Genomic DNA, 115,343 nt, shown 5'->3' on the forward strand with positions numbered 1-115,343 from the left:
AAAGTCATTCATGTACCAAGCTGTCCGGTCGATAAAGGCAGACTCGGAATAAAACTTGGTAACTTCTGTTTTGAAGCCCGAAAAATTAAAATTGGAACTCCACCGGAAAGATGAGGCCCGGTTATCGATATTGACCGTATTGATTGTAAAGGCATAGCCCCTGTTTTCCAGAGCACCGATATTTACAGTGGGCGTACCGATACTGCCTTCCCCTTCGGTCCCCATGTACCAAGGCAATGGATTAGGGAGCAACAAATTATCTGTGGTCTTCATATAAAAATCACCTTCTACCTGCACCCTGTTACTGAACATGTTCAAATTAAAGCCCACATTATAGGTTTGTGTCTCCTCCCAGGCCAATTCAGGATTTCCATACCGAGTCACCAAAAAACCACCTCCCCATGGCGTGGGAACACTCGGTGAACTAAGCGGCGCATAGATCGCATTGGCACTGCCTTGGTTACCGGTAAGCCCTGTCTCCAAGCGAATTTTCAATTCGTCCACAGCCGCTACTCCAGCCATAAAATCTTCCTCGGATACCCGCCAAGCTGCCGAAACTGAAGGAAAGTATCCCCATCTGTTTTCCGGACCAAAGTTCGCTGATCCGTCTGCCCGAAGTGCCGCCAACACGATATAGCGGTCATCATAGGTATAATTGATCCTTCCGAGATAGGACTCCATGGCCCACTGGTTTTTATTACCGGCATTGGTGGCTCCCTGCGAAGATCCCAGTCCCAAGACCGGAAGATCATTGGAAGTGAAATTTTGCCTTGATCCTTCTATGGATTCCCAATTGGATTCTTGAGCTTCATGGGTAAACATCAACGTTAAATCATGCTTCTCGGCAAAAGTCCTGTTATAGGTCAAGGTCTGCGACCAGTTCCAGTAAAAGCTGTTTTCAGCTTTGTTGGTCAACTCATTCACGTCATTGGTCACAGAACCTAACGTATAAGTAGGTGTCCAAAAATGCCCATTGGCATAGTTGATATTACCGTTCAGCTGGGTCGTAAATCTCAGCCCTTCCATGATGTCAATGCCCACATTCAGTCCACCGAGTGCTTGTCTCCTCTTATAGGTCCTATCCAATAAATTGGCCAGTGCAATCGGGTTTGGCGGGGTGAATTGTAGGCTACTGCCATTCAGGTTATCCGCCCCTCCCCAGCTGCCGTCAGGATTCTGAACAGGGATATTGGGAGCCATCTGAATGGCGTAGTTGATGACATCACTACTACCAGTGGCGAGCTGCTCATCGGTTTCATTCAGGGCCAAATTGACCCCAATGCTCAACCAATCGCGGACTTCATTGTCCAAATTAAGCCGAATGGAATACCGCTCAAATCCGGAGCCAATGGCCACTCCGTCTTGGTTAAAATATTCCCCGGACAGGTAATATTTGGTACTTTCATTACCGCCACTCAGGCTAAGAGAATGCTTGTTCAGCGCAGCAGTCTTATAGAGGGCATCCTGCCAATCGGTACCTTCCCCCAGTAAAGACGGGTCCAAAAAAGCTGCGGGCGGGTCTCCGCCGGTAAGGTCCCGAATGGTATTGGTCATTTCGGCATACTGTTGGAGGTTCATGACAGCCAGATTATCCGGCTTGTCCTGTAAGCTGTAGAGATAGGAATAGTTGATATTAGTCTGTCCTTCCTTTCCTCTTTTGGTCGTGATCAGCACTACACCATTCGTACCACGAGAACCATAAATAGCAGTAGCTGAAGGTCCTTGAAGTATCTCCATTGATTCGATATCACTGGGATTTAGGCCTGCCAAGGGGTTGGTTCCGGAGGTAGGCCCATAGGCAACGGTATTGGGTTGGACCTGGACACCATCTATTACGTAAAGCGGTTCATTTGTCCCGCCTATGGAATTGACCCCCCTGATATTTACAGACAAGCCTCCACCGGGAGCGCCAGTATTTTTGGTCACATAGACCCCCGCTGCACGTCCCTGAATGGCTTGCTCTATGGTCGTGTTGACGGTCTTCTCGATATCATCAGAGGTCACGGTAACGTGCGCACTGGACATATCGGACTTTTTCATGGTGCCGTATCCGACCACCACAAATTCCTCTAGATTGGAAATATCCTCTTCCAGTTGAATATTGACGACACTCTGATTGCCGATGGACACTTCTTGCTGTTTATAGCCGATAAAGCTATACACCAATACATCGTCTGCGTCCGCGGTAATGTTATAGTTTCCCTCCAAGTCTGTGGTTACCCCCTTGGTGGTCCCTTTGATAATAATGCTGACCCCGGGAATGGCTTCTCCATCCGAGGCTGCACTTACCTTACCGGTCACTGTGACCTGGGCATAGGTGATTCCTGCAAACAACAGCAGAAACCCTAAGAGTAAGCATTTTTTCATAGTTATTGAGGTTTATTGTATAAGGTAAAAGCTGAAAAAAGGCAATCCCACCAGCCAAATAAACTCATGGGAAGCCTTTCCCAACAGGTTTAGGTGTAGGATAGCAGTAAGCGGTCGTTACGGTATAATTGCCTTGGCAAAAACTGCCAATTGTAAGCATGTGGCACCCAAGGTAGCTGATACACCGCTAATCCTAAAAGGTGTGAACAATTCTGAAGGAACCGAATGCGTTTCCTTTGCATCAAAATAATATATAGATCTGTCATTGTGGGTTTAGGTTAATTTCCTAATCTAATGTAGGCCTAATAAAAAAATAAGTGGGTGATGAAATGTTTATTTGAAGGGGCGCAAATGTTAACAAACGGTTTAATGGCCATATAAGCTGCCGCAAGCCTTATTTTATCGCTTCTGGGAGGTGAAAAATCAGCCGCTTCATGTTGGTTATGCGAACCGTCACACCCTTATTCCAACAGGGATAAATCCGAAATCAACTTATCCCAGGGCCAAGGGATATTGGAGAGGTCATAAAAAAATCATCCACCCCTGTGGGTTGCCTCTACTTTTTGCCGGGCATACACAGAGGGCAAAACATGATATTCCGCCTTAAAATGTTTGGTAAAGTACTTGGCATTGTTGTAACCCACCTGATAAGCTACTTCCGCTACGGTAAGCTGGCTTTCGCCCAGCAATTGGGTAGCCCTTTCCAAGCGGATCATCCTGATAAACTCCAAAGGTTTTTTACCCGTCAGGGAAGTGAGTTTTTTGTAGAGATGTACCCGGCTCATGGCCAGTTCACCGCTGAGCATTTCTACCGAAAGCTCCGGATTGTCCATATGGTCTTCCACTACTTTTACCGCCTTTTGGATCAGTCTATCATCGAGGGATTCGAGTTTTACCTCGCTGGTGATAACACCTATTCGCTTCTTGAAGCGCTCCTGTAACAAACTGCGCTCGTTCAGCAGATTCCTGATCCGAAGCAACAACAGCTCCACGTTAAAAGGCTTGGTGATGTAATGGTTCGCACCACTGTCCAATCCTTCCAGCTGCTTCTCTTCAGAGGATTTGGCGGTCAAAAGGATCACCGGAATATGCGAGGTACGAAGGTCCCTTTTCAGCAATTGGCAAAGCTCCACGCCGTTCATTTTTGGCATCATTACATCACTGATCACCATGTCGGGGATATGCTCAAAAGCCATTTTACTCCCCTCTTCACCATTTAGTGCAGTGATCACCTTGTATTCCTCTACCAAGCAGGATTTCAGATAATGCACAAAATCCTCATTATCCTCTACCAACAAGATGGTCTTTTTTTCCGATGTCTCAATCCCATCCATTTCCTCGTCACTTTCATCCAATCCGTTTCCAATATGCTCTATTTCCTCTACAGGCAAGGTCACCGTGAAAGTACTACCACGTCCCAATTCACTTTCCAATAGCACATCCCCATGATGCAGGCGGGCAAATTCCTGCACAATGGACAATCCGATACCACTTCCTTGGTTAAGGCTATCGCTGTTTTCTTCGCCGACATAGTAGCGTTCAAAAATCCGCTTTTGATCCTCTTCTCCTATACCTACACCATTGTCTTGTACGCTGATCGATAGGTTTCCTTTTCCACCTGCTGCATCAGGGTTCTCATAATTCACCATCACCTTGATCTCACCGCCCCTGAAGGTAAACTTAAATGCATTGGAAAGGAGGTTGAAAAGGATCTTCTCCAATTTATCTACATCAAAATACGTAAATAACTGATGCTTGTTGGTCCTAAAGTCCAAGGTGATATTCTTCTTTTCCGAAAGGTCCTCAAAGGACTGGGTGGTTTCACGCAAAAAACCAATCACATCACTTTCCACCGGAGAAAAATCCATGCCCTCCGTTTCGATTTTACGGATGTCCAGCAGTTGGTTGATCAGGTTCATCAGTCGCTTGGCATTTCGCTGAATCGTATGGTAATGGGTCCTAGTATGCGGCTCATGTGTAGATTTCAGTAATTTCTCCACAGGTGCCAAAATCAAGGTCAGCGGGGTCCTGAATTCATGGCTGACATTGGTAAAAAACTTGGTTTTCATTTTATCCAGTTCTTTCATGCGCTTGGCTTCTTCCCTGTCCTGGGCGATTTGGAGGCGGTCTTTTTCCCGGGCAATGATTTCGCGTTGAATCGCTATGATGATCAAGGATATAATGACAAAATACACCAAAAATGCCAATGGAGTTTTCCAAAATGGGGCCAGGACTTCTATATCCAGCATATGCGCATTTTCGCTCCACACACCATCATTATTAGCTGCTTTCACCTTGAACGTATAGTCTCCCGGATCCAAGTTGGTATAGGTAGCCTTGGTCACCCCATCTTCCACCTCCACCCAGTCACTATCAAAGCCTTCCAACATGTACCGGTATTGATTCTTGTCAGAATGGATAAAGTTCAGCGCAGCAAACTCAACAGCAAAAACGTTTTCATTATGCTTCAACACCATTTTTTTGGTTTGGTTGATGTTCTGTTCCAGCACCACTCTACCCGCTATTTTTTCACCTATTTTTACAGACTTGTTAAACAATTGGAAATCCGTCAAAACGATTTTGGGGCTTTCTTCATTCATCCGCATCTTGTCGGGGAAAAATATATTATAGCCATTCGGTCCACCAAAGACCAGTTCGCCCTTGGCCGTCTTCAGTGCAGAATTTTCATTGAACGAATTGCCTTGGAGCCCATCACCGACACTGAAGTTACGAAACGTCAATGCTAAGCTGTCCCCGGCCCTGTCCACCTTGACATGGCTCAGCCCATTGGTGGTGCTCAACCATAAATTGTGCTTGTTGTCTTCGAGGATTTTTACGACGTGGTCAGATGGAAGGCCATCTGAATGGTTAAAATTACGGAACACATCCTGCTCCTGATCAAAGTAGCTCAGCCCTTGGGTAGTAGCCACCCACATGTCACCCTTACTATCCCTAAAAATATCCATGATATTGTTTCCGGCCACCGTTGATGCATTACCGATCTCGTGTTTACGGTAGGCCGCAAATCCGCTTTTCAGGTTGATAATGTCAATACCATTGCCCCCACCAATCCAGAGATTTCCCGCAGCGTCCTCCTCCAAGGAAGAAATATAATCGCAGTGCATCGGAAAACGGCCCTCAGGGCCAATAAAGTGAACGAAGCCATCAATTTGGGGATCATAAAGGTCAAGGCCACTGCGCAAAGTACCCGCCCAGACATTCCCTTCGCTATCCTCGTAAAGCTCCCATACACTTTCACCTGATAGACTGTGGGGATCGTGGACATCAGGCTGGTAATTCCTGAACTGCTGACCGTCAAAGCGGCTGAGCCCCTTCAGATAGGTAGCAATCCACAGCTCACCGTTTTGATCCATCATCAAGTCCACAATGATGTCTCCGGGCAAACTGTTCCTTTTGCCTTCTTGATGCTTGAACTCCGTATATTGCTGGGTCTTCCGGTCATAATACAGTAGCCCGTTTCCGTTGGTTCCTATATAAAAATTACCTTTTTCATCCTCCACAAAACAGTTGATGTCATTGTAGGGAAGGGACTGATTGGACGTCAGCATGTGTTTGACATGTGGAAAACGAATCAATTTCTCATTGTACAAATTGATTCCATTTTTGAAAGTGCCAACCCAGATGATATCCGAACGGTCCTTCATAAGCGCATACACACTGTTGTGTGCCAGGCTGTGGGGGTTTTCGGGATCATGTTGGAGGTATTTCACGGTCATGTCTTCCTTATTCAGAACGTTGATGCCCCCGTGGTCGGTACCGATCCATATTTCGTTCTTTTTGTTTTCTACAATTCCCCTTACCTGATTATTGTTCAACTTTGCTTTTTCGGAATCGGTATGAAGGTGATGCAAGCGATCAGCATAACTGTCAAAATAAAACAGCCCTTTGCCATTTTCATACAGATAGATCCAGGCATCATCATCACTGTCGATAAAAATGTGAAAATCATCCGTAAAGTTGACGTTGGAATCGGCAAAAAGCTCTATCCGCCTCCTGACTTTTAACGAATCGGCCTCTAGGATATCCACTGCCCCATTGGAATAGACCAGCCAGTACTCACCTTTGGAGTTTTCTGCCACAGCAGAAACGTAATTATAACTGATAGAAGAAAGGTTTCCTTCTTCGTGCTTCAGGCTGCGCGTCTCTTTGGAGACTGGATCATAAATGCTGACCCCTTGATTGGGGTGGCAAAACCAATACCTTCCCTGCTTATCTTGATACACTAAATGAACCGCCAGGCTCCCAAAACCATACCGTTTGGAATACTGTGAAATGGAAGTGCTGAAGGTTTCGGTGGCAGCATCATAAACCTCAACAACATTGTTGCGGTTAAGCAGCCAAAGCTCGCCCTCAGGGCCGGGCATGATTTTGCGGATACTGTTTTCGGAAAGGGATGTGGTGTCGTTGGGGCGGTTTCTGAAAACTTTAAATTCTTCACCATCATAGCGGTTGAGGCCAGAATTGGTCGCCATCCAAATGTAACCAAGCTCATCTTGGTGGATATCAGTCACACTGTTATTGGACAGTCCGTCTTCCACGGTGATCGCCCCAAACAGGTAGTTGCCCTCCTGTGCATATACACTGGAACGCCCTATCAGCAATAAATAAACATACAGCAAGCTTGCAAAAAAACGAATCATCTGGCTATTGGGTCATTGGGTATTGCCAATATAGTGTAAACTTTACCTCAAATCAACTAAATTGTTTCCCTGCGAAATACTAAATGCGTTTATATCTGCCGTTCCTACGGAACTTACACTTTTGTGTGTAATCATTTTTGGTACAGGTTGTCACCTGCACCTTCTATATGACCCTCCGCCAAAGGCGGATTAGGCAGGATGCTCAGTTGCTAACGCATATTCAGGGTTTAACCTCAACCAAATCAACTCATCATTCTTTCAGCCCACCCCGCCATTCGGCAAGATAGACTACTGCGGTTTCCAATGTACAAATCGGGGCAAAGTGCCAGCGGCACGATAAATTTTGTAACCTGCGGATTCATCCGCAGGAACTTAAGCGCTCCTCAACCTCCCGAAGGAGTGCCAGCGGCACGGATGATAGCTAGGCCTACACGAAATTAGCATGAAATGGGATTGCCACACTTGAAAACCACCTTCCATTACCACTTCCCCACAAAAAACCTTATCTTTGCGCCAGTTTTTGGTACCTATCCCTCTTTTGGAGGAATAGGTTAATAGGGAATCCGGTGAAAATCCGGAACTGTACCCGCAGCTGTAAGCTCCCAAAAGCAACTGGTAACCAAGCCACTGTCCGACATATCGGATGGGAAGGCGCCAGGTGTGGAGCAAGTCAGAAGACCTGCCATCAACTGTTATAATTCAGAGCTTTCGGGTGAAAGGCTATGAAACTTCAACGGATCTTTTCGATGATGAGGTCTTCAGAAGTTCCATGTGGGCAATGTATTTCTTCATTGCATGCATGAAAATATCTTTAGCGCTGAGGATATTTTTACAGTTTTCCCAGAAAGTTCATAGTGTCCAATTAATAACGCATAAAACACGCTATGAACAAACACATTATTTCTTTTCCAAAAAAGAAAGGGCTTCTTCCCCTTCTTCTCACAGGCATTTCCCTTTTGAGTGCCCCTGCAAACGCACAAGATACCCAAGACCTGGATGAAGTCGTCGTGACGGGTACCAAATTTGAAATCCCGGTCGAAAAATCCGGAAAGACAATTTACAAACTCGACCAAAAGGACATTGAACGAAATGCAGGAAAAACCATCCCTGACTTGCTCAATGAGGTGCCCGGTATCCAAATAGACGGAAACTACAGCGCTCCGGGTACCAATATCAGTTATTTCGTCCGAGGTGCAAGTTCCAAAAACACCCTGATCCTCATCGACGGCCATCCCATCAACGACCCCTCATTGGCAGATGCGACCTATGACCTGAGGCTCCTCCCACTGGACCAAGTGGCCTCTATCGAAGTCTTGCGTGGTGGGCTGAGCACGCTGTACGGTACCGGAGCCTCTGCAGCTGTGATCAATATCAAATTAAAATCCGGCAGTAAGGCCAAAAAATTCGGGGGATCAGCAGACTTTAGCGGAGGTTCATTCAATACTTACCGCGGAAACCTCAGCCTTAATGGACAAACGGAAAAGTTCAACTACCTCATTTCGGGAAGCCTATACCATTCCCAAGGTTTCTCTGCGGCTGCAGATACCGTTCCTGATACCGAATTTGGAAAAGACGGTATAGATCGAAAGGATTTAATGGTAAAAATGGGCTATCAGTTCTCGGATCGATTTAGATTGGATTTTCTTTCGGGCTATGATGCGATAAAAGCAGATTATGATGATGGCCCTTTCTTAGATACCAATAACCTACAGACCAGCAATCAATTACGATTTGGCCTTACCCCTACCTATCGATATGCAAAAGGTAATATCAAGCTCAAAACAGTTTATAATGTCAATGAGCGTGAATTTATCAGTAGCTTCCCTTCAGAATATGAAGGGAGAAACCTCCAACTTGACCTTACCCAAGAACATCAGCTGTTGGAAGGTCTTAAGGGATTGTGGGGAGTCAATGTTCAGCAGCTGTCGTATGAACAACCCGGAGAATTGGCCTTTGAGGACAATCAGTTTACCTTGATCGACCCCTATGCTTCATTCTTCTATGACGCTCCTAGCGGTTTTAACATCCATGCAGGTGCCCGCGTAAATACCCATTCTAACTATGATCCCAAATTCATCTATAATGTCAATCCCAGTTACCTTTTTGACATTTCAGACAAGGTTTCAGCAAAAATCCTCGCCTCTGTAGCCACTTCCTATGTCACCCCGACCCTCTACCAGCTCAATTCCCCCGATTATGGAAACCGTGAGCTAAATCCTGAGGAATCCTTAAATTATGAACAAGGCATATCCTTTTATGTAGGTAATCAATTCACCTTTAACCTAGTTCATTTCACCAGGGATGAGTCCAGTCCAATCGAATTTGTCTCCTTATTTGATGAAAACGGCGGATACATCGGAGGGGAATATCAAAATACCACAGATAAGCGAAGAGTAGAAGGATTTGAGGCGGATTTCTCTTGGCTGGTGAATCAGTATTTTAGCATGACAGCAAATTTTGCGCACGTCAGCACGGACAAACCTGAAACCTTTTACCGGGTGCCCGGCAGCAAATGGGGCATGGCCTTTAATGCCAAGCCTGCTGAAAACACCCAGGTTTCCCTAAAATATAATTATACCAGTAAACGGACGGTTTATGATTATGGAGTAGGTGGAGCATTTGACCTGGACAGCTATGGACTGGTGGATTTATTTGTACAACAGGCCGTATTGGACAATAAACTGAATATTTACGGTGGAGTAAACAACCTGCTGGATGAAGACTTTACTGCCATCTATGGCTATACCACCCGGGGAAGAAACTTCAGCGTTGGTGCGCGGTACCAGTTTTGAGATGTGAGATTTGAGTCTTGAGACTAAATACAAAAAAGGCCTCGTCCCCCATTTAGGGGGTAATCCTGATCCCTGTACTGAACGTGCCGAAGGGTGAAATCAGGAAAGTATATATAAAGAAAACTAGATGGACGCCATATAGCTTCTAATGTAGTAAACTAATGGAAAGGCTGACACAATGATCAAAGAAAAGCGCTGCCCAAATTGCCAAAAAGCTTTTGCCTGCACGACGGAATGTTGGTGCAGTGCTTTTCCTCCTATTGTCCCGCTGGAAGAAAACAAAGGCTGCCTATGCCCTGACTGCCTTAAATCCGCCATACAGGATCGCATCAGTCACTGGACCACCAACCTCAACTCCAAAAAGATCAAAGCAATCCAAAAAATGGGAAAACCCACTTCCCTGATCGAAGGCATCGACTACACGATCAATAAACAGGGTTTTTATGTATTTTCGAGTTGGTATCTGCTCAGGCAGGGCAAATGCTGCGGTAACGGATGCCAAAATTGTCCATATGAGAAATTCAGGAAAACATGATTTACTATATTACAGGTGGCGAACGCTCAGGAAAGAGCCGATATGCACAGCAATTGGCCGAGAGGCTATCAGCATCCCCAGTTTACCTGGCCACTTCCAGAATATGGGATCAGGATTTTAAAAAACGGGTGGACAGGCACCAAGCAGACCGCGATGGACGATGGACCACCATCGAAGAGGAAAAATACATTGGCCAAGTGGATATGGCGGAAAAAGTCATTGTAATGGATTGCGTGACCCTATGGCTGACCAACTGGTTTGCTGATTCAAAAAGTGACATCGAAAGCTGTCTGGACAGTTGTAAATCGGAAGCTGACCAGTTGTTTTCGAATGCCCAAAAAGGCACCTTGATCATCATTTCCAATGAGATCGGCATGGGACTGCATGCCCAAACGGAAGTAGGCAGAAAGTTCACCGAACTGCAAGGCTGGATCAACCAGTACATCGCCAAAAGGGCTGACAAGGCCATTTTTATGGTTTCTGGACTGCCCATAGAACTAAAGTGATGTATTTAGATGATCGCGAAGCACAGAAAAATAGCCATGTTGTCATCAGCATTCATTGATATCACCATGCGAAAACCAATTTAAATGAATCAAAAAAACAGCGTCAAAAGCATCCTGTCAAAATCAAGAACCTTTCACGCTAATGCAAACCAAAATGACAAAAAGTGTATTCAACTGGAGTGGCGGCAAGGACAGTGCCTTGGCACTTTACCATGTATTGAAAGATCCCCACATTTCTGTGGAAAGGCTTTTGACTACAGTCAATGGCCATCACCAACGCATTTCCATGCATGGTGTACGGCGGGAATTGCTGCATGCCCAAGCGAAAGCAATAGGACTACCTTTAGATGAACTCCTACTTCCAGGAATGCCTAATATGGACACCTATAACCGGTTAATGGGTGATAAAATGGATGACATCAAGCGGGGCGGTATTGTCCAAAGTATTTTTGGTGACATCTTCTTGGAGGACCTTAAACAGTATCGTGAAGAAAAACTCGCCAAGGCTGGACTAAAAGCCCTATTTCCCCTTTGGCAAAGAAACACCAAGGAGCTCATCGCTGAATTTTTGGATTTGGGTTTTAAAACCATTGTGGTCTGTGTAAAAACAGATCTGCTCCCCGAGGATTTTGCCGGAAGGATAATCGATCACGATTTTCTAAAAGATTTGCCCAGCTCCGTAGATCCGTGTGGTGAAAACGGAGAGTTCCATACCTTTGTTTTTGACGGCCCCATCTTCTCCTCGCCCATACCATTCACTATGGGCGAGCAGGTTTTGCGCACATATGAGGCTCCCAAAAACCAAAAAGACGGCTGCTACGCTTCTGCTGATGAACAGCCACCAGAAATTGGTTTTTGCTTTCAGGACTTAACACTTTCTAAAAAATGACAGAACTCCACATTGCTCCTTTGGATCATTCACTTAAAGGTGATTTACAGCAAAAGATTGACCTTAAGACCAAACCCATCGGTGCATTAGGGAACTTGGAAAACCTTGCCCTGCACCTTGGATTAATCCAGCAAACCTTAAATCCATCACTGAACAACCCGCATATCCTGGTCTTTGCAGGAGATCATGGGATCGCCAAAGAAAACCTCGTAAACCCTTATCCGCAAGAGGTAACCTATCAGATGGTCATGAACTTTCTGAGTGGAGGAGCAGCCATAAATGTGTTCGCCAAACAACACCATTTAGCGCTAAAAATCATCGACGCGGGTGTCAACCACGACTTTGGCGATCTGCCCAACCTGATCCATGCAAAAATCGCCAAGGGAACGGCCAATTACCTCATGGAGCCGGCCATGACAGCAAGACAGTGCTTGGACGCCATGCAAAAAGGCGCCGAACTGGTAGAACGGGTTTATCAAGAAGGCTGCAATGTCGTTGGGTTTGGTGAAATGGGCATCAGCAATACCTCTTCTGCTGCCCTTATCATGCATACCGTCACGGGCATGCCTCTGGAAGAATGTGTTGGCAAGGGCACGGGCACTAATAATGATCACCAAAAAATCAAACTTCAAACACTATCAAAAGCCATTCGTTTACAAAACCACATTGACAAGAAAGACCCTATACAGATTTTAAGTACATTTGGAGGCTTTGAAATAGCCCAACTGTCTGGTGCGATGTTGCATGCCGCCAGCAAGGGAATGGTCATTTTGGTAGACGGCTTTATCACATCTGCTGCATTGCTGATCGCTAAAACCATCAATGCCAATGTCCTGTCCTATTGCATATTTACCCATTGCTCCGGTGAAAAGGGCCACGCCACCATGCTGGAGTATTTCAAGGCAAAACCATTATTAAAACTTGGAATGAGACTTGGCGAAGGTTCGGGTGCCGCCTTAGCCTACCCTATCGTGGCTTCAGCTTGTGCGTTTTTAAATGAAATGGCTAGTTTTGACACGGCAGGGATCAGTAAAGAAAACGAATAACCTATTAGACTTTTACCCTTCACAAAATATGAGGAAAGAACTACAGGCTTTTTTTACCGCGTTGATGTTTTACACTAGGATTCCATGCCCCTCTTGGGTGGACCATTCCGAAGAATATTTGCAGTTATCCAGGAAGTATTTTCCGCTGATAGGATGGATAGTAGGTGGTGCCTCAACCCTCGTATTGATATTGGTCTATCAGGTTTTGCCGGTCACCATTGCCCTATTTTTATCCATCGCCACGAGCGTAATACTTACAGGTGCATTTCATGAAGATGGATTTGCCGATACCATGGATGGATTTGGCGGTGGATGGACCAAAGAAAAAATCCTCTTGATCATGAAGGACAGCCGGATCGGCACTTTTGGAGCCGTTGGATTGATTTTCATTTTTACCATCAAATTTCTGGGGCTGATGGAATTGGCCAAAATCATTCAACAGAACAGCTATAGCTTTGAGTTTTACCAATGCATCATCGCTTGTTATATCTCAGGACATTCGATAAGCAGGTTTGTTGCCCTTACTTTTTTCAAAACGCACCAATATGCCAAGATAAATGATGAAGTCGGCAGCAAATCCAAGCCCATTGCCAAAGGAAACTTCCCGACAAGGGACTTGTTTGTCGCATCTGTTTTCGCCTTTCTCCCCTTGGCACTCTTCCAAAATTATGCGTTTTTCTTGGCCATCATCCCGTGTTTTATCGCCAAATGGTGGATGGGCAGGTGGTTCCAGAAATGGATCGGTGGCTATACTGGAGATTGCCTGGGAGCTGTTCAGCAAGTCACGGAGGTCGTTTTCTATCTGAGCCTACTCATCATATGGAAATTTATCTGATCCGCCACACCAAACCGGCTATCGGTAAAGGGATCTGCTATGGGCAGAGCGACCTTGCCTTAGCACCTACTTTCAGCAAGGAAGTAGAAATCATCACCTCAAAACTACCTCGGACACTAGCCCCTTTTGCCATTTTTACCAGTCCCTTGACCCGCTGTTCTCAACTGGCAAAGGCACTTTTCCCAAGGCATGATGTAAAAGCAGATTCGCGATTGATGGAACTGCATTTTGGCACTTGGGAAATGAAATCCTGGAATGACATCCCTAAGGAAGAGATCAATCCCTGGATGGAGGATTTTGTCCGGGTTCCCTGTCCTGGTGGCGAAAGCTACCGGCAGCTTTATGACCGCTGCGTGGCCTTTATCACCGAGCTCCAACAGCAAAAAACAGACAAGGCCATCATCATCACCCACGGCGGCCCCATTCGCGCCATCCACGCACTTTTCAAGGACATCCCCTTAAAAGACTCCTTTTCGCTTAAAGTGGGCTATGGAGAGGTTTTAAAATTGGAAAATTGAAAGATTGGTTGGGCGATTCCTCCTCGTTTGTCATAATCCTCCTCGTTTGTAATGTGGAGGATTCTGCCCCTATATAAACAAAGATTTCCCATTCCCCTTACAACTTTCTCTCGCAACTACACAGTTCATCCTCGTTTGTAACGTGGAGGATCGAGAAGGGCATTTGCAATGCCCCTAACCAACTTTCCCTCACCACTACTTGCATTTTAAAAACTTTATCAGTTTATTTACTGTCATAATACACTATGACACTAAAACAGTAAGCCATGATTTTGTTAAACCAAATGAGTTTTGCCTACCGAAAGCAAGCTCCACTTTTCGATCAGATGGACTGGGAAGTCCAGCCCGGCCAGGTCATTGGGCTCCTAGGGAAAAACGGCGCAGGGAAATCCACTCTAATGGGACTATTGGCAGGACTCTTAAAGCCAACATCCGGCGACATCCAAGTCAATGGGTATCGGCCTTTTGGTCGCTCTCCCCTTTTCTTGCAGGAGTTGATTTTATTGCCGGAGGAGAATTTTCTACCAGAAAAAAACACCATGCAGCGGTACATAGGCTCACTGGCAGCTTTTTATCCCCGCTTCGACAGAGCAAAGATGAACCAGTTGCAAAAGGATTTTGATTTGCCCTATGATCAGAAGCTCGGGAGGATGTCCTTTGGCCAAAGAAAAAAATTCTTGATAGCTTTTGCCATTGCTTCGGACTGCAAACTTCTGCTACTGGATGAGCCTACCAATGGCCTGGACATTCCTTCCAAAAGCCTCTTCCGGAAAATTGTCACAGCCAATATCGAGGATGATCAAACGGTCATCATCAGCACGCATCAAGTGAAGGATGTCGAAAACCTCATTGACAGGGCAGTCATTGTCAACCACGGAAAGGTAATCTTCGATGAGGAAATGCTCTCCCTTAGTGACCAATGGTATTTTGGTTTTGGTTCACAAGCGGATGAACACAGCGTATATGTAGAGAAAAGCATGGGAGGCTATCACTATATCGCTCCGCTTAAAGCTGACCAACAGCCATCACAGATCTCATTGGAAATACTTTTCAATGCGGTAATCATCAACCGTCTCCACACGCCAAAACCCGTAAACGCCTAAAGCCATGAAAAAAGAAAATGAATTCTTCAGTTTAAGGAGATTTTCCCAACTGCTTAAATATGATTTTAACAATAACCGGCTTTATTATATTGCCACTGTTCCCATTGCCATGCTTATCATGGCGCTTCTCTTCTGGTATGTCTTCCCTGATTTACCAAAATCTACTGACGCTTTATACGCTTCACCAGGTTGGAGAAGCAAGAATTATATCCCCATGTTATTTTTAGGATATATTATCTTCGGAATATTTATTGTCGGTAAAAGTTTTCCTTCGTTTCGCAATAGCGGTTCGGTAACGAGTTTCCTAACCCTTCCTGCCTCCACTTTTGAAAAATATTTGGTGCAGTGGATAATAAGGATTGCCTTATTCTTGGTACTTTACCCGTTGATCTTCCAAATTACCGCCAATGTCACTGCTGACCTTTATTTGGAAAATTATAAATCATTCCTTTTATCCAATAACCTCCCCATGGACAAGCTTCCGGGAATTGATAAATTCAGGTTCTTTGACCTTTTTGGAGATGCCAATGAAGCTACGATTGGAAGGATCAGCATCATCTGTATGGGAGTATTGGGAGCCTCTTTACTGTTTCTCGGCAGCACCATTTTTAAAAAGTGGAACCTGTTCTTTGGGCCACTTTCTATACTTGTAATGATCTTTTTTATATATGCATACTTGTGTATCGTATCCTATTTTATCGTACCTGAACAGTCAGATTTTTGGGTAATCGGCTTTAAGGGAAACCAGCCTGCGTACTTTGATGAGGAGATTCCTTTGATAGGACTCAGTGCCCTAATCATAGCTGCAATTGGTGCAATAACCTGCTGGCTGGCCACCTACTTCCGTCTAAAAGAAAAACAAGTGTAACCATGGAATTCAACGAATCCAGAAATATCTTCCTCCAGATCGCTGACTGGCTCTGTGACCAAATCCTCCAAGAGAAATTTGCTCCTGGCGAGCGGGTGCCTTCTGTCCGGGAGCTCGCAGAAGATATGGAAGTAAACCGCAACACGGTCATGCGGACCTATAGCATCCTCCAAGATCAAGAGATCCTGGACAATAAACGCGGCATTGGTTTCTTCGTGGCAGAAAAAGCCCCGCAAAAGATCCATCACCGGCAAAAAGCCGCTTTTATCGAACATGAGCTTCCCCTGCTGATCCACCGGGTAAAAGTCCTTGGACTTTCGGCGTTGGACTTAAAACCACTTTTGAATATTTTAGATGAAAACAATCATAAAATCGAGCATGACGAAAAACGTCACACTGGGAAATGAACATCGACCATGTAAGATTCCATATGACCATTAAAAAGCAATTATATACATATGAAAACAAGTAATAAAATCCTTTTTGGCTTTGTGATGTTTGCCTTGGCAGTACAGACCACCTGCATTGTCATCGCAAATAACAAGTCAAATGAAATAAGCAAAAAAGCTCCTGAAATACTCAAAGAAGTAGCCATGGATCGTCCCATCACCACGCTGAGCATCGCCGCCACCGCTTGGGTAAACCTACATAAGAGCTCTGAAAACCACATTACCATAACAAGCCGAGGAGCTAAGCCTGAAGGAAAATATGACATCACTTTCTCCAATGACACCTGTTATATCCATTCATCAAAAGGTGATTGGCGGGAAAATATCGTGGTCAAGGTAAATTCAAACCAAATCAAAAACATCATTATTAAAACCGCAAAAGGCATGGCCGTCAATGGAAAATATGATTCACTATTTGTCGATAATTGGGGCTCCCGTTTCCAAATTTCCCATGACAGCCATGTAAATTACCTCAATATCCACGGTATAAACAGTTCCAATAATCAGTTGGTCAATATAGACTTCCTTGACCTGGATTTACGAAATGCCAAAATCAATGGAAATAATATCAAGAACCTAACCAACATCAACCTCCAAAACAACAGTGAACTGACCGTTAAGGGTCTTCCGGATTTTTCCGAAATCAAGAAGGATGAAACATCAAAAATCACATTTGAATAATCATCATCCCCCCTCGTTTGTAACGAGGGAGATGATAGACTTTGTTTGAAACGAGGGGAATCACTTCAAACCCACGCGCAAAATATCCCCATCCGCTGTCAGGTAAAGCTGCCGGTAATCGGCAGAAAAGGCACAGTTGGACGTCAACTGGCCGGTATGGATCTTTGCCAGAACTTTTCCTTCTAGGCCAAAAACCCAAACTCCTCCAGGTCCTGTGGCAAACAAATAACCATCCGGATGCATCTCCATTCCATCCGGAAGACCATTAGCTACCTTGGCTTTTTCGGTAGCATCATAGAACAATTCACGTTTCCCCACCTCACCAGGCTTTTCTATGGCATAGCGGTACCACACGGCCTTCTTATCATCAGAATTGGCCACAAACAGGTACTTTTCGTCTGGTGACAGTGCAATGCCATTAGGCCTGGACAAGGAATCCAGCAAGATCAAATCACCATCCATTTTCAGACAATAAACGCCCTGAAAAGACAATTCCTTTCCGGCATATTGGGGTGGTAAGCCATAAGGCGGATCGGTAAAGTAAAGATTGCCTTCCCGGTCAAAAACCCCATCATTGGGGCTGTTGAAGCGTTTTCCACGGTAGTTGGCCACCAAGGAGACAAACTCAGAAGATGGCGCATCCAAGCCTGCTGTCATTTTGGCCACCCTCCTGTCGCCATGCTGCATCAGGACCAATTGGTTTTCATGATTCAGCAAAAGGGCATTAGAGCCAGGTTCTCTGCTGTAGGTTCCTTCCCCAGAATAGCCAGATTGACGAAGGTAAGTGCTGGTATCGCCATCTGCTGTCATTTTGTACACCTTATTCTGGGGAATATCCGAAAACAACAAAAAGCCTCCATCTTCAATCCACAGCGGCCCTTCTACCCAATCAAAGCCAGCAGCCATCCGCTGGATTTTGGCATTCGGAGCGATGACCTGCAAGGCTTGATCATCCAGGATTTCAATGGAAAAGGGTGAACCGGATATTGCCGCAGTGTCCCGCTGTATGTTTTCAGCTTTTTTGTTGTTTGAGCAGGCCAAGGCTGTTCCTAGCAAAGCGCCCATGAGAATTGGTCTTACGTTCATCTTCCTATGCTACTATTTGAGTGATAATATAAATCAATAACATGGCGCTCACGCCAAAAACAAAGGTGCCAGCCGTTTGTACTTGGTAACCTTGCTTTACGTTCATTCCCGTCAATTGGGTCAGGACCCAAAAAAAGCTGTCATTCACATGGGAGGCCACTGAAGACCCTGCCCCAATAGCCAACACGGTCATGGTCTGCATAAAAGCACTGTCAAGTCCCAGAAAGGACATCAATGGCGCACAAATAGATGCCGTCGTCACCAAGGCCACGGTACTGCTTCCCTGGGTGGTTTTTAGGCAAGCAGCCAAAAGAAAGGGCACAAAAAGACCCCATTTGGCCCCTTCAAATCCTCCTGTAACCGCCTCTGCCAAGCCTGATTCCTGTAGCATTTTACCGAATATTCCGCCAGCTCCGGTAATGAGAATGATCGGTGCAGCCACTTTCAAGGATTCGCCTATCCAGCCAGATGAAGAAAAGACGGTTTCATCCAGCTTTTTGGGCAATAGCAAGGAAAGGATCACTCCTACCAGCAACGCAATTGCCGGTGTTCCCAAAAACAAGCATATGCGCACAAGAAAGCCATTTCCCGGATTCACGGTAGGATATTCCAGTACTGATTTTACCAAGATCAATAGCAGGGGAATTAAAATGGCCAAAAGTGATTTCCACAAGGGAGGTTGTTCTTTCGCGGGAGTAACCACTTCTATCAAAACGGCAACACGGAGTTTATCGGCTACTTTTCGGGCATAAAAATAACAGGGCACAAGGGCAATACTGCTCACCAATACCCCCCAAAGGATCACATCCCCCAAGTTGGCACCCAGTATCCCTGCCGCAGCAATTGGTCCTGGAGTGGGCGGTACCATTACATGGGAAGCGGTCAATCCCATCGCCAAGGCCGCTGTCGTTCCGGCGAATGACACGCCCGCTTTTTTTGAAAGCATCTTGTTCAAGGGATTCATCATCATCAGGGCGCTGTCCGCAAATACCGGTATGGACAACACATACCCTGTCAACATCATCGCCAGATGAATGGATTTTTTACCGATCAACTGCAATATCCGATTGGCCATGACCAATGCTCCACCCGACTTTTCCAGGATGGTACCGATCGTCACTCCAAAAAGAATAATCAAGCCGATTTTCCCCAAAATCTCCCCAAAACCTATATTGATCGCTTCTACCATTTGCTCCCCAGACATCCCCGCAGTAAAACCATAGGTAAGGGATGCCAGTATTAGCATGAAAAAGGGATGTACTTTAAATTTGACGATCCCTGTGATCAAAACTGCCAGCGAAAGGATCAAAGCAATCAAATAGGTCATTGGAGTTTAGGGTTATGGGTTTAAAGGTTGTATGTTGTAAGGTTATAAATTTGAAAGGTTTTGTAGCGTTTACCTATCGCTTTAGCCGCTATCTTCGGCTACGCTCAGGGATCGGAAGAGAGCGGAACCGAAAGTAATTTCCGAATACAAACCAAGGAGCAGCACAGCATCATGATACGTTTTACTTCGTACCTTGTACTTAATACTCCCCTCACCATTCGGCAAAGCTTCCATCAGTATTTCGCCAAATGGGGTTGGCCCAGCTGTGGCCTATTTTCTGTCCTTCCCGCAATTTGTCTTCATCCATCTCTACGCCCAATCCTGGTCGATCAGTTAATGCGATATAGCCATCTTTCAGCTCAAAGACCTCTGGGTTTTTGACAAAATCCAACAGGTCAAAACCTTGGTTATAGTGAATTCCCAGGCTGCTTTCTTGGATGATTGCATTGGCAGAAACAACATCCACATGCAGTGCCGAGGCCAAAGAAATCGGCCCCAAGGGACAGTGCGGTGCCAAGGTAACATCATAAGCTTCCGCCATGGCAGCAATCCTGCGCACTTCAGAGATTCCACCAGCGTGGCTCAGGTCTGGCTGAATGATATCCACCACGCCTTGATGCAGGATTTCCTTGAAATCCCACCGTGAAAACATCCGCTCTCCCGTAGCAATGGGAATGGAAGAATAACTATAAATATGCCTTAAAGCATCGTTGTTTTCGGCCAGTACCGGCTCTTCGATAAACATGGGGTTAAATGGGGTCAATTCATCAATGAGACGCTTGACCATGGGCTTGTGCACGCGACCATGAAAATCCAGGCCAATATCCAGCTGGTCACCAAAATGTTCGCGAATCAACTGTATATTTTCGACCACCTTCTTTGTCTCCTTGACTGAAGAGACCCAATCCATCTCACCGGTGGCATTCATTTTGACGGCTTTGTATCCGGCATCGACCTTTTCTTGCGCTTGTTCCAAAACCACCTCGGGATGGTCTCCTCCGATCCAGCAGTACATTTTCATTTTTTGGCGCACCGCCCCTCCCAGCAATTCGTAAACGGGCACGTTCAAATATTTACCTTTGATATCCCAAAGTGCCTGGTCGATGCCTGATAGCGCACTCATCAAGATCGGCCCTCCACGATAAAAGCCACCCCTGTAAAGCACTTGCCAAATGTCCTCAATTTCATTGGCCTGTCTTCCGATCAGGTAGTGTTCCATTTCACGGACGCAGGCTGCTACGGTGTCTGCCTTTCCTTCTACTACTGGCTCCCCCCACCCGATCAGTCCTGATTCGGTGGTGATTTTTACAAAAAGCCATCGTGGCGGCACTTTGAACAGTTCAATCCGTGCAATGGCTAACTCCTTATTCATATTGTTTTATTTTAGCTACATACTTCCTGGCATTGTGGGCGACAATCTCTTCGGTGAGCTTCAGTCCATCGATATGTGTCAACACACTCCCCAAGCCTAGCCCATCTGCCCCTGCTTCCATCCATTTTTCCATGTCCTCCAAATGGATTCCCCCTACGGCAAAAAAACGAACCTTATCAAAAGGTGCTTTGATCGCCTTTAAATACCTTGGACCAAAATTCCCTGCGGGAAACAGCTTAATGATATCAGCTCCCTGTTCTATCGCTTCCCCTACTTCTGTGGGGGTCAATGCGCCCATGACGACCGGAATATCGTGATCATGTGCTACAGAAATGACTCCAGCATGGGTGTTTGGGGAGACCAAAAACTGTGCTCCTGCATGGATGGCCTCAATGGCCAAATCCCTGTTGGCCACCGTACCCGCACCGATCAAAATGTCTGGATAGCGCTTCCTGTTTTTCTCGATCATGGCTGCAAAGTCAGGACTGTTGGAGGTGATTTCCAACACCTTGATGCCTCCGGCCACTAGCCCCGTGATCAACACCGGAAGAGTATCCGCATCATTGACACGAAGGATCGCGATGAGTTTCTCCTGAAGAATTATTTCAGCTACTTCTGCTCTGTTCATACTTTATGACCGGTCAATGGATTTGGTAAAATGAAGGTAGTTTTTGCGGGTATCGTGCAAATGCTTTTCCATGGCTTCCTGCGCTCCAAAAGGATCTTGCCGGATTATTGCTTCCAAGACATGCCGGTGATGCTTGAGCATATTGGCTTTTTCAGCTTCCAGGTTCCCGGATGCGGGTTTGGCAAAGACATTCATCTTGAATTTTGGCATTAGGTTAAAAACGGGATTCAGCAGCAATTTCAGGACGCTATTACCCGTAATGGAAAGTAAAATTCGGTGAAAGTCGTTATCCAGTTCTGCTTCGGTCTTTTTATCCTCCAATTCACATTCTCTCATCGCTATCATATTTTTCTCCAGCAGCTGAATATCCCTCTGACTGCGTTTCATGGCTGCTTCAGCGGCTATTCTGGGCTCCAACACACGCCTTGCCTCGATCGTCTGTAACATCAAATCCTTGTCCGAGGAAAGTTCAAAGAACGTATTTAGCATCTCCGAGGCATTCTGGACGCTCACTTCTGAGACAAAAGCACCACTGCCCTTTTTTACTTTGACCATTCCACGTGCACTTAGCGTCTTAATTGCTTCCCGAATGGCAGTCCTACTGACATTAAAAATCTTGCATAGCTCATTCTCCGTGGGAATCCTTTCCCCTGGAAGGTATTTCCCTTCCTTGATGGATCGCATCAGGGCTTCCTCCACCTGAGCACTCAGGGATTTCCGTTTACCTATCTCACTAAATTCCATGTGTAAATGATTTTCTCCAAGATATTAATTTGTCATACATCATACAAGTTATAGCGATTTAAAAATTGCGGGTACGATTTTCTCTTTAATTCCCCATTCCAATCCCCCATTCTCGCGAACTCCTGACTTCACCCTTCGACAGCCTAAGGACAGGACTCAGGAACAATTTATATGGAGTCAAAGACTCATCTCTTACCAAATCTGGGGCAAAGCTCCACCAAAACCGTTTACTAAAACTCTCTAGTGTTCCTCTTTGATCCAAAACAACCCCAGCTCGCCGCCAAGGTGAGGATGCACTTCCCTGATTAGTGTTGACCGGATTAATATTAGTTTTCATTATTATATTTATGGTAATCGCTAGTCATTTACTAAAATCCTATTGTGTTTCTCTTTGCTCCAAAACAACCCCACCTAACCTCCCCGCCGCGGCGGGGAGGACTCAATACATTTGTCTCACATCTCTCTACTTAATACTACTTCCCCCCCAATGCAGAACAGTTTTCTGGGAACTATGTGTTTTTTTTGAATGAAATAGGTAATTACAACCCAAAACATTCAATGACAATACATATGATTTACCCACGCCTGCACGCGTATGTAACCAAAGGAGCATGGTTGTTTTTTCTGCTCTTTACCTTTACACTAAACGCTCAACAGACTGAAAAGCAGCTCCTAAGTGGCACCGACAGCAAAAACACCGTGACCTGGGATTTTTTCTGTACAGGTGGAAGAAACAGTGGAAAATGGACGACCATCGATGTTCCCTCACACTGGGAACAAGAAGGTTTTGGCACCTATAACTATGGCCGTGATTATGTCACATACGGCAAAAACTTCCAATTTGCCGATGAACAAGGCAAATACAAACACACTTTTACCGTACCCGATGATTGGCAAGGCAAAACCATTGAACTGGTTTTTGAAGGCTCCATGACGGACACAGAGGTGAAAATAAATGGTCAATTGGCCGGTGATATCCATCAAGGAGCATTCTATCGGTTTAAGTATGACATTACGGATAAGCTCAAATTTGGAGAGGAGAATCTTTTGGAAGTTACTGTCAGTAAAATGTCCGCTGACCATTCTGTAAACCGTGCAGAACGGTATGCTGACTATTGGATCTTTGGTGGTATTTTCAGGCCAGTTTACTTACAGGCCATGCCGAAGCAGCATATCGCCCAAGCGGCCATCACAGCTGAAGCGAATGGCTCATTCAGCGCAGAAGTAACCCTCGAAGGCTTGGAAAAAAATGCCGAACTGGCCGCCACCATCACCGATCAATCCGGCAACATCGTCAGCCAATTTATAACCAATGCCAAAAAGAAAGACAAAAAGGTCGTTATTTCAAAAAAATTGGATGAGGTAAGCACTTGGACTTCAGAAACGCCCAACCTATACCACCTTACACTGAGTTTGGAACGCAAGGGAGAACAGCTACATGAAATCCATGAGCGTTTTGGCTTCCGAACCATCGAGATCAAGCAAGGTGATGGCATATATGTGAATGGCACCAAAATCAAACTCAAAGGTGTCAACAGACATGCCTTCTGGCCCGAAACAGGGCGGTCTTTGACACCAGAAATTAACCTAAACGATGTCCTCTTGATCAAGGAAATGAACATGAATGCGGTGAGAACGGCGCATTATCCTCCTGACCCTTCCTTTTTGGACTACTGTGACAGCTTGGGCCTTTATGTGATGGACGAACTGGCAGGATGGCAAAATGCCTACGATACCGCCCCCGGTGAAAAATTGGTCAAAGAATTGGTCGAGAGAGACCTCAACCACCCTTCCATCCTTTTCTGGAGCAATGGCAACGAAGGAGGCACCAATAAGGAATTGGACGACGACTTTGGGATGTACGACCCTTCGGGACGGCCGGTGCTTCATGCCCATCATCGCCCCGGCAATTCGCACAATGGTGTGGATACGGATCATTACGAAAATTATAAGAGCTTGCAAAACAAGCTGAAAGACACCTTGATCTATATGCCTACCGAATTCCTGCACGGCCAGGATGATGGCGGCGGTGCGGCAGGACTTACCGATTACTGGGAATTGATGTGGAAATCCAAGTTGTCCGCTGGAGGCTTCCTTTGGGTGCTGTCCGATGAAGGTATCATCCGCACAGACATCCACAACAAAATCGACGTCAACAGGCTCAATGCTCCTGATGGATTGGTCGGCCCTTTCCGCCAGAAAGAAGGTAGTGTATATGCCATCAAGGAAATCTATTCCCCTGTCCATATTGAAAAAATCAAGGACATTTCCAATTGGAATGGCGAGCTTCAAATTGAAAACCGATACCATTTTACCAACCTCCAAGAAGTGACCTTCGATTGGAAACTGGTAGCGTTTAATGCCATTGACAACCCACAAACCGGATATAAGGTCGTAAATTCGGGTAAACTGAATGGACCTGACCTGGCTCCTACCGCTTCTGGAAACTTACACCTTCCCTTGCCTGCTGACTGGAAAGCGCAAGATGCCCTGATGCTCACCGCTACGGATCCACACGGTGAGGAAATCTATACCTGGTCATGGCCTATCCAACCCAACCAAAAACTGATCAAAGAAACCATCATGGCAGCGGGAGATGAAGCCAGCAAAGTGGAAGACCAAGACAGTGTACTGACCATAAGCGGTGGAAAGTTTGCCTTGACATTCAATAAAGCAGACGGGAAACTCATTCGCATCAAAAAACCTTCAGGTCCAGAACTTTCTTTCGGCAACGGTCCAGTCTTCACAGAGGGAGAAATCAGCGTGAAGGATGTACATTATGAAGAAAAGGATGGTAAAGCTGTGTTCAAAGTAAATTATAATGGAGCCCTGAAGTATGCTGAATGGAGCATTGCCGACAACGGCTGGGTAACGCTCGATTATGAGTATGAATTGCCAACAGGAGACTATGCTTATCCGGGCATCAGCTTTGATTACCCAGAAGCCAATGTCATCAGCGCCAAATGGCTGGGGAAAGGCCCTTTCCGTGTCTGGAAAAACCGTCCGCAAGGAAGGTTTGACGAGCACCAAAACATGTACAACGATACCCACACGGGGGCTACTCCCTGGGAATATCCTGAATTTAAAGGATACTTTGGGGACATAGCTTGGATGGAAATCAATACCGCCCAAGGGAAATTCTACGTAGTGGCCAAAGAGCCAAACCTCTATGTTCGCTTGTTTGACTTCTATGGCATCTCAGGCCCCAGGGGCTATCCTGCACTTCCTGAAGGAGACATTTCTTTCTTGGATGCCATCCCTGCGCTAGGCAGTAAGCTGGCATTGGGGATCACCGGAAACGCAGGAGTCTATGGCCCCATGGGCGAAAACACCCATTTGGATGGACCGGTCAAAAGAACGTTATATTTCTATTTTGGCATACTTCAAGACTGACCAATCATATTTTATCGATTACTGGATGCGAAGCCGGGGAAGGAAACTTCTCCGGCTTTGTTTATGATATGTATCCATCCCATATCATCACTTTTAGTTATAGGCGATAAGAAAAAGGATAAGGCAAAATCCAAAAAGCTTCTATACTTTTGCCCTTTCATTATAATGTTCCCAAGAAGTGAAAAAAGTCAATCGAGGATATCGAAAAGCCCGTTACGTAGTTTACAAACAAACCATCCTCAATCCAATTGACCACTTATGGACGTTTGTCGGTGGTTTTTTGGGTATCGGTTGTATTGCGTTTATCCAGTCAGAACTGCATCACTTTTCAGTATTGGAAAAAATATTCTTGATCGGCTCCTTCGGTGCTTCGGCAGTGCTGGTATATGGCGCTACCAACAGTCCTTTAGCACAGCCCAGAAATCTGATATTAGGACATATGGTAAGTGCTTTTGTGGGGGTTTCAGTGATGAAGACCATTGGCCAACTGGACATCTTCTGGCTGACCTGTGCCACGGCGGTTTCCCTGGCCATCATTGCCATGCAGATACTAAAAGCCCTTCATCCACCTGGCGGTGCCACAGCCCTGATCGCTGTGATCGGCACCACGAAGGTAAAAGCACTCGGTTTTATGTATGTATTGAGTCCTGTTTTTTCAGGAGCCATGATCCTTTTGATTATTGCGCTGATCATCAACAACATTCCAAAAGACCGCCACTATCCCTACAATCCAAAAGTATCTCCCTATATGGGCAGAAGAAAAAAGTATTGGCTGAATATTCAGCGGACACTGGGGATTCGGTAGTTTTTTTGGTATGTGGTATTTGGTATGTCGTCATCGTAATTGGTAACGCGTAAATTGTACTATGAAGTACACTGTCCATCGTTAATGGTAGCATCCAATGACCCTTCATCAACATTGGTCACACAAGCTTAGGCGTAAACAACATCGCTGAGAGCGCATTCTCATTGACGACGTGCATGCCTTGCTCCTATAAAATCAACCATCATAAGCCAAGGCCAAGTTACCTGATATTGCTCGTAGGTAACTTGGCCTTCCAAATTGCTTACTTGGTTTTGGTCCCGTTCATTAGGTTTTCCAGCTTCATTTCGTCACGAAAACAAAATCATGGGAGCCTTTTTGCTTTTGGATATTGGTTCAGTTTTGCTACGAGGGCTTTGATTACTTCTGGATTTTCTGCCGCAATGTTCTTCGTCTCTTGATCATCTTCCTGATAGTCATAAAGTTCATAGATCACTTCTTTACCTTTGTCTTTCGTATGCGTCCATCGGACCATTCTGTAGCGATCCGTTCTGATGGCTTCGCCCAAATATCCTCCACGGTTGAAGGCATGGTAAGCGTGGTCCTTGATGATGGTCTGGCCATTGTTCAAGGTCGGTGATAGGTCTATGCCGTCAATCGGCTGAGGGCCCTTAGGGCGATCCAAGCCTGCCAGAGAGGCCAAGGTCGGGAAGATATCCACAGTTTCGGCAAACTGCTTGGTACTGCTTCCACTGGCCGTCACACCAGGTGCCCTGAAAATGATCGGAATTCGATTGGCCTGCTCATAGTTGGTGTGCTTGGTCCAGATGGCGTGGTCTCCTAGATGCCACCCATGGTCACCCCAAAGCACTACAATGGTGTTTTCATCCAGATCCAATCGCTCCAATTCCCTCAGCACTTTGCCCACCTGGGCATCCATATAGGTCAAACTGGCATAATAACCGTGCACCAATTTTCGCTGCAAGTCTTTTTCATACACATGCTGGTGATTGGGAATAGGAAAAAATTGGTTGATCTCCCCTCCTCTTTTGACAGCAAATTCGGGAGCTCCCTCAGGGCCTTCTTCAAATTCTGCTAACGGAAGACTTTCCGGGTCATACATATCCCAGTATTTTTGGGGTACGCTAAAAGGTAAATGCGGCCGGGCAAATCCCACTGCCATAAAGAAAGGCTGATCCGGCTCTTTGCTCAGATCACGCAGCCGGTCAATGGCATGACGGGCCACGCGACCATCAGCATATGCTTCATCTGTCACATCTGGACTTTCCCAGGCCGCTCCCCTGGGAAGTTCATGGTTAGGCGGAGTCCCTTCGATGTACATAGGTGTGTTTTCGAAATAAGCCTCTTCACGGGTCAGCTGTCCATTGGTGCTTTCTGGATCCACATATTCAATCACTTTTTCTTTCCAATGTGGAATACTCCAGGAAGCGGCATCATTGGTATTGCCATGGCCGATATGGAAGACTTTGCCCATGGACTCGGCATGATACCCTGCCGATCTGAAATACTGTGGCATGGTCACCGCATCTGGAATGACATCTCTAAATTCCTTGCCAAAATCATATAGTCCCGTGCTCGTAGAACGAGCGCCCAAGATCAAATTATAACGGCTGGAAACACAAACAGCCTGATTACAATAAGCCTGGTCAAACCGCATCCCGCTATTGGCCAATCCGTCAATATTAGGACTGATGGCATGCTCATCACCATAAACCCCCAAATTGGGCTTAAGATCATCCACTAATATCAATAGGATATTTGGTTTTTCCTTTTGCTGGGACATTGCTGAGGTCCCAACAAAAATCAGTATCACCAAAGGCACCCAGTTCTTCATTACTTTAAAACAACTCACTTTCATGCTTTTTACGTTATTGATTTTTTCTGTTTTTTTGATGCTACTGACACCATCAATACTACTCAAACTGCTGTGCCTCATCTGGGCCAGGCAGGGCATAATCAGGGTCAAGTGCGCGGATATAAATTTCACCATCCTCCAATACCTTCACTTCTAATGGTACGATGGTGGTTCCTTGTTCATTGATCGTTTGGGCAGTTTCTCCTAAATCCTTGTTTTGGATACCTTCCTTGCTTACAGGAGGGACATTACCATTGTAAAAAGCCGTGCACCACCATCGCCCATCTTTGTCCTGAAATGGTGTTCCATGCCCTAAAAAGCGCCCCACAAATTTCCTTGGTCCATAGGGACCGGTGATATTGTCAGCGGTACAATAATATAGATTATAGGAGCCCTTTCGCATCTTATCGGTGGACCATGCGGTACCAAAATGTACGTATTTATCGCCTATTTTCCTTATGGTAGCCCCCTCATGACCGATTACCCGGTCAGATGGATCAATCCTTTTTGGTTCGGCCGAAAGCCCTGTAAAACCCGGTTTGATAGGCGCTATAAAGGTATTGCCCCAAAGCAGGTACCAGGTACCATCATCGTCTTTAAACAAACTGGGGTCATGTTTGTTCCGCATATCATCTCCCATGGGAAATGAAAATGGTCCTGCCATGTCTTCTCCTTCTGACACTGCGAGATTGGCTCCTCCTTTTACCGGATCCGGAGAAGTGTGAACATAGATCCATTTGCCATCTACATGGTACAGCTCCGGTGCCCACAGTCTCCAGTCGCTTGCTGGCTTTTCGTTCAGTTTATCGGGCATTTTTTTGGCCCAGTAACCTTCTGCTAGATCAAACGGCTCCCCAAGGGACTCCCATTCCAGCAAATCTTTACTTCTCCACACCCTGATCTTATGCCCCACGATACTTGGTTTGCCAAACAGCTCCATGTTTGCTGCATCCAAACCAGTATTGTAGGGCTCTGTCTCCTCTCGCGGGTCATTGGGCAAGGGCGTAGTTCCTGTCAGATAGTAATAGCCATCACTGTCCAAATAAATATAGGGATCACGGATCCACCCATCTTTTAAGTATATGGCCTCACTATGCTGCTCAAGGAGCGCTTCCTTTGAATGCTGACTACAGCCTGATAATGCCAGTGCTCCTCCGAACAGGGCCAAAACAACTTGTCTCTTAATGTTCATTTTTACGTTCTTGAATGGTTGTTCCATTGGGTTTGGGACCAGGAAAGTAGTAAGGCTGCTTGTACAGCTTTTGCTCATCGCCTTGTGCTTCCATCCAGTGATCCAATTTCTTTTTCATTTTTGCCACTAAGGGCTGATATGCCGCTTCATTGGCGAGATTGTGCTGCTCATTGGGGTCGTTGGCGAGATCGTAAAACTCCACTGCTGGACGGACAAAATACCGCTGAACCACCGAAGCAGCCAAGGGATCCTGGGCAGCTTGTTCATCCCAACTGTCCCAAAAAGCCCCTGCTCCATCCTTGCGAAGGATATCTGAGTGGTTGGTGTGATAGGCATTTGGAGTCAGGTTGATGATAAGTTTATAACGATCATCTCGAATACTGCGCATCGGGTACACATTGAAGTTGCCATCACCAGTGTGAGTGGTGAAGATTTCATCCCTTAGATGATCCGTATTTCCTTTTAGGACTTCCGAAAAAGACCTTCCGTCCAAGTTTTTGGGAATTTCACTACCAGAAACATCCAGCAGCGTAGGCAAAATATCCACCCAACTGACCATCGCGTCTGTGCGGGCTCCGGGAGTGATTTTACCTGGCCATTTTACGATCAAGGGTGTACGGATTCCGGCATCATACAGGTTCCACTTCCCAAATGGCCATTGCGCTCCATGGTCACTGGTAAAAAGTGTCAGGGTATTGCCATCCAGCATTTTGTCCAAGTAATCCAGGACCTGCCCCATTTCCCCATCCATCCCGGAGACATCGGTATAATACCTCGCCCGGTGTTCTCTGGTAGATTTTGTATTGATGAAATAAGGGGGCAAGTCCACTTCTTCGGGATCATAATCCATCCTATCTGTCCACCATACATGGGGACGTCTGTCTCCAACAAAAATACACACAGGCCCTTCTACCTTGGTACTATCAAAATACCCGCTGATATTTTTGTACAAATTGACCTGTTCGTCATGGTGAAAATCAAAACCTGCCTTTTCGTTTCCGCCATAATGGGCCACTTTCCCAAAAGCAAACACCGAATAGCCGTTGTCCTTCAACATGTCGATCAAATAAGGAATTTCCGGTTTCGGGAATGCATGGTTTACTTCAGCACCATTTCTGGCGGGCATCAATCCTGTTAATAAAGCCGCGCGACTGGGCGCGCAGGAAGGAGAAGCGACAAAGGCATTGTCAAAAGTCATTCCCTCCTGGCTAAGCTTTTTCAAAACGGGGGTCTTTACCACCTCTGCTCCATACACGGACACATCCAGGTATCCAAGATCATCGGATAAGTAAACGATCATATTGGGTTGTTGTCTTGCTTCTGATTTGAAAAAGATGAAAACGGTCAATAGAAAGCAATACCCAAACAAGGATAAAACACGGAACCCGCCTCCGGACATAAGTGCTGGAAAGGTCATGGTTCTTTTTAGGTTATTTAGTTTCATTGTGTATTGGCACTGGTCATTGGTCTAAAATTTAAAGATGCAGATTCCATCGCTGGATAGCTGCCATAAATCTTTCAATTTCTATCAAAAATTCGTCAAACCCGCTAATTATTGGTGGGATAGGCTAGAAAACAGGTATGTCATTAAGCCTACCTGTTCCCTAACACCCCCACCTAACCTCCCCGCCGTGGCGGGGAGGATTCTCATGTCTCAGTACTCAAGTCTCATATCTCCAGACTAACATCTCAAAACTAGTCTCCCCTTAATACCCCTCATTCTGCACCAACATCTCATTGGCATCCAAGGCCGCTTGGGGAATCGGGAAAAGGACATGAATCGGTTTGGCATTGGTGATTCCACGGTCAATTGCCGACGAAACAAATGTCCCCATCCTGATCTGATCCTCTCGACGCTTGCCTTCGGAATAAAACTCCCAAGCCCGCTCATTGAGCAAGTGCTGCCTTAGTTCTTCGGCAGAAGTAAAATCACTCAATTCCAACGGATCCAATTCTGCCCGCTCCCTGACCATATTGATCAGGTCGATGGACGTTTGATTGGGGCCGTTCAGCTCATTGAGGGCTTCTGCCCGGCTCAAAAGAATATCCGCATAACGCACCCCTGGCACGTCATTGCCATGCTCGTTACCGAGTCCGTTGGGGTCAGGCCAGTATTTGAAAGACCGGGTATTATTATTGTCCAAAAGGGAAACGGTATTTCCTTGGCCGTTGATATAGCTGTCAATGATCAGGTCCATTCGTGCATCACCTTCCTCAAATGAATTGTAAAAGCTGTCATACAACCTGTACTGTGCCGCCCAGTTTCTCCAAGAGTTTTGGAAAGTCAGGCCCGTTTCGGGATCACTGGCAAATCCATCTGGAAAGGCTCCATTGATATAGTTGTTTCCGGGACTATTGGGAATCTGTGGATAAGAAAGGATAAACTCCGAATTTCGCTCGTTTTCTACCCTGAAAAGCATCGCATAATCAGGATAAAGGCTATAATCGCCCATATCCATCACTTCTTGGGCCATATCAGCAGCTTTTTGCCACTGCTTGGTATTCAGGTAAAACTTGGTCAAAAGCGCTCTGGCTCCGCCATTGGTAGCACGGCCATAAGCTTGTTCTTGTCCCGGCGCAGGTAAGCCAGGGATCACGGCAAGCAATTCAGACTCGATAAACTGCCGCATTTCTTCTTCAGACGGTCTCGCCAGGTAAATATCATCCTCTGGACTTTGTCGCAACGGCACTGGCCCAAACCACGTGTGCAGGTAATAGTAACTCAAGGCCCTGACGAATCTCGCTTCAGCAGTATAAGTTTGCTTCAAATCATCGCTAATATCGGCACCTTCGACATTTTCCAAGACCACATTGGCATTTCGAATGGCACGATAAGGCTTCAGCCACATATCGCCGTACATCCAGCCTACTGATGCATCCCAAGTAAAATTAATCATCAAGACAGCGGTACGATTTTCGCCTCCACCGGTCTCCCATTCGATGTCCGTGCACCACTCCTCAATATTCCGCACGCTATGGTGGGAGTAGCCGTTTAGGTATCCCTCTGCATAGGCCGCGTCCAAAGTGGATTTTATCCCCTCTTGGGTGGTCAGAAAATTTTCGGGGGCCATTTGGGAAAACAGCTCTTCGTCCAGCATATCCGAACAGGAGCACATCATTCCCAAGCAAATGGCCAATAGGTTATATGAGAATATTTTTATCGCTTTCATGTTGTTTTCTTATTTAAGAATGAAATAAGGTTCTTGCATTATGCTAAGTTTCCTGTCTTTAAATTGCCTTCCGGGATCTTTATCTTCCATATATTGGGCATTTAGAGCAGGCACTTTTCCGTGTACTTTATCCAAATATTCTTCCATCATTCCGTTCATTTTCCGCAGCACATCGGGATAAATGTAGGAGATGTTTCTTTCCTCCCCAAGGTCATTTGTGAGGTCATAAAGTCGAAGTTCACCTGTTTCGTAAAACTTGATCATTTTATACCCCTCCCAATAGATGGACGAAGCTGGATGACTTCCTTTTTGCAATTGGTAATGAGGAAAATGGAAAACCAAATAATCGTTTGGCCTCACCACCGGCGATGATTGCCCGTTCAGAAGACTGACCAAACTCCCGCCTTCAGATCCATGAGGCAGTTCTTGGATTCCCAGCCAGTCACAAATGGTTGGAAACAAGTCATAACCTACCACTTGCGTATCTGAACGACCCGCTGCGATACCCGGCCCCTTGACCATAAACGGAACCCGTGTCCCTCCTTCCCAGAGGGATGCTTTCCATCCATGTAGCGGCCCATTGATATTTGCAGGATTGGTGGTGGGGTACGTACCATTATCGCTGGTGTAGATCACGTATGTATCCTTTTCGATCCCTAAGTCCCCTATTTTATCCAAAAGCTGCCCAACGGCCTTATCCAAGTCCCAGCTCATGGCCGCAAATTTAGCGTGGTCATGCCTTTCTCCTTTTTCCCAGTCTTCCACCGTCGCTTCGGCTGTCGGGGAAGCCTCCATGGAAAGGTGTACAGCATAATGGGAAATTTGGAGGTAAAAGGGCTTATCAGCAGTCACCTGCTGTTCCATCCAGTTTATGGCCTTTTCTGTAGTGCTATAAATCCTCTTCGGGTTGGAAGCTGGATTGTGTTCTCCTTCTGCATTGGTCGTAGGTCCATCTCCGCCATCGAAGCCATGATGAGCAGGTCCTCCATTTCCCAAGTGCCACTTTCCAAAATGTGCCGCGCGGTATTCTGGCTTAAATTTCTTGATCCACTCGGCAATTGTAAAATCACTTGAGGAAAGTTCATTCACATGCTGGGGCGGAATAAGAAAATTCCCCTCATACAATGGTCCAGTATCGCGGTCAATAATATCCGTGAAATTTAATTGAGCAGGGCTTTTTCCTGTCAGTACACTCGCCCTGGATGGCGAACAATTGGGATGGGCAGCATAGCCATTCGAAAACACCATACTGCCCCTGGCCAAGTTTTCCAAATTCGGCGTATGGAAGTAGTCACTTTTGGAAGATGCCAGCGCTGCTTCCATCTGAACAGACGTGGTCCCCCAACCTTGGTCATCGACCAAGATTAAGATGACGTTTGGCGAACGTGTCTGTGCGCGCAGTCCGCTCATCATCAGCAGCATTAGCATTCCTGCACCGAGCAAGTTCATCTTCTTAATAACCTTCATTTTGAATCAATTTAGGATTTGAATCCATAGCGGCTTGGGGGATTGGAAATAAGGCATGGATAGGTTTTGCTACTGCTATCCCCCTGTCATTGGCATTCTTGGTCAATAAATCCATACGTTTGAGGTCTTCACGCCGCTTCCTTTCGGAGTAAAACTCCCACGCCCGCTCATCCAGAATATGCCGTCTCAAACTTTCCTTTGATGGAAAATCGGCCAAGGCAACTTGCTCAAGTCCCGCTCTTTCCCGAATGGTGTTTATTAAATCCACTGCAGTTTGACTTGGTCCATTGAGTTCGTTCACTGCCTCAGCTTTTGCCAATAAAATATCAGCATACCGTACCTCCGGAATATCATTTCCGTGGGAATTGCCCAGTCCATTGGGATCTGGCCAATATTTAAAGGAACGGGTGTTATTGTTTCCCAAGAGCGAAACCAGCTTACCATTTAAATCAATGTATTCCGTCAAAATCAAATTCTTACGCTCATCATTGGCTGCGAAGGATTCAAAGAAACCGTCCAATAAACGGTCTTGGCGTGCCCAGTTCCGCCAGCTATTCTGAAACATTAGTCCCGTTCTTGGATCTTCGGCAAAATTGATGGGAAATGCTCCGTTCATATGTTCATTGCCCGGACCATTGGTGATCGCTGTATTGACAAAGATAAATTCGCGGTTTCGTTCATTATTTACCTTAAACAGCTCTTCAAAATCGGGATACAACTCATAGTACCCCATTTCAATCAACTCATCCGCCACTGAAACACATTCTTGCCACTTTTTAGTATTTAAATAAAATTTGCACAACATCGCTCTGGCAGCACCCTTGGTCGCCCTACCATAACTTTCTTCATTGCCCGGGTCAGGCAACCCCGCAATGCTTGCCTCCAACTCCGAGGTGACAAATCCTTCAATTTCTGCTGGACTGGGCCTGCTAAGCTCCAGTTCATCCTCTGTGCTCTTCCGAAGTGGAACTGGCCCAAACCAAGTGTACAACCGGGCGTAGCACAGCGCACGGACAAACCTCGCATCAGCGGTCAACAACACCTTCATCTCGTCCGGTATTTCAGCAGCATCAACATTCTCCAAAACGATGTTTGCATTCCGGATCGCGGTGTATTGCGAAGACCACATGTTCATAAAAAGATCAACCGACGGATCCCAAGTATAATTAATGAACAAGGAAGCTGTCCGGTTAGCACCTCCACCTGTTTCCCACTCGGTATCGGTACACCAATCTTCCGCATGAAGAATAAAATTTCCTCTGTTCCCTATTATCGATTGATCAGCATAAGCCGCAAACAAAACCGACTTGATCCCTTGTTCTGTGACAAGGAAATTTTCCGGTGCCATTTGTGAGTACATTTCCTCTTCCAGCATATCCGAACATGACATAAATGTCATGCAAATAGTAACTAAAAAAGCATAAAAGATCTTTTTCGCCTTCATAATTTCACTATTTAAAATCCAAGTTTCACTCCTAGCAAAAATGACATCGCCGTAGGATAAGCATTGTAATCAATCCTGATATTGGCATTACCATTCGGATTGACAGCCGGATCCACGCCATCGTACTTGGTGATGGTCAATAGATTGGTTCCCGTTACATATACCTGTGCATTGCGGAAGGTATTGCTCTGCAAGGGAATGTTGTAATTAAGCGTGGCGGTATTTAACCGTAGGTAAGAAGCATCTTGCACCGTATAGGAATTCACTTCTTTCTGTCCTTGCGCTGTAGGATTGACAAAGGAAGGATATTCATTGGATGGGTTTTCCGGCGTCCACCTGTTCAGATAAGGTTCGGCAAACTTATTCCTCCTGAAATTGATTGGGAAATAGGTATCCACCAAGTTGTTGTTTAACATGCTGATACCGTGAACACCTTCGAAGAAGACGTATAAGCTGAAGCCCTTGTACTCAAAAGTATTGGCGATAGAGTATGTCAAGTCCGGGAATGAATTCCCCAGTACCTCCCTATCATCTGCATTGACGGTCTGGTCACCGTTAATATCACGGAATTTCAGGTCACCAGGCGCCACATTATCGGTCGTTTGGTCAAAATCATCCCCTTCTTGCCACACACCATCTACTTGGTAGCCATAGAAGGAATACATCGGTAATCCCTCTTGGATTTTCCAAATCTGGTTGGCAAAACCGGCACTTCCACCGATGATCTGCCCAACTCCTCCAAGACTGGTCACCTCATTTTTTACCGTGGCCAGATTCACCGTGGTCGTCCAGGTAAAATCCCCATCAAAATTCACAGAGGTAATGGCCGCTTCAATTCCTGAATTCTTTACACTGCCGATATTGGTAATTCTGTTGGTATATCCCGTAGAGGTAGGAATGGGCAGGAAAAGAAGCATATCATAGGTGTTTTTCCTGAAATAGTCCAAGCTACCAAAGATCCGGTCTCTAAATAATCCAAAATCCAATCCAATGTCCCATTGTTCCGTGGTTTCCCATTTCAGGTCAGGATTAGGAATCCGGGCGGGCTGGGTAGTGGATACTTTTTGGTCGTTGAATACCGCATCTGGTCCCGGCACAAAAGTACTGATGGACAAATAATTGCCAATCTCCTGATTACCGGTCTGTCCCCAACTGGCTCGGAACTTAAAGGTGCTCAACGCCTCCAAATCCTGCATAAAGGACTCTTCCTTCACCTTCCAGGCAAAAGCTCCAGAGGGGAAATAGCCAAACTTGTTGTTCTCGCCAAACCTGGATGAACCATCAATCCGTAGCGTTCCTGTAAACAAATACTTGTCTTTCAAGGTATAGTTTACCCTTCCAAGATAGGAAAGCAAACGGTTGGTTGCCTTGAAACTGTTGATATTAAATTGCGTAGGATCGCCCAGGCCGATGTTATCGGTTCCGGTAGCATCCGAGGGAAAGCTTTTACCATGGCTTTGGGTATTGGCCATGGAGAATTTTTGGGTCGTCACCCCTGCCACTGCTGTCAGGTGGTGATCATTGAAGGTTTTGTCATAGGTAGTCGTAAACTCCATCAGGTAGTTGGACTGCCTTTCCTGCAAAATAGTCGCAATCCCGCCATTTGCCAAGCCATCTTTTGTGGACCGGTCGATATACACGTCCTTGCGCTGGTTGGTCACGTCCGTTCCTAGGTTCACCTTTACCGACCACTCTGGTAGGATTTTATAATTTGCGTACGTAACGGCCATATTTCGGTAACGCTCGATCATGGCATTTTTGCCAAATGCCAAGGCCAAAGGGTTGTCGATCGAAATGTATGGTGAAATTCGATACCGACCGTCATCACCATATATCCTCAAGGTAGGGTCAAAATTATACGCCGCATAAAGTGCTCCATTGTTTTCATTTACCCCAAAGGACTGGGCAGGCACTTGGTCATTTTCACTGAAAGAAGAATTCATGTTCAGTCCCACCGTCAATCGGTCCGAAAATTTAGTTTCCAAATTCAACCGGGCACTGTACCGCTCAAAGGAAGAGCTCTTTACGACACCTTGTTGGTTAAAGTAATTGAGTGCTGCGAAGTAATTGGTCTTTTCATTTCCTCCCGAAAAAGATAGGTTTTGGTTGGTCACCGGTGCGCTGGTGCGGAAGAGTTCATCCTGCCAATCCGTTCCTCCATCTTCTATCATGTCCACTTCCTGATCGGCGATTCCTCCCCCATCAGCAATAATGCCATTCATTACCGTTTGATATTCTTCGGCAGTGAGTACATCCAGCCTGTTGGCTACATTCTGAACGCCTACATAGCCGTCGTAATTGATTCTCATTTGGCCGGATTTACCTTTTTTGGTAGTGACCATGATCACACCATTGGCACCCCTGGCACCATAAATGGCCGTTGCAGACGCATCTTTCAAAATCTCTATTGACTCGATATCATTGGGATTAATGGCCGCCAGCGGATTGGTAGGTGTCCGTGAGTCCGGGTAATTGCCCCCGCTCCCTGCGGTCATGGAGCTATTGTCTATGGGCAAGCCGTCGATTACATATAGCGGTCCGGTTCCTGCATTTACAGAACTGGCCCCACGAATACTGATGGATATGCCTCCGCCGGGTTCTGAACTGTTCTGTACCACATTTACCCCTGCGGCCTTTCCTTTCAGCAATTGGTCCACCGAAGTATTGACCCCTTGATTTTGCTCATCCGACCGTAGCGAAACCACTGATCCGGTCAGGTCACTCTTTTTCACCGTCCCATAGCCGACCACGACCACTTCTTCGAGTGCCTGCGTGTCTTCCTTCATGACCACATCAATGGTCGTCTGATTGCCGATCTGAACCCGCTGGGTCTGAAAGCCTATAAAGGAAAAAATCAGCACATCACCTTCTTCTGCGGTAATTTGGTAGTTTCCTTCCAAATCGGTTACGGTTCCCTTTCCTGAACTTTCGATCTTCACGGTCAGCCCAGGCAGCGCCATTCCACCTTCATCGGTGACCTTTCCTTTGACAGTAATTTCCGCAGCCTCTTTGATCGCTACTTTTTCACTATTTTCATTTTCACTTACATGAATGTTACTGTTGATTTGCGTGAAGCTTAGGCCACTTTCACGGGACAAAATTACCAACAGGTCATAAACTGATCCATTAAAATTATCAGAAGCTACTCTTTGATTGGTGTCCACACCATTCGTATCAAATGTAAATCTAAAATCAGTCTTCCGCTCAAGGTCTTTCATTACAGCTCCCAGTGTCCGGTCCTGCAGACGGACATCCACTCGCACCTCCTCAATGGTTTTCCGCTGGGCATTTGAGGTATTGGCCAGCAATACCGTACAAAATACCAGCTGGATCAAAAACCCATATAAAACTCTCATAGACATCTTTATTAATTGTCTCAGTATTTTTTTTTGCATAGTTTTAAGTGTTTAAGTGATTATTGCTTAAGCTTCCTGTCCGTACCGTCCAAAGTCCAGGACAGGAAAAAAATGGGCAGTGGGGAATTTATAGATTCCTTACTGCCTCTTTCTGCTAACTGGTATTGGTTTTTTTCATGATATTGGGGTTTGGTTATTGGGTTAATTTTAGTAATTGTTCTTTTTTGTTCATTTAATTTTGGATGGGCTGCACTCAGTTTTTTTTCCCCTCCCGGCCTCCCCTGAAGGGGAGGAGTATTTTTCCATCTCATTTCTCACGTCTCAAGTCTCAATACTCTCGTCTCACTACTCAATACTCTCATCTCCCCCTAGCCTTCAGCCTCACCTGTTTTCCGTTGATCTCGTATTCGATGCCAAGTGTCCGTTTGATGCCTTTGAGCACATTTTCAAGTGATTCATTCTTATATTCTCCCGAGTAAGCCCATGTGTGTTTTAATCTTGGATCACAGTGCACTTCCACTCCGTACCAATCTCCGATCTTCCGGATGATTTCGTCCTTATCAGATTTTCTAAAAACCAATACCTTTTCCCGCCACCCCGTAACTTCCAATGGGTCAAAACTTGTCACGGACCGATCTCCATTTTCACGGACACTTAACATTTCAGAAGGTTTGAGGATTACCTGGTTACCTGCTTCATCCTTTACTTTCACCTTACCGGAAATCAGGGCCACAGCCAATTCACCATTTTTGGGACTGCGTACATTGAATGTCGTGCCCATCACTTCTACTAGGGTACTGCCAAGTTCCACGATAAAAGGCCTACCGTCTTTTTTGATATCAAAGAAGGCTTCCCCCTCGAGTTTTACCAGCCTTATGGAATCTGAAAAATGCTCGGGAAAGTATAGTTTACTGCTCGCATTAAGGTTTATGATACTGCCATCTCCCATATTGAGGGTCGATCGTACACCCGATGGGTTTTCGCTGATTTCCCAAGATACCTGTGGCATATCGGTAGCTTCTTCAGGCCTGACAATATACACCTGAATCACCACCCATGCACAAAATGTAAACAGTACTGCGGCGGCTACTTTTTGAAATCCAAACCATGAACGCCAAGAAAATTTCTCTTGTACAGCTTCTTCCTCATTTTCTATTCGGGGATCCGATCGGAGTACATTCTCAAATATATCCAAGTAAGCACTGTCTGATAACTGCGGCTTGTCCTCGTACGTCAGCGAACGGATGACAGATGCCGCTTCCATGACCATTTCCCGTTTATATGGGTTTTCAGCAATCCATTTCTCCCAAAAATGTCCCCCTTCCCCAGTCGGATTTTTGGCCCAAGAAATAAAAAATTCATCTGCCAAGAAATCTTCCAGTTCATAGTCCCGGTATTTCAATATGTTTTTATCCTTGTTCATGTAGTTGGTTCACTTTTTTAGGAAGATACTTTTCAAACTGGCAAGCGCCCTGTAAACTAGCTTTCTGGCAGATTTGACGTCTGAAAAACCCATCACTTCTGCAATCTGGCCATAGCTCATTTCTTCTTCGTAAAGCAGCAACAGTGCTTGGCGTTGCCTTACGGTCAACTGCGCCAATGCTTTGTTCACCCGCTGTTGCTGTCGCTCACGGTATTCGGATTCTATCAGAATTGTCTCTGGAGAAAGTGATAGTGCGAAGGACTTTTTATCATGTACCTCATCAGCGTCTATAAGTTGGCCTCTTTCCTTTAATCTCTTGATGATTTCACAGCGAATACATTTAAATAGGTAGGACTTGATGCTACGGACTTCCCCAAGGCTTCCCCTCCTTTTTCTGAGGTATATAAAAAGGTTCTGAATACAATCTTCCACCAAATGGGCATCGCCACAGAATTGATAACCAAAAGCAAATAAATCAGAAGCGTAATTTTTATATAGAAAACTGAAAGTGGACTCATTTCCTTTGTTAAAGGACCTCCACACCATCTCATCCGGCATTTCCAGGTACTCCTTTTCGGAATATCGGATTTGGTTTTTTTCGGTTATTTCAGGTACTTTTTTGGGCTTCATTTCAATTTTTATTTGGCTTTACGGCCTTCTTGTAACATAAAGAGATAGAAAACTCTACAAACAACCCCATAAATCCGAAAAAAAATAGGGAAAAATAAAATTTTTATGTTTTACATAAAATGTAAACGTTTTCTTTAACGATTTAGCAACCTATACAACCATTAAATACATCATTTTCAATCTATTTCCATACAAAAAAAAGAGGGAGCCGATCGGCTCTCTCTTTTTTTCCATTAGCGCTATTAATCTATCACTTAATCAAATCATTTCAAGTGTTTTACAAATCAAAAGAAAACTCCTTCCTTATTTCAATAAATACATCAAGCTCAAGTGCCCCACCAAATTATTCCTGTCCCATCCCGGCACCCAGTATGTACCATCGTCACTATTCTCAAGGTACCATTTGTAATTTAGGGAATGGACATAGGTGAACTTGGCAGATACCAGAAAACGATACACTTGCCAATCGGCTACAAAAGACGGCACCAAATCCACATACTTCCGCCTCCAATCTTTAATTTCCTCAAAACGCTTGTAATAGAAATCATTGTTATAAACGATTCGCTCAAACTGGACCCCCAATTTGGTGAAATTTCTGTTCCAGCTCACTTCTGCAAAGATCACATTGCTCCCAGGCCCATTGCCAGCACCCAAGACCTGGCCATTGTTGGTGTAGCCGTGGCGGACATATGGATGGGTGTACCAACTATCCTTTGCCAGAATATTTTCCCTGACCGTCTGTCCTGTTTGGGTGGTTTCAAATTGTACCCCCAGATACGTGTCTGGATCTTCCAGCTGGATATACTTGGTGAAGCCCAAGGTAAAAGCCCTGTCCAGGTCCGGATACATAATCATCTCCCGGAAGGTCTTGCTATTTCCATTGGTACCATATTCACCATAAAATTCAAACAACTTCCCCGGACTGGCCCACCTGAAATATCCCGAACTTAGTTGATTACGTTGCTCCACGTCCATATCTACCACATCAGTAGGTCTTTTGCCGCTATTGAAAATGGGTAAATAGTCCTCGAAGCTATCCATATCCGCACGATACATCTGCGAAACACTGCTATACCCTAAAGTCAATCCCGGCAACCATTTGGGCTGATAATTAATGGTAATTCCAGCCAAATATCGCTCATCGTCATCTCGTTTTGGAACATACAGGGGGGTCTGTCTGAAAACATAGTCTGAGCCGGGAGGAAGATAGCCAGAATTTCTCAGTCTTCCCGCGATCAACTGCCCCTCAAACCTACCGATGCTTGTTTTGAATGGCCTGCTCGTCTCCAAAGTAGCATGCAAAAAGCCCGGGGCATTATTGCCCATAAGCAGGGAATTCCTCCTGCCCGGTCCCCACCATATATTTTCTGAAGAAATCCCTATGGCCAGGTTTTTATAGTGGTATTTTAGATGGGATTGTCCTAGCAAATACTCCACATAGGCGTATGGTCCAAACCGCTCGACGATATCGGAAGTATTCAGCCATTCATAATATTGATCCCAAGTGGATCCCCAGTGCTCCTGTGGAAACCCCTCGTAGGGCAAATTTTGTGCAGTCACCAACTCGGGCTGAAACTGCAAGCTCAACGGACCATATTCCATGTAAAAGCCGGCACTGATCAAGGTCTGCAAGCCCGTATTCGGGATCATTGCGCCATCATTGACACCGAAGGCATAATCGGAATTGTAATGGCCTTTGATCATTTCGGGAAGCATTTTGATACTTCCTTTTCCACCATCAAAGGTCAAGGCGCGCTTTTGTCCGTAAAGCTCCTCATACCACCCATTCTTTTGGACTTCGGTAACCGTCAGATCAGTCAGTTTCGGAGTCAGTGGGAGTATGGTCAGCGAATAGTCCGGGTTAAAATTCCCGATCAACTGCTGCCGCCTTAAATATTCCTTCAGAAATGGTGCGTTCAAGTTGGTCGTTTGCCCATGGGCAAAATAGGCCATAGATAACAGTAAAAGCGATAGTCCTATTCCCTTCTTAATCTTGATAAACATACATCAGTTTTTCTTCTTATCATCCGGTAATGCTATTCTACCAGACTTACTTTGATTTTGGACAGTGACCAGCTCTCATCACATATCTGGGAACTGTTTAGGTGTTGTTGTACCGTTTTGTCCCCGCAGACTAGTGTAACCTGCCCCTCTTGGTGACGGATGATCTTTGAAATGCGGTACTTGGTCGTCCATCCTATGGAATCGGCATATTGGCAGAGCCCTGGAAGTTCGGTTTCCAGTGCGTCAGTTTTGGGGTCATGATGTCTTCCATAGGGATCTGGATAAGATTGGCTTAGGCACCAAGTGGACAGGCACGGTTGGTTCGAAAAAGTCGCGTTTACCAGTGCTTGGCCATCTACTTTCAGGTACCAAATATCGGGACCACCGGCAGGGCCGGCATTGCCATCCCAAGAATCATGAAGCAATACGTCCACCGTGACCTTTAGCATTTTGTGGGAAGGTAAATTGTCCACCTGCACTGCGATCTCTTCATTGTTATAATTGCCTAATACCGTCCCCCCATCAAAACTCCGCAACCTCCCGTTGCGGACTTCCCCGAGGTCTTCTCCGGAAAAGTCATTTTCATAAACCACCACCGCATCCACTGGTTCCACATCTTCTTGACAAGCCGTCAGGCCTCCAATCAGCCCCAAAAAGATCAAGCTGTACCATCCTATTCTTTTCATCAAATTGTAATTTTGATTATGCTACACGTTTACTACTGGCTGGTGCTCGGTTCTCAGCAGGTCATTTATGGTCTTGACAGGAGTAAATGTCTCCAGCGGCACCTCTACAAAAATGGTATTCCAGTCAGACATGGCACCATTCCACAGCCCTGGCAATTCCAAGGCTTTTAGCGCTTTTCCATTCAGGGACTTTTCACTGATCAACCCTGCCTCTTGGTCGGCAAACTGCTGTAAGGAATAATTGCTGCCATCGCGCTTTTTAAGGGAACAAACCAAGTCCACTGGATTGAAGTGGGTACTTTCTGTCAACAGTGCCACTTGCTTTTCGGGATCGATCTGTGCCTTTTCGGCGATCTGGAGAGAAATTGATCCATCAGGATTTTTGGCCCAAAATGGTCCTCCTCCCGGTTCGCCTGTATTCCTAACCATTCCACAAACACGAATCGGCCTTTCCAGCTTGCCCTTAAGGAAGGATCGTTGCTCCAGTAAAGCGCTGTCCCAGTAGCTTTCTGGCAGCACCACGCATAGTTCGCGCTGCAGAAAATCCTCAACTTCTGCTTTCACCCCATCCCCACCATCATTCAGGGCATCCACATAATCGAACACCTGCTTTTGGATGTTCAGGAGCAATCCGCCCATGGCCATTTTATATTCTTTTGAAATCATACTGGCCTTCTCTCCTGCCACGTTGTCAATGTTCTTGATATAAATCAAGTCTGCGTCGATTTCAGCCAGGTTTTCCAACAAGGCACCATGACCGCCCGGTCTAAACAGCAAGCTTCCATCATGCCTGAGAAAAGGGGTATTGTCCACGTTCACGGCAATGGTGTCCGTTGAGGATTTCTGCTGGGAAAAGGACACCTCGAACGTGATATCATGGTCTTTTTCAAGAAGGGATTTTACACGTTTACATTCTGCTCTGAACCCTTCCAGATGCTCCTTGGAAACCGTAAAATGCAAATTCACCTTCCCTCCTCGTCCCACTCCATATTCCAAGCCCTCCACGAAATGTTCGTGCACCGGAGTCCTTTCATGATCATCATATCGGTGAAATTTCAGCAAGCCTTTTGGTAAATTTCCATACCCCAACCCGTGGTCATTCAAAAATCTGGAAATGATCAGCTTAAAATCCTTGTCCTGCAGTGCCAAGCCTATGTAACTTCCGATCTCCGCGAGGCTTTTATCAAGGTCCCCATAAAAGGGAAAGTGTTTGAGGTTTGTTATAAACTGCTCAGCATCTTGGTTATAAGCCAAGTATCCATCCCCATCCAAAAATTCGAAGAGCTTTTTAAACATCCTTGATGCTGCTCCACTCGCCGGTACAAACTTGACAATATCGAGGTGATCCCTTTGCGCCAGATACTGTTCTCCCAGACGCTTGATTTGTCCTTCTGACAGGGCTGTAATCCCATCAGAAGCCTGCGCCGGACGGATGATGGACAAATAAGGAAAACCTATTGCAAATCGGTTGATCTGATCCATTACAGTAGGCAAGGATTTACCCTGAATAGATATCTTTTCTGATAATGCTTCCATAAATGTTAAATGCTTTAGTGGTGGTGTGGTCGTTAATGTGCTCGTCAACATCAGCCGCTCTGAGGTGTGGAAATAACAGTCCAAAAAGGAAAGCCCTTCAAAGAAAGACTTTCCCTCTCTGAACTAAACACTTACAACACTCGGCTGAAAAAAATATCATGCCGTCCCAATGGTATATACCCTGAAACCTATATCCCTTAACTTTTGCTTATCCAGCACGCTTCTTCCGTCAAAGACCTGGGCTGGCTTAAGCATATTGTCATATATTTTTTGCCAATCATAATCGATAAACTCATCCCATTCGGTCAGTACCGCTACTGCATGGGCACCTTTACAGGCTTCGTATGGACAGGGCTCAGCCTTCATGAGCTTTCTATTGTCCACCTTGTTTCTGGAATTAAGGTAGTCCAAATCGCTGTACATCTGTTCTTCCCTTACTTTTGGGTCAAACACCGTCAATTTGGCGTCCTCATTGAGCAGGTGATCTGCTACATAGATGGCAGCGGATTCACGGGTATCGTTGGTATCCTTTTTGAAAGCCCAGCCGAGAAATGCTATTTTTTTGCCGCTGACGGTATTGTATAGTGATCGGATGATATTTTTGGCAAACCTTCCTTTTTGGTGATCATTGATCTTTATGACCTGCTCCCAATAATCGGCCACGCTGGTCAGTCCATAGCTGCGACTGATATACACCAGGTTGAGGATATCCTTCTGGAAACAAGACCCGCCAAACCCTACCGAGGCTTTTAGAAATTTATTGCCAATTCTACTGTCCGTACCAATGGCCCGGGACACTTCGTTAATATCAGCTTCGGTACTTTCACAAAGCTCTGACAGGGCATTGATGGATGATACCCGCTGTGCCAAAAAGGCATTGGCGGTAAGCTTCGAAAGCTCGCTGGACCACACATTGGTCGTCAGGATTTTTTCCCTGGGCACCCAATGGGCATAGACATCCACAAGGGCCTCCATTGCTTCGCGTCCTTCCTCCGTAGAGATTTCACCTCCGATCAGCACCCGATCCGGATCCATCAAATCTTCAATGGCCGTTCCTTCTGCCAAAAACTCGGGATTGGAAAGAATCTGAAACTTGGTACCGTTGCCGGTATTTTCCAGAATATCCCTGATGGCTTCAGCTGTACGCACTGGCAAGGTGGATTTTTCTACCACGATCTTATCTGATTCGGCTGCTGCCGCGATCTGGCGGGCACATAGCTCGATCCACTTCAGATCAGCCGCTTGGCCTTTCCCTTCGCCATAAGTTTTGGTGGGGGTGTTGACGGAAATAAAGATCATATCTGCTTCCTGAATAGCCCCTTCCACATTGGTGCAGAATCTAAGGTTTCGCCCCCTAGCCTCGGCAACTATCTTGTCCAATCCCGGTTCGTACACCGGAAGATTGTCCAAATTCTCGTCATTCCATGCTTTGATTCTTTCTTCGTTGATGTCCACTACGGTCACATAGATATCAGGACATTTTTGGGCAATTACAGCCATGGTGGGACCGCCTACGTATCCGGCACCAATACAACATATTTTTTTTACTTTCATTCGATTAATTAATTGATGGTTTTAAAAACAATGAACTAAACAGTAGCGCTGCAAAAACATTGGGGAATTCCATTAGGTATTCGGGTTATTGTTTTATGTAGAGGTTGAATCGATTCGTCTGTTGGTTATTCTCATTTGGCGGATGACTCATTACCATTCCGATAATGGCTGCGAAGGCATTGGTGTCATGGAGGAGGATCCCGGAATAAGCAGTACCTCGATGGTTTCGGCACGTTCTTTTTCCACGCTTAGCTCAAACCCTACCAAACTAGCCCCCTTGTTTGGGGCATCGTAGCGGTTACTCCTGCTAGCAGGCCACACTTTTACCTCTGCGTCTTTGGGGGACTTCACCTCCAACTTCATCTCTTTGCCATCCTTCTTCAGGATGGCCACGTTTCCATTGGTGTCCACCTTAGCGGAGGTGACCATCTTCCAACGGATTTTTATTGGAGCTGATGATGCACTGATTTCGTCCTTTACGATGACGTGGTCGTCGTTCTTTATTCCTACACCCCGCGTGACACTTCGGTCTTTTCTCAGGAAAACATCCGAGAGGTCCCCTACCGCAAAGCGAAAATCTTTTTGATCACTGTATTTCAACAATCTTGCTTTTCCGGTGACATCCATCAGCGAATCATCAATGGTGAGGGTATTGTGGCCGTGATTGCTGTACCTGAACACCGTCCATCGGCCACCTTGCTGGCGACTATCCCACAGGTCCACCTTCTTGGATGCCAAGGAGTGGTAATCCTGCATGCCCATATCCATCGCCCATCTCACGCCGTCAGACTCCAGCACAAAAGCCCCCATATCCATATGGGCGTGGTGTTCGCTGGCATTTCCCAATTTAAATCCCAGAAAAATCCCTTCCGGATCCTCCCATGAGCTCCGCATGGTCACTACTTCATTTTCTCCCGCTCCTCTCCAGGATCTGGAAGAAGGAGATGGTATGTCCCCGGGGGAAAATTCAGCTCCCAGCAATAAAACCGCAGGAAGCATCCTGGACTGACGGAGCTCTTTAAAGTCTTTCTGCTCCAGCACTTTCTTCTCATTCCAAAGCAACGAAGGATCTCCGGTATGGGCTGCCATCCAAAATATCGCTGGATTGAGGTAATGCTTCTCCAATGCGTCACTCCAATTAAATGTGCTGCCGGAATTGGCAATCATATGTAAAAAGAATTGGCCTGAGGCCATGAATCCTTCAGAACAGAACGATTCTACGGGCTCCTTTAGCAACGGTGCTAAGGCTTCCAGCATCAGTATATGATAGGTCGTGCCATAGGTCCAATACATCACGCCCTCTGGGAATACACCATTTTTACTGTATTTCTCCATCGGAAGGTGGCTGCTTTTCAGGGACCTTGCAATGGTTTTTGCTGCAAGTTGGGGCGCATCTTCATAAATAGCCATGGCTCCCCAGACCATGGCAGCATTGCACACTTGGTTCCAGTTATTGTCCAGTGTTAGGAACTGGTTGAATGTATTGTCATAAGATGGTTTTATCCCCTTTTTTATCAAGGCATCTTTTACTAATTGCCGCTCAGAGGGGTTCATCTCATCATACAGCCAATCATATCCTATCGCTACGGCCATCGTCATTTCGGCCACATCCAAAAAAACCTTTGGATTCCAGCTTTCAAGGGTAGCGGCATGAGTGATTTCTTTGATTCCTCTTTTTGCAAAATCGGCATCTCCGCTAAACTGATAAGCATAGCTGAGAAAAAAAACCTTCCTGAACAATTCCCTCGCCTGTGGCAGCATCGTTTTTCCGCGAAAATAAATCGGTGTGACAGGCTCATCAAACAGCCTCTCTGCGGTGCCCATCACCAATTTATCCAACTCCTGCCAGCAGTCCTCTGCTTCACAACTGGCCTTCACCCTTCTTTTGAGATCCTCCGTAAGCAAAATACGGGGATGGGGCTGAAGCTGATCGGCTACTTTTAGCCCCTGTCCCCGGACAATGGGAGCCAATAGCCATAAAGCCAGCAGCAAACAAACAGGTATGGTAGTCTCTGATCTTAGCAAGGTCTAGGGAATAGGAATACTAATGTATGTTGTTTTTTACTCAGAGGAGGCCCGATACCTGATCAGGTTATTTTCCAACATTTCCGCCAATTTTTCACCTCCTTCTTTGTTTAAGTGATCCTCATCCGAGAAGAGGTCATTCCTATTGGCAAACACTTCCTGAAAATCCAGTATTTTACAATCATTGGCCATCAGCACACTGTCTGCGCCGAAATTTGAAGTCTCCATCGCCGAAAGGTAGGCTGAAGTTAGTGGATACTTTACACCAATCACTTGCACATTGTTTTGCTTGCAGAGCATGATCATTTCCTCTAAGTTTTCCGCAAGTTTTTCAGATTGGGCCAGGTTACTGAAATGGAGATCCACCCTTTTCTTTCCCTTTTTGGACTTATCCCCTACCGCTTCCCACTCCTTCCTCACCAAATTATGCTTCAAAAATGATTTCAACCTTGCAAGGAAAATGTCCCTGTTCTTCGGACTGATCAAAGAAAAATACCGCTTGATGTACTTAAGATAAGCATATTCCCAAAAGCTACATTCAGAGTGTTCCAGTGGCACGTAGTTGATCGATGCCTCGATATTATTGAGCTTTTCTCGATAGTTTGAAAGTAGGTGATTATCGACCGAAACCAGCACGTAATCCAATTCCTTCTCCTTAAGGTAAAAGCATAGCTTATTTCGCATATCTTCGTACGAATCACTTCCCCAAGAGATGTTCATTATCCCCTTATCCTTTAGGTTTTGCTTCAGTGGAAGTCCATGGGAATCAGCCATGATAACCCCCCTCAGGTCTTGCCCCTTAATTTGCCTAATCATTTTGGTGTAGGGCGCGTAGTAAAGCCCATCCACCACAAATGTCACCAATATATTGATCGCCAATATGCCCAGCAGAAAGGGCGATAACTTCTGAAAATACTTTCTCATGATTCTCTAGAATTGGAAGTAAATAAATTCGATTTCGTCCGTATAATTTCCAGCAAAATAAATAAGCACAAAGACACTGTAATACATCCCATAGCGCAGTGGTCGTCGCCATTTGACCCCTAACGACTGTATGGCAAAATCGCCTTTTTTGCCCAGCCATTCGATCGCCACAAACAAGGCTACCAAAGCCAAGATCCTCACCGGAAACACTTCTGGTTTTACCAAAAGGGAAGTCGAAAACATGTTGGCTATATAATCTACTGCCATGCTTACACTTTCCGCCCTGAAAAACACCCAAGCCAAGCATGTGACACCAAAGGTCAATATCACCTGACTGGCTTCCTGCAAGGTGGGAAACAATTTGCCCTGGGCCACCTGATCCATATGGGTTCTGTTTTTTCCTGCCAACATCAAGGGCAGAAAATAAAGGGCATTCAAAGCACCCCAGATCACAAATGTCCAATTGGCACCATGCCAAAATCCGCTGACCAAAAAGATGATGAAGGTATTTCTGATTTTCATCCACAGCCCGCCCCGGCTTCCCCCAAGTGGGATGTAAAGGTAGTCCCTAAACCAAGTGGACAGTGAAATATGCCACCGACGCCAGAATTCGGCAATGTCCCTCGAAAAATATGGGAAAGCGAAATTTTTCATCAAATCAAAACCAAACAGCCGGGAAACACCAATGGCAATGTCCGAGTATCCAGAAAAATCCCCATAAATCTGAAAGGCAAAAAGCACCGCTCCCAAAACAAGGGTACTCGCTGAGTATTCTTCATAATTTTGGAAAATCACATTGACGTACTCCGCACAATTATCAGCAATGACCACCTTCTTGAAAAAGCCCCATAAAATCTGTTTAGTGCCATCCGCAGCCAGTGAATACTCAAACCTTCTACGCTTATAAAATTGGGGAAGTAAATGCGTGGCCCGCTCTATTGGCCCTGCTACCAGCTGTGGAAAAAAACTCACAAAAGTAGCAAAACTCACAAAATCCTTGGCCGGTTCCAGTTTTCGCTTGAACACATCTATCGAATAGCTGAGGGTCTGGAAGGTATAAAAACTGATCCCCACAGGAAGCACAATGCTGATGGCTCGCGGGTGGATGGATCGGCCAAAGAAACTGAACATCTCCGTAAAGCTCTCCGCAAAGAAATTAAAGTACTTAAAGAACCCTAGGAACCCCAAATTCACGGCAATGCTACAGGCCAACAGCCACTTGCGACGGGTTTCATTTTCTGTCCTGCCCATTCCCTGACCGATCAGGTAATCCAACACCGTACTGAATAGGATCAGTGTCAAAAATCGCCAATCCCACCAGCCATAAAACACATAGCTGGCAACCAATAAGAGGGTATTCTGTTGCTTTATGCTTTTTTGAAAAACAAACCAGTAACAAAAAAACACCAGCGGTAAAAAGACTGCAAAGTCAAGTGAATTAAACAGCATTTCCTTTAACGTTTATGGTTAGTTGGTTTCGTGATGGTCCTTGGGGACAAAGGATGTTTTTACGCAAATCCTGAATGCCATTGGTAAATGCATACATCAGCCTATGAAACGGCTTAGGTTTTAAGTTTCTTGAGAGGAGGCTTCCTAAGGTCACTGGCAGCGAGTCTAAAAATATACCAAGGCTCGATCAAGTAACGAAACCAAAATCTATTGGGATCTTCCTGTAACCTGTAAAGCCATTCCAGCCCCGTTCTGCCCATCCATCTTGGCGGTGTGCTTACGGTGCCGGCCACGTATTCTATGGCGGCTCCACAAGTCATGATTACCGGGGCATGCAGTTGATCTTTATTGCCAAGGATCCAGTGCTCCTGTCGCGGCATTCCCATACCCACGATTAAAATATCCGGCTCATACGTATTGATCATCTTCACCACATCATGGTTTTCCTTGCTTTCCACTTGGCTGTCAAAATACCCGTGGCGGTAGTTTATTTCCAATCCCTTAAACTTGTCTCTCAATAGCTTCACGCCCTTGGAAACACTGACTTCATCGGCACCCAAGTAAAAGACTTTTAGCTTTTCATCCCTCATCCGGCCCATCAATGGATCCATGAGGTCCACCCAGGTCAGCCTGTTGTCTTTTGACAGAGGATAGCCCAGTGCCCTTCCCAGCCATACCAGAGGCATACCATCGATTCTCTTTTTCGCTATTGCATAAAGGCTCTTTAGCGATTCTGAATTGCTCTTGTGATAAGTGTAGATCCCGTGAAGATTTTGGCTAAGGATGATATTCCTTTCTTTTGATCGTGCAGACTGCACCATAAAATCGAGCAGTGAAGACAAGTTAAAATCATCCACTTCTGTTCCGAGTAGTTGGTAGGCCATATCAGTTTAGCGTTTTCGTTTTTTTCAAAATGTATTCGATCCTGGATTTCCAGCTGTGTGATTCCACTACGGGCGTTCTGATTTCGTCCGGCTTAAATTGCCCTGACTGATAGCGTTTGTAGGCATCTCTTATTTTCTGGACCAAGTCATTGACATCACCGGATTTGAAGCAAAAACCGTTTACGCCATCTTGGATCATATTGGAAGCATCTTGAAACCTGGCGGCCAATACTGGTTTTCCCATGGAGAGGTATTCGTAAATCTTTAAAGGGGAATGGTACATTTTACCAGACTTAGTCGCTACTTGACCCGAATAACAGACATCAAACCCACCGATATAACCTGGAATCTGGTCCCAAGGCTTTCTGCCCACAAATTTGATGGTGTCCCCTAAGCCTGCATTGGCACAATCAGTTTCCCAATCATGCTTTTTCAAGCCATCCCCCACAACAGTCACCTTTAAGGGGATTTCATCTTTCAGCACATCGACCGCCCGGATCAGCACATCTACACCACACCAAGCGATCACCGAGCCGACAAATCCTATGGTAAATCCCTCGTGTTCCCGGATAGGCGTGACACTTTCAGGGTCAAAACGATCCGTATCCACACCATTAGGCACCACCAAAATCTTAGCGGGATCAATGTCAAAATGATCCAGCACCATCGCCTTGAGCTCATCGGTAACACAGATCAGGTAGTCACAGGAATGGTAAGCCTGTGCCTCCATCTTTTTGCAGATTCCTGACAGGATGATGCTTTTCCGGTCATTCTTGGCTTCTTCATACAGCACACTATTGGTTTCCAAAATCCAAGGGACCCCATTCTTTCTAAATTTCATCCCCATCAATTGGAAGGCCCCCAGACGTTCGTAAACACAGTCCACTTCAGCGTGTTTTTTAAAGGAAAGACGGTTATTATACATACCGTAGGTGATCCTGATAAGGTCGGCGGCCAACCGTTTAAAAACACTTTTGGAAAGGCTCTTCTGAAAATCAGTCTTATGGCCACTTTTCATGATGCGGTTTCCCACGATAAACTCCGCCACTTCCCAGTTCATGGATTTAAAACCGTTGATCACACCAAGAATGTGGGCCCTGGCTCCACCTGCATCGGCTTTCAACTGTGTGGAAACCCGCGGAGCTCCTGACAAGTAAAGTAATTTCATGTATTCGTTCGTTGGTTAGCGTTAAGGTTGCTTTTTCGGTCTTGTTGTTCAGTGGGCATTTCAGTTTTTGAGCACCTGTGCCATGCTGTCCAGAGTCAGGGTGTGGTATTGCTGTTCGACCTGCTGCATTTGCTCCAAGATCTGCTCACGTCGCTCCAGTAAATGGAGTACTTTTTCCAACAACGCCCCATTGGTTTCACTAGCTTCCAATAGCAGCTCTTGCAGCCCCGCATCTTGGTAAATACCCTTGATCTTAAGGTGCTTGTCAATGTCAGAAAGTACCAGCGGCAACACCTCGTATTTAGCTGCCAGCAGGGCACCGTGTAGTCTGTTGGTAATGATGGCCACGCCATTTTGATACGCTTTCCCAGCCGATTCCAAAGTGATCTGCTCCTCCTCAAAACTCACTTCGTAGCCCTTCTCGGAAAGTATTTCATAGAGTTCTTTGCAAAAACCATAATCCCCCAACACCTGATAAGTAATCTTCAGCTTATAGCGCTCTTTTACATGGTCAATGATATACACCAGTCGATCGACCAAAGCGTTTTTGTAACGCTGTCCATCATCGTCCTTGTAAATGGCGTCGCGGAAACTAAAAATGATCTCTTCCTTGCGGGCTTGCGACAGATTTACCCCATTGGCATGATAAGTCCAGGCCAGATCGGGAAAAAAACGTGCCTTGGAAATTCCTATCGCATGGGCAAGATCCAGCGAAATGGAGTCCCTCACCCAATAGTGATGGGTAAACCAAGCTCTAATCCGTTCACTGACCGCCTGCTTCTTGCCAATAGGCCCCATTGAGAACCCCATCCTGACCACCTTCACCCTCAGGAGTCTTAAGACAATCAAGAATGCCGAGTACGCTAAGTTCTTTTTGATTTTCTTAGTGGAATTACCAAAAATATGCCCTGGAGGGCCTGCTACCATAATCACCTGTTGGTCTTTCTTGAAAAGGCTCTTCCACGCCTTATCGAAAAGCTGCCTGTAAAAGCTCCCCTTGCCAACAGTACTTTTCTCCTGACTCGCCAAGACCAGGGCGTCCTTATAAAAAGCCGGTAACTTTTCGTCATTGATCACTACCGCTCCGTATGTCCTGAACAATTCGATGAGTGATTTATTGATGAGCACATCCCCTGTGTTTTCAAATTGGGTATTGCCCTGAAAATAAGTAGTGACTTTCTTTTCCATGCTATTGATTAATTGACAAGTTGCTGCGTAAAATCCAGTGGTTGTGGCCTGTAATGGTGTGCCGTCCGATGGTTGTAGACTTTAAAAACATGCACCTGACCGATCAAAAAAGTCAAGGTGATCATTTCCCTCTTGAGGGGAGCCCAACCAAAAAATCCGTAAATGAATATTGAAATAAGAATGCCAATAGTGGCCAAACTAAATATATTCACCACAATGTTCCTTGTCTTTAAGGACTTGGTATGGCTGCTCATTTTGCTTCCAAAAAAACTCAACCACAGCACCATTCCAACCAGTCCTGTTTCCGCGAGCACGATCAGGTGGATATTGTGAATCGGATTGGTGGTGATGAACTCCACCACTGCCAGGTCTTGGGTAACCCGGATAAAATGTCCCATATAATAAACATGGGCGTTAATGCCCACGCCCAGTAATTTGGCCCTGTTCCAAATATCATAGCCCATAAACCAAGACGAAAAGCGGACCTCTATTTGGTTTTCGAAATCACTTGCCAGAAACAGTTCACTCAATGGGCTGAGGTAAAGTATGCCCAAAAACAAAACAAACCCCACAGATGCCAAAACGATGTTTTTGAACGAAAAGAAACTCTTTTTGGAATAAAAGGAAATAAGCACAATTCCAATAATAATGGCACTGGTCACGTAAGTCGTCCTGGAAAACGTGAGCACGATAATAAACACGTTGGCAAAAAAACAATAAAAGGACAGCTGCTTTTTGAAACCATTCAGATAGGAGGACAAGAAGAAAATTGTCGTGATCAAACAAAACAAGGCCAATGTACCCGGGTGACCAAATATCCCTACCGCAGAGGTATATCCTTCACGCTTCAGCGCGTAGTCGATCATGTCTTCACCTTTAAAAAAAGTCAGGGCAGCTTCTATCCCCAGCAACGGATACATGATGACCAACATTGTCTGCAAAACCGTAATCACCATCAGTCCATCAAAAATGCCCTTCAGCACTTCGCCTTGAGTAAAATTGCCTTTGATGTAATTCACCGATAGAAATAACTGCCCTGCATAACAAAGAAAGACCAAAACGGATTTGGGGTAAGGATTCATGGGATTAAAAAATGACAAGATGCTCATCACCAAAACGACCATTTCCCACTTATAATCCCTTAGCTTAAGGACCGCAAAACGCTGGTAACCCAAGAAAAAGCCTATGGGAATCACAAAGGTGGAAAGTGAAATCCAGAGAGAATTCCCAAAAACGCCCAGTCGATCGACCATTGTCCCTTCATAATTGGTCGTGGTCAAGAAGGAATGGAAGGAAGTCCCAAAATCAAAGGCCAACATCAGCACAAAAAAGCTGATCAGCATGTGATTGGATCTTTTTCCTTGCCAATTCAAGTAACCCCATTTTCCTAAGGAATAAACAAGGGTAAATAATAAAACAACTTTATTCATCCAGAGAGTGCTGCTTTCTTAGGTGAGTTGACAATGTCCAGCTGATACGGTTAATTCAGAAAGTGACTTGGCAAATGCGGTGTAATTTTTTTCCGCATTGAAGTTTTCATTGTAAAACTCCCGGACTTGGTCAGCAGAGAAACTTTTTTCCAACACCTCTCCGAAAGCCGCTACCACTTCTTCCAAACTCGGATTGGGCGGCAATAACTTGCCTGTTTCCGTACCTACGATCTCGCCAGTCCCTCCTACTTTGGTGGCCACTATGGGGATGCCAAAGGAAATGGCTTCCATGATGGAAACTGGTATTCCCTCTGTGGAACTGAGGTTGGTAAACAAGTCCACAGGATGACTGGCATAGTAATCATAAATCGCTTCATTCTTCACATACCCCTTGAGGATTACGGTCAAATTTTCAGGAACATCACTTTTTTCCCTAAGATCCTTCCATCCATCTCCATCGCCAAAATGAACCCATTTCACCTTTTGTCCAGGATATTTTTGGGCAAATCGGATCACTGCCATTCTTATGAAATCTACTCTTTTCATCGGAGCCACCCTTGATACCGAGACAATCACCGATGTACCCTCCTTGGATTTTTTTGCCACCTGCTGCTTATCATACACGCCCAATTTGGCCACTTCAATAGCAGGATTGATTCCATAATTGGTCTCGAGAAAATGCTTTCCATCTTCTGAAATGGAATACAGTGCTTGCAGCTTCTCCAAGCAATACTTTCTATATGGCCAGAAAGAACGCACATTTGGCCCAGCTTCATAAATATCAAATCGATGGGCCCTGCTGATCACTGAAGATCGAATTTTCCCTTCTTCCCTCAAGCGTAAAAAAGCATAGGTGGCCTCATTGAACCAATAGGTATATACCACATTGGTATCCTGTGATAATTTGGTATGGTCTCCAAAAAAACGAGCATAGGCACGTCCATTTGATATAAATTTCAACAGCATTCCCAGGTCCTTCAATCCCTTTAGCTTGGAGCGGTGTGCCCAAACAGCCTTTATAAAATCGCTGGAAAACATGGCCTTTGCAGCCCTGGAAATTTTCCTTTGATAAACGGCAGAGAAAGAACAGTCCACTTCCACATTTTCAGGCACCTTTCTGCAGTAACTCCCCATCTCATAAGGATAGATCGTCACCTTATCGTATGACTGTGCGACAAGCTTGATTTCACTTTCCAAAAATGCCTCCGTTTTGTAAAAAGGAAACCGCTTCGTGATCAATATCAATTCGGTTGGCTGGTTTGCTTTCATGTCAAATTGCCTGATATAGTTTTACGAGTTTTGCCGTATTATACAATGCTGTGATCTCCTTTCTCTCCTGAAAGGCCAAACCGTTGGCTGGATCATCAAGAAATGACTTCAGTGCCGTGGTCAGCCCATCCTTCCTGGAGCGATCGTATATCAATCCACTTTCTTGGAAAACCGCTTCGGGAAGTCCCCCGACATTCGAAACAATGACTTTTTTCTCTAATCCAAACGAGGTCATTACTACCCCGCTTTGGGTGGCATCTTTGTAAGGACATACCACTGCCCTGCAATGCCGTACCAACGTGGCGACTTCTTCATTTTCCAAAAATCGATTAATGATCATAACCTGCTCATTGGTTATCAATTCATCCGGAACGGTGAAGTTTGCCTTCCACTTTCCTGCGATGACCAATTTTAGGTCTGGATACATCTTGGAAATCTCCCTAAAACTCCGCAACAGATCTTCCACTCCTTTGTACTGAGAGACCCTTCCAACAAACAGCAGGTAGTTTTCAGGAACCTGAAGGGCCGCATCAGCACTTTGATATTTTGCATAAAAGGTATAAGGCACCAACGAAAGGTTATGAACAGTTTTTTGTTTTCCGTAAATGGATTGAAAGGTATTTTTGGAATGTTCAGAAAACGTGAGAAAGAACGCTGCTCTTGGATACATCAATGTCCTGATCAGCTTTCTCCTCCAATCCTGCTCTCCTGAATGCGGCTTGGGATCATGGACATCGATCACCCATTTCCCACGCTTCACAAAGAGTGGCAGGGCAAACAACTCAATGGAAATATCATCAAAGTGAACCACATCTGGACCGATGGAATTGATCAGTTTGCCCAACTGTCTATTCCTTTTGATCCCTTCCAGTCCCACGCGTTTTTTCGGAAAAAACATAAAATCAACAGACGCACAACCGGATATATAGGATTCAAAAAAAACGGCATCCTTTAATGCCCCCTTGACTTCCTTGAATGAATAGGCATCTTTGCTTTTTTTACAGGGTGCTTCCTTTAGACTGAATATTGTAGAGGATAGTTTTCCTTCAGAAGTAAGCACAAAGACGTGTAGGGATACCCGCTTGCTCAATTCCCTGATATACTCAATGGAAAAATCCAGGAACCATGGATATGTAATGTATGCAACCTTCATCAATAGACCGTCTTATGGAGTTTTTGATTCAGCAGCTCCACCTCGTCTCCCATTCGGGAAAACACCTGATTTGCCCGTTGGTCAGAAGACATATCAAAAGTGATATCTCGTTGGGAGAGGGTTTTCAGTATTTGATCTTTCACCTTGTTCTTCAAGAAAACATTGGCCTCCACACTTCCTCCTGAGAAGCGCTTGATCATGGAATGAAACCTTCCTTTTTTGTACAAAGGGACGTATAATGGATCATGTTGGAAGATCTCCACGGAATTCATCCAATCCGCCCATTTGAATTCGGAAACCCGCTCCCCTTCTGTAAAGGGTGTAGTCAGAACAAATCGCCTCCACGGAATCCTGAATATATCCGCCAAAATAGCTCCGTGCATGGCTTCCGAGATGATGAAGTTGGATGCAGCGATTTCCCGCAAGGTATATTCTATCCCCAAATCTGTGTGGGTAGTGATGTAGTGAATTCCCAGCTCCTTACAAATGCTCTTCCAGTCAAAATAGCTCTCAGACTTAAAATAAGGGATAAAACTAACATTGTACTGCTTCGTCGTATTGCTGATTTTTTGAAATTCCGGGAGCAGTTTGAGGGCATAGGCGGCATCAGAAATGTACTTAAATTCCCTATTGAAATGATTGGAAGAAAGGGGGCCTCTCAGGAACCTGATGTCCCAACTTGCATCCAAAGGAAACTGCTTGTGAATCGGCCTTACTCCTGTGCCAAACACTACTTTTCTTTTATCCTGGGCAGAAATGATGTGTTTGTTTTTTTCATACAAAATCGTGCCTATCCCTAAGAATGCCAGATCATCTGAAGTATCTTCCGGACCAAACAGTTTTGGCCATAACCAGCCGTTGAGATCGTCGCCGAAGTTTCCTTTTTCCGACTTGTAGTACAAATATTCCATAGATCAGTTATTTAAAGCCAGTTCCTTTTTTTTCGTTATTTTTTGCTTGATTTTCATTAGCCCCTTGCTGACGATTTCCTTTTCATCATCACAAAGGCCCCAGAAGTTTATGGCAAAGGCAGTTCCGATGGCTGCCAAAACAATGGTCAGCAAAAACCTAAACTCAAAGTCAAATATATTGATGGACAAGAGACAGGTCCCCACCAAAACCATCAGGGGAACAATTTCCTTTAAGATGACCCTATCCATGTATTGCCGGACCGGAAGTCCCGCCAACCTGTTAAGAAAATACAACCTTAGGCAGCATGCGATAAACTCCACCACGATGTATCCTGCCAAAACCGAATATGCTGCAAAGCCCATTTTCAACAACAGGAAGGCCAAGGGCAAATTCATCAAAAGGACACCGCCGACAGTGGCTTGGTAGGCTTTTATCCGGCCTGTGGCCTGAATGGCGGATTGAAGTCCTATGGTCAGCTGATTGATAATGGATCCTACCAGTACCATTTGGCAGAAAATCGCTGCATAATCAGGGACCTCCTTCAGCCAGACGGAGAGAATATTGTTCATTTCAAATATGAAGGGCACCGCCACAATGCTCAGCAGAAAAAAACCAAACTTGCTGGCGATCATGGCCAGCCTGAGCATCCGCTTCCTGTCACCATTTCCCTCACTTTTCATGATCTGGGGATTGATGGATTTCAGCATGGTAGTCGATAAAAACATTAGCTGCCCACCTACTTGATTGGCAATAGCGTAAGCCGAGTTGATGATCGCCCCAAAAAACAAGTTCAAAATCACCGCTAGTCCTTGTGTCCTGCCCAAACTGCACAATGATCCAAATAAATTCCAACTCGCATAGGCACCCAATTCTTTAAGCAAAGACGATTCGATACCGGTTCTGTTTTTTATTTTACATTCCTGATAAGCCTTCATACAGTACAACGCATACACCATAAAACTGACGCTACTGATTCCTGCCATTAACAATCCATATACCACGAGTTTTTTGCCTACAGTATGGTAAAGAAAAATAGCAATGGCCAATTTTAACAGCACCTCCAAAATATTTACCAAAGCCACATAGACCATATTTTCATGGGCCACCAGTGAACCATTATAGGGAACTGATAAAATGAGGAAAAACACATTGACGATCATGAAATGATAGACCTGCTTCGCTTCCTCCAGCTTGTCCACTGGAATATTGAGAAAACCATCAAAGAGCCAAAGCCCCGCAAACTCCAGCAAAGCCAATAGGACAATACCCAATATCAAGTGAAAGAACAAGCTGTTCCAAAATATCTTCGCCTGCATTACTTTATCTTTTTTGCCCTGATAAAAAGACAAAAAGCGCTGGGTCGAGGTGGCCATAGCATTTTTAAGAAAAGACAGCATGACGATTACTCCTGCGATCAGGTTAAATATCCCATAATCCTCTGCTCCCAATGCATCCAGGACAATCCTGGTCGTAAAAAGTGAAATCCCTACTGAAACGATTATCCTACCGTACAGGATTCCTGTATTAAAAACTACCCTATTTGCTGCATTCATGGATATTGGCTGCTATTTTGTTCGTTATGCTGCGACAGTTGAACCCGCATTATGCACTAGCCTATCTATTGCGACCTGATCCGCCGCGGCGGACAAAATCAATCGCTTCGCTGCTGTTTTCGATTCCACCATCCGCCGCGGCGGATGATTCAATCTCCAAACAGCCTGATTTTCTTGTAGTTTCAGCTCTCATTACGATTCCTAATGCATAAAGCGGGTTGAAACGCTTACCTGACCAGCTCTGGCCGTTCATTCTCCAATCGCTGAAATACCTCTTTCACCTCTTGGGAATTTTCCTTTTTCAGCGCCAACACCGCATCATTGGTAAATATCAAAAGCGTATTGGTAAGGCCGGTAAATTCTATATGGGTATTGGTTCCGATTACCATATTGCCGGATCCATCCAAGTAATGTCCCATTTCCTTAAAGTAATCGTAAATTGCCTCAAACGACCCCATATCGGACCACTCAAAGTCTGCGGACACGACTTTTATCTTCTTTGATCGCTCCATCACTGCATAATCCACAGAAAGTGACGGGATTTGAAGCGACTCTTTTTGGGGGAGGAAGATTTGCTTCTTGAGCATATAGGCAGCGTAAGCTTGGTCAAAAATCTCCGTTTCATACTTTCTCAGCTCCTCCAGAAAAACGCCTGCTTTGAAGCAAAACATGCCCGAATTCCACAAATAACCTCCGTTTTTGAAAAAGTAATTTGCTCTTTCCAGCCCAGGCTTTTCATGGAATTCCTTGACATCTTCTCCCAATGCCTCGATATAGCCATAGCCCGTCTCGGGATGGCTAGGCTTAAGCCCGAATGTGACGATATTTTCCTCTGTAGCCAGCGCAATGGCTCGCTTCACCGCTGCTTCATAAGCGTCTCCCGGAGAGATAAGATGATCCGATGGTGTCACGAAAAGTATATCCTCTTCTTGGCAGTGAAAAGCCGAAAAGGCAATGGCAGCAGCAGTATTCCTTGGGCTGGCCTCCACAAGCTCAGTATAAGGACCAAGATTATCGCCTTCCATGTCCTTTCTGGTCAACTCATAATTATCTTTATTGCCCACCACCAGTATCTCATCAGCATACAGTCGGTTTCTGGCCACCGTCTTTTGAAACAACGTTTTGCCCTCGAAAATCGGCAAATACTGCTTTGGGCGGCTTTTTCTGGAAAGCGGCCATAGCCTACTCCCTACACCACCTGAAAGCACCACATTAACAATCCTGCTCATACGGGCACTTTTAGTATTTTATCAAAATAATTTATGGTCTCGATCAAACCTTCCCGGAGCTTCACTTTAGGTTCCCAGTCCAACTCTTTCTTGGCCATATGGATAATCGGTTGCCGCTGCATAGGGTCATCCTGTGGAAGTGGCAAAAATTTCAGCTGACTGCCGCTTCCCACCAAATCCAATATCTCCTGGGCCAACTCCAACATGGTGAATTCTCCCGGGTTTCCGATATTGACAGGGCCCGTAAATCCTTCTCTGGAATTCATCAGCCGGTACATTCCTTCGATCAAGTCCTCCACATAACAAAAGCTCCGGGTCTGCATCCCATCACCGAAAATGGTAATGTCCTTTCCTTTCAATGCCTGCACAATGAAATTGCTCACTACCCTCCCATCATTGGGGTGCATTCGTGGACCATAGGTGTTAAATATCCGCATGACCTTGATATCCACACCATGCTGTCTGTGGTAGTCAAAAAACAAGGTCTCTGCACAGCGCTTTCCTTCATCGTAACATGCCCTGATCCCTGTGGTATTAACACTTCCTTTGTAGCTTTCTGGTTGAGGATGCAATTCTGGGTCGCCATATACCTCGGATGTGCTGGCCTGAAGGATTCTTACTTTTAGCCGCTTGGCCAGCCCCAGCATATTGATCGCACCGATTACCGAAGTCTTGGCTGTCTGTACAGGATCAAACTGATAGTGAACGGGGCTGGCTGGGCAGGCAAGATTATAAATCTCATCTACTTCCACATACAGTGGAAAGGTGATGTCATGCCGAAGGAATTCAAAATTCTTTTCATCCAGCAGGTGATGGATGTTTGATTTTCTCCCGGTAAAAAGATTGTCCACACAGAGCACTTCATTCCCTTCCTTTAACAGTCTGTCGCAGAGATGGGATCCTAAAAACCCCGAACCTCCTGTCACTAAAATTCTTTTCATCTTTTGCTTCAAATGGTGAATAATTGGTACAGTCTCTTTGTCTTCTGAGGGCTTCCAGTAAGCTAAAGATAGGTCACTATTGCTGGCATCATTGCCACTGGATTACCTGGATCTGATGTGTCGGTTTAAGTACCGGCCGGATACAGCTTCGCCCCGTCAGTCCCATATTTCACGAACTAATTAAAGACAACTATTAGATCTATTATTTATAAATATAATATTAAAAATTACTTTATAAATATGTTTTTTAATATAAAATCACTGTTTAGTAATGAAGTGATTTTATTTGATAATTAAATGAACAAGGGCTTAATGAAGCTTTTTATTATGCTAATAAAAGCCACAATTGGCTGTTGTTTTTCACTAAGCTTCATCATCAAGTCATTCCAGTTTTCCCATTGGTCTTACCGGGGTGTCGTTTCATCAAGGGTGGGTGACACCGCTAAAACGGGCTTAATCAATGACCACAAGCCAAGACCTAAGGGCGCCCCGTCCACTGGACGGGACGCCTGTTAAATCAACTATCAACAATTGTCGAAGGGGTTAGAATGGGCTTATTTCTTACCGACTAGTTTGCCTAGCCAGTTAGTTTCTTCTTCGTTCTCGTGGTATCCATTTGATCCGTAACCGTACCCATAGGCATAACCGTAATGGCCTACTTCAAAATCGACGGCATTTAATATCGAATACATCTTTTTCACGCCTCCTTTTTCTACCAAACCCTTTAAGATTTGGATATTTGTTTTTGGTGAGTAGTGCTGTCTGAACACGTACATGTTGATATCGGCCAACGCAAAAAGTTCCTTCGTTTCTGAAACAAGCCCAACGGGTGCGCAATCCAAGATCAACACATCATAATTTGCCTTGATTTCATCCATCATCTCCTTAAAATACCCTTGGGCCAAAAGCTCCGCTGGGTTTGGCGGTACTGGACCGGATAGGAGAATGTCCAAGTTATCAAAGCCAGATGGCTTGACCGCTTCCTTCCAGGGCATCCCCACACTCAGACAGGTACTCACCCCACGATCATTGATCAACCCAAATTCATCAGCAATCTTCGGCTTTCGAAGATCAAGTCCCACCAAAATGGTCTTTTTGCCCATCATGGCATATACAGAGGCTAAATTGACAGCGCAAAATGTTTTACCTTCCCCGGAGATCGATGAGGTAAAAAGTATGGTCAGTTTTTTAGCCCCAGGGCTCAGGAAGGTCATGTCTGCACGTAAGCTTCTGAAGTTTTCCGAAATAGTGGACTTTGGTTTCCTCATGACCGTCAGGATGTTCCCTTCCTTCGAAGAGCTTTTACCGATCATCCCTATTAGCGGCACCGGAACCTGCTCTTCCAGCTCCTTGGGTTCCTCTATTGTGTTATTGAAAAAGTTTCTAACGAAAATCAGTCCTACTGGAAAGGCCAAGCCTGCAAAAGCGCCCAGGACTAGGTTTAGGAATGTCTTGGGCTCCACTGGTTTCTCTGCCGCCCTGGCCGTATCCAATATGGAGTTTTTTGGAGTATTCGAAGCCAACACAATCTGGGATTCCGCCCTTTTCTGTAGCAAATACAAGTAGATGTTTTCGTTGATCGAAAACTTACGCTGGATCCCCAGCAGGTTTCTCTCTGTCTCCGGGAGCTTGTTGATTTCTAGCTCCACTTGATTGATCCGATTGGCTATTTCTGCCAGTGCACTTTCGGTATTTTTTATGGCTGACTTGGTGTTTTCCAAGACCGACTGCCTGGTGGTTTTGATTTGTGAATCGATTTGCTCTAAAGCCGGAGTGGATGAGCTATACGTGGACTTCAACCTCAATCGCTCTGTCTGAAGCTCGGACAATTTGACAACAAGACTATTTAATAATGGATCGGTGTTGCCAATAATGGAAGGGGCCACCAAGCCTTCTTCAGTTTCGCCCAACAGGTAATCTTCCAAGGTGTGGTAATAATCCAGCTTCAGTTCGATTTCACTCCGCTGTTTTTCGTAATCTTGGAGCCTTTCAAAAATCATCACTCCTTCCTCACTGAGGTTAAACACGTGGTTTTTGGTCCTATATTCCTGAAGTCTGGTTTCAAAATAGCTTAGGGAATCCGTAATCCCATTGAGCTGGTCATCGATAAAACTAATGGTATTGGCAGTGGCTTTATTCTTCTCGCTAAGCTCCCGCTCCAGATAGACACGCATAAGCCTGTTGATGAAATCTTGCCCCAATTTCCTATTTGGTGTCTCCATGCTGATCTGGAGAATGGATGCCAGCTTATTGGTAGGTGCAACGCTTATGGCTTTTTGGTATTTGATCACTTGGGAATGCGTATCTGAAAACTTAAAAAACAGCTTTTCCCCGGGCTTGCCGGCTATATTGTTCACCTGAAATTCGAAATATTCACCCTGTACCTTCTCGCCAAATTTATGTTCTCCTTCCAATCCACTCAACTCTTCCTCCAGCTCCATCTTGAAGAAAGGGTCCTTTGGATTGTAAATATAGAGGGCGTCGTTGTCGATCGATAATTGGTAACTTTCATCGCTGGTCACTTCCAGCGCCAGCATTCCACCTACCAATTGCTCTCTGTTCCAGTTTACCGTAATGTCGAGGGGAATATTACCATATATGCTGTTTTTGGAGAAAACACCCTCTTCAAAATAAGCCACGTTCAGCTTTAACTCCTCCACCACTTGTTCGGTGAGGGCATAAGAGGTAAGTATCCCTATTTCGTTTTCAATATTGTTTTTGGGCTGAAGCAGAGAACTTGCTCCCAGAAAGTCTGCACCAAGATCTTGGGACTCCTCTCCCACCAAGACAGAGCCGTTCACTTTGTAGATTGGGGTCATTATTTTACTGGCAGCATAGGCCAATAGAATCCCCGAAAAAGTGCAGGCCACAATAATCTTCCAGTGCCTAAGGTAATGGCTAAGAATGGTCTTGATGTCCACATCTTCTTCCTGTTGAAGCTCAGGCAGCTGATTTACATGGGTGTTCTTTGCTAACATAGGTTTGGTTAATTAAAAAGGTTAAGCAGTAAGGCCAAAGCTGTAATGGATGAAGTAATCAGTGTCAAGGTCTGGGTGGCATTGACACCTGAACCTATTTCTCTCACTTTCATGGGCTCAGCGTATATCTGATCGTTTGGCTGGATAAAATAGTAGGGAGATTCAATGATGTGCCGATCATTCAAATTGATCCTATGTAGTTTCGTTCCTTCGGGATATTGTCTAATCAGTAATACTTCGTCTCTCTTGGCCACTGTGCTCAAGTCACCCGCCTGGGCGATGGCTTCAAAAATGGTCATTCGGTCTTGCAGCACGACGTACTTTCCAGGATGCCGAAATTCCCCAATGGCCGAAAAGCGGATTCCTCCGAGCTTCACCCGGACATAAAACTCTGAGGATAGAAAACCCTTTAACTTTTCCTGGACTTTTATCCTCACCTCCTCCACTGTAAGGTTCATGACATTTAGCTCTCCAATGATGGGAATGCGCACATTTCCTTTAGCATCGACAGAATACCCCGTCATATAATAAACGTCCCCTCCCGTCTGCGCTATCTGGCCCATCATCATGCTACTTGTGGAAGTGGAATTGCTGCTGTTAAATCCAAATTCTATCAGGTCTTCAGCAGTCATCACCTGGATGTCAATGATATCATTGTACTGCAAACGGTACTCTGGCTGTTCGTAACTAATGAGCTGCTCATCAGGAATCGGTTCTTTCCCCTCTTGGTTTTGGAGGTAAATCACTTTTTTGTTTGGCACACAGGAAAACACTGCGAAACAAACTAACAGTACCAATGGCAATGCATAAGCTCTAAAGGTGGTGGTCATAATAGTTAGTTAAATAAGGCTATGGTTCTTGAATGATTTACTTCAGTCATTCATATATTTTCCCTAATCAAATTTTAGGGCATGGAAGTAAACTACTGTGGTAAATAGGTTATTAGAATGTTCACTTCTACTCGCTTGTTGGGCTTATTGACAGTTGAAATTTGAAACGAATCATCCGAAAAGTGAAATTTTCAAAAACATATGATAGATTTTGTAAACCAAACGTACAGAACGTTCTTTTCAGGTCTAATTGGATACCCTGCTTCACCGATAACCATTAAAAAAATTGCATTTACATCATTTTTCTACCCCTGAACATCACCATTGCCCAAAAAACCCTATCAACACACCGCCACAGATCAATGTTCATTTACAAAAAGCACCCTTTAATATCAATAAAACAATAACTCAAGCATAACACTATCATTTTGGCACTCAATAATTCAAATTATTAAGAAAACAAAAATTTTTTCACCTTATTGCTCATATAATGCCATCCCAAACCCTTGAATGTTTGCTTGCAACAAATAATCAAAGAAAATGAATACTGCCACTAATTAATCGAACAGAGAAAATGGATTTCTATTTTTTTTAAAACCTTTTTAGGTAATTATGACTATTTTACTACACTTCAATAAAAAGGCATATATTTTGATATTCATCAACCAAAATCGATCAGTCGTAAACAAAAAACATCAAATCAATTACATTATTTGCATTTCATTAACTATCTAAAAATAAATGACACGTTGATTACAATTTGTTTACAAATAAGTGCCAAACATTTACGATTAGTTACATTTCTTAAAAATAAATACATATTTTTATAATAAATATCAATAATCATTGAACAAAATATAATTATATAAAATGAATAAGAATTAAAAAAACAGCAAGTTTCAATCATCAACGATAAAAAGTTTACCTTAACGCTTTTGGCCACCATTCCACTACTCCAACAACACACTACCCATTTTGTAGAACGAATACGCAAAATGGATAAAACGAAACCAACCTACTAGAATGGCTTGAAGTTATAGAGAACACCTCAATCAATTAGTATTACGCCTCGATTCACCCAAAATCTAACCTAGAGGTTAACTGGAATTACACCAACTACTTCCAGTAACGTACAAGCCTTAAACCCTTTTTCTTTGATCCTTCGGACAGCAGGATCGGAGAGTACCAATTATTTAGGAGTAGAAATTATTTGACCACACATTAGACTACCACAACTATGAAGAAAGTTTTAATCGTAGAAGACGAATTGGATTTAGGAGAAAACTTGGAAGAAATCTTAACGGTACTAGGCTATAATGTAGCCCCCATCATCTCTGATGGTAATATGGTGCTTGACTATCTTAGATATAGCCAGCCAGATCTCATCCTTATGGACGTACTGATAGATGGAGATATGGATGGGATCGAATTGGCAAAGAAAATAAAGGAATCGTATCGTATCCCCATTATTTTTTTGACAGGCTATTCCGACAAAATGATACTGGATAGGATTTCCAAAGTGAATTATGAAGGATATCTGCTGAAGCCATTTCAGATCGATACGCTAAAGACTTGCCTTTATCTTACTTTTAAAAACCAAGAAGCCCCCAAGGAAAAAGTCAAGCCCCAAACCCTAAAAATCAGGGATAAAGGCTTCTTGGTACCCGTTCCTGTAGAAGACATCACTGTGTTGGAGGCAGACGGACTGTACACCAAAATTTACACATTGTCCAAGCCTTACACGATTCGGGATATCCTTAAAGATGTCACTGAAAAACTGCCTGACGAGACATTTCTCCGCATCCACAAATCTTTCACCATCAATGTAAACCATATCCACGCTTATAACGCCAAAGAATTGACCGTCGGGGGGCAAACCATTCCTATGAGAAGGGGGTTTCTAAAAAAACTCAAAGGTATTCTAGAAGACAGAAAAGTACTTTCAGTCAACTAACCTAAAACAGCAAGTGACCTTCTGGCTTCCTTATCCATGGCTCCAGGAGGAAATCTTTCTGCATAATAACCTGAGCTCGACTTATTTTTAGCATTAAAAGCGTCGTTGCGAACCCTTTTAGGAGGATGTGGGTTGGAAAAGGGTGTGGCAACTCGCCGCGGCGAGCTGCCACGGCTTCCACCCGCTCAGGCCTTTCTCTAAGCCTCGCAGTGACGGTTTTATAATCGAACTGAGGTTAATAGGAACCAAGCAATATTTCTGAGGGGACTCGTCTTCATGAGGCTGTCTCATAATTGAACAATGCATCATCACGAGCGGAGCGAAGCCTGCCTGACGGTCATAGCCGTCAGCTTAAGTCGCTCTGGGCACATCAGCTGTCACAGAAAGATAAACTTAGCTGTTAGGGATTTGTATGTTCGGAATTTGTATGTTCGGGATTTGTAATCCCGAACCGCAGTAATGGGGATTTGTAATCCCCCATACCGTACCTTTCTCAGGATTTTATCATGGAGTAAGATGCTCCCTACTCTTCCGACTGAATCCATAATAGGAAGAATACCAGTCCACAAATTGCCTCACACCCTTCTCCAGAGGAGTATCGGGTCTATATCCAGTATCCCTTGTTAGATCTTGCACATCAGCATACGTGGAAACCACGTCTCCGGCCTGCATAGGCATCATTGTCTTTTTCGCACTTTTACCCATCGCTTTTTCCAAAGCTTGGATGTAATCCATCAGCTTGACAGGTGTGCTGTTTCCGATATTATACACTTTATAGGGAACGTAAGAAGTGCTTGTTTTTGGGGATTCGTGCCAGTTCTGATCTGGCTGAGCGGGTTTATCGGCTACCTTTATGACACCCGCCACTATATCATCGATATAGGTAAAATCCCTTTCCATCTTACCGTGATTAAACACCTTGATCGGCTCACCTTTTCTAATGGCATCAGCGAAGAGAAACATCGCCATATCCGGCCTGCCCCAGGGTCCATACACTGTAAAAAAACGTAACCCGGTCGTGGGGATTTGAAACAAATGGCTATAGGTGTGGGCCATAAGTTCATTGGACTTTTTGGTTGCAGCATATAGACTTACGGGGTGATCCACCCCATGCGCTGTCGAAAAGGGCATCATTTTATTGGCTCCATAAACAGAACTTGAGGAAGCATATACCAAGTGCTTAACGGGATATTGCCTGCAGGCTTCCAATACATTCAAGAAGCCTTGGATGTTTGCCTGCACATAAGCATCTGGATGCTCAAGAGAATACCTTACCCCTGCCTGCGCTGCCAAATGAATGACCACATCAATTTTAAATTGAGCCATCAATTCCATAAGGGAAATCTTATCGGCCAAGTCCAGTTTTACAAAGATATAATTTGCATAGTCGGTTGACCGAATATACTTTCCTGCCACTACTTGATCCCTCAAAATACCGGTCGCCTCTAATCGGCTATATTTTAAGTTGATATCATAATAATCATTGATGGAGTCCACTCCGATTACCTCCTCCCCTCTTTCCAGCAATTTTTTGGCTACGTGAAAGCCAATAAACCCAGCAGTGCCTGTCACTAAATACTTCATTTAATACTACTTAAATGGTAATAGATTTATTTTTGATTAAAAAAAGTCCTTCAGCTGCGAAGGACTTTTTAAGTTGAAGTTCGATGCCCTTAGTCAATAAGCATTTTCGCGATCAAGCAGTAAACTCAAAAAAGTCATCCAAATGATCTTATAGTCCAAGACTGGATTCCATTTTTTAAGGTAAAAAATATCCATGCGATAGCGGGCGTACATTTGATAAAACTCCGCCGTTTCGCCCCTGTACCCCTTGGCCTGAGCAAGTCCAGTCAGCCCTGGCTTCGAGTGATGCCGTGACATGAAACCATTTATCTGAGAGGAAAACTGCTCATTCAAAGACACCGGATGAGGTCGTGGCCCTACGATGGACATATCTCCTTTGAAAACATTGATCAACTGCGGCAGTTCATCAATACTGGTCTTGCGGATAAATTTCCCTACACGGGTTACCCGGGAGTCATTCTTCGTGGCCTGCTTTGTATCGGCTTCTTGGTTGACTACCATGCTTCTAAACTTATAACAGAAGAACAGCTCATTGTCCTTGCCGTGGCGCTTTTGCTTAAAAAACACAGGCCCTTTGGAGTCCAATTTTATCAAAAGTGCCATGATCGGAAATAACCAAAACCCTATGACAACCATAAACATCAGTGCTATCAGGATGTCTGAAGCTCTTTTCACCACCAAGTTTACCTTGTTATAACCTGATGATACCATGGGAGAATGCTCTCCTTGTGCGTTTTTTCTCAATTGGGGCCTATTCATTAACCCCACATTGTTCTCACTTTCTCTAAAATGTACAACTGAACCATTCATAAGACATTAAGTTTTGGTTTTGGACAGAAATAATTCATTAAAAAAACCAGGTGTTGGTGCTGATTTATTAGGCTATAAAGGGTTCACTCGAAACGTATCCTGCTTTATGCTACCGGACACATACCGCATGTGACAACCGTAATGTTAAATTAAAATTTATATTGATTTTTAAATAATTAAAATAACTATAGGTAAATAAAGTGAGTAAATATTATAATTAAATGCTATTATATTTAATTATAATATTTTATGCATTTCATTTACATAATCACCTTATCCACACACAACTCTTCCCTTTAAAAGAGATAGGAAAGCCCAATATTTGTATTTAAGTTAAACGCCGGATCTCCCCGATAGCGACCATCTTTTTCATTGTAGTAAGGCGCATAAAAATTATAGTTCATTCCCTTGATCATCCTCACTTGCGCCTGTAAGAGCAAGTGGTCCACAATCTCATCTTCATATTTTCCCCCTACAGCAAAATCAATCCATGGAGCCACCTGTTCACCGTTGCTGTTGGCATAGTGATAAAAATTCTGATCGCGAGCATAACGCTCCAATTGCAAGGCGATCTTCCTTAGCCCCTTTACATGGCTGATTTCGAGAATCTGGATATTTCCGCTTCTCCCCAAACCTGAGCCTAGGACTTGTCCTCTGTGTGTCACCCCGTGGATCACTTGGTAATTGTCATAGAGACCGCGCCCCCTATTTGGCAATCCGTCCCATTTTATAATATTGTTAATGGAATTCTGAGTCTGGGTCATCTCTAAACTGACCCCAATATATTGTCCATTGGTGATGGGAATATACTTGCTTGCTCCTATCACATAGCCACGGGAATGCTCTGGATTAAGAATGGTTTCTCTCCAATTTAAGGAGTGGTCCGTACGCATAAATTCAAAATAGAACTCACTGTGTGCCTCAGGTATCGCCCACCTGAAGAAAAACTCCAGCACTTGATCTTCCCGTTTATTAACATTTTCCAGTACGCCCTCTCCATCTTTTGGAAGTGGAGAAAACAATGGAACCCACGCCCTGGCATTGTCGGCCATGTCTCCTCTATAGATCTGAAAGGCACGGCTTGCGCCTAACGACAACCCAGGCAACCATTTGGGAGAATAGGAGACAGTAATACCTGTAAAATACCGCCAATCATCCTCTTCAATCGGTTCAAAAACAGACGAATAAGCGCTATCACTATAATAAGTATGCCCGCTACCTCCCAGCCTCCCCATGATATATTGTCCTTCAAAATGTCCCAAAAAGGTCTTTACAGGCTTGGTCGTGTGCAGTGTGACATGAGGAAATCCTTGGGCATTGTCTCCAAGCATCAATGGGTTAAATCTCGCCGGACCCCACCAGATATTTTCGGTGGAGACTCCAGCCGCAAATCCCCCAAACATCACTTTTACATGTGAATTTCCAGGCAACAGCTCATTTATCGGCCCATCTCCATACCGCACCGGTAGATCTATATCACCCGCTCCACGCTCCATAAACTCAAAAAAAGTAAGGGGCGCATCTTCTGGGTATTCTTCGAATGGCTGGTTCTGTGCATAGTGATATTGAGGATAAAGCTGGATGCTCACAGGGCCGGCCTGCATGTGAACTCCTGCATTCATCAAGAACTGCTGACCTTTTGCAGGTACCTCTGCTCCATTTCCCCAGCCGTAGGGATAAGTGGAGTTGAAGGTATGGGTCAGTGTTGCAGGCATGACCCTAAGGGTAAACGCCCCCTTGTCCACTACCTTCCCTAGCAGGCCATTTGTCATCAACTCGCTGTACTTTTCCTCCTCTATTTTAGTGAGGTACAAAGGGCGGACATTAAAACTGAGTGGACCACTCGTGGTATCGATAAGCTGCTCCCGGCGGATATAATCCTGGAAAACAGGCTGGTTCAAGGGCAAATTCTGCGCTTGAAGCTGCCGCATCGACAATAAAAAGAAAAGCCCTGCACACCATACTAATAGGGCAAAATAGCGAGAAGCCCTACCCTTGCATGAATTACATTTCCCTTTGAACATTACTAAAATCATTGAGAATAAATCAATCAACAAACCTGATTATTGCAAAAAGTTAGATATTGGCTATCTTATTTAAAGGGGATTTGTAGTGAATCGTAAATAAAAAGTCATCGCCACATCGGCACCATGGCAACCACTGGAAACTATTGTAAATAAAAAGTAAATCTGGAGTTGAAACTTTTATTTACGCAACAATGTTGCATTATGTACCAAATTAATATTCAATCTAAAATCACACCATGAAAACAAACTCCTACGATGCGATCATTGTCGGTGGCAGCTATGCAGGACTGTCAGCCGCCATGTCCTTGGGGCGGGCTTTACGAAAAGTCCTTATCATAGACAGTGGCAATCCCTGCAACAAACAAACACCCCATTCACACAACTTCCTCACCCAAGATGGGAAAAAGCCTGGTGAAATTGCTGCTACTGGCCGAGAACAAGTACTCCAGTACCCGACGGTCCACATTGAAAACGATCGAGCCATTGATGCAAAAAAACAAGCAGAAGGTTTTGAATTGAACACAGCCTCAGGGACTACTTATCTGGGTAAAAAACTGCTCTTCGCAGCAGGCATCAAGGACCACATGCCTGAGATTGATGGATTTGCTGACTGCTGGGGAAAATCGGTGATCCACTGTCCTTATTGCCATGGATACGAGGTAAAAAACCTGCCTACTGCCATTATGGCCAATGGGGACAAGGCTTTTCATTTGGGCAAACTCCTTCAAAACTGGACCAGTGACCTTACCCTTCTTACAAATGGCCCTTCCACCCTTACTTCAGACCAACAAGAAGCGCTAGAGACTGACGGCATCCGTATCATGACCGATCCCATCACCGCTCTCCACCATAAGGACGGCAAACTGCAAGAAATCCATTTTTCGTCTGACCGTTCTTTGCCCTTGGGCGTAATGTATGCAGCGATCCCTTTTTCACAACATACCGACTTACCTGAAAAATTAGGGTGCCAATTAAATGAACATGGCTACCTGGTCGTCAATGAAAAACAGGAAACGACTGTTCCGGGCATCTATGCAGCGGGGGACAATTCGAGTCCTCTTCGTGCTGTCGCCATGGCCGTAGCCGCAGGGTCCAAGGCCGGTGCCATGGTCAATTTTGAATTGGTGATGGGATAAATGGATCGGTCCAATTACCACTTTTTATCATAAAATGATGGGGATAAGAAATAAGGAAAAAGTTGGGGCAAATTACTTTACTTGACTAATTTTAAGATTCCATTTAGGGGCTGTTTCATAAGTCCAATATCTTGTCATGCTCAGGCCGGTGCCTGTCCTGTTCCATACCGAGAAAGCATCCAAGTACTGTATTCACACAGCAGTGTAGGGAAGTAACATTTCTCCTACTGCCTGAAAGATGTCTCATGAAACAGCCTCTTTTATCCTTTTTGGAATGAAAGTTTGTATTGCCGAAAAACCAAGTGTAGCCCGAGAAATAGCCCAAGTCATCGGTGCCAAGAGCCGCAAGGATGGGTATTTTGAAGGGAATGGCTATCAGGTTACGTGGACCTTTGGCCATTTTTGTTCCCTTTATCCCCCAGAGGATTATGATCCTACATGGAAGCGTTGGGACCTTTACACCCTTCCCATGTTGCCCAAACGTTTCGAGACGAAGGTCATTCCGGATAGTGGTGTAAAAAAACAATTTAAGATCATCCGTAACCTGGTAAACAAGGCCGAAACGGTAATCAACTGTGGTGATGCAGGCCAAGAGGGCGAGCTCATCCAACGATGGGTACTAAAGCAAGCGGATTACCAAGGAAAGGTACAACGGCTGTGGATTTCTTCATTGACCCAGGAGTCTATCCAGTCGGGTTTCGAAAACCTAAAGCCTGCCGAGGAATTTGACAACCTATATTATGCCGGAAGCTCCAGGGCAATCGGCGATTGGCTGCTGGGCATGAATGCCACCCGGCTATACACGCTCAAGTACGGGGGATATAAGCAAGTTCTCTCCATCGGACGGGTGCAGACCCCCACCCTGGCCATGCTTGTCAACAGGCACCTTGAGATCAAAAATTTCAAACCTGAACCATTCTGGGAATTACAAACCATTTACAGGGACACCATCTTCAATAGTACCGAAGGAAAATTCCTTAAGAAAGAAAACGGAGAAGCACTACTGGCACAGATCACTGGAAAAGATCTAACGATCACGGCCATAGACCAAAAAGAGGGAAAAGAATATGCACCAAAGCTCTTTGACCTTACCAGCTTACAAGTGTACTGCAACAATAAATTCAACCTTACCGCTGACAATACCCTCAAAACTGTCCAGAGGCTATATGAAATGAAAGTAGTCACCTACCCAAGGGTGGACACTACTTTTCTTCCCAATGATATGTATCCCAAGATCCCTGGGATTTTGAAAGGACTTAGCAATTACCATCAGTTTACGGCTCCTTTGCTGACAAAGAAGATCCGAAAATCACCCAAAGTCTTTAATGACAAAAAAGTAACCGACCACCATGCGATTATTCCTACCGGCGAAGAAAAACAACTGGGCCACACTGAACAAAAAGTCTATGACATTATTGTCAGGAGATTTTTAGCGGTATTTTACCCCGACTGTAAAGTCGCCAAAACCCAAGTGAGCGGAGAAATAGAAAATACCACCTTCACCGCCAAAGGCAAGGAAATCCTGGAAGAGGGATGGCGGGCGCTTTTTGCAAAGGACAACAAAAAAGAAAAAGATGATGGTGACAGCAAGGACGAAGATGAAGAAGGCATTCTCCCAGCATTCGAAAAAGGAGAACATGGACCGCATCAACCCACACTAAAGGAAAAAACCACCAAACCTCCCAAAAACTATACCGAGGCTTCCCTCCTCAGGGCCATGGAAACGGCTGGCAAACAGGTAGAAGATGACGAACTCCGGGAGCTCATGAAATCCAATGGTATTGGAAGGCCATCCACACGCGCAAGCATCATCGAGACACTTTTCAGGCGTAAATATATCCAACGGAACAAAAAGCTGGTCGTCCCCACAGAAATGGGCATCCAACTTATTGGCACGATCCAAAATGAACTGCTGAAATCCGCTGAACTTACTGGCCAATGGGAAAAGCAACTAAAAGAAATCGAGGAAGGGGAATTCAGTGCCATCCAGTTTATATCGAACATGAAAAAAATGGTGGCCAGCTTGGTAACAGAGGTAAAACAAGAATCCAATAAACCACGCTTGGCTTCTCCCTATGCTTCGGACAGCAACAAAAACGCCTCCACCGCCAAATCCACAAACAGTCCTACCAAACGAACTGCAAAGGGACTTAATGACGTCTCTTGCCCCAAATGCGGCCAAGGCAATGTCATCAAAGGCAAAACCGCATATGGCTGTAGCCAATGGAAAACAGGATGCAATCTACGCCTCCCCATGAAAGTAATGGGCAAAAAACTCACCGACAAGCAGGTCCAACGGTTAATTGAAAAGAAGGCAACCACCAAACTAAAAGGCTTTCAGATAGAGGGGCAAAAGGTAGAAGGGGTGTTGAAATTGACCGATAACTTTGAAGTGGAATTTGACCATAAATCCCCCGCCCCTTCCAAACCAATACCCGTCAAAATGCCTCCTTGCCCAAAATGCAGAAAAGGTACCATTATCAAAGGCAACACTGCATATGGATGCAGTGAATGGAAAAATGGATGTGACTTTAGGTTTGCTTTTAAGGACATCAAAGAAAAGGCCAACGGAAAACCACTTACCAAAGAGCTAGTGCTTAGCATCATCAGCCAATGAAGGCTCCATTTTCATGCTATGCCTCTAATCAGATTGGACAGGGCTGATGATGGCTTTTAAATCGACCAAAGACTTCAACGCCAATAAGACTAGTATCAAGTCCAACTCCTTAATGCTGGATAAGGCGGTAGTGGGTTTTAAATGAGATTAAGGCATAAAAAGACTTCCTTAAAATATAATAAACAGCAAGTAATATATGATTATTATTGTGTTATTCAACTAAAATTACGTAATTCAAATCAATTCGTTCTTTTTTTTATGGGAGTATGTATCGACTGATTTCCTGCATTTTCATGTGTGTGTGTAGGTGGAAATCAGAAAATGAATAATCAGCAGTAATCTGATTATAAGCATATAATCATAGTTTTAGTCATACCTAGACGGTATGAATCAATAAAACCCGAAAACAACTTAAAACCAATATGTTAGAAAAACATAAGCTCCTCAAGCACAATTATTTTGGGCCAAAAAAATCTACGAACGAGTATTATTAACTTAAAATTGTATATTTGCCCTAATATAATACTAATTGTTAGCGATTTTCTGTATATTTTGTTTGAATGTCACCAGTTTAAAGTGTTCGATAAATAACTAGCTGTTTTACTCGAATTATTAATAGATTAGGACGCTTAAAACATTCAAATTAGCAGGAAGCGATAGTTCCTTAACCCTAAACGAAAAGATGAAAAAAAACCACGCATAGAATTACTTAATTTAATCAATTTTTAGATGACAAACATTAAGAGCCTTTGTATTATAGACGATGATCCTATATATACTTTTGGAGTAAAAAAGATCATTGAGATGGGAAATTTCAATGTAAATGCCATGTTTTACCAAAATGGTCATGAGGCATATGAAGGCTTATCCTCAAAAATCGAAAAAGGGGAATCCATGCCCGACATGATCCTTTTGGATATTAATATGCCCATATGGAATGGTTGGAAATTTCTGGACGAATTTCTTAAGTTAACGCCCAACACCAATATTATCATTTATATCATATCCAGCAGTATCGATCCCAACGACACTAAAAAGGCAAAAGAATATAACGTTATCAAAAATTTTATCGTCAAGCCTATCTCGATTGAAAAAGTAAAGGAGCTGTTGGAACAAGGCTCTTAATGGACAGGGTGTAAAAGTTGGGGATTGCCAGTTTTCATATGGGTAAAATCACGAATAAATAAAAATGCCACAAAGGCACCAAGTGTATGTTGGGCCTGCATTGAAGGATTACACTCGAAAGCTAGGCCCAGATGGGCAATATATTTATAGCCATGGGTGAAGCCCATGGTAAATTGCCCATCCTACGTTTTCGGTTTTAGCCGCATTGACTGCCCTATTTATCATGAATTCCCGCTAGCTCCATTTTCAATTGGGACCGGAAGCTTGAAGTGGTCATTCTTTTTGAATCACTTCAAACTTATATGACGGGGACCACTCGCTCCAGTTTAGATTTTGATCCCGATACCTCACACGCCAATAGTACGTTTTTCCAGGATCCAGCATTTTAAAGATCTTTTCATCACGCAGGTCGTCATCTTTTTGTTGGTTCTCATTGTAATACCAATTTTCACTTTGCTTCCAGCTATCCACGATTGGCTTGGAAAACCCTGCGTCCGTGCCAATCTGCCAATTGGATGCGGAATGCTCTGCGGCTTTTCGATCGCTGACAAAATCATTTGCCTTCAATACCAAGCCATGAGGTGATACTTGATCATTTTTGGGATATATCCCCTTCGGCGGACGGGGCTTTTGTTCATATTTCCAAACCGTAATGGAATCGGTCATTTCATTGTCCCTACAATGGTACTGGTTACCACGACTGATACGTTTTACTGTAAACTTAGGATTGGAAGGGTCAGGATCCACTTCCACCATTACAAATCCATATTCATCCTGGGTAACGGTAAATTCCTCATAATCCCTTCCTTCAAATTCCCCCCAATTATCCAATGCTCCTCCAGCACTGGCAACATTGATCCATAGATGCTTATGATCCTTGGACTGTCCTCTGGAATACCCGTGAGTGTGCCCAAAAAAATGCACACTGGGCTTCCCCGTTTTTTCGGTAAATGCTTCTAACCTTTTGACTACTCCACCTGAAAAATCCGATTCCCCGGGTATCCACAGTTCGGACTTATGAGGGTGGTGCATTTGTGCAAAAACAAAATCGATTTCCTCCATTTTCTCTGTTTCCGCAAGTACTTTATCCAGCCATGCCAGTTGGAAATCACTTCCTCCAATACCATCCTCTACGTTTGAATTTAGCCCCAACACCCGAATATTTCCATAATCCTTATACCACCAATTCTCTGCATATTCAGGACTGCCGTTTTTGGGAAGGCTGAAGTACTTAAAATAAAAAACGGATTGATTTTCATGATTGCCCAAAACTGGGTAAACCGGCACTTGGGCAAACAACGCTTTGGCTGGATCAAAAAAATGGTCTTTCCACTGGTGATAGGTTGCCCCATTCTGAACCAAGTCCCCGGGAATGAGCACCATACCCAAATTATCCGGCACATCGCCCTCAAATTGCTCATCCAAATAGGCCAAAATCCCTTCATTGACCACCTCACTGAACTTGCCCCGTGCATTGCCATCGATCTGCATATCGCTCATCGCGATAAGGTTAAACGGCCGATGATCGTTGGCAAACGGTGGTGTCTTAAATTGAAATATATCAGACACAGCTTCCGCTGTCCTGACGCGATAATAGTAGTTGGTGAATTTTTCCAAGCCCTTTATCTTCACTTCATGCACCCTTGCAGAAGTGAAGTTAATATCTATCGATTTACCCTTGGCTTCATTTCCCAAGCTCGGTGTATCCCCCCACTCCACAATACTCTCTTCTCCACTATCGGTTTGCCACATCACCACGGCGCTATTGGGGGAAACATTTTGTAAATATGGCTGAATACTTATCTGCTGTGCAAATGATGTTATCGAAACAAATAAACTTAGGAAAGCACATACAAGTTTCCAAATGCTGCAAAGGAGTTTGTCCATTGTTCTAGGATTAGGATTTTTACAAATGTGGCAACCTATTGTTGCTCTATTGTCAACAGTCGATTACCATTAAGTAAACTTCCCCTTCACCATTTGGACTACTCTGTTGGCCATTCATCTGAGTTTGATCATTAAATCGGCATCCAATCATTGCGGTTATAAATCGAACGCAAGTTATCAATCTGACCGCTAGTATCAAGTCAACGCATAAATGACGGATAAGGCAGTAGTGGATTTTGAGCTAGATCAAGGCACAATAAACGCCCCTAGCCGTAGCTAAGGAAGGATTTTTGTAACGTAGCGATAGACCAAAAGACGCACCGGATTGTACGTAGGTTCTAGGTTTGACCTTACACTAGAATGGCAGCAGCCTCCTGATCCATGCCCAAATAAGCTCCTTCCCTAAGTCGGCTGCTATCGTCATTATACTGGCGCTTATCAGAAGGCTTTTGGAAACACTCAGTCTCCAAAAGCCGCTTCAAGCTTGGCGATATCCAGCTTCTTCATTTTCATTACCGCCTCCATCATCCTTTTGGCTCCTTCCACATCTTTGGAAGAGAGCATTTCGGTGAGCGCTTTGGGTACGATCTGCCAAGAAAAACCGTACTTGTCCTTTAGCCACCCACACTGGGATTCTGCTCCTCCATGATCGATAAATTGGTGCCAATAATGGTCAATTTCGGCTTGATTTCCACATTCCACGAAAAAGGAAACCGCTTCATTGAACGTAAAATTGGGTCCTGCATCGAAGGCATGCACCCTGAGTCCATTGATGACAAAATCCCCAATCTGAACGGTTCCTGCCGGCATAGGACCTCCCTCAGGCCATTTGGTCATTCTTTTGATCTCCGAGTTGGGAAATAATCCGGTATAAAAACGAATGGCTTCTTCTGCCTCTTTGTCAAACCAAAGAAACGGCACAATGTTCTGGGTTGTTTGAATGGTGCTCATGATGGGTTATGGTTTTTGGGTAGATAAATGAAGAAAATCAGCTTTTAATTCTGCTGCTTTCCTTCAACATATTTTTTAAAATTATCAAGAATGGCCTGCCAGCCCCCTTTTTGCATCTCAATAGGATTCGTCTGTTCCGGGTCAAAGGTTTCTTTGATGATGGTCTTGTCATCTTCCGGAGTAAAAACCACTTCCACTTCTCTCCCATCGTCCAAGGCATAGGAAAGCATTTTTCCTTCATGGACGGCCTGATAAGTCCCCGAAAAGTCAAAACCTATGGTGCCATCTTTTGACTCCATCCTGGAGGTAAAAGCGCCCCCTTCACGAAGGTCATTGCTGGCATGTGGTGTATGCCAATCATCGGATGCATTGTTCCATCGCATAATATGCTCCGGACCTGTCCAATATGCCCACACTTTATCTACTGGTGCATTTACGCTTGTTGTTACGGTGATCTTTTTCATCATTTCGTTTTTTTAGTTTCAGTAAATTTTCTTTCTGATAACCTAACTCATACAAATATCATACATAAAATACTTTTTTGAGGGGTATTAAAACGGCGATGGCACGGGGCAATCGCGTCGAAAACCTTTCTTTCCCTCTGAACAATGTAAAGTTTAGTCTATGAAGGCTAAAAAAATCCTGTAAAAGTTAAAATAGGATTCACAAAAGTCCTGACGATCCACTTTCAGCAGGAAATAAATTGGCATCTTAATGGATAGTATAAAAGTTAATAATTCCTTCATCGCAAAATGGCCCAAGTCATGCCAAATCGATGCATTTTCGCTTCTATTTTAAAATAAACAGAATGATCATGAAGAGTGTCAAGTTACTTATTGTTGCAATCATCACGGCCCTAATACCTGCTTGTAACCCCAGTAAGGAGCATAAAACCGAAAAAGCTTTGCGGCTTAATGACATCCAGGTAATCGGTAGCCACAACAGCTATAAAATCGCAATCGAACCTGAAGTCATGACCATGATTGCTGAAATGGATTCCAATGCGGCCATATCCCTGGAATATGATCACCTTCCTTTAAACGAGCAACTGGAGCTAGGGCTGCGCAATCTAGAACTGGATGTGTTCCATGATCCGGTTGGTGGAAGGTACAGCGAGCCAAAAGCCTTGGCACAGCTTGATTCAGCAGGGACTTCCCATTTACCTTTTGATGAAGCCGGCAAACTCGACCAAGCAGGACTGAAGCTCTTCCACGTCCAGGACATCGATTTCAGAAGCCACCACTTGTTATTCAAAGACGCACTGAATGAGCTTTCCAATTGGAGCTATGCCCACTCGGAGCACAGCCCGATCATCATCCTGATCAATGCCAAAGACGGCAATTCACCCCAGATGACCCCTGCACTTCCCTTTACGGCCGCAGCACTGGACAGTATCGACAAAGAGATCCGATCAGTTTTTCCCAAAGAAAAATTGATCACTCCGGATATGGTACGGGGGGAATATGCTTCCTTGGAAGAGGCTGTTTTGGCTGAAGGCTGGCCGCTACTGGAAGAAGTTAAGGGAAGATTTTTATTCGTATTGGATGAAAAGGAAGAAAAAAACAACCGCTACCGCTCTGTTCACCCCAACTTGGAAGATGCAGTACTCTTTATCAATGTCAAGGAAGGGAATCCAAATGCAGGTTTCCGCATCATCAATGACCCAGTTGCCAATCATGATTATATCCAAGACTTGGTTTCCAAAGGTTATATGGTCAGAACACGAGCTGATGCTGGCACCAAGGAGGCCAGAAACAACGACTACAGCCGATTTGAAAAAGCCAAAAGTTCCGGTGCTCAGGTGATTTCTACTGATTACTATATTCCAAGTGGCCTGTTTGAATCGGATTATAAAGTTGTGTTTGAAGACAATGCTTATGAACGAAAAATGCCTTGATATCCGTTTGGATATAAAAGTCCAATAAGCGGCCTGCACTAAAAAACGCCTACCGCTTATTGGGCTATTGTCACTTTAATTCCAACTGCTCTATTTCGCCTTGATCGCTTCCACGTTGCTTTTCATATGCTGCCACCATTTCCTGGAGCTTTTCTGGTTTGGATGATGCAAGGTTTTGTTGCTGGCCAATATCCTCTTTAAGGTTATAGAGCTGATATTCATCGTCATTTCCCAATTCAATATTGACGGCCTTTGCTACTGCGGGCCCTTGGTAGGGAGGGATCATGATCAAGTCGCCCTGTCTCAATGCCGTGCGGCCAGAAGCTTCAATGATCAGCTCATCCCTGCCTTCATCACTGTTCCCTAAAAATGTGTCCAATAAATCCTTACTATCCTTCCCTTTCTTATCACTGTCCACCAAATGAGCCAATGAAGCCATCAAATCCATTTGGCAAACCAAAGCGTCAGAAACCTTCGGCGTGACCTTACCTTTCCAGTACACCGAAAATGGCACCCGAGTCCCCGCTTCGAAAAGGCTGTATTTACCGCCTCTCAGCGGCCCCGCAGGCCTGTGGTCACCAAGTTTTTCTACCGCATCATCATAATAGCCGTCGTTTAGCACAGGACCATTGTCACTTGAAAATACAATCAGCGTATTTTCCAAAATACCCACTTCTTCCAAGGCTTTGATAAACTCACCGATACACCAGTCAGCTTCTGCGATCACATCACCTCTAGGCCCCATTCCAGTGGCACCTACAAATCTCGGATTTGGAGTACGCGGCACATGTGGCTGCTGTAAGGCATAGTATAAAAAGAAAGGTTTGTCCTTATGCCCCTTCACAAATGCCTTGGCTTTTTCCAAAAAGTGATCCGCCATATCCACATCGCTCCACTTAGCGGCCTCCCCGCCTTTCATAAATCCTATTCGGGGCACACCATTTACGATGCTGTTATTATGGCCATGATGCCACTTCATCGTGAGCATCTCGGGGTTATCCTTTCCGGTAGGTTCGCCTTCAAAATTTTGCTGATAATTCACCTCAATGGGATCATTGGGATCGAGGTTTACCACATGACCATTTTCGATATAGACTGTAGGCACCCTATCCTGCGTAGCGGCCAAAATATGGCTGTAATCAAAACCTACTTCATTGGGACTTGGACTGATCTTTTCGTTCCAATCCACATTGCCACTTCCCAAACCGAGATGCCATTTTCCTACGATCCCTGTATAGTATCCTTGCTGTTTAAGCATTTTAGGCAACGTCATTTGCGCGGTATCGATCAGCAATGGTGCAGTGCCGGGAAGAATCTTGGCATTTTCGTTTCTCCAGGGATACGTTCCCGTCAGCAGGGCATAGCGACTTGGCGTACATGTGGCCGAAGAAGCGTATCCGTTCGTAAAGCGAACACCTTCATTGGCGAGCCTGTCCATATTTGGTGTGCTGATCTCCGTGGCTCCATAAGCACTCATGTCTCCATATCCCAAGTCATCCATGTAAATAACGATGATGTTGGGCTGGGATTTAGCAGTCACCTGATCTGCTGTTTGCTTATTCTGCTTGCAGGCCAACAATACACTGGTTAACAACAAAAAGCAGGTCAATGGGTTTAATTTGAACGTTAACATGAGTTAGCTTAAAATAGTAAATTAACAATGAACAAAACGGCTAAGCCTTTTCTTGGATTTCTTCTTTCCCCAAGAAGGATCTGCCTTACTCGAAAGATATCAAAAGCTAATCACAATCAAAACAAAAATATATTTAAAAGTTGAGACTGCTCAGCAGACATAACTTTACTTTTTAGCTTTGATGGCCATCGCTCTCCTAAAAGTAAAGCGCTGATCTTACATATAACAAACAACAATTTAATACACACTAAAAACAGTTGTTCATATATTAAATTTTTAACATATAGTTATTTTTAAATATTTTAAAGTAAAATAATACAATAACCCAAACTTTCTCTACTATGAAACATTACAGCCCAATAACCTATTGCTGCATTTTATTAATCCTTGCAGCATCATGTGTGCAAGAAAGCATCGAGGATCCCAATAGCGGAATGGTAAGTTTTTCGGAACTTCAAATTGATTTTGGCCATGACCTTCCCAACAGTAGAATTGCAGAGACATCAAGTTGGAACCATATCTTTTTAAATAGATGGGACACATTGTTCATCACCAATAAATCCACCGGGGAAGAATATAAATTGGCCTATTTGCCACGTGATTTTTCAGAAGCTTATCAAATACAATTACCCTATGGGAAATATGAGTTCGAAGCTGAAGTCCCGGGTGATAAATACGAAGATTATTTACCTTTTCGAATTGAGGGGGAATTTACCCTGGAAGCCACCAATATGGACATATCCATGCTGGGGAATACCGATTATGGTTTGGTAACGGTCAAAGATGAATTTGTTAAATCTGCTTATATAAATGGGGATCAAAATTATGATCTTGAATACGCCCGAGGTTTTTTCTATGCTTATGTCAAGAAAGACCAAACTATCACCATAACTATCAAGGATTTCTTTCAAGACAATCCCCTTGAAAAAGTGGTGCAAGTGCATAAACACAATCATTACAATTTTTATCTCCAAGTCAATGAAACCGATGAAGGTGAAGTCAATTTTATTGAGTTAGCGATCGGCCCATTTGAATATAGTGAAGAATTCATTGAAGTGGACGGAAAGACGGTAACCGATGCCGCAGGCAATCGCTACCCAATCGTCAAAATTGGGGAACAATATTGGATGGCAGAAAATCTTAAAAGTGATGTTTTTTGCAATGGCGATTCCCTGCTCGTACCCGAAGACACCTACATCCAAGGGTATGTTGAACAAAATGTACCTTTGGTACTATTTGCTGGCTATCACCCCGCAGGAGACCGAGGGGGCTATTACACAGGCGATGTCATATTGGATGAGCGAAATATATGCCCTTGTGACTGGCATATTTCGACAGACGAGGACTGGAAAGAAATGGAAGCATATCTTGGAATGCCCGCTGAAGAGTTAGACATTTTCAGGACTACTTTAGGTGGGCAGTTCCGCGGAATTACTCAAGGAGTTGGCAGCAAAATAAAAGCTACCAATTGGCCCTATTCAACTAACAACACTGACGCCAATAATCTATCAGGCTTTTCAGCTTATGGTTTTAACAATTATTGCTGTAGTGAAGAACCTCCAGGATCGACGAAAGGATACTACGTTTATATAGATGATGGAGGGGGCTTAGGTCTGTGGTGGTCTCCAAAATCCTCCGGAGAAGACGCCATGATTGGGAGAGTAGTATCAGATACCGACAGCGGCATAGGAAGGGTACAGTTCTATAGGGAAATCCCTTCCAATATTCGGTGTGTAAAAGATTAAACACAACCTAACTCATACCTCCTTTGGGTCTATCTTCCTAAGCTGGCCCAAAGGAGGCTTTTAGAATAACATCCCTATCTACACAGAGCACTTTTGTTATCTTTTTTTGTATTAGTCGGGCAGGATAAATCCTAATCATTATCTTTGGAGGATAAACAAAATTTTAACGGAACATTCCAATTTGCGAAGTCCAAATTCTCCTGTTAACCCTTCTAAAGATGAATTTAAACTTAAAAACTCCCATTGCATTTTTTGACCTAGAGGCTACTGGCATCAATATTTCCACGGATCGAATCGTGGAAGTATCCATCGTAAAGGTACATCCGGGGGGAGAAGAAGAAACCAAGACCATGCAAATCAACCCGACCATTCCGATTCCCAAGGAAGTCTCCCTGATCCATGGTATTTATGATAAAGACATCAAGGACGCCCCTACTTTCAAAGATGTGGCTAAGGAACTTCACCAGTTTTTGGAAGGAGCGGATCTCGCGGGGTTCAATGTCCTGAAATTTGACATCCCGCTTTTGGTAGAAGAATTTCTGCGTGCCGGTATCGATTTTGACATCGAAAAGCGGAACCTTCTGGACGCTCAGAAAATTTTCCACATGATGGAAAAGCGAAACCTCACCGCCGCGTATAAATTCTACTGCGGAAAAAACCTCGAAAATGCCCATAGTGCAGAAGCTGACACCATTGCCACTTATGAAGTTTTCAAAGCACAGATAGAAAGGTACAAGGACGAAGAAGCCTTTGACCTGCAAGGAAACAAGCTCGGCATTATCGAAAACGACATGAAGAAAGTCCATCAGCTGATCAATGAAAAAATGGTGGACCTCGCCGGAAGGTTTATTTTTAATGATGAAGGTGTCGAATGCTTCAATTTCGGTAAGCACAAGGGTAAACCTGTAGCGCAAGTTTTAAAAGAAGAACCAAATTACTACGATTGGATGATGAAAGGTGATTTCCCACTGGACACCAAACGTAAATTTACTCAGATCAAATTACGGGATTTTAATAATCGGTAGGTGAGTCGTGAGATGTGAGATGTGAGTAGTGAGACTTGAGACCTGAGACATGTGTCTACCAGCATTTTACAAGATTTGAGTCGGTTACTCCATTAAGCTGTTACTGATTGCTATGCTGAGCGTGGCAAAGGGTGAAATCAGGCACTCGGCGGAGTAGAGAAGTTGCTATCACCGCAATGGAAGGAATTTGGAGGCTGGGACACCTGCTGCCAGAGGACTTTGACATTGGCCAGCGGGCTTATCCAAAATATGACATTTTACCCCCCAACTGACTCACTCCAGCATTCCCTTTCGGTCAAAATACCTGAGGCGATAGCATTGCATGGCAGTATTGCCGAGATGATCGGAAAGCTGCCAGTTGGCCACTGCCCCCACTCCTGCTCCGATAACCGGGATAAGCTGTGCCAGCTTGGCCAAGTCCATGTAATCACGGTATTCGATCTGAAAACTCCTCCAGTCAAACCCGTCACCTTTTACGGGCAGGTTCTCTTTATGCTTATCCCAGTCTTCGATGATGCCGATCAGCTCATTTCTTTTCTTTTGGCTACAAAAGGCCAGCTGGAAAACATGCAGGATAAAAAGTCGCTCTCTAAAATCCTTGACATCATGCCCATACAGTGAAGCCATTTCAAACATCATCTTCATCTTGATGGTCAAAAAAGCGGGGAAATCAGCAAACCCCATCAAAATCCCCCCTGCTCCAGTCACCGCCCCTTCTACTGAAGCCGTACGCTTATACCATTTGATCTTACTTTTTACTTTCTCTTCCCTTTTTTCGAACCCTACTTCAGCAGGTAAGGAAGCATTGATATAGCTGGAGCCAAAAAGCACTCCTTTCACCATCTTTTCGATGGCAAAGGTAATGGCTTGGTGTACTTTTTCGGGAATGATATGATTGATCCGATGCTGCACGCCCTTGGCCATCCTGTTCATCAATGAAGGGTTTTTCTTCATCTTTTGAAGCCAAGCATTCATTTCATAAAATGCAATTTCTTCGTATAGCAACATTCTTTTTTGTTAAAAGTATCATGATTTACTATTGGTCATTTAATGGTATTACGAATCCCTGGCATCAGAAATCCTGATTACAAACCGGGATCAGCAAACGCTTGGGATAGACAGGTACAGCATGTCAATTGGTAATTCATCATTCCCAATTCCTAACTCATCATTGCCCATAATACTCTGGATTTTGCCATTAAGTCCTATCTTCCCCGCTTTCCTAATTCAACGACCCGGAGATTTTTTGGTTGGCCCCCTTCAAGGTCAAATTTCAAAAGTGTCTTCATTTGGTGAAAGCCATGATTGCCAATAGCCCCTGAATTCATATACAGACAGCCCAGCTCTTTGTCAAACTCCACTTTGCAGATATGACTATGACCACAAATAAAAATGGTGGGCTTTATTTCTTTTAGGTGTTTCTTTACTCCCTTGGCGTATCTGGGAGGCTTGCCACCGATATGGATCATCATCACCCTGGCGCCTTCCAGATCAAAAATCAATTCCTCAGGATACTTTTGCTGACAGGCCAAGTCATCAATATTGCCATAGACGGCTCGGATTTTTTTCCCTTTGGGCAAGGCCTCCATGACTTTTTCATCGCCAATATCCCCTGCATGCCAGATTTCATCCACATCCTGCAGATGGGAAAGTGTCTTATCATCAATAAAACTGTGGGAATCCGAAATCAACGCTATTTTTACCATATTTGTTTGCTCCGCTCCATTCTAAATGCATACCAACCTGGCAATGACCAAGCTGAGAACAAAGAAATGGAATTTAACGACGCCACAAAAGATAAAGACGAATTCCCCAAGGCAAACGCATTTAATATTATTTCGTGTTGGGCAGCTATCATCCGTGCCGCTGGCATTTTACCCCAGTTTGTCAATGCCGTTTAGTTAGTGTGTATCTGGAAAATATGGGTTCTATATTTTTTCCTTGGCAGTTATTTTTCTAGCTAAATCCCTGGGTGGTTTTCATCCCTTTAGCTTTGTCACTTTTTTGCTGCAGGTCAAAGTCGAGTAGGCCTGGGCCCTATGCCCAAGCCTCTCTCAGAACCGTACGTGACAGTCTCCCGTCATACGGCTCTTGGCAATCAAATCTGATGTTCCAGATTTTGTTTCAAACAACTCCATCTTCCCTAATTTTTAGGTTGTGGAACCATTCAAAACCGATTGCCTCAGTCCCTTCGCTCTTTCTCCGTTTCCAGAGCTTTCAACACTACTACGGACTGATCCGCCCCATCCCTATCAAAGGGGATGGTTCTCCTGTTCCATCCAACCGCCTGTTTCGAACTCCTGCCGCCTTAATGCCGCCTGCCAATAGGCCAACTCTCAGTCTGCGCTGCCTATTTTGTCCCGGAAGTCACTCTAGCCCCCGGTTTTGACAGGAAGTATTTTTCACGACACTTCATCGAACGGTTCACTTTCGTTCAGCTTTTCGAAACACATTCCTTCTGATCGCTCAGTACCACAGCCTTGAAAGCGCAGCACCATCAGGGGAATTTGACTGGTCTGCCTGATCCAGTCCCAGCCGTCGTGCCAAGGGTTGTAACGCCCTATTCGACATCAGTTGGATAGCATGTCCGGTTTCCCGAACTTCAGGACACACAAAGTGACCAAAAAACCCTGCCGCTACGCCACGGCGCACAGGTGTGCAGCTATTGGCCTAAAATTAAAACCTTCCCTCATGCAGGCAAACTCCTCCTTTCCTAGCTGCCAACATTCTTTTTGGCTAGTATTTCGTCAAACAAGCCTGCCCTGAAAGCTTTCGGGGGAAAAGTAGGAAAGTCTGATCAAAGCATAAACAATAGTGAATTTGATTACATGTAATGCAGCGGATACATATAAATAATTTATGGGTTTTGTAGTCAGCAAATGAGCATGCTGTCAAATCAGCCTTTTTGCGGAGGATCATATAAAACAGTAGGCGTAGATGTCACCCGCACCCTAAATTGTAGCACATATGAAGCTAAACTCCATAGGAGCGACAGACATATATTCCAACTGAGATACTTTTTTTAATGCGTTCGCCCTGCGAATTCCCCATCTCCATTCTTTTCTATAAAGGATTTTACTATTTTTAAGCTTTTAAATAATAATCCTACTTACACTATGGCTTCAGGCTTTTTTGCAATCCTAGATGATATCGCCACACTCATGGATGATGTGGCCTCCATGACCAAAATAGCCACCCGGAAAACCGCGGGAATTTTAGGTGATGACCTCGCCGTAAATGCCGAAAAAGCTGCGGGCTTTACTTCGTCCCGGGAGATCCCTGTACTTTGGGCCATTTCCAAAGGGTCCTTTGTAAATAAACTGATCATCCTTCCCATCGCATTTTTGCTAAGTTCGTTTTTGCCTTGGGCGGTCACGGTCATCCTGCTCATTGGCGGGATTTATTTGGCCTATGAAGGAGCAGAAAAAGTGTATCATTTCTTTGTCCCCCATCATCATTCCAAAAAAGAAGCCATCAAAGAAACACGCACTAAAGAGGAAATTTTACAAGTCGAAAAAGAGCGGATAAAATCAGCCATTGTGACCGATTTTATCCTTTCTGTTGAGATCGTCATCATCGCTTTGGGAGCAGTAACAGGAGAACCGCTTCTGAATCAGATCATCATCGTCACCTTTATTGCCATCTTGGCCACCGTGGGAGTCTATGGGATCGTCGCTTTGATCGTACGAATGGACGAAACAGGCTATAAAATAATGGCCAAAAGCAAAAAAAAATCCGGACTCATGTTTAATATCGGCAAAGGACTGGTCAATGCCTTGCCCATTGTCATCAAAGCGCTAGGCATCATCGGAACCTTGGCCTTGCTATTGGTGGCGGGCGGTATCTTCACCCACAATATTGAATATTTGCACCACATTGTGCCTGCAGTCCCCAGTATGGTCAAGGATTTTGTGATTGGGCTAATCGTTGGCTTTATTGCCTTGCTGATATTCAATGGAGTAAAAAAGCTCCTTGGAAAGTAAATTTCCTTTAGAGGATTTGTCAGTTTAGGAACAGTTTATGCTTCTTTATCCATAAGTCCATTACTTGATTTTGGACCGGCTTTTAGCAATTATTAACCACTAAAACCTATCCTATGAAATCGATCAATCCCTATACAGGAGAACTTTTGGAAGAATATGCTGAACACACCGAAGAGCAAGTGGAATCAGCCATTCAATCGGGTCAAGAAGCATTCCTTTCTTGGCGGGAATTGCCCATTGCCCAAAGGGCAGCACTCATGAAAAAGGCAGGCCAAGTCCTCAGGGACAATGTCGATAAATACGGAAAAATCATCTCCCTGGAAATGGGCAAAGTCATCACTGAATCCAGGTCCGAAGTAGAAAAATGTGCCTGGGTATGTGAATACTACGCTGAGAAAGCCGAGGAGATGCTCGCTGACGCTCCCATATCACTGCCCGATGGAAAGGAGGCTAAAGTGGTCTATAACCCATTGGGCATAGTCCTGGCCGTGATGCCTTGGAACTTTCCTTTTTGGCAAGTGTTTCGCTTTGCCGCCCCAAACCTCACCGCAGGCAACGTAGGCCTGCTAAAACATGCCAGCAATGTCCCCCAATGCGCACTGGCCATCGAAGAGGTCTTCACCAAAGCTGGATTTCCAAAGGGTGTTTTCCAAACCTTATTAATTGGCTCGGACAAAGTCGCTAACATCATCGCCCATCCTGATGTGAAAGCCGCTACCCTTACCGGAAGCGAAAAAGCAGGCCAAATCATTGCGGCACAAGCGGGCGAGCAGATCAAAAAAACCGTGCTGGAATTGGGCGGCAGTGACCCTTTTATCGTGTTGAAAGACGCTGATGTCAAAGAGGCCGCCAAAGTAGCTGCCAAAGGACGTATGATCAATTTCGGACAAAGCTGCATTGCTGCCAAGCGCTTCATCGTCGAAGAAGCTGTTTATGATGAGTTCATTGCCCATTTTAAGTCAGCCATTGAGGACTATTCCCCCGGGGATCCATTGGATGAACATGCAGGATATGCCTGCATGGCCCGTCCGGATCTCGCGATGGAATTGTACAAGCAAGTGGAAGCCTCCATTCAAAAAGGTGCTGAGGTGATTTTGGAAGGCATCAAACCAGAAGAAGACAAGGCCTTTTTCAAGCCCTATATTCTTGGGAACCTGACTCCCGACATGCCTGCTTACAGCGAGGAGCTTTTTGGTCCGGTGGCTTCGGTGTTCAAAGTAAAGGATGAAGCTGAAGCAATAGCCATTGCCAACGACTCGGAATTTGGGCTAGGGTCTTCCCTATGGACCAAAGATCCAGAAAAGGCCGACCAACTGAGCAGGAAGATCGAAAGTGGCGCAGTATTCATCAATTCCATGGTAGCCTCCAATCCCTATCTGCCCTTCGGAGGCATCAAGAAATCAGGCTATGGCAGGGAGCTGGCAGAAAATGGAATTAAGGAGTTTATGAATGTGAAGACAGTTTTTATGGGGTAGGTGAATAAATTACACGGGTAGGTTCAGATATGTACTTAGGTCTCCAAACGAAATTTATTATATTTGTAATATGAATAAGCAAAAAAATGATATTGCCGGTCAAATCAAAGAATTCAAACGTAGGTTAAAGTCGCAAATGCCTCATGTTCGAAAGGAAATTTTGGTTTACGAAAAAAACACTGCCTTAGGTATACAAAAAAAACAACCTAAACCTTCTCCGCAATTTAAGTACTAAGTAATGGTATTGCCAGTACTTTTTGTAATAGGGGGATGTAATGGAGCCGGAAAATCTACGTATTCTTGGGCCTTAACTCCTAGCTCCATCGAGATTTTTGATTACAACAAGCATTTTTTGCGAATATAAATCACTGATATCCTCAGAATTTCAGGACATCAAGGCTCATAATATGGCCTTTCGAGAGCTAGAACAAAAAACGGATATTGCTATCAAAAATGGTCAGTCTTTTGCCTATGAAACAAATTTCAACTCCACTCCACTCTATTGGCCGAACATTTTTAAAAGTAATGGATACGAAATAAGCCTAATTTATTTTTGCTTAGATTCAATAGAGGAGGCAAAAAGAAGGGTAGCAATTCGTGTAGAAAATAACGGTCATCATGTTCCAGATCACGAAATTGAAAAAAGATATATAGAGGGTTATAATAACTTAGATGAACATTATTCTTATTTTGATACCCTCCATGTTTTTAATAGTTCTTCCTATAGCGCTCCTCCTGAATATTGTTTTTCCATGAAAAAAGGAAGGCTTGTGATGAAGGAAAGTCTTCCCCAATTTTTAAAGGAAGTTTCACCTCTAATGTACCAAAGCGTAACTTTAGGAGGTAAATTCCCTTAACCGAAACAAGAGGCAAGACTAAAACTTAATATATCATTTCTTTATAAGGTTTAAACACATCATTTTCTAAAGCAGGTTCATTAAAACACTACCACCTTAAAACATTCAAACCTTCTAACATTCCTAGGTTAATTCTGCATTCGACTTGGTAATTGAAGGATTACTTTCTATTTTTACGAGCGAAAATTTTGGCTAAAAAATGAGAGAAATACAATTTAGAGAAGCATTAAGAGAGGCCATGTCCGAAGAAATGAGACGCGATAAAGACGTGTTTCTCATGGGTGAGGAAGTGGCCGAATACAATGGAGCCTACAAAGTAACCCAAGGCATGTTGGATGAATTCGGACCAGACAGGGTGATCGATACCCCGATCTCAGAAGGCGGTTTTGCCGGACTGGGCGTAGGTGCCGGAATGAACGGTCTGCGACCTATCATCGAATTCATGACATTTAACTTTTCCTTGGTGGCCATTGACCAAATCATCAATTCAGCTGCAAAGATGTACGCCATGTCTGGTGGAGCTTACAATGTGCCTATCGTATTCAGGGGACCTACCGGTAATGCCGGACAATTGGGAGCAACCCACTCTTCCAACTTCGAAAATTGGTTTGCCAATACACCTGGGCTGAAAGTAATTGTTCCCAGCAACCCTTATGATGCCAAAGGATTGCTTAAATCTGCCATCCGTGACGATGATCCCGTAATCTTTATGGAGTCGGAACTGATGTATTCCGACAAAGGTGAGGTACCTGAAGGAGAATACCTACTGCCTATTGGTGTGGCGGAAATCAAGCGTAAAGGTGCTGATGTGACCATCGTCTCTTTTGGTAAAATCATGAAAGTAGCCCTCGAAGCGGCTGAAGAACTTGCCAAAGATGGCATCGAAGCCGAAGTGATCGACCTGAGGACTGTTCGTCCTATCGATTACGCTACCGTGTACGAATCCGTTAAGAAAACCAACCGTTGTGTGGTCGTAGAAGAAGCAAACCCTGTCTCTTCACTGGCTACCGATCTGGCTTTCAATATCCAGAAAAACATGTTTGACTATTTGGATGCACCAGTACTTAGGGTAAACTCCATGGACATTCCATTGAGTTATGCGCCAACTTACATCGAAGCTACACTTCCAAACGTAAAACGCACCATAGAAGCTGTAAAGCAAGTGACTTACGTGAAGTAAAATCATAAAACCTTTTTAACAAAAAAGCACGCTAGAGGATTTTCTATCGTGCTTTTTTTTATCAAATCAAAAATTTTTAAAAGAGAATTGCTCTCTACAGAAACCATATTTGATCAATAGTAACTTGATATTCTAAAACATTCTTTCATTTCCAAACGTATAGCCTATCCCAAGCATCAGGAAATTGGCTTCGCTAAAGTCCTTGAGGTTGTAACCGACATGGATAAAGCTATTTCTACTGACCCTTGTCTTCAGCGAAAAAACCTGGTATGTGCCTTTGAAATCCCCTCCCTTATGGATGACATTCGTACCAATACCCACTCCCACTGAAAATACCGGCATGACAAACTCCGCACGGGCAGATACTCCAAGCGCCAGTTGATGTCCTAGTTCAGGTGTAATGAAGTCGGGAGGACTATAAGGCCCACCTATGGGCTGGATATAATCTTTTGCATAAACATTGGCACTGCCATCAAAAAGCGGATCGAGTGAAAGCCCTGTCCGAAATTTATGACTGACATTATACAGCGCACTTATGTTTGCCCCAATTACTGGATAGGAATCAGGAGAAGGAATCCGCTCTCCGTTAAAAGCCACTCCCTTTCTGCGCCAGGAACCAAAGAGCACCACATCATAACTCATGTGCTGGTGAAAGACCACGCCTGATGAGGAAGAAAACCGTTTGGTATCAGCATATTGATAACGGCCATCCTCTCCCAGTCGATACACGGCCCCCAGTTTACCTCCAAGCATATTGATCCCCGCATTGGGATAGGCGGTATTGCCGTTGGAGAAATGTGTAAGATCAGAGCCCAAAGTAATATAAAGCTGATCACTTGGCTTCCATTTAAAGTGCAAGCCCGCATTGATATAGGCATTGAATCGTGATCCGACCGTTTTATTATTGGGATTGCTGTCCGGATCATAAGGATTCCAGCCTCCAGAGACGCCAAAATTCCATTCAAAATTAAGGGTAATATTTTCAGCTAGGTGGGCTATCCGTGCCCCTTGGAAAAGGTAAATCGCTATGGGGTTTCCAAGTTCATTTTTATTACCAAAATAGAACTGCGCCAAACCCATTCCCCAATAAGTGTCCCCATACACACGATACCGGTTGGTACCCTTGGGAAGGTAAAATCCATACCGAAAATGTGCAGAAAATGCACTTTTGGCCAAGCGAGACCTCGTCTCCTCATTTCTGTAAAAAGGCTTAGGAGGAAAGACATAAGCGTACCGTAGCTCCGCCCCAAGCCCATGCAAATATTTTTTTGAGGTGTAAGAACTTAAAGAATCAACTTCTGAATCATCCTGAGCTGCAGCAGGCAACAGCGCACCAAAAAAGTAAAGAGACACAAGCACTCCTAAAAGCCACACATTTTGCTTTTTCATTATGGACAAAATACAGTTTTATAAATAACTTAGAGAGACTAATATACAGCTTTTAGCCAAACCTGATTTAACCGGTTATAAAATCATGATCCCTTAATCATTCATATGAGCTCAGCTATGTGTTACCCTACAAAAAAGCCTGCCAGAATATTCCGGCAGGCTTTTCTATTGAACCCTTTTAATATTAAACCCGCATTATACATTAGCCTATCTATTCCGAGCTGATCCGCCGCGGCGGACAAAATCAGTCGCTTAGCTGATGTTTTCGATCTCACCATCCGCCGCGGCGGATGATTCAATCTCCAAACAGCCTGATTTTCTTGTAGTTTCATCTCTCATTACGATTCCTAATGCATAAAACGGGTTAAACAAAGAAAAATTTATTATATACAACGCAACATGCTGCACGTTGTCAACTGAACCATTACTGAGTCGGCCCCATCATTCCTCCCCCGCTGTTACCACCGCCTTTGAGGTCCTCGTTTTCTATGGACCGTTTCTTTCTCTTTGGCGCCACGCTCATCTTACCTATTCGGTAGCTGAAATTGATCTTAAAGTTCATGTTTCGCATATAATTGGTGCTTTGCTGGATAATGGTAGGCGAAACGATTTCATTTTCCATTTTGAATTCAGGTGTAAAGAAATTTTCTGCACCAAAACCAATACTGCCTTTTTTCTCCGCAAACTGCTTATTGATATTCAGACCATAAATCCCAAAGCCGGTTTCATACCCTTGGAGATTTACCTGTCTTCCTCTGGCAAAAGCGAAACCCTGAAGGACCCAACTCTCGGTAATGTTATAATTACCAAACATCCGCCCACTGACCACAAAACCTTCATTAGAAGCATTGTATATCGGATCGTCCACGTTATTGTCGATCATGGTATAATAAGTGTCAATCCCTCCATTAAAGGACAGTTTATTGGACACATTTATATTGGCAAAGAGATTTAGCCCTACCGCTTGCTCACTTCCGATGTTTTCATAAGTGGTATAGATTACCCCATCATCCAACACGCTTCTGATGGGCTGTATGGATCCGGACGTATTGCGATAGAAACTGGCGATATTAATACTGGCAGATTTGAAATAGGTGCTGTACGCCAATTCGAAATTATCTGTATATTCCGGATCCAAAAGGGGATTTCCCTGTGTGATCTGCGTCGGATTGGCGCCTTGTATATTGGGGTTCAAAAACTGTAAAGATGGCCGCTGAATTCGTCGGTTATAGGCTGCCTTGATCATATTACCACTTTCAAATTTACGGCTAAGGTTCACACTGGGAACCAGCACGCCATAATCTGGAATATCCGCTTGCTCTTCGCCTGTCTTGAAATCCGCATTAATGGTCGTGTACTCATAGCGCGCGCCTACTTTGGCAGTATAATGCTTTAAAAAACCTTGCGTATAGGAAACATACCCCGCTGTTACATTCTGATCATAGTCAAATTCATTGCTAAACTGGGCATCTTCATTCTCCACATACTCACCATCGGCACCCTCAGCGGTAAAATAAGCATAATCGCTGCTCACTCGACGAAGGATGTTTTTAGCGCCATATTCCAAAATCTGGTCTTCTCCATCACCCAATGGGGTAATATAATCCACTTGAAGGGTGAATTCCTGGTTGTTGGAAGCATTTTCATTTTTGGTACGCTGCTCTACCTCTTCAAAGTTTCCATCCAGCAGCGCCTGGACAAAGTCATTGGTACGGTTGTTTCTACTATAAAGTCCCATGATGCTGAATTCCTTTTGTGGCTTCTCATAGGTCCTGGTGTAATTAAGGCTGACATCGACGGTATTGGAGAGGTTTTCCATGTCCACCGTCCTCATCAGGGCACTCACCAACTCATCATCCAAGTAGTTTTCAGTCAATAGATTGTCTTGCTTGTTCTTAAAGTTGAACATACCAAAATTAACGGATGCCGCCAGCCAGTTATATTTGTCTATCTCATAGTCAGCCCCAAAATTATAGCGACCCATTAGCATATTGGTACGTGTGTCTGTACTCTGGAGAATATTGGATACGGATCCATCAGGATTGATCACCTGCTGATTGTTTTCGAATCCCCCTTTGATATTATAGCCTGCCCGGCCAAAACCTCCCAGGTTAAATCCCCACTTTCCTTTCCTGGCACTGGCATTCAGACCAAGGTTACTCCCCCTCATCCCTGCAGAGGTATTGATGCTTAAAGAGGTGCCTTGCAGATTGTTTTTCTTGGTGATAATATTGATCACACCACCGGTGCCTTCTGCATCATATTTGGCCGATGGAGAAGTAATCACCTCTACGGACTTGATCTCATCCGCTGGTATTTGTTTCAAGGCGTCTGCAATCGAACTGGCAGACATGGTAGATGGCTTGTTATCGATCAGCACTCGGATATTACTGCTGCCTCTCATGGATACATTTCCGTCCAAGTCCACAGAGAGCATCGGCACCCTTCTCAATACATCCGTAGCATCTCCACCCACAGTAGTTTTATCATTTTCAGCATTATAAATGGTCCTATCCACTTTCTCTGTGATCAGTTCTCGCTGGCCCTGTACCGTCACTTCATCCAGTGAAACGGACTCTTCTTCCAGTCCAATATTGCCCAAATTAAGATCCTTCTGACCATTGGTCACTTTAATTCCGGACTTGGCATAAGGCGCAAAACCAACAAAATTCACTTGGAGTTTATATGTCCCTGGCCCAAAACCAGTGATAAAGAATTTACCCTCATCATCAGCTACCCCACCGGAAACTTGCTTATCCGTACTTTGGTCCAATAGTAACACGGTTGCGTAAGCCACTGGAGCACCGCTTTCCGCTTCTACCACCGTACCGGTCAGCTGGTAATCATTTGCTTTGGAAGTTTCTTGGCCATGGGCAAAGGACACTACTCCTAAGAGAAGAAGCCACATTCCCACATTTTGAATCATTAATTTCATGTATATCGCTTTAGGTTTGAACGTCCTTTTAAATAGATTTAGCTACCCCATTGACCCGAATGGGATAGTATTCATAAGCAAAGTAATCCTATTCGAAACCACAAAAAAACAGAATAGATGACAAGCGGTACTTTATCGACAAAAGTGGCATTACAGTAGATAGAAGGATTAAGCTACATCCCAAAAGGCGGCAAAGGATTCAATTCCCCAGTCTATAGGTAAAAAACCTCATTTGGACGATTATATTTTTCAGATATAACCAGTTTCTGTTAAGTTTATCAAAACAATCAATCACTATACGGATGAACCAAGGCCTCAAACTGCACAAAAGCATCTCTATCCTCATTCATATTTTAGCGTGGATATTGATCGGTGCCGTCCTTTTTCTATTGGGACCGTTGTCATGGAATACCACCTTACCCGTGGAGTTTTGGTACAGGCAGCTGACCTTGATAACATTGTTGGTAGGGCTATTTTATGCCAACAAAGATGTTTTTGTGCCAAAGCTTTTATTTGAAGGAAAAATATGGCCCTTTTTATTGCTCATCCTGGGGCTGTGTTTTTCATTGATGTTTGCCATGGAATATTTTGAAAACCTGCTCCATCTTCCAGAGTTGATGCATAAGGCCTTTCACCCTGAAGACGATCAGCCATTCAAGCCCAAAAGGGATTACATTAATGTTTTCATGCTTTTGGTGCTCTTTCTCGCGGCGGGGATCAGCACAAGTGTGGCTGCCGTCCAAAAGTGGCAGACAGACGAAGCCTTAAGAAGGCAGCTGGACCAGCAGCGGATCAGTTCCGAACTCTCTTACCTGAAGGCGCAGATCAATCCCCATTTCTTTTTCAATACCCTGAACAACATCTACTCACTTACCAGCATCGATGTAGAAAGTGCCCGAATAGCCCTGCACAAACTGTCCAGAATGATGCGCTACGTGCTTTATGAGACCGAAAAAGACCAGACATTGCTCAGCAAAGAAATCGGGTTTATCAAAGATTTTATCGAATTGATGAAATTGCGTATATCGGAGAAAGTAAAGATCGAGCTCGAAATCGATGAAAAAATGGAAGACAGGGTAGTCGCGCCGATGTTACTTTTGCCTTTTGTGGAAAATTGTTTTAAACATGGCATCAGCAGCCGTCAGCCAGGGACTATTTCCATAAAAATACACACACAAGAAAATACCCTCACCTTAGAAACATCAAACAAAATAGTCCCCAAAAATATGGGAAGCCCAGAATCGAGCCAGCGAGGCATCGGTTTGGCCAATACCAAAAGGCGGCTATCTTTACTTTACCATAAAAAGCATGAACTCGCGATAGATGATCAAAATCCAGAAAATGAGTATCGTGTCACCCTCAAAATCAACCTTGCATGAAACTAACGTGTATTGCTGTAGATGACGAGCCATTAGCATTAAAAATGCTGTGCAATTTTATAGAACAAACGGCCTTTTTGTCCTTGGAGGACAAATTTGAAAATGCTATTGACGCACTGGCTTTCACGCATAAACACGAAGTGGACCTGATCTTTCTGGACATCCAGATGCCGGACCTTTCTGGAATGGAACTGGCTAGGGTTTTGGAAAACAATAAAAAGACCCGCTCCACTAGGATCATTTTCACTACTGCCTATAATCAGTTTGCCGTGGAAGGTTATAAGGTGGATGCACTGGATTACCTCCTGAAGCCCTACAGCTATGAGGAGTTTTTAAAAGCCGCCACAAAGGCCTACCAATTCTTCGAAACGCAACATCAACCTGCCCCAATAGAAACGGATAAAAAAGATTATATCTTCCTTAAAGTAGAATATCAATTGGTAAAAGTGATGCTAAGGGACATCCTTTACCTGGAAGGATACAAAGACTACGTAAAAGTCCATCTAATTGGTAAACCCTCCCCCACACTTTCTTTGACCAGTTTAAAAAACATGGAAGACATTCTTCCAGCAGCCCATTTTATGCGAATTCATCGATCATATATCATCTCCCTCGATCATATTGATTCCATCACTCGGAATACAGTCAATATCGGCACCATGACCATTTCCGTAAGTGATCATTATAAGGAAAATTTCCTACAATTTGTCAATAAATGGATCGGTTAAGGCGTAGCTAACAACCTTGATCACGCTAAATTAGGTTATACCCAAGGTAATATTATTTTTTAGATTTTATTATTCCCAAAACTGTCCTAATTTAGACCTAGTGTCAAGTCAACGCTTAAATGAAGGCTAAGGCGGTAGTAGGTTTTGGACGATATCAAGGCGCAATAAACGCCTCTAAGGAAGTCTTTTTGCAAAGTAGAGATAAACGAAAAGACACACCGGATTACACGTAGGTTTAGGCCTGCCTGCCGGAAATGGCAGGTTTGACTTGGTACTTGTGTACTTGGCAATAGAAATTCCGTTCTCATTTTAATCGATATGACAAATCTTCAAAAAACATTTATGGAGATGGCCATTGGCCTCTCCCGTGAGGGAATGAATTCTGGCAAAGGAGGGCCTTTCGGCTGTGTGATCGTTAAGGATGGTGTGGTGATCGGAAAGGGAAACAACCAAGTCCTGAGCACCAATGACCCTACTGCCCATGCGGAGGTAGTTGCCATAAGGGAAGCCTGTAAGACGCTCCGCACCTTCCAGTTGGACGGCTGCGAAATCTACACCTCCTGCGAACCCTGTCCCATGTGCCTGGGCGCTATTTACTGGGCCAGACCCTCTAAAGTTTTCTTTGCCAATACCAGACAGGAAGCAGCGAATGCAGGGTTTGACGACGATTTCATCTATCAGGAACTTCCACTGTCTCCATCCGATAGAAAAATCTCCATGATTCACTCTCCTGACAATGCCGCATTGGAAGTATTCCAGGAGTGGATTTCTAAAGAAGACAAAAAAGTTTACTGATTTTCACTGCAGTTTTTTACACTGTCATACCGACACCCCCTTTATCAATGCACAAAATTTTAGAAAGCGACCTTAACCAGTTTGATGAGCTACTGAATACGGTAAAAGACAAAGGCATAACCTATCTAAACGCACTTTCCGAGCGGCCTACTTCTTCTACTCATCAAGTTACCGAACATATTAATTTGCCGAAGGAAGGTCCCGGCACCCTCAAAGCACTCGAACAATTCTTTCAGCGTTTCGAGCCACTTATGGTGGCTTCTTCAGGTCCTCGATTTTGGGGTTTTGTCACAGGTGGCACCACACCAGCGGCTATGGTCGGGGACTGGCTTACCTCCGTTTATGACCAAAATACACAAACGACAAAAGGCCATGGGGATGTTTCTGGCACCATCGAAAAGCAAACCATATTATTACTCCTTGAACTACTCCAGTTGCCTAAGGACTACCTAGGCGGGTTCGTAACTGGAGCGACGATGTCAAACTTCACCTGCCTGGCCGTAGCACGGCAGTGGGTAGGGCAGCAACAAGGGAAGGACTTCGCGAGGAACGGTATCACGGAAACCATTCCTGTCTTATCCGCCACACCGCACTCCTCCTCCATCAAATCCCTGGCTATGCTTGGTCTTGGTAGCAAAAACATCATACACATCAACACCAAGAATGGCAACCGCGAGGCCATGGATATTGAGGATCTTGAACGTACCATTCAACATCTGGAAGGTCAGCCTTTTATACTCATTTCAAGTGCTGGCACGGTAAACACCGTGGATTTTGATGACTTTTCGGCCATTGCCAAACTTAAGGAAAAACACCAATTTTGGTGGCACATCGATGCGGCTTTTGGTGGCTTTGCGGCTTGCTCTCCATCCTATAAGGGGCTACTGATGGACTGGCATCAAGCAGATAGCATCACCTTGGATGGCCACAAGTGGCTCAATGTTCCCTATGAAAGTGGCGTGTTCCTAGTAAAGGAAAAACACCAATTACTCCAAGTAGCCTCTTTCCAAAATTCCAATGCGCCCTACCTGGGAGACCCCATGGAGAATTTTAATTACCTCAATCTACTTCCAGAAAACTCAAGGCGCCTCAAAGCCCTTCCTGTTTGGTTTAGCCTCGTTTCCTATGGACGAGAAGGCTACCAATCCATCGTTGAAAATTGTATCACATTGGCAAAGGAATTTGGCCAGGCTATTGAGGAGAATGAGCGTTTTGAACTCTTGGCACCCGTGAGACTGAACACGGTCTGCTTTTGCCTAAAAGATCATGCCCGTACAGCTTCATTTTTGTCTTCCTTAAATGCCACTGGCAAGGTATTCATGACCCCTACTACCTATCAGGGAAAAGTAGCCATCCGAGCAGCCTTTGTCAATTACAGGACAACCAAAAAAGATATAGCGACTGTCATAACACTAATGGAAGAAACCTGTCGATAATGCTCATTAAAGTTGTACCCATCATGTCGATCGACGAGCTACAAGCTCGATGTTTATTGAGGCTGACCCATAATTAAACCCGCATTATGCATTAGCCTATCTATTGCGACCTGATCCGCCGCGGCGGACAAAATCAATCTCCAAACAGCCTGATTTTCTTGTAGTTTCAGCTCTCATAACGATTCCTAATGCATAAAGCGGGTTAAACAATCCGTCATCACGAACGGAGCGAAGTGATCTCAATGTGCTTTCATTGCACGTATGACGAAATTGGCTTCTTCAGATTTCCATCGGAATCGCAACGAGAACTTATGAGACAGCCTCAACCATTCTCAGCCTGTGTATTGTACTTCCCTGATTAGTGTTGACCGGGTTAATATTTGTTTTCATTACTAATTGTCATGGTCGTCCAAGTAAAGGTTTTGGGATTGAAAAAAAATTGGTCCAAATCTGCCCCTAAGTCCGCTAAAGGGGACTTTCTTATCATCCATTCAAAGAACGGGAGTTTTACGAAATCAAGTAAATCTTAGCTATTTTCATTTAAAGCTACGGTTTCAGCGTAAATAAAATGTAATCGGACGACAGTGAAAAAATGTGGTAATAACTGGGAGGGTTAAAATCTGAAAGAGCTTAATTGAGTCAGAGACTCAAAACATGCCAGTGCCGGGGTCAGAGCCCCAGCACAACCCGGAGCCCGGGTTTCTCTTTGCTCGATAATAACCCCACCTAACCTCCCCTAAAAGGGGAGGATTCTCATGTTTTATGTCTCCATACTCACATCTCACTTCTCACGTCTCTAGCCATTGCTTTCCACCTCACTTTTCCTTCACAATTTTCTGCTGAAACTTTTCCCTGATCACCTCTTGGACGGGACGGTTTTGGATCTTGCTGTCCAGCCAAGAAATGATATCCAAATACAAAAAGGCACGTTTCTCATAAGGGTGGTTTTCGTATTGCACCAGCTTGTCCCTTAATTCCTTAAATGCTGATTTCAACTCATATTCATAAATCCTATTGAGCTTTCTGACAAAATGCATCATTTCCTGCTGGACCAAATGCAAGTCCTCCATCTTGATCAAAAACCGATAGACATTCCTGATTTGCTGCTCCAAGTTATCATCTAGTCCCTCTTCATAGCTCGCAATCAGCTTAAGGATATGTGCAAAGCACTGCAAATCTTCCCTCAACCCATCACCGGTATGACTGATCACCTCATCCAAATGCCTAATGGCTCCCATATTATCTCCGCTTCCAAAATATAAGCAGGCAATTTTATAGTGAAGAACGACCACATGGTGCACATCCAACTTGGATCGAAGTTGCTTCATCTCGGCAAGTAAAGAAGGAATAACCTTTTCCACACCCAAGCTGAAGTCTCCAATCAGAAAGTAATAGTTGATGCTATTGGAATAATAATAGAGAAAAGCCAGAATCCTACAATTATCATCCATTCTAAAGTCATCGTTCTCCAAGCTGTCCTTAAACTGCTCAAATACCACAATAAATCGCTCATACTGCTGCAGGTAAAATAGTGTATCCAACAAGTAATGATAGGCTTTCAGGTAATTGCCGGTGGCCACTTTTTTCATTTGGGGATGGCTTTGGTACAGCCCCACCCACCGCTGGGCTGCGCGGTAACAGAGTGGAAAGTCCTGCAAGATATGGTAAAACCAAACCTGGGACTGAAAAAGGTAAAGTTTCTCGTAAAAATTCAAGTCATCCAGCTCATAATCCGGCATGTTTTTCAGGTAATAGGCCTCTACCAATTTACGGTCATACTCATCTTTAACATGTCCCATTTTAAGGTATAGACCGTAAAGTTGAAGGGAAAGATTGCTCAGTGTGTTCTTTAGGGAAGCACTGCTCACCAGCTCTTTGGCTTCATTGGCCAGTATTTCTGCCCGGTCCCGCATACTCCGTGTGATATGCTGTGACTCGATCACCTTCTCCAACTCCACTATCCTAAGCATGATCGTATCTAGGTAATACTTCTTAGCCGTCTGCTTGGCCTTGTCCAGCAATTTCAGGCTCTGCTTATACAGCCCTTTGTTGTATAGGATCCTTGCAAAATCTATTTGTTCATTAAGCTGCAACTCCACATTGTGATCGGCATATATCAAACGAAGGCTGACCAATATTTGCTTGTACAAATGTGATTTCATATTGGCCAACTGCTTTTTGGTGACAGGAGCCTTCTTCAGCAGTATCTTTTCATCATAAACTTCCATTTTATCCAACGTATCAAAAAGCTTCACAAATTTGGCATTTTCGTTGGCTCCAAACCGCTTGGCATAAAGCTTAAAGCCCCGCTTATCTGAAGCACTTAAGGACTTGATCAAAATAAATACACTATCTTTTTCCTTTCCAGACATCAGACAATAAATATATTTAAAGCATTAAAAACCAATCAATTACATTCATTAAAAACCAATTAAACATTGGACAAATAAAGTTAAGTCAATTTACAATCAATCCATAAGATTTTACTTTAGATTTTAGAATAAAAACTCAGATTATGGATAAACGACAAGTATTAATCTTTGACACTACCCTAAGGGATGGAGAACAGGTCCCAGGCTGTAAGTTGAATACCCCACAAAAAATCGAAATTGCACGACAGTTGGAAAAGCTGGGCGTGGATGTTATCGAGGCGGGATTCCCGGTTTCCAGCCCAGGTGACTTCAAATCAGTCGTAGAAATTTCGAAAAGTGTTTCCGAACCTATTATCTGTGGTCTTTCCCGAGGTGTGGCAAAGGATATAGAAGTAGCTGCTGAGGCGCTAAAATATGCAAAAAGACCTCGAATTCATACTGGAATCGGTACCTCTCCTTCCCATATCAAATATAAATTTAAGAGTACGCCCGATCAAATCCTCGAACGGGCAGTAGCCGCAGTAAAACACGCAAAATCCTTCGTAGAGGATGTGGAATTTTATGCGGAAGACGCTGGAAGGACTGACAATGAATACCTTGCTCGCATTTGCGAAGCAGTAGTCAAAGCCGGTGCCACTGTATTGAACATTCCCGACACCACTGGCTACTGTCTGCCAGATGAATACGGCGCCAAGATAAAGTACCTCATGGACAATGTGAGAGGCATCGAAAATGTCATCATATCTGCCCATTGCCATAATGACCTGGGGCTGGCCACAGCAAACTCCATTTCTGCTGTCATGAACGGTGCACGCCAAATCGAATGTACTATCAACGGCATAGGAGAAAGGGCCGGCAACACTTCTTTGGAAGAGGTCTCCATGATCATGAAACAACATCCACGGCTGAACGTCTATAACAACATCAACTCCAGGCTACTAAATCCAATTTCCAGGCTGGTTTCTGAGCGCATGGGCATGCATGTACAGCCAAACAAGGCCATCGTAGGATCCAATGCTTTTGCCCACTCTTCTGGTATCCATCAAGATGGTGTCATCAAAAACCGTGAAACATACGAAATCATCGATCCTGAAGAAGTCGGTGTACACGAGTCCATGATCGTACTGACCGCAAGAAGTGGTCGTGCGGCATTGGCCTTCAGGCTTCATAAAATCGGCTATACCGTTACCAAACTGCAGCTGGACGAAATCTATCAACTTTTCCTTGAGCACGCAGACATGAAAAAAGAAATCACCGATGATGACCTTCACGAAATCATGAAAGTCTCCAGTGTCCCTGGAAACGTGGAAGCATAAATGCTGAAGATCAATTATCCATAAAAAAATCCAGTAAGCTACTGCCTACTGGATTTTTTTATGTTATGATAGTAGGAGAAGGGTTTACTTCCCTCCCATATTGTTTGGCATCAAGTTGCTTAGGGCACGTTGGGCTCCGCCCATTTTATTCATCTGCTTCATCATTTTTCTCATGTCCCTAAACTGCTTCATCAAGTTATTGACTTCTTGGATGGATCTTCCGCTTCCATCCGCTATTCGCTTTCTCCTACTTCCATCGATTACATCTGGATTTTCTCTTTCCAGAGGTGTCATACTCCTAATGATCGCTTCTATCGGCTTAAATGAATCGTCATCGATATCCAATCCTTTGATCATTTTACCCATCCCGGGAATCATTCCCATCAGGTCTTTTAGGTTCCCCATCTTTTTGATCTGTTCGATTTGGGAAAGGAAATCATCAAAGTTAAATTGATTCTTTCGTATCTTGGCGTTGATGCGTTTGGCTTCATCTTCGTCAAATGACTCCTGGGCACGCTCCACCAAGGAAACCACATCCCCCATACCTAGGATCCGCTGGGCCATCCGGTCTGGATAGAAGATGTCCAGGTTTTCCATTTTCTCACCAGTGGAGATAAACTTGATCGGCTTATCCACCACGTGACGAATGGAAATGGCCGCACCACCACGGGTATCGCCATCCAATTTGGTAAGCACCACCCCATCAAAATCCAACCGCTCATCAAAGGTCTTGGCCGTGTTCACCGCATCCTGGCCAGTCATGGAGTCCACAACAAAAAGTGTCTCAGCAGGGTCAAGGTGCTCCTTCAGGTCCGAAATCTCATTCATCATCTGTTCATCGACTGCCAGACGACCTGCCGTATCGACGATGACGTTTTTCTTACCATTTTTCTTGGCGTAAGCTATGGCCTTGGAAGCAATATCCAGAGCGTTTTTGTTGTCCGGTTCAGCATATACCTCTACCCCGATTTGCTCACCCAAAGTCTTCAACTGCTCAATGGCCGCCGGACGGTAAATATCACAAGCTACCAATAGTACCTGACGCCCCTGCTTTTTCAAATGGGTGGCCAGCTTACCGGAAAAAGTGGTCTTACCGGAACCCTGTAGCCCTGAAATCAAAATCACATTCGGGTCTCCCTTGAGACTGATATCCTCCTTGGCCCCCCCCATTAGCTTTGTCAGCTCCTCTTGCGTGATCTTCACAAGCAACTGACCGGGAGAAACAGAAATCAATACATCTCTACCAAGCGCTTCGCTCTTGATCGTATCGGTGACTTCCTTGGCTACTTTATAGTTTACGTCAGCATCGATCAACGCCCTACGGATCTCCTTTACTGTCGTGGCTACGTTAATCTCGGTAATCTTACCAGTACCCTTTAGGGTCTTAAATGCTCTATCTAGTTTAAAACTAAGATTATCAAACATGTTTCTTTCCTTCTATTTTACTGCAAAAATACAATAAATTAATTTCTATCGAAGGGCTAGGTTATTTATTCGCCCAATTCTTTTCTTTTATCTTCCTAATCTTTGTTCCATTACCAAAAAAAGCCCCTTAAAATACACCTGTTTACCTTTTTATATTTTGACAATGGTAAAAACCAAATGATCAAAAGTAAAAAGCGATTTTCAATCATTCATTTACGATAAAAACCAAAAAATACCGTAATCACGGTATTTTGTTTTACAAAATTAAATTGTACCTTAGAAGTACTGTTTCACTTTTTTCAAATCTCGAAGTAATAGAATTACTTAACTTTTAATTTTTAATCCTTCAAAAGGAAAAAACCGCTGATTGATTCAGCGGTTTTTTTTGGTTTAAGGTTTTATCGAAAATTTATGGTGTATTGAGAAGGCCATGCGGCTAAAACCCGAAATGGTGAATCGGTTAATTTATCATGGACTTTACCCTTGGCTATGGAAGTGCTTCCCCTAAGGGGCAAGGTCTCAAATGTACGACACATCAAGCACCTTGTATTCATTTAATTTCCCGAGAAGGGAATTTACAATCCCGATCAAGAAACCACCTCTCTAGAAAGATGGCTTGTTCCCTAATACCTACGATTGAGGATTTCAGCAACCACCACAGCATCTTTTAGTGTTTGAGGATCCTTCAGCATCCTTCTGTAGCGATTGGTTCCGATATCATCCCCTGCCACATCTTCTACTTCCTTCAAAATCTTTTCATTGGCTTCCAGATCCACCTGGTCGTCAAGCTTCACCAACTTTTCACCATGGACAGCATGGTCAGCTTGATAGGTTCCTTCATAATACTGCGTCTCGGGTTTCTGACGCTCTTGGGCTGGGATTTTTTCCAGCACTTCATTGGTCCTTTTAGGTGGCTCAGGGACTTTCGTTGATGGTTTTTGTCCGGTTTTCTCCAAATCAGATTGTCTTTCCTGCTGCTCTTGGCGGATTTCCTTAAGCAAGTCCTCAAAAGAAACCGGCTTTCGCTGAGACTCCTCACCTTCGGGCAAGTCCACATTTTCCTGTCCTTTGTCTTTTTTCTTTTTGGACAGTGCCTGGATCACAAAAAATACGATCGTCAGAATGATATAAATCAGCGTTCCATTATCCACTTTATCTTTTACTTTGATCTCAGGCAAGGTACGAAAAATACCTCAATAACCATACTATTGAAGTGGTACTTGGTCAGAGCAATTTTAAAGTTGTAGAAAAAGTAAAAGGTAGTTCAGAGGCCATGTACATCTTTGGTATTGGGGGACATGATCGAAACGGAATGATAGAAGAAGCTCGAGCTGAAATGCTCGAAAACGCAGACCTCGTTGGTAGTTCAAAAGCCGTCATAAATGAAACGGTTGAAGTAAAGCATTCCTTCTTTCCTTTTGTGCGAAAATATGATGTGATAGTATCCGCCTATATTGTGGAATTCTCCAACTGATGAATTAAAGTGAGAGGATATCCCTTAAAACTGAAATTTCAAGGGATATCCTTAGCTACTCTTTAATTGGCTGACCCCACCAAAACTGCTCCTCGGTTAAAAATTGTATTTTAATTAAAAACATTCATGAATTAGGACTTCACAAACGGAGATGAAAGAGGAGTTTCTCCGTATAAGTAGAATATTCACATTCACTTATCGGTTATGTCATCACAAATCAAATTCGAGCAGGTGATCGAGCGGGGCTGCGGCCTTGATGTTCACCAAAAGACGATTGTAGCCACGGTCCGAGGTATTGACGTTGAGATTGGGACCAGGACTTTCGGGACTTTCACCTCCCAGATCGAGGAGCTTCAAGTATGGCTGAACTCCCTTTCCATTACCCATATTGCCATGGAAAGCACCGGAGTTTATTGGAAACCTGTCTACAACATCCTGGAAGAGGATTTTAAGATTATTCTGGTCAATGCCCGGCATATCAAGAATGTACCCGGGCACAAGACAGACAAAAAAGACAGTGAATGGATTGCCAAATTGCTCCTAAGCGGTCTGCTAAAGGGGAGTTTTTGTCCCTGCCGAGTGGATACGGGAGCTGCGTGATCTATGCAGGTATAAACGCAAACTGATCGCACAGCGTGTCGCCCAACGCAACAGGGTGCATAAAATCCTGGAAGACGCCAATATCAAACTGGCCTCAGTGGTCTCAGATGTCTTTGGGGTCTCCGGGACCTTGATCCTCGATGCTTTGATCCAGAAACAGGATGACCCCGAATACCTGGCCAACCTTGCCAAGGGATCCTTACGGAAAAAAATGGAAGACCTCAAACTTTCTCTCCGGGGAAGACTCACAGATCACCACAGGTTCATGCTGTCCACCCTCCGTGATTCCATTGATTCGATCAACGCTCAGATCAGGCACATCGAGGCTAGAATTGAAAGTTATGCAGCCGAGCTTCAACAGGAGGTCGATTTACTCCAGACCATACCCGGAGTGGGAAAAGAAACCGCTATGAACATACTGGCCGAGACAGGCAATGACATGGAGGTTTTTCCGGATCACAAACATCTGGCATCCTGGGCAGGAGTCTCCCCGGGCAACAACGAAAGTGCAGGCAAGAAAAAGTCAACCCGCATCACACATGGGAACAAATACTTGAAAACTGCATTGGTCGAAGCTGCCTGGGCCGCATCACACACCAAGGAGACCTATTTGAACCGTAAATATGGAGCAGTAGCGGCTCGCCGTGGATCTAAAAAGGCACTGATTGCAGTGGCCCACAAAATATTGACTGCACTGTATTATATCCTCAAAAACAAGGAGGCCTATCTCGAACCTGACCATACAGCCTATCAGGAAAAAAGAAAGCAGGCGCAGATTAAGAAATCCTTGGAGCGCCTGCGCGGGCTCGGAGTCCAAGTGGACATCCGTCCCAATTAAGTTTAAGTAAAAGTTCGAGCTTTTATTGGTGATTTACAAGTCCCGGAATAAAAACTGAACTCATAGGCCAAGAACAAACGGTTATTGCTTCGAGCATGTAGAAAAAATTTTACTCTCTAACTTGGCCTAACTTAATTTACAGTCCTTTTAACAACCTTTCAAAGGATAGCTGAACTATGCCTTCCCAGATTTAAAAATGACTGAATAAGCCTATTTTTAGATTTTCTCTTTCAGAAAAAAAAGCGTATTATAATTCAGATTTCTTACCAAAGTAATTTTTGAAAATGAAAATCTGTATTACATTCTTTTTGCTTTTGATGCACTTTACCATTCTGGCACAAGATACTTTAAAGACAGTCTCCACTAGGTACACTTGGCAGCCGATGCCAATGGATAAATACAAACACTTTAAAGACAATCCCAAGTTTGACGTGGATTCATTGGGTTTTGAGGTGGTTGATGGAGACACTATTGTAAGAGTTTCTAAAACATTTATTGGTCCTGGATTCAGGGCCAAAGTCCCCTACGAATATAAAGATGAGGCTTTTTTGACCAAGTATGAAAAAGTAGTCTTTAACCGGACTGACCAAGCCTATGACACTACAGCCACCATAAAATATTGGCGAAAACCCTTACGGATATATATCGACCCGGAATTGGACAGTCTTAATAAAGCAAATTTCATTGATTTTGCCTTATCGATCGATCATCGAATTGACTCATTAAAAGTGCAGTTTACCCAAAAACCAGCGGATGCCAATTACTTCATCTATCTGCAGGGCATATCACATGAGCCTTACTATGCCGAACCAAAACTCGAGCGAAGTTCCAATGGATTCTACATCTATTGGAATGGCGCTTCCCAGTTTACCAAATGCTACGTAAAAATCAATCCAGCCTTTATCGAAAAAGCAAGACAACAAGTTTATCTCAAAAAACATTTTATCAGGTCTTTGGGGTATTTTTTCATTCATAGGGATTTCGATTGTAGCAGTTATTTTTCTCCATGCTTTGATCCCATAGCAAAAATTTCCGAAAGTGATATTGAAATTATACAATACCATTACTCTTTTGGCATTTGTAAGGGAACGAGATTAGAAGATTTCGAGCAATCACATAAAGTAGCCAAGGAATTACTTTTGAAAAATCCCAATAACCCGATGAGGTTCGTCCACTATTTTGACGAATAACATCGATTTTCGATTTTGAGCAGTACCTATCAGGGTGCCCACAAAGCTGATGAGCACCTACTATCGAAACCTCCCATTTGCTTATTGTCCCGAACTGATTAATTTTGTTAGTCTTATTCTATTTTAATTGAGCGTACATGCAGCTGACCAAGCTTGAGATCAAAGGTTTTAAAAGTTTTGGGGACAAGGTCACCATTCATTTTGACAAAGGCATTACCGGAATCGTAGGGCCTAATGGCTGTGGCAAGTCCAATGTCGTGGATGCCATTCGGTGGGTGCTGGGTGAACAGAAGACCCGAATGCTTCGCTCTGACAAAATGGAAAATGTGATCTTCAACGGCACCAAAAACCGGAAACCAACCAATATGGCAGAGGTGTCGCTGACTTTTGAAAACACTAAAAACCTATTGCCCACCGAATACACCCATGTGACCATCACCAGAAGGTATTACCGCTCTGGAGATAGTGAGTACCTACTGAATGGCATCGCTTGCCGCCTAAAGGACATCAACAACCTTTTCATGGACACGGGAATCCAGTCCAACAGCTATGCAATCATCGAACTTAAAATGATCGACGAGCTGCTCAATGACAAGAACAATTCCCGCCGCGACCTTTTTGAGGAAGCTGCAGGCATCTCCAAGTTCAAAACCCGTAAGAAAGAAACCCTGAAAAAACTAGGAGACACAGATGCCGATCTTGACCGTGTGGAAGACCTGCTCTACGAGATTGAGAAAAACCTCAAGTCGCTGGAAAAACAGGCCAAACAAGCTGCCAAGTATTTTGAAATCAAAAAGTCCTATAAAGCCTCCAGTATTGCCCTGGCCAAAAAAAGTGTCAAAACACTTACGGACAACCTCATCAGCACCAATGAGAAAATCACGGCCGAAAACGACCGAAAACTCGAACTGAACAACCAAATCACTGCCAGAGAAGCCGGACTGGAAAAAACCAAGTCTGACCTGATCCATAAAGAAAAACTCCTCTCCTCACGGCAAAAAACCCTCAACGATCATGTCAATAAAATCCGGCAGTTTGAGAGCGAGAAAAAAATCAAAAACGAACGCCTACGCTTTCTGGAAGACCGCGCCGTAAAACTCCGCGAACAAATCGACCAAGACCGTAAGTCCAATGACCGTGCAGGGTTCAGCATCCGTTCACTGGAACAGGAAAAGGAAGTAGCCGAAAAGCTTCTTGCCGAAAAAGAACATACCGTACAGGGACTGAAGGAAGAATACGAAGAGCAAAAATCGGCACATGCCATCCAACAAGAACGGCAGAGGGCACTGAGCAAAGATTATGCTTCCCGAAAGGATGCCATCTACCAGCTAGGCAAAGAACTGGAAATAAAGCAAATACAACTTTCTTCCCTCAAACAGGAATTGGAAAAAACCACTTCTGATGACGATAGCCAAGAAGCAAATCTCGCGGAGTTTGAAGAAAAGATCGTGGTGCTTAAAGATGAACTGGATGCCAAAACGGAACAACTTCAAAGACTAAAATCAAAAGAAGAAGACCAAAACCAAAAAATAGAAGACTCCAACCGCACCATTGAACTGATCAGGGAGGAAGTCACCCAACTGGGCCGAAAACTGGACGCCAAGCAAAACGAATTTAACCTGACAAAATCCTTAGTGGAGAATTTGGAGGGCTTTCCCGAGGCCATTAAATTCCTTAAGAAAAAGTCCAGTTGGGGAAAGGACACTCCCCTGCTTTCTGATATCCTCACCACTAGCGAAAATTATCGTGTAGCCATCGAGAATTACCTAGAAAGCTATATGAACTACTATGTGGTGGAGACAGAAGCCCAGGCCATTGCAGCAGTAAACCTCCTGAGCGATGCAGCCAGAGGAAAAGCCAACTTCTTTATCCTGGAGCATTTTGAGCGCTTTAGACCTGCCCAAAACAAGCTTTTCCCCAATGCTATCGCCGCCACAGAAATCATCGAATATGATGAGAAATACAGCAAACTGATCAGCTATATCCTTGATGAAGTCTATATCGTCCGAGGCGAAATAACCGATGTTCCCCCGGATAATGATGCCATCTTCATCACCGAAAGCGGCAAGTTTACCAGGCGAAAATTCAGTATTTCAGGGGGATCCGTGGGGCTTTTTGAAGGAAAGCGGATCGGTAGGGCCAAGAACCTGGAAAAACTGGAAGTGGAGATCAAAGAGCTCAACAAAAAAGTCAGCGCTGCCCGGTCAAATCTTGACAAAAACGTCAGTGACCTGATGAAGCTCAAAGAGGTATCCTACAAAAAGGATATCGAAAACCTCCAAGGTGAAATCAGCGAAGTAAACCAACAATATATTTCCATCAAAACCAAAAAGGAGCAGTTGGCAGAAATGCTATCCACCAATGCCAACAAGCGGGAAGATATCTTGGAAAAAATCGAAAGCCTCAATGAAGAAGTCGAGGAAATCGGCCCTAAGCTGGACGAGGCCAAAAATGGTTTTGATGGCATGGAAGAAGAGCTGGAAATCATCAATGACCAATTGCTCCAAGAAGAGGAAAACCTGACCGTACGGTCCAGCAACTATAACCAAGAAAATATCCAGTATCACCAACACCTGAACAAGGTAGAAAGCCTGGAACAAGAAATTTCCTTTAAGAAAACGACATTTGAAAACAGCAAGGAACGGATAGAAAAATCCCAAAGTGAACTCAGCAACATCGACCAGGAAATCAAAGGACTACTGGACAACAACGAAATCAAAGATGACGAGTTGATCGAACTGTACAC

The 115,343-nt window shown here is 44.3% G+C and carries 84 protein-coding genes, 1 pseudogene and 1 riboswitch (2 of these 86 only partly in view); of the genes and pseudogenes, 35 read left to right on the forward strand and 50 right to left on the reverse strand.

Annotated elements, in window-relative coordinates; all coding sequences use genetic code 11:
* Both FDP09_RS18090 and FDP09_RS18095 read right to left on the reverse strand, forming a co-directional pair.
* Nucleotides 1-2,367 carry the 5' portion of a SusC/RagA family TonB-linked outer membrane protein gene (locus tag FDP09_RS18090; protein ID WP_137403999.1) on the reverse strand. The gene continues 792 nt to the left of window position 1, outside the view, so 2,367 of the gene's 3,159 nt are visible here — the first part of the coding sequence; the start codon lies at nucleotides 2,365-2,367; its stop codon lies beyond the left edge, outside the window.
* 533 nt (nucleotides 2,368-2,900) lie between these two features.
* A complete protein-coding gene (locus tag FDP09_RS18095; RefSeq protein ID WP_137404000.1) occupies nucleotides 2,901-7,028 on the reverse strand; it encodes a hybrid sensor histidine kinase/response regulator transcription factor in 4,128 nt (1,375 codons plus the stop codon).
* Between the two features lie 504 nt (nucleotides 7,029-7,532).
* Nucleotides 7,533-7,729: riboswitch (cobalamin riboswitch) on the forward strand.
* Nucleotides 7,730-7,912: 183 nt separating this feature from the next.
* Here FDP09_RS18095 and FDP09_RS18100 point away from each other — a divergent pair.
* The 11 genes from FDP09_RS18100 (at nucleotide 7,913) to FDP09_RS18150 (ending at nucleotide 17,250) form a co-directional block, all read left to right on the forward strand.
* Nucleotides 7,913-9,820, forward strand: a complete 1,908-nt coding sequence (locus FDP09_RS18100; RefSeq protein WP_137404001.1) for a TonB-dependent receptor plug domain-containing protein — start codon at nucleotides 7,913-7,915, stop codon at nucleotides 9,818-9,820.
* A 178-nt stretch (nucleotides 9,821-9,998) separates the two neighbouring features.
* Nucleotides 9,999-10,355 (forward strand): DUF5522 domain-containing protein, encoded by a 357-nt coding sequence (locus FDP09_RS18105; RefSeq protein WP_137404002.1) that lies wholly within the window; start codon nucleotides 9,999-10,001, stop codon nucleotides 10,353-10,355.
* Nucleotides 10,352-10,861, forward strand: a complete 510-nt coding sequence (locus FDP09_RS18110; protein WP_137404003.1) for a bifunctional adenosylcobinamide kinase/adenosylcobinamide-phosphate guanylyltransferase — start codon at nucleotides 10,352-10,354, stop codon at nucleotides 10,859-10,861. Before FDP09_RS18105 ends, FDP09_RS18110 begins: the two co-directional genes overlap by 4 nt.
* Nucleotides 10,862-11,015: 154 nt before the next feature.
* Complete coding sequence (locus FDP09_RS18115; protein WP_137404004.1) at nucleotides 11,016-11,750, forward strand: Dph6-related ATP pyrophosphatase; 735 nt, start codon at nucleotides 11,016-11,018, stop codon at nucleotides 11,748-11,750.
* Complete coding sequence (gene cobT, locus FDP09_RS18120; protein ID WP_137404005.1) at nucleotides 11,747-12,796, forward strand: nicotinate-nucleotide--dimethylbenzimidazole phosphoribosyltransferase; 1,050 nt, start codon at nucleotides 11,747-11,749, stop codon at nucleotides 12,794-12,796. Before FDP09_RS18115 ends, cobT begins: the two co-directional genes overlap by 4 nt.
* Nucleotides 12,797-12,824: 28 nt before the next feature.
* Nucleotides 12,825-13,631 carry an adenosylcobinamide-GDP ribazoletransferase gene (locus tag FDP09_RS18125; RefSeq protein ID WP_137404006.1) on the forward strand — a complete coding sequence of 269 codons (807 nt, stop codon included), beginning with the start codon at nucleotides 12,825-12,827 and terminating at the stop codon, nucleotides 13,629-13,631.
* Nucleotides 13,616-14,149: an alpha-ribazole phosphatase gene (gene cobC / locus FDP09_RS18130; protein ID WP_137404007.1), complete on the forward strand. Its 534-nt coding sequence runs from the start codon at nucleotides 13,616-13,618 to the stop codon at nucleotides 14,147-14,149. Before FDP09_RS18125 ends, cobC begins: the two co-directional genes overlap by 16 nt.
* 266 nt (nucleotides 14,150-14,415) lie before the next feature.
* A complete protein-coding gene (locus tag FDP09_RS18135) occupies nucleotides 14,416-15,252 on the forward strand; it encodes an ABC transporter ATP-binding protein (protein ID WP_137404008.1) in 837 nt (278 codons plus the stop codon).
* Between the two features lie 4 nt (nucleotides 15,253-15,256).
* Nucleotides 15,257-16,120 carry a hypothetical protein gene (locus FDP09_RS18140; protein ID WP_137404009.1) on the forward strand — a complete coding sequence of 288 codons (864 nt, stop codon included), beginning with the start codon at nucleotides 15,257-15,259 and terminating at the stop codon, nucleotides 16,118-16,120.
* A gap of 2 nt (nucleotides 16,121-16,122) precedes the next feature.
* A complete protein-coding gene (locus FDP09_RS18145; protein ID WP_137404010.1) occupies nucleotides 16,123-16,527 on the forward strand; it encodes a GntR family transcriptional regulator in 405 nt (134 codons plus the stop codon).
* A gap of 51 nt (nucleotides 16,528-16,578) precedes the next feature.
* Nucleotides 16,579-17,250 carry a hypothetical protein gene (locus tag FDP09_RS18150; RefSeq protein ID WP_137404011.1) on the forward strand — a complete coding sequence of 224 codons (672 nt, stop codon included), beginning with the start codon at nucleotides 16,579-16,581 and terminating at the stop codon, nucleotides 17,248-17,250.
* Nucleotides 17,251-17,310: 60 nt separating this feature from the next.
* Here the strand turns inward: FDP09_RS18150 and FDP09_RS18155 are convergent, their stop codons facing one another.
* The 5 genes from FDP09_RS18155 to FDP09_RS18175 all read right to left on the reverse strand — a co-directional run bounded on the left by FDP09_RS18155 (nucleotide 17,311) and on the right by FDP09_RS18175 (nucleotide 22,407).
* A complete protein-coding gene (locus FDP09_RS18155; protein ID WP_137404012.1) occupies nucleotides 17,311-18,336 on the reverse strand; it encodes an SMP-30/gluconolactonase/LRE family protein in 1,026 nt (341 codons plus the stop codon).
* A gap of 4 nt (nucleotides 18,337-18,340) precedes the next feature.
* On the reverse strand, nucleotides 18,341-19,663 hold the full coding sequence (locus FDP09_RS18160) for a GntP family permease (RefSeq protein WP_137404013.1): 1,323 nt from the start codon (nucleotides 19,661-19,663) through the stop codon (nucleotides 18,341-18,343).
* 211 nt (nucleotides 19,664-19,874) lie between these two features.
* Nucleotides 19,875-21,035, reverse strand: coding sequence for a galactonate dehydratase (gene dgoD / locus FDP09_RS18165; RefSeq protein WP_137404014.1), 1,161 nt, complete (start codon nucleotides 21,033-21,035; stop codon nucleotides 19,875-19,877).
* Nucleotides 21,028-21,663 (reverse strand): bifunctional 4-hydroxy-2-oxoglutarate aldolase/2-dehydro-3-deoxy-phosphogluconate aldolase, encoded by a 636-nt coding sequence (locus tag FDP09_RS18170; protein WP_137404015.1) that lies wholly within the window; start codon nucleotides 21,661-21,663, stop codon nucleotides 21,028-21,030. The genes dgoD and FDP09_RS18170 overlap by 8 nt, the downstream gene beginning before the upstream one ends.
* Before the next feature lie 3 nt (nucleotides 21,664-21,666).
* Nucleotides 21,667-22,407, reverse strand: a complete 741-nt coding sequence (locus FDP09_RS18175; protein WP_137404016.1) for a FadR/GntR family transcriptional regulator — start codon at nucleotides 22,405-22,407, stop codon at nucleotides 21,667-21,669.
* A gap of 558 nt (nucleotides 22,408-22,965) precedes the next feature.
* Between FDP09_RS18175 and FDP09_RS18180 the strand changes: the two genes are divergently transcribed.
* On the forward strand, nucleotides 22,966-25,800 hold the full coding sequence (locus FDP09_RS18180; RefSeq protein WP_137404017.1) for a glycoside hydrolase family 2 protein: 2,835 nt from the start codon (nucleotides 22,966-22,968) through the stop codon (nucleotides 25,798-25,800).
* 178 nt (nucleotides 25,801-25,978) lie between these two features.
* Complete coding sequence (locus FDP09_RS18185) at nucleotides 25,979-26,605, forward strand: HPP family protein (protein WP_137404018.1); 627 nt, start codon at nucleotides 25,979-25,981, stop codon at nucleotides 26,603-26,605.
* 322 nt (nucleotides 26,606-26,927) lie between these two features.
* Here FDP09_RS18185 and FDP09_RS18190 read toward each other — a convergent pair whose 3' ends face one another.
* The 28 genes from FDP09_RS18190 to FDP09_RS18325 form a co-directional block, all read right to left on the reverse strand.
* Nucleotides 26,928-28,442, reverse strand: a complete 1,515-nt coding sequence (locus tag FDP09_RS18190) for a sulfatase (protein ID WP_137404019.1) — start codon at nucleotides 28,440-28,442, stop codon at nucleotides 26,928-26,930.
* Between the two features lie 55 nt (nucleotides 28,443-28,497).
* On the reverse strand, nucleotides 28,498-29,631 hold the full coding sequence (locus tag FDP09_RS18195; RefSeq protein WP_137404020.1) for a family 43 glycosylhydrolase: 1,134 nt from the start codon (nucleotides 29,629-29,631) through the stop codon (nucleotides 28,498-28,500).
* Nucleotides 29,621-31,048, reverse strand: coding sequence for a sulfatase family protein (locus FDP09_RS18200; RefSeq protein WP_229683335.1), 1,428 nt, complete (start codon nucleotides 31,046-31,048; stop codon nucleotides 29,621-29,623). The genes FDP09_RS18195 and FDP09_RS18200 overlap by 11 nt, the downstream gene beginning before the upstream one ends.
* A 289-nt stretch (nucleotides 31,049-31,337) precedes the next feature.
* Complete coding sequence (locus FDP09_RS18205) at nucleotides 31,338-32,801, reverse strand: RagB/SusD family nutrient uptake outer membrane protein (protein WP_137404022.1); 1,464 nt, start codon at nucleotides 32,799-32,801, stop codon at nucleotides 31,338-31,340.
* A 9-nt stretch (nucleotides 32,802-32,810) separates the two neighbouring features.
* Nucleotides 32,811-34,268, reverse strand: a complete 1,458-nt coding sequence (locus FDP09_RS18210) for a sulfatase (RefSeq protein ID WP_137404023.1) — start codon at nucleotides 34,266-34,268, stop codon at nucleotides 32,811-32,813.
* Nucleotides 34,255-35,712, reverse strand: coding sequence for a RagB/SusD family nutrient uptake outer membrane protein (locus FDP09_RS18215; protein WP_137404024.1), 1,458 nt, complete (start codon nucleotides 35,710-35,712; stop codon nucleotides 34,255-34,257). Before FDP09_RS18215 ends, FDP09_RS18210 begins: the two co-directional genes overlap by 14 nt.
* A gap of 11 nt (nucleotides 35,713-35,723) precedes the next feature.
* Nucleotides 35,724-39,068, reverse strand: a complete 3,345-nt coding sequence (locus FDP09_RS18220) for a SusC/RagA family TonB-linked outer membrane protein (RefSeq protein ID WP_229683334.1) — start codon at nucleotides 39,066-39,068, stop codon at nucleotides 35,724-35,726.
* Between the two features lie 358 nt (nucleotides 39,069-39,426).
* Entirely contained in the window at nucleotides 39,427-40,491 is a 1,065-nt protein-coding gene (locus tag FDP09_RS18225) for a FecR family protein (RefSeq protein ID WP_137404026.1), read from the reverse strand.
* A 9-nt stretch (nucleotides 40,492-40,500) separates the two neighbouring features.
* On the reverse strand, nucleotides 40,501-41,121 hold the full coding sequence (locus tag FDP09_RS18230; RefSeq protein ID WP_137404027.1) for an RNA polymerase sigma factor: 621 nt from the start codon (nucleotides 41,119-41,121) through the stop codon (nucleotides 40,501-40,503).
* A gap of 303 nt (nucleotides 41,122-41,424) precedes the next feature.
* Complete coding sequence (locus FDP09_RS18235) at nucleotides 41,425-43,125, reverse strand: capsule assembly Wzi family protein (RefSeq protein WP_137404028.1); 1,701 nt, start codon at nucleotides 43,123-43,125, stop codon at nucleotides 41,425-41,427.
* A 32-nt stretch (nucleotides 43,126-43,157) separates the two neighbouring features.
* Complete coding sequence (locus tag FDP09_RS18240; RefSeq protein WP_137404029.1) at nucleotides 43,158-43,811, reverse strand: hypothetical protein; 654 nt, start codon at nucleotides 43,809-43,811, stop codon at nucleotides 43,158-43,160.
* Nucleotides 43,812-43,832: 21 nt separating this feature from the next.
* Entirely contained in the window at nucleotides 43,833-45,347 is a 1,515-nt protein-coding gene (locus FDP09_RS18245; protein WP_137404030.1) for a DUF4301 family protein, read from the reverse strand.
* Between the two features lie 156 nt (nucleotides 45,348-45,503).
* Nucleotides 45,504-46,901, reverse strand: coding sequence for a UDP-glucose 6-dehydrogenase (locus FDP09_RS18250; protein WP_137404031.1), 1,398 nt, complete (start codon nucleotides 46,899-46,901; stop codon nucleotides 45,504-45,506).
* 150 nt (nucleotides 46,902-47,051) lie between these two features.
* The gene (locus FDP09_RS18255; protein WP_137404032.1) at nucleotides 47,052-48,926 is read right to left on the reverse strand and encodes a heparinase II/III domain-containing protein; all 1,875 of its coding nucleotides are present in this window, start codon (nucleotides 48,924-48,926) and stop codon (nucleotides 47,052-47,054) included.
* A 36-nt stretch (nucleotides 48,927-48,962) separates the two neighbouring features.
* Entirely contained in the window at nucleotides 48,963-49,850 is an 888-nt protein-coding gene (locus FDP09_RS18260; protein ID WP_137404033.1) for a hypothetical protein, read from the reverse strand.
* Nucleotides 49,851-49,856: 6 nt separating this feature from the next.
* Nucleotides 49,857-51,299, reverse strand: coding sequence for an MBOAT family O-acyltransferase (locus FDP09_RS18265; RefSeq protein WP_137404034.1), 1,443 nt, complete (start codon nucleotides 51,297-51,299; stop codon nucleotides 49,857-49,859).
* A 113-nt stretch (nucleotides 51,300-51,412) separates the two neighbouring features.
* Nucleotides 51,413-52,183 carry a WecB/TagA/CpsF family glycosyltransferase gene (locus FDP09_RS18270; protein WP_137404035.1) on the reverse strand — a complete coding sequence of 257 codons (771 nt, stop codon included), beginning with the start codon at nucleotides 52,181-52,183 and terminating at the stop codon, nucleotides 51,413-51,415.
* A 1-nt stretch (nucleotide 52,184) separates the two neighbouring features.
* Nucleotides 52,185-53,351, reverse strand: a complete 1,167-nt coding sequence (locus tag FDP09_RS18275) for a glycosyltransferase (protein WP_137404036.1) — start codon at nucleotides 53,349-53,351, stop codon at nucleotides 52,185-52,187.
* Nucleotides 53,352-53,411: 60 nt separating this feature from the next.
* Entirely contained in the window at nucleotides 53,412-54,539 is a 1,128-nt protein-coding gene (locus tag FDP09_RS18280) for a polysaccharide pyruvyl transferase family protein (RefSeq protein ID WP_137404037.1), read from the reverse strand.
* An 8-nt stretch (nucleotides 54,540-54,547) separates the two neighbouring features.
* Complete coding sequence (locus FDP09_RS18285; protein WP_187328707.1) at nucleotides 54,548-55,882, reverse strand: O-antigen ligase family protein; 1,335 nt, start codon at nucleotides 55,880-55,882, stop codon at nucleotides 54,548-54,550.
* 105 nt (nucleotides 55,883-55,987) lie between these two features.
* Nucleotides 55,988-57,238, reverse strand: a complete 1,251-nt coding sequence (locus FDP09_RS18290) for a glycosyltransferase (RefSeq protein WP_137404039.1) — start codon at nucleotides 57,236-57,238, stop codon at nucleotides 55,988-55,990.
* Nucleotide 57,239: 1 nt separating this feature from the next.
* Entirely contained in the window at nucleotides 57,240-58,391 is a 1,152-nt protein-coding gene (locus FDP09_RS18295) for a glycosyltransferase family 4 protein (protein WP_137404040.1), read from the reverse strand.
* Entirely contained in the window at nucleotides 58,391-59,302 is a 912-nt protein-coding gene (locus tag FDP09_RS18300) for a polysaccharide pyruvyl transferase family protein (protein ID WP_137404041.1), read from the reverse strand. The genes FDP09_RS18295 and FDP09_RS18300 overlap by 1 nt, the downstream gene beginning before the upstream one ends.
* Nucleotides 59,303-59,305: 3 nt before the next feature.
* Entirely contained in the window at nucleotides 59,306-60,856 is a 1,551-nt protein-coding gene (locus tag FDP09_RS18305) for an MATE family efflux transporter (RefSeq protein ID WP_137404042.1), read from the reverse strand.
* A gap of 227 nt (nucleotides 60,857-61,083) precedes the next feature.
* Entirely contained in the window at nucleotides 61,084-62,085 is a 1,002-nt protein-coding gene (locus tag FDP09_RS18310; protein ID WP_137404043.1) for a mannose-1-phosphate guanylyltransferase, read from the reverse strand.
* A complete protein-coding gene (locus FDP09_RS18315) occupies nucleotides 62,082-63,026 on the reverse strand; it encodes a UDP-glucuronic acid decarboxylase family protein (protein ID WP_137404044.1) in 945 nt (314 codons plus the stop codon). Before FDP09_RS18315 ends, FDP09_RS18310 begins: the two co-directional genes overlap by 4 nt.
* 554 nt (nucleotides 63,027-63,580) lie before the next feature.
* Nucleotides 63,581-66,004, reverse strand: a complete 2,424-nt coding sequence (locus FDP09_RS18320; RefSeq protein ID WP_137404045.1) for a GumC family protein — start codon at nucleotides 66,002-66,004, stop codon at nucleotides 63,581-63,583.
* A gap of 8 nt (nucleotides 66,005-66,012) precedes the next feature.
* Entirely contained in the window at nucleotides 66,013-66,834 is an 822-nt protein-coding gene (locus FDP09_RS18325; RefSeq protein WP_137404046.1) for a polysaccharide biosynthesis/export family protein, read from the reverse strand.
* 1,237 nt (nucleotides 66,835-68,071) lie between these two features.
* Between FDP09_RS18325 and FDP09_RS18330 the strand changes: the two genes are divergently transcribed.
* Nucleotides 68,072-68,788: a LytR/AlgR family response regulator transcription factor gene (locus FDP09_RS18330; RefSeq protein ID WP_137404047.1), complete on the forward strand. Its 717-nt coding sequence runs from the start codon at nucleotides 68,072-68,074 to the stop codon at nucleotides 68,786-68,788.
* Nucleotides 68,789-69,292: 504 nt separating this feature from the next.
* Here the strand turns inward: FDP09_RS18330 and FDP09_RS18335 are convergent.
* The 3 genes from FDP09_RS18335 to FDP09_RS18345 form a co-directional block, all read right to left on the reverse strand.
* The gene (locus FDP09_RS18335; protein ID WP_137404048.1) at nucleotides 69,293-70,372 is read right to left on the reverse strand and encodes an NAD-dependent epimerase; all 1,080 of its coding nucleotides are present in this window, start codon (nucleotides 70,370-70,372) and stop codon (nucleotides 69,293-69,295) included.
* A gap of 93 nt (nucleotides 70,373-70,465) precedes the next feature.
* On the reverse strand, nucleotides 70,466-71,182 hold the full coding sequence (locus FDP09_RS18340; protein WP_137404049.1) for a sugar transferase: 717 nt from the start codon (nucleotides 71,180-71,182) through the stop codon (nucleotides 70,466-70,468).
* A gap of 296 nt (nucleotides 71,183-71,478) precedes the next feature.
* Nucleotides 71,479-73,206, reverse strand: coding sequence for a capsule assembly Wzi family protein (locus tag FDP09_RS18345; protein WP_187328708.1), 1,728 nt, complete (start codon nucleotides 73,204-73,206; stop codon nucleotides 71,479-71,481).
* Between the two features lie 239 nt (nucleotides 73,207-73,445).
* Between FDP09_RS18345 and FDP09_RS18350 the strand changes: the two genes are divergently transcribed.
* From FDP09_RS18350 to FDP09_RS18360, 3 genes are all read left to right on the forward strand, one after another.
* Nucleotides 73,446-74,345, forward strand: coding sequence for an NAD(P)/FAD-dependent oxidoreductase (locus FDP09_RS18350; RefSeq protein WP_137404051.1), 900 nt, complete (start codon nucleotides 73,446-73,448; stop codon nucleotides 74,343-74,345).
* A gap of 274 nt (nucleotides 74,346-74,619) precedes the next feature.
* A complete protein-coding gene (locus tag FDP09_RS18355; RefSeq protein WP_137404052.1) occupies nucleotides 74,620-76,962 on the forward strand; it encodes a type IA DNA topoisomerase in 2,343 nt (780 codons plus the stop codon).
* A 729-nt stretch (nucleotides 76,963-77,691) separates the two neighbouring features.
* Nucleotides 77,692-78,087, forward strand: a complete 396-nt coding sequence (locus FDP09_RS18360) for a response regulator (RefSeq protein ID WP_137404053.1) — start codon at nucleotides 77,692-77,694, stop codon at nucleotides 78,085-78,087.
* Between the two features lie 273 nt (nucleotides 78,088-78,360).
* On the opposite strand, the gene FDP09_RS18365 is transcribed toward FDP09_RS18360, so the two are convergent.
* The 3 genes from FDP09_RS18365 to FDP09_RS18375 form a co-directional block, all read right to left on the reverse strand.
* Nucleotides 78,361-79,974 (reverse strand): fibronectin type III domain-containing protein, encoded by a 1,614-nt coding sequence (locus FDP09_RS18365; protein ID WP_137404054.1) that lies wholly within the window; start codon nucleotides 79,972-79,974, stop codon nucleotides 78,361-78,363.
* Nucleotides 79,975-80,433: 459 nt separating this feature from the next.
* Entirely contained in the window at nucleotides 80,434-80,925 is a 492-nt protein-coding gene (locus tag FDP09_RS18370; protein WP_137404055.1) for a VOC family protein, read from the reverse strand.
* Between the two features lie 44 nt (nucleotides 80,926-80,969).
* The gene (locus FDP09_RS18375) at nucleotides 80,970-81,389 is read right to left on the reverse strand and encodes an SRPBCC family protein (protein ID WP_137405088.1); all 420 of its coding nucleotides are present in this window, start codon (nucleotides 81,387-81,389) and stop codon (nucleotides 80,970-80,972) included.
* A 350-nt stretch (nucleotides 81,390-81,739) separates the two neighbouring features.
* Between FDP09_RS18375 and FDP09_RS18380 the strand changes: the two genes are divergently transcribed.
* The gene (locus tag FDP09_RS18380; protein ID WP_137404056.1) at nucleotides 81,740-82,822 is read left to right on the forward strand and encodes a phosphatidylinositol-specific phospholipase C1-like protein; all 1,083 of its coding nucleotides are present in this window, start codon (nucleotides 81,740-81,742) and stop codon (nucleotides 82,820-82,822) included.
* Between the two features lie 70 nt (nucleotides 82,823-82,892).
* Here the strand turns inward: FDP09_RS18380 and FDP09_RS18385 are convergent, their stop codons facing one another.
* On the reverse strand, nucleotides 82,893-84,455 hold the full coding sequence (locus FDP09_RS18385) for a sulfatase family protein (protein ID WP_137404057.1): 1,563 nt from the start codon (nucleotides 84,453-84,455) through the stop codon (nucleotides 82,893-82,895).
* 341 nt (nucleotides 84,456-84,796) lie between these two features.
* Here FDP09_RS18385 and FDP09_RS18390 point away from each other — a divergent pair, with 341 nt between their 5' ends.
* Together FDP09_RS18390 and FDP09_RS18395 are read left to right on the forward strand one after the other, a co-directional pair.
* Nucleotides 84,797-86,200: a fibrobacter succinogenes major paralogous domain-containing protein gene (locus FDP09_RS18390; RefSeq protein ID WP_137404058.1), complete on the forward strand. Its 1,404-nt coding sequence runs from the start codon at nucleotides 84,797-84,799 to the stop codon at nucleotides 86,198-86,200.
* Nucleotides 86,201-86,418: 218 nt separating this feature from the next.
* Complete coding sequence (locus FDP09_RS18395; RefSeq protein ID WP_137404059.1) at nucleotides 86,419-87,225, forward strand: 3'-5' exonuclease; 807 nt, start codon at nucleotides 86,419-86,421, stop codon at nucleotides 87,223-87,225.
* Between the two features lie 273 nt (nucleotides 87,226-87,498).
* Here FDP09_RS18395 and FDP09_RS18400 read toward each other — a convergent pair whose 3' ends face one another.
* Together FDP09_RS18400 and FDP09_RS18405 are read right to left on the reverse strand one after the other, a co-directional pair.
* Nucleotides 87,499-88,233 (reverse strand): EcsC family protein, encoded by a 735-nt coding sequence (locus FDP09_RS18400; RefSeq protein ID WP_137404060.1) that lies wholly within the window; start codon nucleotides 88,231-88,233, stop codon nucleotides 87,499-87,501.
* A gap of 197 nt (nucleotides 88,234-88,430) precedes the next feature.
* Nucleotides 88,431-88,931 (reverse strand): metallophosphoesterase family protein, encoded by a 501-nt coding sequence (locus FDP09_RS18405; protein ID WP_137404061.1) that lies wholly within the window; start codon nucleotides 88,929-88,931, stop codon nucleotides 88,431-88,433.
* Between the two features lie 6 nt (nucleotides 88,932-88,937).
* Here FDP09_RS18405 and FDP09_RS23860 point away from each other — a divergent pair, with 6 nt between their 5' ends.
* Nucleotides 88,938-89,126, forward strand: coding sequence for a hypothetical protein (locus FDP09_RS23860; protein WP_187328709.1), 189 nt, complete (start codon nucleotides 88,938-88,940; stop codon nucleotides 89,124-89,126).
* A 565-nt stretch (nucleotides 89,127-89,691) separates the two neighbouring features.
* Here the strand turns inward: FDP09_RS23860 and FDP09_RS18410 are convergent.
* Nucleotides 89,692-89,877, reverse strand: a complete 186-nt coding sequence (locus FDP09_RS18410; RefSeq protein WP_137401110.1) for a hypothetical protein — start codon at nucleotides 89,875-89,877, stop codon at nucleotides 89,692-89,694.
* 464 nt (nucleotides 89,878-90,341) lie between these two features.
* On the opposite strand from FDP09_RS18410, the gene FDP09_RS18415 reads away from it, so the two are divergent.
* The 4 genes from FDP09_RS18415 to FDP09_RS18430 all read left to right on the forward strand — a co-directional run bounded on the left by FDP09_RS18415 (nucleotide 90,342) and on the right by FDP09_RS18430 (nucleotide 94,720).
* The gene (locus FDP09_RS18415) at nucleotides 90,342-91,208 is read left to right on the forward strand and encodes a DUF808 domain-containing protein (RefSeq protein ID WP_137404062.1); all 867 of its coding nucleotides are present in this window, start codon (nucleotides 90,342-90,344) and stop codon (nucleotides 91,206-91,208) included.
* A gap of 113 nt (nucleotides 91,209-91,321) precedes the next feature.
* Entirely contained in the window at nucleotides 91,322-92,683 is a 1,362-nt protein-coding gene (locus FDP09_RS18420; RefSeq protein WP_137404063.1) for an NAD-dependent succinate-semialdehyde dehydrogenase, read from the forward strand.
* A gap of 407 nt (nucleotides 92,684-93,090) precedes the next feature.
* On the forward strand, nucleotides 93,091-93,540 hold the full coding sequence (locus FDP09_RS18425; RefSeq protein ID WP_137404064.1) for a hypothetical protein: 450 nt from the start codon (nucleotides 93,091-93,093) through the stop codon (nucleotides 93,538-93,540).
* A 199-nt stretch (nucleotides 93,541-93,739) separates the two neighbouring features.
* A complete protein-coding gene (locus FDP09_RS18430) occupies nucleotides 93,740-94,720 on the forward strand; it encodes a pyruvate dehydrogenase complex E1 component subunit beta (protein ID WP_137404065.1) in 981 nt (326 codons plus the stop codon).
* Nucleotides 94,721-94,852: 132 nt separating this feature from the next.
* On the opposite strand, the gene FDP09_RS18435 is transcribed toward FDP09_RS18430, so the two are convergent.
* Both FDP09_RS18435 and FDP09_RS18440 read right to left on the reverse strand, forming a co-directional pair.
* Nucleotides 94,853-96,109 carry an acyloxyacyl hydrolase gene (locus tag FDP09_RS18435; protein WP_137404066.1) on the reverse strand — a complete coding sequence of 419 codons (1,257 nt, stop codon included), beginning with the start codon at nucleotides 96,107-96,109 and terminating at the stop codon, nucleotides 94,853-94,855.
* Between the two features lie 424 nt (nucleotides 96,110-96,533).
* Nucleotides 96,534-99,044: a TonB-dependent receptor domain-containing protein gene (locus tag FDP09_RS18440; protein ID WP_137404067.1), complete on the reverse strand. Its 2,511-nt coding sequence runs from the start codon at nucleotides 99,042-99,044 to the stop codon at nucleotides 96,534-96,536.
* A 302-nt stretch (nucleotides 99,045-99,346) separates the two neighbouring features.
* Here FDP09_RS18440 and FDP09_RS18445 point away from each other — a divergent pair, with 302 nt between their 5' ends.
* The 4 genes from FDP09_RS18445 (at nucleotide 99,347) to FDP09_RS18460 (ending at nucleotide 103,382) form a co-directional block, all read left to right on the forward strand.
* Complete coding sequence (locus FDP09_RS18445) at nucleotides 99,347-100,423, forward strand: sensor histidine kinase (protein WP_137404068.1); 1,077 nt, start codon at nucleotides 99,347-99,349, stop codon at nucleotides 100,421-100,423.
* Complete coding sequence (locus FDP09_RS18450; RefSeq protein ID WP_137404069.1) at nucleotides 100,420-101,151, forward strand: LytR/AlgR family response regulator transcription factor; 732 nt, start codon at nucleotides 100,420-100,422, stop codon at nucleotides 101,149-101,151. The genes FDP09_RS18445 and FDP09_RS18450 overlap by 4 nt, the downstream gene beginning before the upstream one ends.
* A 318-nt stretch (nucleotides 101,152-101,469) precedes the next feature.
* Nucleotides 101,470-101,946, forward strand: a complete 477-nt coding sequence (locus FDP09_RS18455) for a nucleoside deaminase (RefSeq protein WP_137404070.1) — start codon at nucleotides 101,470-101,472, stop codon at nucleotides 101,944-101,946.
* 47 nt (nucleotides 101,947-101,993) lie between these two features.
* Nucleotides 101,994-103,382: a pyridoxal phosphate-dependent decarboxylase family protein gene (locus FDP09_RS18460; protein ID WP_137404071.1), complete on the forward strand. Its 1,389-nt coding sequence runs from the start codon at nucleotides 101,994-101,996 to the stop codon at nucleotides 103,380-103,382.
* A gap of 815 nt (nucleotides 103,383-104,197) precedes the next feature.
* On the opposite strand, the gene FDP09_RS18465 is transcribed toward FDP09_RS18460, so the two are convergent.
* Nucleotides 104,198-105,754, reverse strand: coding sequence for a hypothetical protein (locus FDP09_RS18465; RefSeq protein ID WP_137404072.1), 1,557 nt, complete (start codon nucleotides 105,752-105,754; stop codon nucleotides 104,198-104,200).
* A gap of 143 nt (nucleotides 105,755-105,897) precedes the next feature.
* Here FDP09_RS18465 and FDP09_RS18470 point away from each other — a divergent pair, with 143 nt between their 5' ends.
* A complete protein-coding gene (locus FDP09_RS18470) occupies nucleotides 105,898-107,070 on the forward strand; it encodes a 2-isopropylmalate synthase (protein ID WP_137404073.1) in 1,173 nt (390 codons plus the stop codon).
* Between the two features lie 84 nt (nucleotides 107,071-107,154).
* On the opposite strand, the gene ffh is transcribed toward FDP09_RS18470, so the two are convergent.
* Both ffh and FDP09_RS18480 read right to left on the reverse strand, forming a co-directional pair.
* Nucleotides 107,155-108,495: a signal recognition particle protein gene (ffh, locus tag FDP09_RS18475; RefSeq protein ID WP_137404074.1), complete on the reverse strand. Its 1,341-nt coding sequence runs from the start codon at nucleotides 108,493-108,495 to the stop codon at nucleotides 107,155-107,157.
* A 623-nt stretch (nucleotides 108,496-109,118) separates the two neighbouring features.
* Nucleotides 109,119-109,673 carry an MscL family protein gene (locus FDP09_RS18480; RefSeq protein ID WP_137404075.1) on the reverse strand — a complete coding sequence of 185 codons (555 nt, stop codon included), beginning with the start codon at nucleotides 109,671-109,673 and terminating at the stop codon, nucleotides 109,119-109,121.
* A 23-nt stretch (nucleotides 109,674-109,696) separates the two neighbouring features.
* Between FDP09_RS18480 and FDP09_RS18485 the strand changes: the two are divergent.
* The 5 genes and pseudogenes from FDP09_RS18485 to smc all read left to right on the forward strand — a co-directional run.
* A pseudogene (locus FDP09_RS18485) lies at nucleotides 109,697-109,969 on the forward strand (DUF6567 family protein); the annotation flags it as partial.
* Nucleotides 109,970-110,173: 204 nt separating this feature from the next.
* Nucleotides 110,174-110,569, forward strand: a complete 396-nt coding sequence (locus FDP09_RS24045) for an IS110 family transposase (protein ID WP_244940516.1) — start codon at nucleotides 110,174-110,176, stop codon at nucleotides 110,567-110,569.
* Nucleotides 110,562-111,407: an IS110 family RNA-guided transposase gene (locus FDP09_RS18490; protein ID WP_317130443.1), complete on the forward strand. Its 846-nt coding sequence runs from the start codon at nucleotides 110,562-110,564 to the stop codon at nucleotides 111,405-111,407. The genes FDP09_RS24045 and FDP09_RS18490 overlap by 8 nt, the downstream gene beginning before the upstream one ends.
* Nucleotides 111,408-111,691: 284 nt before the next feature.
* Nucleotides 111,692-112,597 carry a hypothetical protein gene (locus FDP09_RS18495; protein WP_137404077.1) on the forward strand — a complete coding sequence of 302 codons (906 nt, stop codon included), beginning with the start codon at nucleotides 111,692-111,694 and terminating at the stop codon, nucleotides 112,595-112,597.
* A 137-nt stretch (nucleotides 112,598-112,734) separates the two neighbouring features.
* Nucleotides 112,735-115,343, forward strand: the 5' portion of a protein-coding gene (gene smc, locus FDP09_RS18500; RefSeq protein ID WP_137404078.1) for a chromosome segregation protein SMC. The gene runs 946 nt beyond the window's last position; only the first 2,609 of its 3,555 coding nucleotides appear in the window; the start codon lies at nucleotides 112,735-112,737; its stop codon lies beyond the right edge, outside the window.

This window comes from Echinicola rosea (assembly GCF_005281475.1).
In the GTDB taxonomy this organism is placed as follows: domain Bacteria; phylum Bacteroidota; class Bacteroidia; order Cytophagales; family Cyclobacteriaceae; genus Echinicola; species Echinicola rosea.

Coding starts and splice junctions, on each gene's coding strand:
- ffh (WP_137404074.1), bottom strand. CDS start 108,495: ATGTTTGATAATCTTAGTTTTAAACTAGATAGAGCATTTAAGACCCTA.
- FDP09_RS18290 (WP_137404039.1), bottom strand. CDS start 57,238: ATGAAAGCAAACCAGCCAACCGAATTGATATTGATCACGAAGCGGTTT.
- FDP09_RS18335 (WP_137404048.1), bottom strand. CDS start 70,372: ATGAAGTATTTAGTGACAGGCACTGCTGGGTTTATTGGCTTTCACGTA.
- FDP09_RS18105 (WP_137404002.1), top strand. CDS start 9,999: ATGATCAAAGAAAAGCGCTGCCCAAATTGCCAAAAAGCTTTTGCCTGC.
- FDP09_RS18200 (WP_229683335.1), bottom strand. CDS start 31,048: ATGACCTTTCCAGCACTTATGTCCGGAGGCGGGTTCCGTGTTTTATCC.
- FDP09_RS18140 (WP_137404009.1), top strand. CDS start 15,257: ATGAAAAAAGAAAATGAATTCTTCAGTTTAAGGAGATTTTCCCAACTG.
- FDP09_RS18455 (WP_137404070.1), top strand. CDS start 101,470: ATGACAAATCTTCAAAAAACATTTATGGAGATGGCCATTGGCCTCTCC.
- FDP09_RS18440 (WP_137404067.1), bottom strand. CDS start 99,044: ATGAAATTAATGATTCAAAATGTGGGAATGTGGCTTCTTCTCTTAGGA.
- FDP09_RS18145 (WP_137404010.1), top strand. CDS start 16,123: ATGGAATTCAACGAATCCAGAAATATCTTCCTCCAGATCGCTGACTGG.
- FDP09_RS18135 (WP_137404008.1), top strand. CDS start 14,416: ATGATTTTGTTAAACCAAATGAGTTTTGCCTACCGAAAGCAAGCTCCA.
- FDP09_RS18110 (WP_137404003.1), top strand. CDS start 10,352: ATGATTTACTATATTACAGGTGGCGAACGCTCAGGAAAGAGCCGATAT.
- FDP09_RS18205 (WP_137404022.1), bottom strand. CDS start 32,801: ATGAAAGCGATAAAAATATTCTCATATAACCTATTGGCCATTTGCTTG.
- FDP09_RS18305 (WP_137404042.1), bottom strand. CDS start 60,856: ATGAATGCAGCAAATAGGGTAGTTTTTAATACAGGAATCCTGTACGGT.
- FDP09_RS18125 (WP_137404006.1), top strand. CDS start 12,825: ATGAGGAAAGAACTACAGGCTTTTTTTACCGCGTTGATGTTTTACACT.
- FDP09_RS18100 (WP_137404001.1), top strand. CDS start 7,913: ATGAACAAACACATTATTTCTTTTCCAAAAAAGAAAGGGCTTCTTCCC.
- FDP09_RS18215 (WP_137404024.1), bottom strand. CDS start 35,712: ATGAAGGCGAAAAAGATCTTTTATGCTTTTTTAGTTACTATTTGCATG.
- FDP09_RS18425 (WP_137404064.1), top strand. CDS start 93,091: ATGGCCTTTCGAGAGCTAGAACAAAAAACGGATATTGCTATCAAAAAT.
- dgoD (WP_137404014.1), bottom strand. CDS start 21,035: ATGAATAAGGAGTTAGCCATTGCACGGATTGAACTGTTCAAAGTGCCG.
- FDP09_RS18170 (WP_137404015.1), bottom strand. CDS start 21,663: ATGAACAGAGCAGAAGTAGCTGAAATAATTCTTCAGGAGAAACTCATC.
- FDP09_RS18465 (WP_137404072.1), bottom strand. CDS start 105,754: ATGTCTGGAAAGGAAAAAGATAGTGTATTTATTTTGATCAAGTCCTTA.
- FDP09_RS18225 (WP_137404026.1), bottom strand. CDS start 40,491: ATGAACAAGGATAAAAACATATTGAAATACCGGGACTATGAACTGGAA.
- FDP09_RS18250 (WP_137404031.1), bottom strand. CDS start 46,901: ATGAAAGTAAAAAAAATATGTTGTATTGGTGCCGGATACGTAGGCGGT.
- FDP09_RS18320 (WP_137404045.1), bottom strand. CDS start 66,004: ATGTTAGCAAAGAACACCCATGTAAATCAGCTGCCTGAGCTTCAACAG.
- FDP09_RS18295 (WP_137404040.1), bottom strand. CDS start 58,391: ATGAAGGTTGCATACATTACATATCCATGGTTCCTGGATTTTTCCATT.
- FDP09_RS18360 (WP_137404053.1), top strand. CDS start 77,692: ATGACAAACATTAAGAGCCTTTGTATTATAGACGATGATCCTATATAT.
- FDP09_RS18180 (WP_137404017.1), top strand. CDS start 22,966: ATGACAATACATATGATTTACCCACGCCTGCACGCGTATGTAACCAAA.
- FDP09_RS18220 (WP_229683334.1), bottom strand. CDS start 39,068: ATGAGAGTTTTATATGGGTTTTTGATCCAGCTGGTATTTTGTACGGTA.
- FDP09_RS18400 (WP_137404060.1), bottom strand. CDS start 88,233: ATGTTGCTATACGAAGAAATTGCATTTTATGAAATGAATGCTTGGCTT.
- FDP09_RS18385 (WP_137404057.1), bottom strand. CDS start 84,455: ATGTTAACGTTCAAATTAAACCCATTGACCTGCTTTTTGTTGTTAACC.
- FDP09_RS24045 (WP_244940516.1), top strand. CDS start 110,174: ATGTCATCACAAATCAAATTCGAGCAGGTGATCGAGCGGGGCTGCGGC.
- FDP09_RS18415 (WP_137404062.1), top strand. CDS start 90,342: ATGGCTTCAGGCTTTTTTGCAATCCTAGATGATATCGCCACACTCATG.
- cobT (WP_137404005.1), top strand. CDS start 11,747: ATGACAGAACTCCACATTGCTCCTTTGGATCATTCACTTAAAGGTGAT.
- FDP09_RS18210 (WP_137404023.1), bottom strand. CDS start 34,268: ATGAAGGTTATTAAGAAGATGAACTTGCTCGGTGCAGGAATGCTAATG.
- FDP09_RS18390 (WP_137404058.1), top strand. CDS start 84,797: ATGAAACATTACAGCCCAATAACCTATTGCTGCATTTTATTAATCCTT.
- FDP09_RS18315 (WP_137404044.1), bottom strand. CDS start 63,026: ATGAAAAGAATTTTAGTGACAGGAGGTTCGGGGTTTTTAGGATCCCAT.
- FDP09_RS18445 (WP_137404068.1), top strand. CDS start 99,347: ATGAACCAAGGCCTCAAACTGCACAAAAGCATCTCTATCCTCATTCAT.
- FDP09_RS18380 (WP_137404056.1), top strand. CDS start 81,740: ATGAAGAGTGTCAAGTTACTTATTGTTGCAATCATCACGGCCCTAATA.
- FDP09_RS18340 (WP_137404049.1), bottom strand. CDS start 71,182: ATGAATGGTTCAGTTGTACATTTTAGAGAAAGTGAGAACAATGTGGGG.
- FDP09_RS18330 (WP_137404047.1), top strand. CDS start 68,072: ATGAAGAAAGTTTTAATCGTAGAAGACGAATTGGATTTAGGAGAAAAC.
- FDP09_RS18395 (WP_137404059.1), top strand. CDS start 86,419: ATGAATTTAAACTTAAAAACTCCCATTGCATTTTTTGACCTAGAGGCT.
- FDP09_RS18370 (WP_137404055.1), bottom strand. CDS start 80,925: ATGAGCACCATTCAAACAACCCAGAACATTGTGCCGTTTCTTTGGTTT.
- FDP09_RS18450 (WP_137404069.1), top strand. CDS start 100,420: ATGAAACTAACGTGTATTGCTGTAGATGACGAGCCATTAGCATTAAAA.
- FDP09_RS18260 (WP_137404033.1), bottom strand. CDS start 49,850: ATGAGAAAGTATTTTCAGAAGTTATCGCCCTTTCTGCTGGGCATATTG.
- FDP09_RS18345 (WP_187328708.1), bottom strand. CDS start 73,206: ATGTTCAAAGGGAAATGTAATTCATGCAAGGGTAGGGCTTCTCGCTAT.
- FDP09_RS18160 (WP_137404013.1), bottom strand. CDS start 19,663: ATGACCTATTTGATTGCTTTGATCCTTTCGCTGGCAGTTTTGATCACA.
- FDP09_RS18230 (WP_137404027.1), bottom strand. CDS start 41,121: ATGAAGCCCAAAAAAGTACCTGAAATAACCGAAAAAAACCAAATCCGA.
- FDP09_RS18155 (WP_137404012.1), bottom strand. CDS start 18,336: ATGAACGTAAGACCAATTCTCATGGGCGCTTTGCTAGGAACAGCCTTG.
- FDP09_RS18420 (WP_137404063.1), top strand. CDS start 91,322: ATGAAATCGATCAATCCCTATACAGGAGAACTTTTGGAAGAATATGCT.
- FDP09_RS18460 (WP_137404071.1), top strand. CDS start 101,994: ATGCACAAAATTTTAGAAAGCGACCTTAACCAGTTTGATGAGCTACTG.
- FDP09_RS18470 (WP_137404073.1), top strand. CDS start 105,898: ATGGATAAACGACAAGTATTAATCTTTGACACTACCCTAAGGGATGGA.
- FDP09_RS18240 (WP_137404029.1), bottom strand. CDS start 43,811: ATGAAAAGAATAGGATGGTACAGCTTGATCTTTTTGGGGCTGATTGGA.
- FDP09_RS18275 (WP_137404036.1), bottom strand. CDS start 53,351: ATGAAATTACTTTACTTGTCAGGAGCTCCGCGGGTTTCCACACAGTTG.
- FDP09_RS18280 (WP_137404037.1), bottom strand. CDS start 54,539: ATGGAAAAGAAAGTCACTACTTATTTTCAGGGCAATACCCAATTTGAA.
- FDP09_RS18270 (WP_137404035.1), bottom strand. CDS start 52,183: ATGGCCTACCAACTACTCGGAACAGAAGTGGATGATTTTAACTTGTCT.
- FDP09_RS18300 (WP_137404041.1), bottom strand. CDS start 59,302: ATGGAATATTTGTACTACAAGTCGGAAAAAGGAAACTTCGGCGACGAT.
- FDP09_RS18285 (WP_187328707.1), bottom strand. CDS start 55,882: ATGCTGATCAGCTTTTTTGTGCTGATGTTGGCCTTTGATTTTGGGACT.
- cobC (WP_137404007.1), top strand. CDS start 13,616: ATGGAAATTTATCTGATCCGCCACACCAAACCGGCTATCGGTAAAGGG.
- FDP09_RS18265 (WP_137404034.1), bottom strand. CDS start 51,299: ATGCTGTTTAATTCACTTGACTTTGCAGTCTTTTTACCGCTGGTGTTT.
- FDP09_RS18245 (WP_137404030.1), bottom strand. CDS start 45,347: ATGGAAGCATTATCAGAAAAGATATCTATTCAGGGTAAATCCTTGCCT.
- FDP09_RS18190 (WP_137404019.1), bottom strand. CDS start 28,442: ATGAAAGTGAGTTGTTTTAAAGTAATGAAGAACTGGGTGCCTTTGGTG.
- FDP09_RS18235 (WP_137404028.1), bottom strand. CDS start 43,125: ATGTTTATCAAGATTAAGAAGGGAATAGGACTATCGCTTTTACTGTTA.
- FDP09_RS18095 (WP_137404000.1), bottom strand. CDS start 7,028: ATGATTCGTTTTTTTGCAAGCTTGCTGTATGTTTATTTATTGCTGATA.
- FDP09_RS18195 (WP_137404020.1), bottom strand. CDS start 29,631: ATGAACATTAAGAGACAAGTTGTTTTGGCCCTGTTCGGAGGAGCACTG.
- FDP09_RS18310 (WP_137404043.1), bottom strand. CDS start 62,085: ATGAGCAGGATTGTTAATGTGGTGCTTTCAGGTGGTGTAGGGAGTAGG.
- FDP09_RS18175 (WP_137404016.1), bottom strand. CDS start 22,407: ATGGAATTTAGTGAGATAGGTAAACGGAAATCCCTGAGTGCTCAGGTG.
- FDP09_RS18365 (WP_137404054.1), bottom strand. CDS start 79,974: ATGGACAAACTCCTTTGCAGCATTTGGAAACTTGTATGTGCTTTCCTA.
- FDP09_RS18350 (WP_137404051.1), top strand. CDS start 73,446: ATGAAAACAAACTCCTACGATGCGATCATTGTCGGTGGCAGCTATGCA.
- FDP09_RS18375 (WP_137405088.1), bottom strand. CDS start 81,389: ATGAAAAAGATCACCGTAACAACAAGCGTAAATGCACCAGTAGATAAA.
- FDP09_RS18405 (WP_137404061.1), bottom strand. CDS start 88,931: ATGGTAAAAATAGCGTTGATTTCGGATTCCCACAGTTTTATTGATGAT.
- FDP09_RS18325 (WP_137404046.1), bottom strand. CDS start 66,834: ATGACCACCACCTTTAGAGCTTATGCATTGCCATTGGTACTGTTAGTT.
- FDP09_RS18435 (WP_137404066.1), bottom strand. CDS start 96,109: ATGAAAAAGCAAAATGTGTGGCTTTTAGGAGTGCTTGTGTCTCTTTAC.
- FDP09_RS18150 (WP_137404011.1), top strand. CDS start 16,579: ATGAAAACAAGTAATAAAATCCTTTTTGGCTTTGTGATGTTTGCCTTG.
- FDP09_RS18430 (WP_137404065.1), top strand. CDS start 93,740: ATGAGAGAAATACAATTTAGAGAAGCATTAAGAGAGGCCATGTCCGAA.
- FDP09_RS18115 (WP_137404004.1), top strand. CDS start 11,016: ATGACAAAAAGTGTATTCAACTGGAGTGGCGGCAAGGACAGTGCCTTG.
- FDP09_RS18355 (WP_137404052.1), top strand. CDS start 74,620: ATGAAAGTTTGTATTGCCGAAAAACCAAGTGTAGCCCGAGAAATAGCC.
- FDP09_RS18495 (WP_137404077.1), top strand. CDS start 111,692: ATGAAAATCTGTATTACATTCTTTTTGCTTTTGATGCACTTTACCATT.